91 protein-coding genes, 1 tRNA gene, 2 other RNA genes and 1 pseudogene (2 of these 95 running past the window's edge) are annotated in these 115,343 nt (G+C 54.1%); 48 read left to right on the plus strand and 47 right to left on the minus strand.

Translation table 11 applies throughout. The features are described 5' to 3' along the window. Both mtlD and AC5JPW_RS01080 read right to left on the minus strand, forming a co-directional pair. Nucleotides 1-638, minus strand: the 5' portion of a protein-coding gene (gene mtlD / locus AC5JPW_RS01075; protein WP_494237792.1) for a mannitol-1-phosphate 5-dehydrogenase. It extends 511 nt beyond the left edge of the window; only the first 638 of its 1,149 coding nucleotides appear in the window; its start codon is at nucleotides 636-638; its stop codon lies off the left edge, out of view. 228 nt (nucleotides 639-866) lie between these two features. Next, on the minus strand, nucleotides 867-2,774 hold the full coding sequence (locus AC5JPW_RS01080) for a PTS mannitol transporter subunit IICBA (RefSeq protein ID WP_494237793.1): 1,908 nt from the start codon (nucleotides 2,772-2,774) through the stop codon (nucleotides 867-869). A 537-nt stretch (nucleotides 2,775-3,311) separates the two neighbouring features. Here AC5JPW_RS01080 and AC5JPW_RS01085 point away from each other — a divergent pair. The 3 genes from AC5JPW_RS01085 (at nucleotide 3,312) to selB (ending at nucleotide 7,241) form a co-directional block, all read left to right on the plus strand. Beyond that, nucleotides 3,312-3,920, plus strand: a complete 609-nt coding sequence (locus AC5JPW_RS01085) for a glutathione S-transferase (protein ID WP_494237794.1) — start codon at nucleotides 3,312-3,314, stop codon at nucleotides 3,918-3,920. A 94-nt stretch (nucleotides 3,921-4,014) separates the two neighbouring features. Further along, on the plus strand, nucleotides 4,015-5,403 hold the full coding sequence (selA, locus tag AC5JPW_RS01090; RefSeq protein WP_494237795.1) for an L-seryl-tRNA(Sec) selenium transferase: 1,389 nt from the start codon (nucleotides 4,015-4,017) through the stop codon (nucleotides 5,401-5,403). Beyond that, entirely contained in the window at nucleotides 5,400-7,241 is a 1,842-nt protein-coding gene (selB, locus tag AC5JPW_RS01095) for a selenocysteine-specific translation elongation factor (protein ID WP_494237796.1), read from the plus strand. Before selA ends, selB begins: the two co-directional genes overlap by 4 nt. A 280-nt stretch (nucleotides 7,242-7,521) precedes the next feature. Here the strand turns inward: selB and AC5JPW_RS01100 are convergent, their stop codons facing one another. Beyond that, nucleotides 7,522-8,598, minus strand: a complete 1,077-nt coding sequence (locus AC5JPW_RS01100) for a type I restriction endonuclease (protein ID WP_494237797.1) — start codon at nucleotides 8,596-8,598, stop codon at nucleotides 7,522-7,524. Nucleotides 8,599-9,093: 495 nt separating this feature from the next. Here AC5JPW_RS01100 and AC5JPW_RS01105 point away from each other — a divergent pair, with 495 nt between their 5' ends. Both AC5JPW_RS01105 and dbpA read left to right on the plus strand, forming a co-directional pair. Beyond that, a complete protein-coding gene (locus AC5JPW_RS01105; protein ID WP_494237798.1) occupies nucleotides 9,094-9,501 on the plus strand; it encodes a type II toxin-antitoxin system HicB family antitoxin in 408 nt (135 codons plus the stop codon). Nucleotides 9,502-9,556: 55 nt separating this feature from the next. Then, nucleotides 9,557-10,930, plus strand: coding sequence for an ATP-dependent RNA helicase DbpA (dbpA, locus tag AC5JPW_RS01110; protein ID WP_494237799.1), 1,374 nt, complete (start codon nucleotides 9,557-9,559; stop codon nucleotides 10,928-10,930). A 40-nt stretch (nucleotides 10,931-10,970) separates the two neighbouring features. Here dbpA and AC5JPW_RS01115 read toward each other — a convergent pair whose 3' ends face one another. Beyond that, nucleotides 10,971-12,944, minus strand: coding sequence for a glycoside hydrolase family 127 protein (locus AC5JPW_RS01115; RefSeq protein WP_494237800.1), 1,974 nt, complete (start codon nucleotides 12,942-12,944; stop codon nucleotides 10,971-10,973). After that, nucleotides 12,931-14,331, minus strand: coding sequence for an MFS transporter (locus AC5JPW_RS01120; RefSeq protein ID WP_494237801.1), 1,401 nt, complete (start codon nucleotides 14,329-14,331; stop codon nucleotides 12,931-12,933). Before AC5JPW_RS01120 ends, AC5JPW_RS01115 begins: the two co-directional genes overlap by 14 nt. A gap of 250 nt (nucleotides 14,332-14,581) precedes the next feature. Here AC5JPW_RS01120 and AC5JPW_RS01125 point away from each other — a divergent pair, with 250 nt between their 5' ends. Next, nucleotides 14,582-15,400 (plus strand): helix-turn-helix domain-containing protein, encoded by an 819-nt coding sequence (locus AC5JPW_RS01125; RefSeq protein ID WP_494237802.1) that lies wholly within the window; start codon nucleotides 14,582-14,584, stop codon nucleotides 15,398-15,400. A 60-nt stretch (nucleotides 15,401-15,460) separates the two neighbouring features. Here AC5JPW_RS01125 and araD read toward each other — a convergent pair whose 3' ends face one another. From araD to AC5JPW_RS01185, 12 genes are all read right to left on the minus strand, one after another. Beyond that, nucleotides 15,461-16,156 carry an L-ribulose-5-phosphate 4-epimerase gene (gene araD, locus AC5JPW_RS01130; protein ID WP_494237803.1) on the minus strand — a complete coding sequence of 232 codons (696 nt, stop codon included), beginning with the start codon at nucleotides 16,154-16,156 and terminating at the stop codon, nucleotides 15,461-15,463. After that, a complete protein-coding gene (locus AC5JPW_RS01135) occupies nucleotides 16,150-17,010 on the minus strand; it encodes an L-ribulose-5-phosphate 3-epimerase (protein ID WP_494237804.1) in 861 nt (286 codons plus the stop codon). Before AC5JPW_RS01135 ends, araD begins: the two co-directional genes overlap by 7 nt. A gap of 2 nt (nucleotides 17,011-17,012) precedes the next feature. Continuing rightward, a complete protein-coding gene (ulaD, locus tag AC5JPW_RS01140; RefSeq protein WP_494237805.1) occupies nucleotides 17,013-17,666 on the minus strand; it encodes a 3-keto-L-gulonate-6-phosphate decarboxylase UlaD in 654 nt (217 codons plus the stop codon). Then, nucleotides 17,663-19,168, minus strand: a complete 1,506-nt coding sequence (locus tag AC5JPW_RS01145; RefSeq protein ID WP_494237806.1) for an FGGY-family carbohydrate kinase — start codon at nucleotides 19,166-19,168, stop codon at nucleotides 17,663-17,665. The genes ulaD and AC5JPW_RS01145 overlap by 4 nt, the downstream gene beginning before the upstream one ends. A 53-nt stretch (nucleotides 19,169-19,221) precedes the next feature. Further along, entirely contained in the window at nucleotides 19,222-20,541 is a 1,320-nt protein-coding gene (locus AC5JPW_RS01150; protein ID WP_494237807.1) for an MFS transporter, read from the minus strand. Nucleotides 20,542-20,594: 53 nt separating this feature from the next. Next, the gene (locus AC5JPW_RS01155) at nucleotides 20,595-21,530 is read right to left on the minus strand and encodes a DUF4862 family protein (RefSeq protein WP_494237808.1); all 936 of its coding nucleotides are present in this window, start codon (nucleotides 21,528-21,530) and stop codon (nucleotides 20,595-20,597) included. A gap of 46 nt (nucleotides 21,531-21,576) precedes the next feature. Further along, complete coding sequence (locus AC5JPW_RS01160; RefSeq protein ID WP_494237809.1) at nucleotides 21,577-22,044, minus strand: NanQ anomerase/TabA/YiaL family protein; 468 nt, start codon at nucleotides 22,042-22,044, stop codon at nucleotides 21,577-21,579. A gap of 11 nt (nucleotides 22,045-22,055) precedes the next feature. Next, on the minus strand, nucleotides 22,056-23,054 hold the full coding sequence (yiaK, locus tag AC5JPW_RS01165) for a 3-dehydro-L-gulonate 2-dehydrogenase (protein WP_494237810.1): 999 nt from the start codon (nucleotides 23,052-23,054) through the stop codon (nucleotides 22,056-22,058). Nucleotides 23,055-23,165: 111 nt separating this feature from the next. Beyond that, entirely contained in the window at nucleotides 23,166-24,029 is an 864-nt protein-coding gene (locus AC5JPW_RS01170) for an SMP-30/gluconolactonase/LRE family protein (RefSeq protein ID WP_494237811.1), read from the minus strand. Between the two features lies 1 nt (nucleotide 24,030). Then, entirely contained in the window at nucleotides 24,031-25,098 is a 1,068-nt protein-coding gene (locus AC5JPW_RS01175) for an ABC transporter substrate-binding protein (RefSeq protein ID WP_494238123.1), read from the minus strand. A gap of 63 nt (nucleotides 25,099-25,161) precedes the next feature. Then, entirely contained in the window at nucleotides 25,162-26,232 is a 1,071-nt protein-coding gene (locus tag AC5JPW_RS01180; protein ID WP_494237812.1) for an ABC transporter permease, read from the minus strand. A 17-nt stretch (nucleotides 26,233-26,249) separates the two neighbouring features. Further along, a complete protein-coding gene (locus AC5JPW_RS01185) occupies nucleotides 26,250-27,770 on the minus strand; it encodes a sugar ABC transporter ATP-binding protein (protein ID WP_494237813.1) in 1,521 nt (506 codons plus the stop codon). A gap of 223 nt (nucleotides 27,771-27,993) precedes the next feature. Here AC5JPW_RS01185 and yiaJ point away from each other — a divergent pair, with 223 nt between their 5' ends. Both yiaJ and AC5JPW_RS01195 read left to right on the plus strand, forming a co-directional pair. Next, nucleotides 27,994-28,809 carry an IclR family transcriptional regulator YiaJ gene (gene yiaJ / locus AC5JPW_RS01190; RefSeq protein ID WP_494237814.1) on the plus strand — a complete coding sequence of 272 codons (816 nt, stop codon included), beginning with the start codon at nucleotides 27,994-27,996 and terminating at the stop codon, nucleotides 28,807-28,809. Between the two features lie 120 nt (nucleotides 28,810-28,929). Continuing rightward, nucleotides 28,930-29,403, plus strand: coding sequence for a 4Fe-4S dicluster domain-containing protein (locus tag AC5JPW_RS01195; protein ID WP_494237815.1), 474 nt, complete (start codon nucleotides 28,930-28,932; stop codon nucleotides 29,401-29,403). Here AC5JPW_RS01195 and AC5JPW_RS01200 read toward each other — a convergent pair. The 4 genes from AC5JPW_RS01200 to AC5JPW_RS01215 all read right to left on the minus strand — a co-directional run bounded on the left by AC5JPW_RS01200 (nucleotide 29,395) and on the right by AC5JPW_RS01215 (nucleotide 36,214). Beyond that, nucleotides 29,395-31,119, minus strand: coding sequence for a ShlB/FhaC/HecB family hemolysin secretion/activation protein (locus tag AC5JPW_RS01200; protein ID WP_494237816.1), 1,725 nt, complete (start codon nucleotides 31,117-31,119; stop codon nucleotides 29,395-29,397). The two genes, AC5JPW_RS01195 and AC5JPW_RS01200, sit on opposite strands and share 9 nt — an antisense overlap. Nucleotides 31,120-31,233: 114 nt before the next feature. After that, complete coding sequence (locus tag AC5JPW_RS01205; protein WP_494237818.1) at nucleotides 31,234-32,364, minus strand: collagen-like triple helix repeat-containing protein; 1,131 nt, start codon at nucleotides 32,362-32,364, stop codon at nucleotides 31,234-31,236. Nucleotides 32,365-32,751: 387 nt separating this feature from the next. Continuing rightward, entirely contained in the window at nucleotides 32,752-34,005 is a 1,254-nt protein-coding gene (gene avtA, locus AC5JPW_RS01210) for a valine--pyruvate transaminase (protein ID WP_494237819.1), read from the minus strand. Between the two features lie 175 nt (nucleotides 34,006-34,180). Beyond that, entirely contained in the window at nucleotides 34,181-36,214 is a 2,034-nt protein-coding gene (locus AC5JPW_RS01215) for an alpha-amylase (protein WP_494237820.1), read from the minus strand. 318 nt (nucleotides 36,215-36,532) lie between these two features. Between AC5JPW_RS01215 and AC5JPW_RS01220 the strand changes: the two genes are divergently transcribed. Next, nucleotides 36,533-37,360: a protein bax gene (locus AC5JPW_RS01220; protein WP_494237821.1), complete on the plus strand. Its 828-nt coding sequence runs from the start codon at nucleotides 36,533-36,535 to the stop codon at nucleotides 37,358-37,360. 68 nt (nucleotides 37,361-37,428) lie between these two features. Here AC5JPW_RS01220 and xylR read toward each other — a convergent pair whose 3' ends face one another. From xylR to xylF, 4 genes are all read right to left on the minus strand, one after another. Continuing rightward, nucleotides 37,429-38,610: a D-xylose utilization transcriptional activator XylR gene (xylR, locus tag AC5JPW_RS01225; protein WP_494237822.1), complete on the minus strand. Its 1,182-nt coding sequence runs from the start codon at nucleotides 38,608-38,610 to the stop codon at nucleotides 37,429-37,431. Between the two features lie 93 nt (nucleotides 38,611-38,703). Further along, a complete protein-coding gene (gene xylH / locus AC5JPW_RS01230; RefSeq protein ID WP_494237823.1) occupies nucleotides 38,704-39,885 on the minus strand; it encodes a xylose ABC transporter permease XylH in 1,182 nt (393 codons plus the stop codon). After that, entirely contained in the window at nucleotides 39,863-41,404 is a 1,542-nt protein-coding gene (locus AC5JPW_RS01235; protein WP_494237824.1) for a xylose ABC transporter ATP-binding protein, read from the minus strand. Before AC5JPW_RS01235 ends, xylH begins: the two co-directional genes overlap by 23 nt. Before the next feature lie 83 nt (nucleotides 41,405-41,487). Then, on the minus strand, nucleotides 41,488-42,480 hold the full coding sequence (gene xylF / locus AC5JPW_RS01240) for a D-xylose ABC transporter substrate-binding protein (protein ID WP_458045281.1): 993 nt from the start codon (nucleotides 42,478-42,480) through the stop codon (nucleotides 41,488-41,490). Between the two features lie 363 nt (nucleotides 42,481-42,843). On the opposite strand from xylF, the gene xylA reads away from it, so the two are divergent. From xylA to AC5JPW_RS01260, 4 genes are all read left to right on the plus strand, one after another. Beyond that, nucleotides 42,844-44,166 carry a xylose isomerase gene (gene xylA / locus AC5JPW_RS01245; protein WP_494237825.1) on the plus strand — a complete coding sequence of 441 codons (1,323 nt, stop codon included), beginning with the start codon at nucleotides 42,844-42,846 and terminating at the stop codon, nucleotides 44,164-44,166. Nucleotides 44,167-44,235: 69 nt separating this feature from the next. Continuing rightward, a complete protein-coding gene (gene xylB / locus AC5JPW_RS01250) occupies nucleotides 44,236-45,690 on the plus strand; it encodes a xylulokinase (RefSeq protein WP_494237826.1) in 1,455 nt (484 codons plus the stop codon). A 139-nt stretch (nucleotides 45,691-45,829) separates the two neighbouring features. Beyond that, nucleotides 45,830-46,375, plus strand: a complete 546-nt coding sequence (locus AC5JPW_RS01255) for an isochorismatase family protein (RefSeq protein ID WP_494237827.1) — start codon at nucleotides 45,830-45,832, stop codon at nucleotides 46,373-46,375. After that, nucleotides 46,372-47,292: a GlxA family transcriptional regulator gene (locus tag AC5JPW_RS01260; protein ID WP_494237828.1), complete on the plus strand. Its 921-nt coding sequence runs from the start codon at nucleotides 46,372-46,374 to the stop codon at nucleotides 47,290-47,292. The genes AC5JPW_RS01255 and AC5JPW_RS01260 overlap by 4 nt, the downstream gene beginning before the upstream one ends. Here the strand turns inward: AC5JPW_RS01260 and AC5JPW_RS01265 are convergent. Next, entirely contained in the window at nucleotides 47,285-48,280 is a 996-nt protein-coding gene (locus AC5JPW_RS01265) for an acyltransferase (protein ID WP_494237829.1), read from the minus strand. The two genes, AC5JPW_RS01260 and AC5JPW_RS01265, sit on opposite strands and share 8 nt — an antisense overlap. 174 nt (nucleotides 48,281-48,454) lie before the next feature. Here AC5JPW_RS01265 and AC5JPW_RS01270 point away from each other — a divergent pair, with 174 nt between their 5' ends. From AC5JPW_RS01270 to AC5JPW_RS01285, 4 genes are all read left to right on the plus strand, one after another. After that, on the plus strand, nucleotides 48,455-48,757 hold the full coding sequence (locus AC5JPW_RS01270; protein WP_494237830.1) for a YsaB family lipoprotein: 303 nt from the start codon (nucleotides 48,455-48,457) through the stop codon (nucleotides 48,755-48,757). Nucleotides 48,758-48,862: 105 nt separating this feature from the next. Next, nucleotides 48,863-49,774 (plus strand): glycine--tRNA ligase subunit alpha, encoded by a 912-nt coding sequence (gene glyQ / locus AC5JPW_RS01275; RefSeq protein WP_004126458.1) that lies wholly within the window; start codon nucleotides 48,863-48,865, stop codon nucleotides 49,772-49,774. Between the two features lie 9 nt (nucleotides 49,775-49,783). Further along, nucleotides 49,784-51,853 (plus strand): glycine--tRNA ligase subunit beta, encoded by a 2,070-nt coding sequence (gene glyS / locus AC5JPW_RS01280; protein ID WP_494237831.1) that lies wholly within the window; start codon nucleotides 49,784-49,786, stop codon nucleotides 51,851-51,853. 294 nt (nucleotides 51,854-52,147) lie between these two features. Further along, the gene (locus AC5JPW_RS01285) at nucleotides 52,148-53,770 is read left to right on the plus strand and encodes an ABC-F family ATP-binding cassette domain-containing protein (protein ID WP_494237832.1); all 1,623 of its coding nucleotides are present in this window, start codon (nucleotides 52,148-52,150) and stop codon (nucleotides 53,768-53,770) included. 41 nt (nucleotides 53,771-53,811) lie between these two features. On the opposite strand, the gene AC5JPW_RS01290 is transcribed toward AC5JPW_RS01285, so the two are convergent. Next, nucleotides 53,812-54,105, minus strand: coding sequence for an HTH-type transcriptional regulator (locus tag AC5JPW_RS01290; protein WP_494237833.1), 294 nt, complete (start codon nucleotides 54,103-54,105; stop codon nucleotides 53,812-53,814). 378 nt (nucleotides 54,106-54,483) lie between these two features. Here AC5JPW_RS01290 and AC5JPW_RS01295 point away from each other — a divergent pair, with 378 nt between their 5' ends. Further along, nucleotides 54,484-55,194 (plus strand): DUF3053 domain-containing protein, encoded by a 711-nt coding sequence (locus tag AC5JPW_RS01295; protein ID WP_494237834.1) that lies wholly within the window; start codon nucleotides 54,484-54,486, stop codon nucleotides 55,192-55,194. A gap of 65 nt (nucleotides 55,195-55,259) precedes the next feature. On the opposite strand, the gene ghrB is transcribed toward AC5JPW_RS01295, so the two are convergent. The 5 genes from ghrB to AC5JPW_RS01320 form a co-directional block, all read right to left on the minus strand. Next, nucleotides 55,260-56,234 carry a glyoxylate/hydroxypyruvate reductase GhrB gene (gene ghrB / locus AC5JPW_RS01300; protein WP_494237835.1) on the minus strand — a complete coding sequence of 325 codons (975 nt, stop codon included), beginning with the start codon at nucleotides 56,232-56,234 and terminating at the stop codon, nucleotides 55,260-55,262. Between the two features lie 20 nt (nucleotides 56,235-56,254). Continuing rightward, the gene (locus tag AC5JPW_RS01305; protein ID WP_494237836.1) at nucleotides 56,255-57,535 is read right to left on the minus strand and encodes an MFS transporter; all 1,281 of its coding nucleotides are present in this window, start codon (nucleotides 57,533-57,535) and stop codon (nucleotides 56,255-56,257) included. 173 nt (nucleotides 57,536-57,708) lie between these two features. Continuing rightward, nucleotides 57,709-58,647 (minus strand): sugar kinase, encoded by a 939-nt coding sequence (locus AC5JPW_RS01310; RefSeq protein ID WP_494237837.1) that lies wholly within the window; start codon nucleotides 58,645-58,647, stop codon nucleotides 57,709-57,711. Nucleotides 58,648-58,651: 4 nt separating this feature from the next. After that, entirely contained in the window at nucleotides 58,652-59,401 is a 750-nt protein-coding gene (locus AC5JPW_RS01315) for a sugar phosphate isomerase/epimerase family protein (RefSeq protein ID WP_494237838.1), read from the minus strand. Between the two features lie 109 nt (nucleotides 59,402-59,510). Continuing rightward, on the minus strand, nucleotides 59,511-60,527 hold the full coding sequence (locus tag AC5JPW_RS01320) for a LacI family DNA-binding transcriptional regulator (RefSeq protein WP_494237840.1): 1,017 nt from the start codon (nucleotides 60,525-60,527) through the stop codon (nucleotides 59,511-59,513). A 195-nt stretch (nucleotides 60,528-60,722) separates the two neighbouring features. Between AC5JPW_RS01320 and AC5JPW_RS01325 the strand changes: the two genes are divergently transcribed. Continuing rightward, entirely contained in the window at nucleotides 60,723-63,071 is a 2,349-nt protein-coding gene (locus AC5JPW_RS01325; RefSeq protein WP_494237841.1) for a molybdopterin guanine dinucleotide-containing S/N-oxide reductase, read from the plus strand. On the opposite strand, the gene AC5JPW_RS01330 is transcribed toward AC5JPW_RS01325, so the two are convergent. Together AC5JPW_RS01330 and tag are read right to left on the minus strand one after the other, a co-directional pair. After that, a complete protein-coding gene (locus AC5JPW_RS01330; protein WP_494237843.1) occupies nucleotides 63,034-63,480 on the minus strand; it encodes an N-acetyltransferase in 447 nt (148 codons plus the stop codon). The genes AC5JPW_RS01325 and AC5JPW_RS01330 overlap by 38 nt on opposite strands. Continuing rightward, nucleotides 63,458-64,039 (minus strand): DNA-3-methyladenine glycosylase I, encoded by a 582-nt coding sequence (gene tag, locus AC5JPW_RS01335; protein ID WP_494237845.1) that lies wholly within the window; start codon nucleotides 64,037-64,039, stop codon nucleotides 63,458-63,460. The genes AC5JPW_RS01330 and tag overlap by 23 nt, the downstream gene beginning before the upstream one ends. A 159-nt stretch (nucleotides 64,040-64,198) precedes the next feature. On the opposite strand from tag, the gene AC5JPW_RS01340 reads away from it, so the two are divergent. Further along, nucleotides 64,199-64,888 carry an autotransporter domain-containing protein gene (locus AC5JPW_RS01340; protein ID WP_494237846.1) on the plus strand — a complete coding sequence of 230 codons (690 nt, stop codon included), beginning with the start codon at nucleotides 64,199-64,201 and terminating at the stop codon, nucleotides 64,886-64,888. A gap of 109 nt (nucleotides 64,889-64,997) precedes the next feature. On the opposite strand, the gene AC5JPW_RS01345 is transcribed toward AC5JPW_RS01340, so the two are convergent. After that, the gene (locus AC5JPW_RS01345) at nucleotides 64,998-65,132 is read right to left on the minus strand and encodes a hypothetical protein (RefSeq protein ID WP_494237848.1); all 135 of its coding nucleotides are present in this window, start codon (nucleotides 65,130-65,132) and stop codon (nucleotides 64,998-65,000) included. Here AC5JPW_RS01345 and AC5JPW_RS01350 point away from each other — a divergent pair. The 6 genes from AC5JPW_RS01350 (at nucleotide 65,131) to AC5JPW_RS01375 (ending at nucleotide 69,291) form a co-directional block, all read left to right on the plus strand. Further along, nucleotides 65,131-66,333 carry an L-lactate MFS transporter gene (locus tag AC5JPW_RS01350; RefSeq protein WP_494237849.1) on the plus strand — a complete coding sequence of 401 codons (1,203 nt, stop codon included), beginning with the start codon at nucleotides 65,131-65,133 and terminating at the stop codon, nucleotides 66,331-66,333. The two genes, AC5JPW_RS01345 and AC5JPW_RS01350, sit on opposite strands and share 2 nt — an antisense overlap. Before the next feature lie 131 nt (nucleotides 66,334-66,464). Beyond that, a complete protein-coding gene (locus tag AC5JPW_RS01355; protein ID WP_494237850.1) occupies nucleotides 66,465-66,896 on the plus strand; it encodes an organic hydroperoxide resistance protein in 432 nt (143 codons plus the stop codon). 214 nt (nucleotides 66,897-67,110) lie between these two features. Beyond that, entirely contained in the window at nucleotides 67,111-68,793 is a 1,683-nt protein-coding gene (eptB, locus tag AC5JPW_RS01360) for a kdo(2)-lipid A phosphoethanolamine 7''-transferase (protein ID WP_494237851.1), read from the plus strand. A gap of 89 nt (nucleotides 68,794-68,882) precedes the next feature. Then, a tRNA-Pro gene (locus AC5JPW_RS01365) sits at nucleotides 68,883-68,959 on the plus strand. A gap of 33 nt (nucleotides 68,960-68,992) precedes the next feature. Next, nucleotides 68,993-69,125, plus strand: a non-coding RNA gene (locus tag AC5JPW_RS01370) — RtT sRNA. Nucleotides 69,126-69,158: 33 nt separating this feature from the next. Beyond that, a non-coding RNA gene (locus AC5JPW_RS01375) (RtT sRNA) lies at nucleotides 69,159-69,291 on the plus strand. A 674-nt stretch (nucleotides 69,292-69,965) separates the two neighbouring features. Here AC5JPW_RS01375 and AC5JPW_RS01380 read toward each other — a convergent pair. Further along, nucleotides 69,966-70,751: a DeoR family transcriptional regulator gene (locus AC5JPW_RS01380; protein ID WP_494237852.1), complete on the minus strand. Its 786-nt coding sequence runs from the start codon at nucleotides 70,749-70,751 to the stop codon at nucleotides 69,966-69,968. 327 nt (nucleotides 70,752-71,078) lie between these two features. On the opposite strand from AC5JPW_RS01380, the gene rbsK reads away from it, so the two are divergent. The 8 genes from rbsK (at nucleotide 71,079) to dppF (ending at nucleotide 80,674) form a co-directional block, all read left to right on the plus strand. After that, on the plus strand, nucleotides 71,079-71,999 hold the full coding sequence (gene rbsK, locus AC5JPW_RS01385) for a ribokinase (protein WP_494237853.1): 921 nt from the start codon (nucleotides 71,079-71,081) through the stop codon (nucleotides 71,997-71,999). Nucleotides 72,000-72,029: 30 nt separating this feature from the next. After that, nucleotides 72,030-73,346: an L-fucose:H+ symporter permease gene (gene fucP, locus AC5JPW_RS01390; RefSeq protein ID WP_494237854.1), complete on the plus strand. Its 1,317-nt coding sequence runs from the start codon at nucleotides 72,030-72,032 to the stop codon at nucleotides 73,344-73,346. A gap of 11 nt (nucleotides 73,347-73,357) precedes the next feature. After that, nucleotides 73,358-74,371 (plus strand): aldose 1-epimerase family protein, encoded by a 1,014-nt coding sequence (locus AC5JPW_RS01395; RefSeq protein ID WP_494237856.1) that lies wholly within the window; start codon nucleotides 73,358-73,360, stop codon nucleotides 74,369-74,371. Nucleotides 74,372-74,998: 627 nt separating this feature from the next. Beyond that, nucleotides 74,999-76,606 carry a dipeptide ABC transporter periplasmic-binding protein DppA gene (gene dppA / locus AC5JPW_RS01400; RefSeq protein ID WP_494237857.1) on the plus strand — a complete coding sequence of 536 codons (1,608 nt, stop codon included), beginning with the start codon at nucleotides 74,999-75,001 and terminating at the stop codon, nucleotides 76,604-76,606. A gap of 132 nt (nucleotides 76,607-76,738) precedes the next feature. After that, complete coding sequence (dppB, locus tag AC5JPW_RS01405; RefSeq protein WP_494237858.1) at nucleotides 76,739-77,758, plus strand: dipeptide ABC transporter permease DppB; 1,020 nt, start codon at nucleotides 76,739-76,741, stop codon at nucleotides 77,756-77,758. 9 nt (nucleotides 77,759-77,767) lie between these two features. Beyond that, nucleotides 77,768-78,670 (plus strand): dipeptide ABC transporter permease DppC, encoded by a 903-nt coding sequence (dppC, locus tag AC5JPW_RS01410; RefSeq protein ID WP_494237859.1) that lies wholly within the window; start codon nucleotides 77,768-77,770, stop codon nucleotides 78,668-78,670. A gap of 10 nt (nucleotides 78,671-78,680) precedes the next feature. Beyond that, a complete protein-coding gene (gene dppD, locus AC5JPW_RS01415) occupies nucleotides 78,681-79,664 on the plus strand; it encodes a dipeptide ABC transporter ATP-binding protein (protein WP_494237860.1) in 984 nt (327 codons plus the stop codon). Further along, nucleotides 79,661-80,674: a dipeptide ABC transporter ATP-binding subunit DppF gene (dppF, locus tag AC5JPW_RS01420; protein WP_494237861.1), complete on the plus strand. Its 1,014-nt coding sequence runs from the start codon at nucleotides 79,661-79,663 to the stop codon at nucleotides 80,672-80,674. The genes dppD and dppF overlap by 4 nt, the downstream gene beginning before the upstream one ends. Nucleotides 80,675-80,863: 189 nt before the next feature. Here dppF and bcsG read toward each other — a convergent pair whose 3' ends face one another. The 3 genes from bcsG to bcsE are packed head-to-tail and all read right to left on the minus strand — an operon-like array spanning nucleotide 80,864 to nucleotide 84,292. Continuing rightward, nucleotides 80,864-82,543: a cellulose biosynthesis protein BcsG gene (bcsG, locus tag AC5JPW_RS01425; protein WP_494237862.1), complete on the minus strand. Its 1,680-nt coding sequence runs from the start codon at nucleotides 82,541-82,543 to the stop codon at nucleotides 80,864-80,866. Further along, on the minus strand, nucleotides 82,536-82,733 hold the full coding sequence (gene bcsF / locus AC5JPW_RS01430) for a cellulose biosynthesis protein BcsF (protein WP_494237863.1): 198 nt from the start codon (nucleotides 82,731-82,733) through the stop codon (nucleotides 82,536-82,538). Before bcsF ends, bcsG begins: the two co-directional genes overlap by 8 nt. Further along, nucleotides 82,730-84,292, minus strand: a complete 1,563-nt coding sequence (gene bcsE, locus AC5JPW_RS01435; RefSeq protein ID WP_494237864.1) for a cellulose biosynthesis c-di-GMP-binding protein BcsE — start codon at nucleotides 84,290-84,292, stop codon at nucleotides 82,730-82,732. Before bcsE ends, bcsF begins: the two co-directional genes overlap by 4 nt. Before the next feature lie 174 nt (nucleotides 84,293-84,466). Here bcsE and bcsR point away from each other — a divergent pair, with 174 nt between their 5' ends. From bcsR to AC5JPW_RS01480, 9 genes and pseudogenes are all read left to right on the plus strand, one after another. After that, entirely contained in the window at nucleotides 84,467-84,655 is a 189-nt protein-coding gene (gene bcsR, locus AC5JPW_RS01440; protein ID WP_494237865.1) for a cellulose biosynthesis protein BcsR, read from the plus strand. An 11-nt stretch (nucleotides 84,656-84,666) separates the two neighbouring features. Beyond that, nucleotides 84,667-85,431: pseudogene (bcsQ, locus tag AC5JPW_RS01445) on the plus strand (cellulose biosynthesis protein BcsQ). Continuing rightward, entirely contained in the window at nucleotides 85,428-88,031 is a 2,604-nt protein-coding gene (gene bcsA / locus AC5JPW_RS01450) for a UDP-forming cellulose synthase catalytic subunit (protein WP_494237866.1), read from the plus strand. Before bcsQ ends, bcsA begins: the two are co-directional and overlap by 4 nt. Nucleotides 88,032-88,057: 26 nt before the next feature. Continuing rightward, nucleotides 88,058-90,490 carry a cellulose biosynthesis cyclic di-GMP-binding regulatory protein BcsB gene (gene bcsB / locus AC5JPW_RS01455; protein ID WP_494237867.1) on the plus strand — a complete coding sequence of 811 codons (2,433 nt, stop codon included), beginning with the start codon at nucleotides 88,058-88,060 and terminating at the stop codon, nucleotides 90,488-90,490. A gap of 6 nt (nucleotides 90,491-90,496) precedes the next feature. After that, complete coding sequence (bcsZ, locus tag AC5JPW_RS01460; RefSeq protein WP_494238124.1) at nucleotides 90,497-91,603, plus strand: cellulose synthase complex periplasmic endoglucanase BcsZ; 1,107 nt, start codon at nucleotides 90,497-90,499, stop codon at nucleotides 91,601-91,603. Beyond that, nucleotides 91,585-95,079: a cellulose synthase complex outer membrane protein BcsC gene (bcsC, locus tag AC5JPW_RS01465; RefSeq protein ID WP_494237868.1), complete on the plus strand. Its 3,495-nt coding sequence runs from the start codon at nucleotides 91,585-91,587 to the stop codon at nucleotides 95,077-95,079. Before bcsZ ends, bcsC begins: the two co-directional genes overlap by 19 nt. A 219-nt stretch (nucleotides 95,080-95,298) precedes the next feature. Next, a complete protein-coding gene (gene hmsP, locus AC5JPW_RS01470; RefSeq protein ID WP_494237869.1) occupies nucleotides 95,299-97,305 on the plus strand; it encodes a biofilm formation regulator HmsP in 2,007 nt (668 codons plus the stop codon). A gap of 157 nt (nucleotides 97,306-97,462) precedes the next feature. Further along, a complete protein-coding gene (locus tag AC5JPW_RS01475; protein ID WP_494237870.1) occupies nucleotides 97,463-98,749 on the plus strand; it encodes a dicarboxylate/amino acid:cation symporter in 1,287 nt (428 codons plus the stop codon). Nucleotides 98,750-98,966: 217 nt separating this feature from the next. Continuing rightward, nucleotides 98,967-100,466 carry a M16 family metallopeptidase gene (locus AC5JPW_RS01480; protein WP_494237871.1) on the plus strand — a complete coding sequence of 500 codons (1,500 nt, stop codon included), beginning with the start codon at nucleotides 98,967-98,969 and terminating at the stop codon, nucleotides 100,464-100,466. A gap of 119 nt (nucleotides 100,467-100,585) precedes the next feature. On the opposite strand, the gene kdgK is transcribed toward AC5JPW_RS01480, so the two are convergent. After that, nucleotides 100,586-101,515: a 2-dehydro-3-deoxygluconokinase gene (kdgK, locus tag AC5JPW_RS01485; protein ID WP_494237872.1), complete on the minus strand. Its 930-nt coding sequence runs from the start codon at nucleotides 101,513-101,515 to the stop codon at nucleotides 100,586-100,588. Between the two features lie 240 nt (nucleotides 101,516-101,755). On the opposite strand from kdgK, the gene pdeH reads away from it, so the two are divergent. Further along, complete coding sequence (gene pdeH, locus AC5JPW_RS01490; protein WP_494237873.1) at nucleotides 101,756-102,526, plus strand: cyclic-guanylate-specific phosphodiesterase; 771 nt, start codon at nucleotides 101,756-101,758, stop codon at nucleotides 102,524-102,526. Between the two features lie 68 nt (nucleotides 102,527-102,594). Further along, nucleotides 102,595-104,649 (plus strand): AsmA family protein, encoded by a 2,055-nt coding sequence (locus tag AC5JPW_RS01495; RefSeq protein ID WP_494237874.1) that lies wholly within the window; start codon nucleotides 102,595-102,597, stop codon nucleotides 104,647-104,649. Nucleotides 104,650-104,717: 68 nt separating this feature from the next. Here the strand turns inward: AC5JPW_RS01495 and AC5JPW_RS01500 are convergent, their stop codons facing one another. The 3 genes from AC5JPW_RS01500 to AC5JPW_RS01510 all read right to left on the minus strand — a co-directional run bounded on the left by AC5JPW_RS01500 (nucleotide 104,718) and on the right by AC5JPW_RS01510 (nucleotide 108,273). Then, nucleotides 104,718-106,034 carry an MFS transporter gene (locus AC5JPW_RS01500; protein WP_494237876.1) on the minus strand — a complete coding sequence of 439 codons (1,317 nt, stop codon included), beginning with the start codon at nucleotides 106,032-106,034 and terminating at the stop codon, nucleotides 104,718-104,720. A 263-nt stretch (nucleotides 106,035-106,297) separates the two neighbouring features. Further along, entirely contained in the window at nucleotides 106,298-107,320 is a 1,023-nt protein-coding gene (gene yhjD, locus AC5JPW_RS01505; protein ID WP_494237877.1) for an inner membrane protein YhjD, read from the minus strand. 53 nt (nucleotides 107,321-107,373) lie between these two features. After that, on the minus strand, nucleotides 107,374-108,273 hold the full coding sequence (locus tag AC5JPW_RS01510) for a LysR family transcriptional regulator (protein WP_494237878.1): 900 nt from the start codon (nucleotides 108,271-108,273) through the stop codon (nucleotides 107,374-107,376). 119 nt (nucleotides 108,274-108,392) lie between these two features. On the opposite strand from AC5JPW_RS01510, the gene AC5JPW_RS01515 reads away from it, so the two are divergent. Continuing rightward, nucleotides 108,393-109,151, plus strand: coding sequence for an SDR family NAD(P)-dependent oxidoreductase (locus AC5JPW_RS01515; RefSeq protein WP_494237879.1), 759 nt, complete (start codon nucleotides 108,393-108,395; stop codon nucleotides 109,149-109,151). 46 nt (nucleotides 109,152-109,197) lie between these two features. Here the strand turns inward: AC5JPW_RS01515 and AC5JPW_RS01520 are convergent, their stop codons facing one another. Then, nucleotides 109,198-109,596, minus strand: a complete 399-nt coding sequence (locus tag AC5JPW_RS01520; protein ID WP_494237880.1) for a YdeI family stress tolerance OB fold protein — start codon at nucleotides 109,594-109,596, stop codon at nucleotides 109,198-109,200. A gap of 67 nt (nucleotides 109,597-109,663) precedes the next feature. After that, nucleotides 109,664-110,200 carry a GNAT family N-acetyltransferase gene (locus AC5JPW_RS01525; protein WP_494237881.1) on the minus strand — a complete coding sequence of 179 codons (537 nt, stop codon included), beginning with the start codon at nucleotides 110,198-110,200 and terminating at the stop codon, nucleotides 109,664-109,666. A gap of 151 nt (nucleotides 110,201-110,351) precedes the next feature. Here AC5JPW_RS01525 and AC5JPW_RS01530 point away from each other — a divergent pair, with 151 nt between their 5' ends. Then, nucleotides 110,352-111,944: an STY4199 family HEPN domain-containing protein gene (locus AC5JPW_RS01530; RefSeq protein ID WP_494237882.1), complete on the plus strand. Its 1,593-nt coding sequence runs from the start codon at nucleotides 110,352-110,354 to the stop codon at nucleotides 111,942-111,944. A 16-nt stretch (nucleotides 111,945-111,960) separates the two neighbouring features. On the opposite strand, the gene AC5JPW_RS01535 is transcribed toward AC5JPW_RS01530, so the two are convergent. Beyond that, nucleotides 111,961-113,610, minus strand: a complete 1,650-nt coding sequence (locus AC5JPW_RS01535) for an alpha,alpha-trehalase (protein WP_494237883.1) — start codon at nucleotides 113,608-113,610, stop codon at nucleotides 111,961-111,963. A gap of 313 nt (nucleotides 113,611-113,923) precedes the next feature. Here AC5JPW_RS01535 and AC5JPW_RS01540 point away from each other — a divergent pair, with 313 nt between their 5' ends. After that, nucleotides 113,924-114,328, plus strand: a complete 405-nt coding sequence (locus AC5JPW_RS01540; protein WP_494237884.1) for a GNAT family N-acetyltransferase — start codon at nucleotides 113,924-113,926, stop codon at nucleotides 114,326-114,328. A 78-nt stretch (nucleotides 114,329-114,406) separates the two neighbouring features. On the opposite strand, the gene aguA is transcribed toward AC5JPW_RS01540, so the two are convergent. Next, on the minus strand, nucleotides 114,407-115,343 hold the 3' portion of the coding sequence (gene aguA / locus AC5JPW_RS01545) for an agmatine deiminase (RefSeq protein WP_494237885.1). 146 nt of this gene lie beyond the right edge of the window; 937 of the gene's 1,083 nt are visible here — the last part of the coding sequence; its start codon lies beyond the right edge, outside the window; the stop codon is at nucleotides 114,407-114,409.

Raw genomic sequence — 115,343 nt, forward strand, 5'->3', positions numbered from 1 at the left:
AGCTTACGCTCAACAAACGCCATCAGGTTATCGGTTAATTCCATACCCGGGATGTTCGGCAGTGCGCCTTTGAACTGGGTTTTGTCGACAATCCACTCGCTGAAGGTTTCAACGGTGACTTCCAGTGGGTCGTTAGTCGCGGATTCAGACGGCGGAACAATACGGTCAACGGCAGAGTCGACAAAACCGACATGGGCTTCAACCCAGGCTTTGTCTTCTTCAGCCAGCGCGTTGAAGACGTGGCCTTTCAATTGGGTGGTGCCGCGCACCATGTTTTCACAGGCGATGATGTTCAGCGGGGTGTCGAGTCCCTGCGCTTTACGTTTTGCCAGGCCTTTCGCGATGGCCGGCGCGATGCGCTCAAGCACAACCGGGCCGACGGCAGTGGTAACCAGATCAACGGTCGCAATCAGGTCAACGACCTCATCACCGATGCTGCTAACGGCGCTGACACCGGAGACAGTGTCTACCTGCTCGTTTTCGCCAACCACATGAACCTGATAGCTATGACGGGCATTAAGGGCGTCGAGAACCACCTGATTCACATCGGCGAATGTCAGTTCAATCCCCGCGTCCGCCAGCAGTTTGCCGATGAAACCACGTCCGATATTACCTGCGCCAAAATGCAATGCTTTCATAGTGTTAACCTTCATCAATGTTTTTACCCGAGAGGGCTGGGGTGAGGAACCGCACGAGTTTCTCCTCACCCGAACCCTCTCCCCAGAGGGAGAGGTCGGTCCGCCTGTTGGTTCGGGCGGCAGGTGGGTTGGTTTCTTCATGTATCCCGGTCGCTTTGAACAGTGACCGGGATGAATGTTGTTACCTGCCTTCCCGCCGCCCGAATTTTTCAGCGGACAATTCGAACATTATGCCTTCAACAGCGCCAGTACTTCTTCTACGCTGGTGGTGTTGGCCAGACGCTCAATGACGGTTTCGTCATCCAGCGCGTTGGTCAGGCTGGTGATAACCTGAATGTGCTCGTTGTTACGTGCTGCGATACCGATAACCAGACGGGCAACATCTTCCGGTTCTTCACCGAACAGTACGCCTTGTGGGTACTGGCAGAACACGACGCCCGTTTTCAGCACGCGGTCTTTTGCTTCAACGGTACCGTGTGGGACAGCGATAGACTCACCCAGGTAGGTCGGGGTCAGTTTTTCGCGTTCCAGCATCGCTTCAACGTACTCAGGTTGAACGTAGCCACCTTTCACCAGTTGCTCACCGGCGAAGCGAATTGCTTCTTCTTTGTTGCTGGCGGTACGGCCCAGGAACACGTTTTCTGCGCCCAGCTTGAACAGGTTGCTATCGCCAGCATCAAAGCTATCCTGCAAGCTGGTCTGAACCTTTACGCTGTTGTCCGCGTGGCGCTGTGCCGCGACCAGGCGTTCAGTCAGGTTGGTGTACAGACCACTGTCCAGGAAGTTGGTCAGCGAAATGTGCTGTGCCTGTGGTACCTGGCGCATCGCACGTTCGGTCAGGTCACGGTGAGTAATCACCAGGTCAACATCAGATGGCAGGCTGTTGATCGCGCTGTTGGTCACGGAGATGTTGGTCAGACCCGCATCCTGGACTTTCTTACGCAGTACACCTGCCCCCATTGCGCTGGAGCCCATACCGGCGTCACAGGCAACGATGATTTTACGTACGTGGCTCAGGTCGTTGGTCACATCACCCGCGGTCAGTGCAGTGGCACCTTTAGACTGGGCTTTCATTTCCTGCATACGAAGGTTTGCCGCTTCCAGGTCATCTTCTTCTTTGACTTTGCTGGTTTTCAGCAGAATCGCGGAGATAACGAAGGAGACTGCCATTGCCGCGAAGATAGCCACGATATTAGCAAAGTAAGCACCCTTCGGCGTCATCGCCAGCACGGCCAGGATAGAACCCGGGGAAGCAGGAGAAACCAGACCGCCATTCAGCACGCTCAGGGTGAACACGCCAGTCATACCGCCGAGGATTACCGCGATCAGCAGACGTGGGTTCATCAGCACGTACGGGAAATAAATTTCGTGGATACCGCCCAGGAAGTGGATGATTGCCGCGCCGCCAGCAGACTGACGTGCACTACCACGACCGAAGAACATGTACGCCATCAGGACGCCCATACCCGGACCGGGGTTGGCTTCAATCAGGAAGAAGATAGACTTGCCAAGATCGTGAGACTGCTGAATACCCAGCGGCGAGAAGATACCGTGGTTAATGGCGTTGTTGAGGAACAGGATTTTCGCCGGTTCAACAAAGATGGACGCCAGCGGCAGCATGTCGTGCACAACCATGAAGTTAACGCCAGCGGCGAGGCCTTTGGACAGCACTTCAACAGCAGGGCCGATACCTTTAAACGCCAGCAGCGCCAGGATCATACCGATGATGCCAGCGGAGAAGTTATTCACCAGCATTTCGAAACCGGATTTGATCTTACCGTCTACCGCGGCGTCAAATTTCTTGATGCACAGACCGCCCAGAGGACCGGCAATCATCGCGCCGAGGAACATCGGCATATCTGCACCGACGATCACACCCATTGTTGTGATAGCACCGACCACACCACCACGATCGCCACCCACCAGACGACCACCGGTGAAACCGATGAGCAGTGGCAGTAAGAAGGTAATCATTGGGCCGACGAGTTTCGCCAGTGTTTCGTTCGGTAACCACCCTGTTGGAATAAATAATGCGGTAATGATACCCCACGCGATAAACGCGCCGATATTTGGCATTACCATGTTGCTGAGGAAGCGACCAAAGCTTTGCACCTTGATCTTGATATCGGATGACATAAAACACCCCTTCTTATGTTTGCTATCGCACAGGCCGGAAGCCCGAGGTTTTGTTGTTAACGTGGCGGCAGAGGTAGCCGGACCCGTGTTCTGTGATGCGAAATCTCGCACCGAATCAGCCAACTGTCCAGATGACGCCCATTAATGTGACTTTGATCACGTTAAAGCGGGGGGTGTACCGTGCTTTAACGTGATATTCGTCACAAAATTATTGTGTAGAAAAAGAACAAAGTGCAAAAAAACAGCGCTTACCCCTTGTTAATGTGACTTTAATCACAAATTTTGGTGGCGTATTTGTTATTCATTTGTGATCTGTATCACAAGATATTTTCGCCAGGAGTTTTCTGAGTGTGATCGGTCGCAAAGTCTGGTTTTTGTTAACATCGCGACCTGTAATTCTCTTTCACTTCATGCGTAACACACGACGCGTGGCTCAACATAGCCAGCTAAGTTTTCACATTTATGAAACGGCTGACGTCAGATTTTCTCGCCTTAGTACATACTTAAGGCTTTGTGGTCGGCGACAAGGAGAAGGCAATGAAACTGATTGGTAGCTATACCAGCCCGTTTGTACGCAAAATTTCTATCATCCTGTTGGAAAAAGGCATCACCTTTGAGTTTGTGAATGAGCAGCCGTACAACGCCATTAACAATGTGATGCAGTACAACCCGTTGGGTAAAGTCCCGGCGTTGGTCACGGATGACGGTGACGTCTGGTACGACTCACCGATTATTGCGGAATACATTGATTTGCTGGATATCGCCCCGACCATGTTGCCCAAAGAGCCGAAAGCGGCGCTGAAGATGCGTCAGATTGAAGCCCTGGCCGACGGCATCATGGATGCCGCCCTGGTCTCAGTGCGGGAAATTGCGCGCCCGACAGCGCAACAGTCGGAAACCGAGCTCACGCGTCAACGTGAGAAGATAAGCCATGGTCTCGACACGCTCGAAAACTACCTCAAAGACGGCACGTTAAGTGTGGATGCGCTGGATCTGGCGACCATCTCCATTGCCTGCGCCATTGGCTATCTTAACTTCCGCCACGTCTCCCCGGGCTGGTGTGTCGACAGGCCGCTGCTGGTCAAACTGGTCGAAAACCTGTTCCAGCGTGAGAGCTTCGCCCGCACCGAACCGCCGAAGGCTTGATGCCCGTTATGTCAGCCTGACTCAACTCGCGCTACAATTCCCTCACGTCGATTCCCCTCCAGGCGGGAGGGGCAAACCTCAGCCAGGCCAATTCATGACAACGGAAATCCAGTCGCTTTACAGCCAGATACCTTCTACCGATCGCCTGTTACGTGATGCGGCGTTCTCCCCTTTAATGACCGCCTTTGGCCACACTCAGGTCGCTGACGTGCTGCGTCAAATGCAGGAAGAGGCGCGTGAGTCGGTTCGCCAGACGCTGCAACTGCCTGGCTGGTGCGAGAGCTGGGCGCAGACGGCGCACCAGCGTCTGGTTGGCGAAAGTGCCAGTGCATTACGTCCGGTTTTCAACCTGACGGGTACGGTGTTGCACACCAACCTCGGACGTGCGCTTCAGGCGCAGTCTGCCATTGATGCCGTCACCCAGGCGATGCGCTCCCCGGTGACCCTGGAATATTCGCTGGATGATGCCGGACGTGGTCATCGCGACCGTGCCGTTGCGGAGCTGCTTTGCCGTCTGACGGGGGCCGAAGATGCCTGCATCGTGAATAACAACGCCGCGGCGGTCTTGTTGATGCTTGCTGCGACGGCGAGCGGCAAAGAGGTGGTGGTGTCCCGCGGCGAACTGGTGGAAATTGGCGGCGCTTTCCGCATCCCCGATGTGATGCGTCAGGCAGGCTGCGTATTACAGGAAGTGGGAACCACCAACCGCACCCATGCCAAAGATTACCGTCAGGCGGTGAATGACAATACCGCGCTGCTGATGAAGGTTCATACCAGCAACTATCACATTGAAGGCTTTACCAAAACCGTAGAAGAAGCCGACCTGGTTTCCCTTGGCGAAGAGTTGAATGTACCGGTGATTGCCGATTTAGGCAGCGGCTCGCTGGTTGACTTGAGCCAGTACGGACTGCCGAAAGAGCCGCTGGTGCAGGAGCTGATTGTCGCAGGCGTGAGCCTGGTGAGTTTCTCCGGTGATAAACTGCTTGGTGGCCCGCAGGCGGGGATTATTGTCGGCAAGAAAGCGCTGATTGAGAAACTGCAATCTCACCCACTTAAACGTGCGCTGCGGGCTGACAAAATGACCCTCGCCGCGCTGGATGCCACGCTGCGCCTCTATCTGCACCCGGAAAAGCTGCGCGAAAGCCTGCCGACGCTACGTGTACTCACCCGCTCGCAGGAAGAGATAAGCCAGCAGGCGCAGCGATTGCTGGCGGCGCTTACAGGACGTTATGAAGATTTTATTCTGCGCGTAGAAAGCTGCCTCTCGCAGATTGGCAGTGGTTCATTGCCCGTCGATCGCCTGCCGAGTGCGGCGCTCACCTTCACGCCTGTTGATGGCAGTGGGCGTCGACTGGAGGCGCTTGCCACTGCCTGGCGGGGCGTGGAACAGCCTGTAATTGGCCGCATTTATGATGGACGCCTATGGCTGGATTTACGCTGCCTTGAGGATGAACCCCGTTTTCTGGAGATGCTGCTGAAATGATTATTGCCACCGCCGGACACGTTGACCACGGCAAAACCACCTTATTGCAGGCCATCACGGGCGTGAATGCCGACCGGCTGCCGGAAGAAAAAGCGCGCGGGATGACCATCGACCTGGGCTATGCCTACTGGCCACAGCCGGACGGCAGCGTGCCGGGTTTTATCGACGTGCCTGGCCATGAGAAATTTCTTTCCAATATGCTGGCAGGTGTTGGCGGCATCGATCATGCGCTGCTGGTGGTGGCCTGCGATGACGGCGTTATGGCACAAACGCGCGAGCATCTTGCCATTCTGCAATTGACCGGCAACCCTGCGCTGACGGTGGCTCTGACCAAAGCCGACCGCGTGGATGACGCCCGTGTCGATGCGGTGCGTGATGAAGTCCATCACACGCTGCGTGAATTTGGCTGGCAGGAGGCCGCCCTCTTTGTGACGGCAGCCACCGAGTCACGCGGTATCGACGAACTACGCGCACATCTTCTGCAACTGCCCACCCGCGCCCATCCTCAGCATCAACGTTTTCGTCTCGCGCTGGATCGTGCCTTTACCGTGAAAGGGGCGGGTCTGGTGGTGACGGGGACAGCGCTCTCGGGCGAGGTACGTGTCGGGGATACCCTCTGGCTGACCGGGGCGAGTAAACCGATGCGCGTGCGCGGCCTGCATGCCCAGAATCAACCGGTTGATCATGCACACGCCGGGCAGCGTATTGCCCTGAACATTGCCGGGGACGCGCAGAAAGAGGATCTGACCCGTGGCGACTGGCTGCTTTCGTCGCAACCGCCAGAGCCTTCTGAACGCGTTATTGTCGCGCTGCAAACCCACTCGCCGCTGACGCAATGGCAGCCGCTGCATATTCACCATGCGGCCAGCCATATTACCGGGCGCGTTTCGCTTCTCGATAACCATCTGGCGGAGCTGGTGTTCGATACGCCGCTGTGGCTGGCAGACAACGACCGTCTGGTGCTGCGTGACATTTCGGCCCGTGAAACCCTGGCAGGTGCCCGCGTAGTGACGCTACACCCGCCACGTCGTGGCAAGCGTAAACCGGAGTACCAGCAATGGATTGGCGCGCTGTCGGCAACCCAGAGTGATGCCGACGCGCTGGCGGTGCATTTGCAACGCGGGGCGGTCAACCTTCCGGCTTTTGCCTGGGCGCGGCAGTTGAATGAAACCGGGCTTGAGGCGTTACTGAATGAACCGGGCTTTATTCGCGCAGGGGATAATCTGCTCAATGCGCCAGTGGCGGCAAGCTGGCAGCGTAAACTGCTGACGACGCTCACCACCTACCACGCGCAGCATGCGGACGAACCTGGCCCCGGTCGTGAACGTCTGCGGCGCATGGCGCTGCCGATGGAAGATGAAGCGCTGGTGCTTACCCTCATTGAGCATATGCGGGAGAGTGGCGACATTCAGAGCCATCACGGCTGGCTGCACTTGCCGGATCACAAAGCCGGATTTACGCCTGAGCAAGCCGCCATCTGGCAGCGTGTCAATGCGCTCTTTGGCGATGAACCCTGGTGGGTGCGTGACCTGGCGCGGGAAACGGGTGCGGATGAGCAGGTGATGCGCGGGGTATTACGCCAGGCCGCACAGCAGGGGATGATTACGGCGATCGTCAAAGATCGTTATTACCGTAACGATCGGATTGTCGCTTTCGCCAGCATGATCCGCGATCGGGATCCGATTCACGGCTCCACCAGTGCGGCGGATTTTCGCGACACCCTCAACGTCGGGCGCAAGCTGGCTATCCAGATTCTGGAATATTTTGACCGCATCGGCTTTACCCGCCGTCGCGGCAACGACCATATCCTGCGAGATAAGGCGTTGTTCACGAAGTAAACTAAACTCCCTCACCACGACCCTCTCCCACAGGGAGAGGGAGAGAACACGGGCACAATTAGTTCCCTCGCCCCTTTGGGGAGAGGGCTAGGGTGAGGGGGAAAATGCGGCTCTGATGGCCATTCCGTTCACCTTATGTGCCTTGCTTTTCTAAAGCGCCGGTTCCTGTCATCGCTGAAAAATGTGAGGGAGAAAAGCACTGAAAAACTGCACTAAACGATCCCCTCTCCCTTAGGGAGAGGGTTAGGGTGAGGGTAATTATCAGGAAGCCATATTTCGGTCAGTTATACAGCGCTGCAGTTGCTTTTAATATGTCGGCGTAAGAATAGATATCATCAACATTTTCAATAGGATGTCGTGTTTCATTCTTATCTATATCGAAGATGCCTATGTATTTTTGAGAGCGATTGAAATGCAATCGGCAAATAGGTTTTCGATTGTTATCGTCAACTAAAATCCCAAAATAACTTTTTGTATCCCTATGATTAATCCGATGAGAATCAACGACAGTACGCGTGATTGCTTTTACAATATGGAAGCCTTCAAGCTCTTCTAATGTCGTTGTAATCTCATTTTCATCTTTTAAAATGAGCTCGATTTTTTCGGTATTCTCGCTGGATGGTTCAGTCCTTACGGGGCTAACTCCAGTGATTGCAGATTTAAGTCTTTCATTTACTTGATCATTCAGAAATTGGCTAAAAGATTTCTTCGTTAAGATTAAGAAAGACTCTCTAACCTTTTGCGTTAAAATGCCATCATAAACGCGGGATGCGAAGAATTTCACAAAATCATCTTCTGGTTCGTTTAACTGTGTGTGGAGAATTCTCTTTATTTGACTAACGTATTTTAACTCACCTGCGGCATTGATGATTGACTCCAGGTCAAATGAAGACTTTGTGATTTTTTTTAGCTCAGGTACTAAGTTCTCATCAATATCCAGAAGGTTTATTTCCAGGAATGGTTTCTCATCCATTTTATTGGGTGCATCAAGATCTGTATAGAATTGATAAATTTGCCCATTTGTTAGAATGGAGATTCTTGCATTAGTAACGTGGAAATATCTGAACAACTGCGATGCATGATTGATGTTGAGCGATTCACCAATTTTTTTACATTCGATAAGAATTTGTATTTCTCCATCTCGCAAGATGGCGTAATCAATCTTTTCACCTTTTTTAGTACCCACATCACACACAAATTCAGGGATGACTTCTAATGGGTCAAAAACATCGTAGCCTAAAATATTATGTATGAATGGCATAACAAAAGCATTCTTAGTTGCTTCTTCAGTTTCTATTGCACTGATTTGTTGCTTAATCTTTGCTGATAAAGCGTTAAGCTTTTCAATGAATTCCATAATAGAGACCTTTTTGAGTTTTCCAGAGATAGCTATTTTTGGATATCACTACCCATTGTAAATCTCAATATCTGTAATGCCTTTAAAAAATTAAAATACTGATTCGCGATCAATATCACATACGGATAAGCTTTAGTAAAAGATATGTTAAAAAATCATGATGAGTTGGTGTATCTGAAATTATTATCAGAAATGCTTCTTTTATTCATAAATGTTAAGGTCTTCATTAGCAACTGATGTTAATCAGTTCTCATCCAACAGATTGTATAACCTGATATTTAAACTTTTGCGCGCCTCTTCCCAGGATCTGCTTCCTCTCAATGAAACCCACGCGGCACTGCGCTAATGTGATCGCCATGGACAAAATAGTGTGTATGGTGTGTATGCTTCAAAGTGGGAGCAAGAATCGTGACCAGCGCAAATCTGGCGTCAGGCAGGCATAAAACCTTAATTCGCAATTCGCAATTCGCAATTCGCAATTCGCAGGAGCCAGAAATGTTCTATTCGGCCTATATTCATTCTGATGCTGATGGCAGCGCCAGCGGTTTTTTCCCCGACGTACCTGGCTGTTTTTTTGCGGGTGATACCCTGAACGAAGCGTTTAAGGATGCGCAAGGTGCACTGACCGCGCATTTCGAAACCCTCTGTGAGTTGGGGGAGGTTTTGCCACCAGCCACTGCGGTTGAGCAGCATTTACAGCAGCGGGCAGAGGAATTTATTGAAGGCCAATGGTTGCTGGTGGATATCAATATGAACCAGTTCGATGGCCGGGCGGAGCGTATCAACATTACCTTGCCCCGACGTTTACTCAGCAAAATAGATGTTTTTGTGCACAACCATCCTGAGTTCAACAATCGCAGCGCTTTCCTGGCTGAAGCTGCCCGGCGTGTACTGCCTGGCTGACCCGACTCGCAGAGTCTGCTAGCATAGCGGCCTGCCTTTAATCAGAGATAACACCGTGACTGCCTTTTCAACCTTAAATGCTTTGCCTCCTGAACTCCTCGCCAACCTGAATGAGCTGGGTTATCACTCCATGACCCCGATCCAGGCGGCGGCGCTGCCGGCAATCCTTGAGGGGAAAGACGTGCGCGCGCAGGCCAAAACCGGCAGCGGCAAAACGGCCGCCTTTGGCCTGGGCCTGTTGCAACACATCGAAGCTGGTCGGTTTGTCACGCAGTCTCTGGTGTTATGTCCGACCCGCGAGCTGGCGGATCAGGTGGCGAATGAATTGCGTCGTCTGGCGCGCTACCTGCCAAACATCAAAATTCTGACCCTGTTCGGCGGTGTGCCTTTTGGTGCGCAGCGCGATTCGCTCCAGCATGCGCCGCACATTATCGTCGCCACGCCGGGCCGTCTGCTCGACCACCTGCAAAAAGGCACGGTTTCGCTTGAAGCACTCAAAACCCTGGTGCTGGACGAAGCGGATCGTATGCTGGATATGGGCTTCAGCGATGCCATCGTTGAAATCCTCGGTCATGCTCCGGCAAATCGCCAGACGCTGCTGTTCTCCGCGACCTGGCCGGAAGGCATTGCCGCCATCAGCACCCGTTTCCAGCGTGAGCCACTGAACATTGAAATCGATTCTGTCGATGCGCTTCCTGCGGTCGAACAGCAGTTCTTCGAAGCCTCACGCCGTCAAAAAATCCCGCTGCTGATGAGCCTGTTGAGCCAGCATCAGCCCGCTTCCTGCGTGGTGTTCTGCAACACCAAAAAAGATTGCCAGGAAGTTTGCGATGCGCTGAATGAACAGCGTCAGAGCGCGCTGGCCCTGCACGGTGACATGGAACAGCGTGACCGCGACCAGACGCTGGTGCGTTTTGCCAATGGCAGCAGCCGCGTGCTGGTGGCGACCGATGTTGCCGCCCGTGGTCTGGACATCAAATCGCTGGAAATGGTGATTAACTTCGAGCTCTCCTGGGACCCGGAAGTGCATGTCCACCGTATTGGTCGTACCGCCCGCGCGGGTGAAAGCGGTCTGGCGATCAGCCTGTGTGCGCCGGAAGAAGCCCAGCGTGCGGCTATTCTCAGCGAAATGCTCGCGCTCTCTCTTGAGTGGCAAGAACCGGTTATCAGCAACAGCGTCAAACCACTGCAGGCTGAAATGGCAACCCTGTGTATTGATGGTGGCAAGAAAGCCAAGATGCGTCCGGGCGACATTCTCGGCGCGTTGACCGGGGATATGGGGCTGGATGGCGCAGACATCGGCAAGATTGTGATGCACCCGATGCACGCCTACGTAGCGGTTCGCCAGTCCGTGGCAAACAAAGCGTTTAAACAGCTTCAGCAGGGTAAAATCAAAGGCAAAGCCTGCCGCGTCCGCCTGTTCAAGTAATCATTAAAATGGCCCGTGTTCACGGGCCATCAACGTCTTCTTATCGTTCCTCATTTACCCAGATACGCATTTCCCCCTCTCCACGGTTGGCCCAGCTAAACCAGGGAATGAAGGTCAGCGTCTGCGGCGTACTGCTGGCAGGCGTCTGGTCATAGCGCCACAGCGGCTGCTGCGTCGCATTGGGCGTGGTGTGTTTTACCCCCTGCACCTGAATCAGCATCTTATGGGCGAAAATCCCTTTGCCTTCAAAGACGTTAAACTGCGCATCCGGCGACAGCCACAGGTTATGCAACTCTTCCCCGTTATCCGCCTGCTCCAGGCAGTACACCAGCGGACCGCGCTGAACCGCCACCTTACCTGCCACATGACGCAGCAGCGGGTTACCGTAGACCCGACGCACCGGCATGGGCAGCGTGAGGGTTAAGGTATCGCCCTCCTGCCAGCGACGCTGAATGTGCAGATAGCCTTTGCGGATATCCTGCGCAACGTCCGCACCGTTAAGCTGTACCTGCGGACAGGCGCACCAGTCGGGCAGACGCAGCGCCAGAGTGTGGTCGACCGGATGAGGGGAATCGATGGTCACGGTGACCTGCTCCTGCCACGGATAGTTACCGCTGATGCGCAGGCGTAGTATCTGATCGTTGACCGGGATCTCGACGCTGTTGCCGATGTAGAGGTTGATATAGAGCGCATCCTCGCGCGGCGTGTAGAGGTAATGACCGAGTGAGGTCAGCACGCGGGCGATATTTGGCGGGCAGCAGGCGCAACCAAACCAGCGCTGACGAACCGGCTTCACATGGTCGTAAATGTGGTTGAACTTCAGCGATTTAGGGTGCACTTCCAGTGGATTCACGTAGAAGAAGTGTTTGCCATCCAGCGCCATCCCACCGAGCACCGTGTTGTACAGCGCACGCTCCATTACGTCGGCGTACTGACTGTCAGCTTCCATCTCCAGCATGCGGCGGGCAAACATCATCAGGCCAATGGAGGCACAGCTTTCGGCGTAAACGGTGTCATTCGGCAAGTCATAATCGCTGCTGAACGCCTCGCCGCTGCTTTGTGAGCCAATGCCGCCTGTGATGTACAATTGGCGCTGGGCCATGTTGTTCCACAAGCGCAGGCAGTCCTGGCGCTTGCCTTCGTCCTGACTTAAGCGCGCCAGGTGAGCCACGCCGGTCATCAGGTAGACAAAACGCACCGCATGACCGATCGCTGTCTGCTGCTCAGAAAGCGGCTGATGCGCCTGGCTGTAGGCTTTGTCTTTAACCATCCACGCCGGGCCGTAGTTGTGCCAGTAAGAGGTGCGCCCGCGTTTTTCATATTCGACGTCATAGAAGTGCGGTTGCGTGCCGCGCTGCTCCACAAAATAGTTCACCAGCGCCATATAGCGCGGCTCTTGTGTGACTTCGTACAGTCGCATTAACGCCAGTTCGATTTCCGGGTGACCGGGGTAGCCGTGAAGCTGATTAACGCCCGGACCAAACACCGTATCGATATGGTCAGCAAGGCGGCAGACAACGTCCAGCAGGCGGCGTTTGCCGGTGCCCTGGAAGTATGCCACGCCCGCTTCAATCATATGCCCGGCGCAGTAAAGCTCATGGCACTCGGCCAGATTGGTCCAGCGATCTTCCGGGGCTTTCACCGTGAAATAGGTGTTGAGGTAGCCGTCGTCACACTGGGCGGCGGCTACCAGTTCAATCACCTCATCGGCGGTCTTTTCCAGCTCTGCGTCAGGTTTCTGACAGAGCGACCAGGCGACAGCTTCCAGCCATTTCGCCACGTCGCTGTCCTGGAAGACCATGCCGTAGAATTCCCCCTCCTGCAGCCCGGCGGCAATGCGAAAGTTTTCAATCGCATGGCTGGGGTCGGCCTCGGCAATCCTGTCGTTCAGCGCGTCCCACTGATAGGGGATAACGACATCACGCACCAGTCGTTGATACTGGCCGAGAAAGGCATCGTTAATTTTCAATTTATGCAGACTGACTTCCATTACAGACTCCTTAAGACTGAACATGACGCTGACGCAAATCGCCAGAAATACGCGCCATCAACGGATTATTGAGCTTGCAGGCGCGGATAGAAAACGCCAGCAGCAGGTGGAACAGAGCGGGCAGCAGGGTTTCCATCAGGGTGATGCCCTGCAACGAGGCGGGAGTCTGATTCCCCGCGCCTGGCTGGTAGGCGACAAAGATAAACACCAGGCTGATGATGCCAGCACTGGAGGCCCAGGCGAGCTTGATAAAGAACAGGTTGAAGGCGAAGTTCATGCCTGAAGAACGGACACCGGTTTTCCACTCGCCATAGTCGTCCGAAAACGCCATCAGAGAGAAATGCAGCGGCAGGGTGAAACCTAAAATCACGCCGTTGCCGAGGATCACCGCCAGCCACATTGTCTGGTACGCCGGCCCAACGGGCAGGAACCACATCACCACCGACAGCGCCGCCAGCACCAGGTTGGTGTAGTAGTAGAGTTTCACGGTATCGATGCGTTTCGACAGCGGGTTGACTATCACCGAACCGAGAATGGAGGCGAAGGTCACCATGGTGAAGAACAGCGAGGTATAACCGGTACTGCCTTCAAGCACATAGGTGATGAAGTACATGTAGCCGCCGCCACGAATGTTGAACACGTTGATGAGCAGGAAGGACATCAACAGCATCAGCAGCAACTGATCGTTTTTGCGCAGCCCTGCCATGTGCTCGCGCAGGGTGAATTTGCCCATCATCGCCAGCGGCACGCGCTCGCGTACCCAGAAGAAGCAGCAGAGGAACATCACCACCGCCACGGCGCAAAGCACACCAACGCCCAGTTGATAACCCTGGGCGGAATTCCCCTGACCCAGCGCGGAGACCAGCCACGGCAGGCCCACCGAAACCAGGAATCCGGCGACACCGCAGAGAACAAAGCGCCAGGACTGGCAGGAGATCACTTCACTATGACGCGTGGTCATGGTGTTAATGAGCGCACAGTAGGGCACGTTAATGGCGGTGTAACCCACTGACAGTAAAAGGTAAGTACCGAAAGCCCAGGCAATTTTTACGTTCATGCTGGCGTCCGGCACGGTGAACGTCAGCACGCCGATAATACCGATGGGTAGAGCAATCCATAGCTGCCACGGGCGAAAACGGCCCCAGCGGCTTTGGGTACGGTCGGCAATGATCCCCATGACCGGGTCAGAAATCGCATCAAAAATACGCAGTGCCATGAACAACGTGCCGACCAGCGCCGGAGTTAAGCCAAAAATATCGGTATAGAAAAAGGTCAGGAAATTCATAATCAGGCAGGTAATGACCGTTCCGCCTGCATCCCCTAACCCATAGCCTATTTTTTCACGAACGGATAATTTATCGTCCAGCGTGTTTTGCGCCGAATCGGTATTGGAAATTAATGTTGAAGTCATGGAAAACGCCTCACGGATATTCCAGAAATAACCCGCTTATTTGCGGATTTTGTTTTGTAATTTGCAAAGTACCTTATTTATTTTGCATTGAATTCACCACACAACAAGGGAAGGGAAAAGTACAAAAAGATGACGATTCCGACTTGATGAAGAAAATGTGATTTCGATCCGGCGTGGCACTCTTTTTTCATTAATAATCAATAATAAGATGAATGTTAACGGCGTTTATTTAGCGGGAATTGACATATTTATGCTCGAATTATCCATAACGCTTCCGATCCGGGTACAAAATGGCGGGCTGTTTATTTCCCGTGGTGTGGGGAGTCATCCGTCACGCACGCTTCATTCGTGGGAAGTTATTTTCGTGGAAAAGGGGACATTAGCGATTCGGGAAGAGGAAAAGGTTTTTACCGTAAATGCCGGTGAAAGTCTTTTACTCTGGCCGCAGCGTCGTCATGTTGGGGGGGGGGAATTTCCTGCGGATTTAAAATTCTACTGGCTGCATTTTGAATTAACGCCATCGGTGGAAAAAACATTACAACAGTCGGTATTAATGTTGCCGCAGCACACGGTATTAAGCGATCCGCAATATATGACCGGGCTGTTCCGGCAGTTTTTACATGAGCAGGAAAATGTACACCGCAGTGTGGCGCTGGAGTGTATTTTGCTGCTGATTTTGCAGCAGATATCGGCCTCTGCGTTAAGTGAGCGGGCGGCAGATAACCCCGGAATCGCACTCGCCTGGAAAGCCCGGCAGATGATTGGCACCCAGTTTCACTTGCCAATTTCGGCCTCAACGCTGGCGAAAGAGCTGCATTGCAATGTCGATTATCTGGGGCGGGTTTATCGTCGGGCTTTTCGTCTGACGCTAACTGAAGCCATCCATCGCCAGCGCGTGCGGGCGGCAGAGAAATTGCTGATCAGCGATTCGTTGTCACTGAAAGAGGTGGCGGTACAGTGCGGGTTTCATGATGTGGGCTATTTCCGGCAGATTTTCCGTAAGCATACCGGCATTACGCCCGCCGCATGGAAGCGGCGGTACTGTAAGGAGCATATTAATTCCGGGTGACGGGTTTGCTCCCTCTCCCAGTGGGAGAGGGCTGGGGTGAGGGCATCAGGCCGCAGAGGATTACTGCCCGTAATAAGCATTCGCCCCGTGCTTGCGCAGGTAGTGTTTATCCAGCAATTCAGACTGCATGTCCGGCAACTGCGGTGCCAACTGGCGGGAGAACAGGCCCATGTAGGCGCACTCTTCCAGCACTACCGCGTTATGTACCGCGTCCGCCGCGTCTTTGCCCCAGGCAAATGGACCGTGGGAGTGGACCAGCACTGCCGGAACCTGCATTGGGTTCAGATCGCGCTCTTCAAAGGTCTTGATAATCACTTCGCCGGTTTCGTACTCGTACTCGCCGTTGATCTCATCAGAAGTCATCAGGCGTGTGCACGGAATGGTGCCGTAGAAATAATCCGCGTGCGTCGTGCCCCAGGCAGGCAGATCCAGACCCGCCTGTGACCAGATAGTGGCGTGACGGGAGTGAGTATGGACAATACCACCAATTTCCGGGAAGCGACGATAGAGCGCCAGGTGCGTCGGCGTATCGGAAGAGGGTTTTTTACTGCCTTCCACCACTTTGCCGCTGGCGATATCCACTACCACCATATCCTCGGCTTTCATCACGTCGTACTCCACGCCGGACGGTTTAATCACCATCAGACGGCGGGTTTCGTCGACGGCGCTGACGTTACCCCAGGTAAAGGTAACCAGCCCGTGAGCGGGCAGTGCCAGGTTTGCCGCCAGTACCTCGGCTTTCAGTTGTTCTAACATGCGAATCCTCCTTCCTGCATACGGGCTTCAATCCAGCGACGGGCCTGGATGATTTCCAGTACCGGCTCTTTGGCTTTTTCGGTCCACATCTCAATCAGAAATGCGCCGCGATAATTCAGGTCCTGCAACGTGCTGAAGACGTTAACGAAATCGACACAGCCTTCACCGAACGGCACGTCACGGAACTGGCCCGGACTGGTTTCGGTAACGGGCTGGGTGTCTTTAAGGTGAATCGCCGCGATACGGTCAATGCCGAGCGCCAGCTCCGCAGGCACGTCGTTGCCCCAGGCGCTGAGGTTGCCCACGTCCGGGTAGACGGTGAACCATGGCGAGGCGAGCATCTCATCCCACTTTTTCCACTTGGTAATGGAGTTCATAAACGCGGTGTCCATGATCTCCACCGCCAGCATCACCTGCGCGCCTGCCGCCTGCTCGACCGCCCATGCCAGCCCTTCGGCGAAGCGCTGTTGGGTGCCTGCGTCATGCTCTTCGTAATAGACGTCGTAACCGGCGAGCTGGATGGTGCGGATACCCAAATCACGCGCCAGTTTGATGGCTTTGGTCATGATGTCGCGGGCGCGCTCGCGCACGGCTTCGTCACGGCTGCCGAACGGGAAACGGCGATGGGCAGACAGGCACATCGACGGAATAGCGACATTGGTTTCCAGCATCGCTTCGACTAGTGAGGCGCGCTGCGCGGTGCTCCATTCGAGTCGGGAGAGGCGTTCGTCGGTTTCGTCGACGGACATTTCCACGAAGTCGAATCCGCAGCTTTTAGCCAGAACCAGACGCTCCGGCCAGGATAGGTCTTTCGGTAACGCTTTTTCATAAATACCTAATGGATGGTTACGCATGATTACGCTCCCCAGATGTCGCGAATGCAGGCATGGAACTCTTCCGCCACCTGCTGTGGATGGGCGGCACCGGAAAGGGCGCGTCCGGCAATAAAGGCCTTCACGTTGATCTCTTTGAACAGTGGCAGGTCAGCCGGGGTAATACCGCCAGTGACGGAGAGCTCCAGACCGATATCTGACAGCGCTTTCATGCGCGCCAGATCCACTTCGCCCCACTGCTGGCCGCTGGCCTGAGCATCGCGTCCACGGTGATAAATCGCCTGACGCACGCCGGTGTTGTACCAGTCGCGGGCATCGTCGAACGTCCAGTTACCAAAGAGCTCAATCTGAATTTCGCCCCCGCGTGCAGCGGCAACGGCATGGCCTTTTTCGATGGTTGCCAGCGGTGCGGCGCAGATGATGGTCATCCAGTTGGCACCGGCTTCCAGCGCCTGCTGGGCCAGGGTTTCACCGGCATCGGCCACTTTCCAGTCGGCGACAATGATTTTCTCCGGGCACTGGGCGCGTAAGGCGCGGACAGCGTTCAGCCCTTCGCTAAGGCAGAGAATGGTGCCGGCTTCCACGATGTCGACGTGGTTTTTTAACAGCGCCACGTCGCGCTGGGCGGCGGCAAGGTCGGTGTGGTCGAGCGCCAGTTGCAGTAATGGTCGGCTCATAAAGAGTGCTCCTTAATACGGGCGTGATAGCCCTGAAGTGCTTCAATTAAAATCTGGTAGCGGTGATATTTGCGCTGGTAGGCCGCATGGGTGCTCATGTCCGGCGTCAGGGTGTGCATCTCGTAATTGAGGGTCTGCTGGGCGTCGGTGAAGTTGGCGTAAACGCCGGTGCCGACGAGCGCCGCGATGGCCGCACCAAAGCAGCCCGTCTCCTCCACCTGTGGAAGCTCAACGGGCAGGCCGCTCACGTCCGCCAGCATCTGCATCCACACCGGAGAATGCGCCGGGCCACCGGTGACGCGCAGAGCACGCACTTCGGTAAAGCGTTCGCGCATGCGGTTGAGGTGCGTCATGTGGCTGAAGACCACCCCTTCGTAGACCGCCTGTAACAGGTGCGCACGGGTGTGCAGCGCCTGCATGCCATAAAAGCCGCTGGTCATATCCAGCCCGGCGTTGCTGCCGTACAGGAAGGGCAGGAAAAAGACATCGCTGGTGGCTTTCGGCAGGCTGTCAACGAGCTGATTGATCTCGGTAAAACTGATGTCGCCCCATTGCGCGGTCAGCCATTCGAGGTTGCCGGACGAGGTGGGGCTGGCCTCATGAACGATGTACTGGCCGTCGTTGACGTAGCGCCCATAGACGTATGGGTGAGATTCGTTCTCGCGCAATCCGTCAGCGATGCCGCTGGTGACCGCCCAGGTCCCCATCACGGCATTCAGTGTGTATTCGTCATCAAGCCCTGCACAGATAGCGGTAGAAACCACATCAAACAGACCGCCCACGACGGGAGTTCCCGCCGCGAGACCGGTAATGGCGGCTGCCTGAGAGGTGATTTCACCGCTGATTTGGGATGAACCGACAATGGGTGGCAACGCAGCGTTAATTTCGCTGATGCCCAGCCACTGCGTCAGGCAGGGATCGTACTGCCCGGTAGTCATATGGTAGAGGTTGGATTCAGAGATATTGCTCTCTTCGCACCCCTTCACGCCGGTGAGACACCAGCGTAGATAGTCGTGGCCCATCATGACGCAGCCAATTTGCGCGTAACGCTGCGGCTCGTTCTCTTTTACCCAACGCAGCAGCGAGGCCGGGTGCCCGGTCCATAAGGTCTGGCGCGTTAACGGGTAGAGTTTTTGTGGGATGCCGTCCTGCTGCCAGCGCTTGACGATGTCCATCGCGCGGCGGTCGGAAGACAAAATAGCCGTGCCCAGAGGTTGGTCGTCTTTATCGAGTAAAAACAGTCCCTTGCCTTGAGCGGAAATGCCCACGCCTTTGATTTGTTCACCGCGAATACCGGTGCGTTGCAGCAGGCGGGAAATGGTCGCCGCGCAGTGCTGCCACAGTGCCGTCATGTCGCGCTCTGCCCAGCCGGGTTGCGGGCTGAGGGTACGCACGGACTGACGTTCAATATCGAATTCTTTGCCCTGGCTGTTGTACAGGCCTGCTTTCAGATAAGTACCGCCACAATCGATACCCAGCCAGAAGGTCTCTTTTTCACTCATCTTTTTTTCCTGGTATTGCCCTCTCCCTGTGGGAGAGGGCCGGGGTGAGAGCATCAGACCGCACTTTTACGTGCGTTCACCGCACCGACAGACGCACTGTTGGCATCACACTTGGACGGCAGCAGCAGCGCCATCAGCGCGGCAATCGCCAGCGAAATCGCCAGGCAGTAAACGCCCGCATCTTTGCTGTACAGAGTGATCAGCACGCCTACTGCATACGGGCCGCAGAAGCCACCGAGGTTACCCAGGGCGTTAATCACACCGCGTGCGCCACCGGCCATTTCGGCACTGAACAGACGGGCAGGAATGGTCCAGAACACGCCTGCTGCGGATTGCAGGAAGAAGCCGCAACCGACCAGCGCGGTATAGGAGAGCCAGACGCTCTCTTTGAGCACAACGGAGAGGAACATGCAGGTCGCAAAGCCAATCAACGGCAGGGAGACGAAGAGTTTGCGTTTACCGGTACGGTCAGACAGTGAAGAGAACAGGAACATCCCGGCAATGGCACCCACGTATGGCAGAATGGCGAGCATCCCGACCTGGCCCATGCTGGTGTGGGTCAGCTCTTTCAGGATGGTCGGCAGCCACAGGGTGTAGCCGTAGATTCCGGTCTGGTAGAAGAAGTTCAGGGCGATAAGCTGCCACATGGTGCGGTCAGACAGCACGGCGCTCAGCGAGGCATTGACCACCGTTTTACCGGCGATGGCGCGCTGTTCGGCGGCCAGAGTTTCCACCAGATATTTCTTCTCCGCGTCTGAAATCCAGCGGGCTTCCTGCGGACGGTCATAAATGGTTAACACCCACAACACCAGCACGACGAGGGAGAGCAGACCTTCGATGATGAACAGCCAGCGCCAGTCGAGAGCGGTGATGATCCAGCCTGACAGTGGGGCAGTGATGATCCCGGCAATCGGCACGAACATGATAACGATGGCATTAGCACGGCCACGTTCCGCATCCGGGAACCAGTTACTGATCATGGTGAGGACCACGGGCAGCATGCCGCCTTCTGCTACGCCGAGCAGGAAGCGCAGCGCCAGCAACTGGTAGTGGTTGGTGACAAGACCGGTGAGCACGGAAATAACCGCCCATGCCACCAGCGACCAGCCGATGAATTTTTTACCGCTGCCGTGAACGGCGATTTTGCCGCCAGGTACCTGTAAGAAGAGATAGCCCAGGAAGAAGATACCGCCTGCCAGACCTGCCATGGTTGCAGTAATACCCAGGTCCTGATCCATCCCGCCAGGCATGGCAAAGGCGATATTAACGCGGTCCATATAAGAAATAATACACGCGATAAGAATAGGGGGAATAATTCTTAACCAGCGTTGGCGCGGAATATCCGCAGTTGTAGCGTAAGAGGAAGTGTTCATATTAATCTCTCGTTAAAAGGAACTGGCCTTGCGATTAAATTGACGCTTTATATTTATTGTGTGGCTTTGTTTAACGCGTTAATGCCATCGCGTAATATGGCTATGCGATGATTCGCATCAGCATTAGCATCAATTTCCAGCAACTTAATACCGGCAAACTGTAATTTTGCTGAGTCAGCCACATTAAATAACTCTTTAGCATGAGCCGCTGTTAGCAGGCTTTCCGGGCAAAACGGTGCGAATGGCGTATGCAGGTCAGTCCATTCGCCGTAAGGCCCTTCAGTGGCGGTGCCGGAGAACATCAGCGCCCCCAGTTTGCCCGCGGCTTTTACCGCCTGAGTGTGCGTCAGAGGCAGGGTAGTGTTACGCCCTTCAATCGCTGAACGCGCCCAGTTGATGCAAATATCAATGTTGTAACCCGCCAGGGTCTCCAGCACGTTTTCCAGCGGCAGGAAGCCTTTGCGCGGGGCGGGCTGATTCATGGCATCGCAATGTTCCAGTACGAGCGAGCATGACCAGTCCCAGCCAGCAATCTCCTTAATAGAACGGGCAAAGGCATCGGTCGCCTGCGCCACGTTAGCATTGCCTGCCAGCGGTGCCGCCTGCAGTTCAAGGGAGATCACTTTTCCGGCAAAGCGCTTGTTTACTGTATTGATTTTGTTAAGTAAATGACGATGGAATTCGACGCATGCCAGGCGCTGCTCTTCATCGCTGGAGGCCAGTCCAAAGGCACCATTGCCGCCGCCACGGCGACGCATGGTTTCCGGAATAGCGGTAACCACCATCTCCCACTCCTGCGGCGTATGCTGGAACAGCCAGTCATCGCCGTAAGGGTGAAAGTTCTCGTGGCACGGTTGCTCCAGCCCGCGGATGTGGGGCGTATCCGCAAGCAAACGCCAGAATTCCGTCTCTTCTTGTTCGCTCTTTTGATGAAATGAAGGCGCACAAGGATATGCGCCGATAATATAACCGGCGTCATTTCTTTCCATTTTTCTTCTCCTGTTATTTATCGACTATCGATAAATAAATAACGGATTAATTCAATGCGGAAACGGCAACTTTAACGACTATTTTCCTGATTGCTGTTTCCCGATGTTTATTACATGCAGGGCGGTGAACATCCTGCGGGAAAAATATGGCGTAGTTTCCTGGGACCATTTCTATTAAAGATTCATTTTCACTGTCGTGATAGAAAATAATATCCCGCTGTTCGAGTAATTCTTCGCTCACCACGTTATTGCCGGTATCAATAGCGACACCGATCTGCTCTTCGCCAGACCAGAGGAACTGAATATCCAGGTAACGGCGATGCACTTCCGGACGCAGTTCGTCGTGCGGGCGGGTGGTCAGGTCGAGGATTTGCGCGTAAATCGTGCGTCCCTCAATTTCGACCACGCCGGTCTCCAGCTTGCTGAAGTCCGTGGTGCGCAGAAACTCCAGCGCTTTTTCAATCGCTGCCGGATACCGGCAGGCATTAGGTTGAGAAATATGTCCATAAATCATGATGATATTCCTTACAGCGCTTTAATTTTTGCCCATACGCTGTCGTCAACGGTGATGCCGTTGCGGCGGTTCTCTTCCAGCAGGCGGGTAAACTCATGACCCGGCAGGCGGACAGGCATGTTTTCATCAGCACGCTCTGCGGTGGTGATGTAGTCCATGATGCGTTGCAGCTTGGCGTCACGGGTGGCACCGTCGATCAGTTTGTCCACTTCGATGGCAATGAAGACCTGCGAAATGTTGAACTCATCGCTGTTGTCTTCGGTCACGGCAGCAACGGAAGAGCCATCGGAGAGCAGAGTGGCGATCATGTCCAGCACGATGGAGAGACCAGAACCTTTCCAGTAGCCCATTGGCAGAATGCGACGGTTTTTCTCGATCGGTGCCGGGTCTTTAGTCAGGTTGCCTTCATCGTCGAAACCACCGTCAACCGGTAACTGGTGACCTGCCAGGCGGTTCACTTCCAGCATGCCGTAGGAGAACATGGACATGGACATATCGACCATGGTGATCGGCGAGGACGGAATCGCAACGATCAGCGGGTTGGTCCCGATACGGCACTCTTTGGCACCCCACGGTGGCATCACGGCAATGGAGTTGGTCCAGCAGATACCGATGTAGCCTTTTTCCGCTGCCTGCCAGCCGTAGCTGCCGCCGCGCATCCAGTGGTTGGCGTTACGCACCGCCACCAGGCCAATACCGTGGTCAGACGCCAGCTCAATCGCACGATCCATCATTTTTTTGGCGGTCAGGTTGCCGATGGAACGCTGAGCATCCCACTGCTCAATCGCACCCAGTGAGGTGATGCGTTTTGGCAGCGCGTCCGGGATGATGTCGCCGTTGTCCAGTTGCTGAATAAAGCGTGGGAAACGGTTTACACCGTGTGAATAGACCCCTGACTCGGTGGTGCGGGCAAACATTTCCGCACAGGCATCGGCAGTTTCTGCCGCTACACCGCGTGCCAGCAGGACACGGTTAAACTCATTTTTAAGGTCAGAAAAACTCAATAACATACGCTTTCTCCGTCACATCTTCGTTTTACATAGTGGAATTGCATTCCACTAAACAGTGTTGGGTTGCAAAAACGCGCCGGCAGGACCGGTGCGTTTCGGTGTTATTCCTGTTTATCCCTGAAGGCGGGATGGGGCGATGGTCACCCGGTAGAGCGAGGTCGTCGCCGTAATAAAAAGTGTATTCCCGTCGGAGCCGCCAAACGTGCAGTTAGAAACGCGCTCAGGAATGGGGATGGTTTCCCGTAATTCGCCCTGCGGGGAGAAAATCAAAATCCCCGTCTCGCAACTGCAGAAAATATTCCCGTCCTGGTCGACACAAAAGCCGTCCGGAATACCCGGTTCGACCTGGGTGACGACGTGGGAAAATAGCGCGTTGTCCCCTTCGAGACGGTAAGCGCGAATTTCCCGACGGCCCTGGCTCGGAAAATCAATAATCGACATATCCGCTACGTATAACCATTTGTCATCCGGTGAAAAGGCCAGCCCGTTGGGGCGCTGGGTATCGCTGATGGCGATGGTGACCCGGTTACCCGCTTCATCAAAACGGTAGACGTAGCAGCCAATCACCTGGCTTGCCGCGCGATAACCCTCTTCGTCGCCGAGAATGCCGTAAGGCGGATCGGTAAACCAAATCGTGCCGTCCTGACGTACCGCAATATCGTTCGGCGAGTTAAAGCGCAGCCCGTCGACTTTATCTACCAGCAGGGTGTGATTGCCCTCTTTATCGGTACGGCTGATGCCGCGCCGACCGTGTTCGCAGGTCAGTAAACGCCCTTGTAAGTCCAGCGCATTGCCGTTGGCATAATGGGATTCAGCACGAAACACGCTGACCCCTTGCTGCGCATCCCAACGGAACATGCGGTTGCCTTTCACATCGCTGAAAATCAGGCACTGCTGTTCAGCCAGCCACACCGGGCCTTCCGCCCAGATGGCCGGTGAACACAGGCGTTCAAAACTTCCCGCGACGGCTAACATCTCACTTCACTCCCCAGATAGCTTTGTAGTGATCGCGATACTGGTTGCCCGGGTCGAATTCGTTATTCTGACCGCCGTCAGCGCTGATGTTCTCTTTGGTGACCAGATGCGCTGGTGTCACGTAGCCTGACGGCGCTTTACCGGCGAAGGCGCGGTTGAACTCATCCAGTAACTGCCAGCCATGCAGCTTCAACGGCTCGGGTACGGTGGCGACCTGCGCCTTTCCTTCACGTACGCGCTGGTAGGCGGTAACGGAACCGTCGCCTGCGGAGATGTTGTACGGCGGTTTGTCGCCGCTGCCTTTGCCTGCGGTTTGCAGCGCTGGGGCCATAAAGTCGAAGTACAGGTCGTTGATCGCCAGCGAATATTCGAATTTATCGCCATATTTCTGCATCAGACTGTAGGTCATGCCCGGCATGCGGTTAGAGGTATCAGCCAGCGGAGTGTCGATGAATTCGACCACCTGGCAGCCGCTGCACTGCTCAATGACTTTCTTCATCGCATTGGCTTTATCCAGGGCGATTTGATAGAGCGAGTCGGTGAATATCAACACTTTTGCCGTGCCGTTGGACTTCGCTACGGCGTAGAGCGCTGCCATGCGTGACACTTCGTTAGAGTCGGAGGTCACGTTGTAGAAAATGTTATAGGACGGTACCGGGCCCGGTGCCGGAACGGCGTGCCATGCGGTCAGCACGATGCCCTCTTTTACTGCTTTTTTCAGTGGGATTTTGGCGACGTTCGGGTTCCAGCCACCAATCACGATGCCGTCCGGTTTGCGGGCAATTGCCTGGTTCAGCGCCGCCAGTTGGTCTTTCACCGAGCCTGCGCCATCCAGTACATCCAGCTTCCAGCCCGCGGTTTTCGCCGCTTCTTCCAGACCCTCTTTAACCCCCAGTACCCCGCCGTTTTTCATATCGGAGGCGATGAAAATAATCTTCTTGTTCGGCTGGAGCGCCGGGCCTTGCGTCGGGCCGTCCCATACGGTGACTGGCGCGGTCGCTTTGGCAATCGCCGTTTGTGCCTGCTGAACAAAGGTATCGTCGGCAAGGCTATAACCACTTGCCACCATCAACCCGGCAGCCAGACAGCATTGAACTATTTTGTTATACATTTTCAGTTCCTTACGCGAGAGTCATTGGGTAACAGAGGAGGTGGGCGCAGGTGTCTGAGCGCGCTGCACCAGTTTCTTATTTAATGCCCGGCGGCGTTGGGCGTAGCCCGCCAGGGTAATCGACAGCAGCAGCGTTGCGCCGTTAAACAGTGGCTCAACCCAGAATGCACCGCCGAATTGTTGGATCCCGGCGATACCAATCGCCAGAACCGCTATACCGACCACTGTGCCCCAGACGTTCACGCGACCCGGACGAATAGTGGTGCTGCCGAGGAAGGCCCCCACCAGGGCAGGCAACAGATAGTCCATGCCGACGCTGGCCTGGCCGACACCCTGCTCGGCGGCGATGATCACCCCGGTGAAACCCGTTAAGGTACTGGAGGCAATAAAGGCGCCGATGGTGTAACGGTTGACGGCAATCCCGTTGAGCGCCGCCGCGACCGGGTTACCGCCTACGGCATACATGCAGCGACCAATCGGCGTGTGTTCGGTAATGATCCACAACACCACGGCAGCAAAGAGCACATAGAAGGCCACCACCGGAATGCCAAACAGATCGGAATGGTGCAGTGCAATAAAGGCATCCGGTAAGTCACCGACAATCTGTCGTCCGCCGGAGTGCCAGAGCGCGATGGCGTACAGCACGGTGCCGGAACCGAGTGTGGCCACGAAGCTGTCGATATCAGCCAGCGCTACCAGAATGCCGTTCAGTAAGCCGTAAAGTGCAGAGAGAACCAGCACGATGGCCACGGCGACCGGCCAGGAGAAGCCATATTCCACCTGCAACGTAATGGCGAGAATGTGCCAGAGCACGATGCCGAAGCCGACGTTAAGGTCGATTTTTCCGACAATCATCGGAATAGTAGCCGCCAGTGCCAGCAGCGCGATTTTCGATTTACTGTCGAGAATGGCCTGTAGGGTTAGCAGTGACGCAAAAGAGGGCGTGGTCAGCGAAAAAACAATCACCAGTACCACACAAATCACGGGCAGGCCGTAACGGGTGGTGAGTTGTCCGAGCCAGGCGGCGGCACCGTGTTCATGCAGCGAGACGCGGGATTCCAGGGCCGTCGATTTCATTGATGTTTTTGCCATAACTAACGCACTCCGACTTAATGGGTTGTGCCGCTGCCCGATGCCAGTTCAAGCAATCTGGCAAAGGTGACGTCCTGGTTGAGAAGTTCGCCGACAATCTGACCCCGGTTAAACACCAGCGCCCGGTTGCAGATGTGCGCCACCTCTTCAAGGTCGTTGGAGATGACCAGAATGGCGACACCGTTATCCAGCGCCTGATTGAGCAGATCGTAAATTTCCGCGCGGGCGCCTACATCGACACCAGCGGAAGGGTCTTCCAGGATGAGCAGAGGAGCATTGAGCGAGAGCCAGCGTGCCATCACCACTTTTTGCTGGTTGCCGCCCGATAGTGCACTGATTTCAATGTTTATCTGCGAGGGGCGGACGTCGAACTGGCGGATTTTCTCCCAGCTCAGCGGCGCTTCGCGTTTTTCGTTATAGCGGGACAGCAGGGCGTGACCGTGTTTACAGGGGTTCATAAACAGGTTTTCACGCACCATCATGCCCGGAATCAGACTTTCATGAAGGCGATCGCCTGCGACAAAAGAGACGCCTGCGGACATCGCCTCCCCTGGTGTTGTCGCCGTAAACGGCACGCCATTTAAGGTTATTTGCCCGCTCTCCTGCGTCCGGCAGGCAAACAGCAAACGTCCAATCTCTTCCTGACCGGCACCTCGCAGACCAGCCAGAGCCACCATCTCGCCCGCACGCAGTTCGAAGGAGACCGGTCCGGTATCACCCACTTTGACGCTATCCATCTTCAACAGCAGCGGTGCGCTGGCATTCGGCAGGGCCTGACGTTGGTCTTCACGCAGGCTTTCACCCACAATCAGCTCGACCAGACCACGCAGGGTGTAATGGCCGATCTCTCCGCCGCCTGCGTAACAGCCGTCGCGCATGGCGCAAACGGTGTCAGCCATCTCCATTACTTCATCCAGGCGATGGGTGATGTAAATCATGCCCACCTGCTTTTCGCGCAGGATGTTCATGACCCGGAACAGATGTCGTACATCGTCTGCCGGAAGTGAGGCCGTGGGTTCATCCAGCACCAGTACTGAGGCATCAACTGCGACCGCACGGGCGATTGCCAGCAGGGATTTCTCGGTGCGGGACAGGTCGAATACGCGGTCATCCGGATCAAGCTGAATACCGATGTCTTCCAGTGCTTTTTGCGCCTGACGCCGGGTGGCTGCCCAGTCAATCAGCCCTAAGCGACGGGGAAAGCCCATCACCAGCGCCATGTTCTCTGCGACGGTCATCCACTCCACAAGACCTAAATCCTGATGAATAAAGGCGATAGGTTGTTCGTTTCCCTGGCGTAAAGCGGCTGCGGATTCCACGGGCTGACCGCGAAACAGGATTTCGCCGCCATCACGGGAATAGACCCCCGCCAGTACCTTAATCAGCGTTGATTTGCCTGCACCGTTTTCTCCCAGCAGGGCCACAACCTGGCCCGGAAAAATATCCAGGCTGACGTTATTGACCGCCACATTTCCACCAAAGCGCTTCACGATGTGGCGCAGGGATAACAACGGAGATAACACTGCTGCTTCTGCCATTTAAGGTGACCTCCCGACGAGGGAAAGAGAACGTTGTGCAACCTGTAAATTTCACTATGCGAAATCTGATTTCAAATATAACGATCATGATTTCACAAAGCAATCCGTGCATATATTTTTGAATTTCAATTAAATCAATGAATTACAAAATTTCTGTTCAGATCGTGAAGTGAAACACACTTTGCGCTACCATCAGGTCGCCACAAAATGGAGAGCGGAAGCGATGAACACGAAAGAGAGTGACACCACGCAGGAAAAAGAGCGGCCGGCAGGAAGTCAGAGCTTGTTTCGCGGCTTGATGTTGATTGAGATATTGAGCAATTACCCGAACGGTTGTCCGCTGGCGCATCTGTCAGAACTGGCCGGGCTGAACAAAAGTACCGTGCACCGATTACTGCAAGGGCTGCAATCCTGTGGCTACGTCACCCCCGCGCCTGCTGCCGGGAGTTATCGTCTGACCACGAAATTTATCGCCGTAGGGCAGAAAGCCCTGACGTCGCTGAATATCATCCATGTTGCGGCACCGCATCTGGAAGCGTTGAACCTTTCCACCGGAGAGACCATCAACTTCTCCAGTCGTGAAGATGACCACGCGATTTTGATTTATAAGCTGGAGCCGACCACCGGCATGCTGCGCACCCGGGCGTATATCGGCCAACATATGCCGCTGTACTGTTCGGCAATGGGTAAGATTTACATGGCGTTTGGTCAGCAGGAGTACGTGAAGGAGTACTGGGATACGCACCAGGAGCAGATTCAGCCGCTGACGCGCAATACCATTACAGGACTTCCGGCGATGTACGATGAGCTGGCGCAGATCCGTGAAGGTGTCATGGCGATGGACCGCGAAGAGAATGAGCTGGGCGTTTCCTGCATTGCGGTGCCGGTGTTTGATATTCATCACCGCGTGCCTTATGCCATCTCCATTTCTCTTTCGACGTCACGCTTGAAACAGATTGGCGAGAAAAACCTGCTTAAACCGCTGCGCGAAACGGCAGAGGCTATCTCCAATGAGCTCGGATTTACGCTGCGGGTGTAGGCATAAAGCCAGATGTGGTTAGGCAAATGACAGATCTGGCAACAACCCCTGCCAGGATCAAAGCAAAGGCGGTTTATTTTCTGGCACTCTGGCGGCATTCAACGTCAGGCGGAGTGGAAAATGAACCGTTTTGTTATTGCGGATTCAGCCAAATGCATTGGCTGCCGTACCTGCGAAGTCGCCTGCGTGGTCTCGCATCAGGAAAATCAGGACTGTGCGACAGTCACCCCCAAAGCGTTTAGTGCACGCATTCGCGTGGTCAAAAGTGGATCGTTCACCACCGCGGTGACCTGCCACCACTGTGAAGATGCCCCCTGTGCCAACGTCTGTCCGGTCGGGGCCATTAGCCGGGTCAGCGGCACGGTTTATGTTGAGCAATCCCTCTGCATTGGCTGCAAAAGCTGCATGCTGGCCTGCCCGTTTGGTGCGATGCAGGTGACGTTACAGGACGCTCAGGTCCAGGCGCTGAAATGCGATCTCTGCCTGCACCGCGAGAACGGCCCGGCTTGCGTGGAAGCGTGCCCTACTCAGGCGCTCAACTGTATTGACCCCATCAAACTGCGGCAAGCGCGCCTCAGTAATCACTTAGCGTAAGTTATTGAAGTTCCAGGTCACCGTCAGACTGTAACGCCAGTCGCGTCCGTTGGTGTCGGTGGGTATATCTCCGGTAGGGCGTGCGGCTTCTACGGCCAGGCTGTAGTGGCGATTGTCACCAATCATCACACCCGCAGCGACAGAACTTAAACGCTGATGACGATAACCGGGTTGGTTGAACCAGGTGCGTGCGGTATCCGCCAGGATATAGGGTTGCACTGTTGCCAGCCATTTACTCTCTTTACGGTTGTGCAGGTAGCGCAACTCAACCTGCCCGCCGTAGCCGTAATCCCCCTGGGCTTCTCCGTCCTGATAGCCGCGCCCGAATCGTTGGGCACCAAAGCTGACACGCTCGGCTTCGGGCAAGTCGTTGTCGGACCATGTGCCTTCGACGGAGCTGGAAAGACGGACGTTTTCTGTCACCAGCCAGGCGGCGTCGAGATTGCTTTTCCAGCGGGTGAAATCGACGTCGGTTCCTTGCGCCGGAGAGACATTGGCCCCCAGCGTATCCAGTCCCTGGCGCACTGAAACACCACCGCTGAGGCTGGTTCTTGAATCCTCAAAGGCCCGCATGCCGTTAACCCCAAACTCCAGTGCAGGGTAACGTACGTGCTGATTTTGGTCTGGCAGGTCGACGGTTTGCCCAAGCGCCCTTGCCCGCAGGCGATAGTCGTTGCGCCTGTCGGTATAATCAACACCGCCAAAGAGGTTGATCTGTTTCTGCCGGGTCAACAGCACAGGGTAGTTCAGGTTTACACCACCGTTGTACTGGGTGGTTTTTTGCCGCGCGTCCACGGCGATACCGTTTGGCAAATAAACCAGGGGATCATAACTCTTCGGATCGTCGCGATAAAAACTGCCTTTAAGCTGCACGCTCAGGCCTTCATCATTCAAAAACTGCGAATAATTCAACCCTAAATAATCTTTATCTCGACCATCCCCGAGTGGAAGAAACGCTGCCACGCCCAGCTGATCGCCATAGCTGGTCAGGTTGCTGAGTGAGCCATTGACCAGCGCCAGATTTTGCCCTCGACGCGTGTCGAGCGTAGAAGAGAGATCCCAGATATGCGGCTGTTGCGCATCGACGTTCATCACCGCGGCACCGTAGATGTTCTTGGGCAACTGCGCGTTCACGTCAACTTTTGTTCCCGGTGTACGCGTCATCAACTGGCTATAGCGGTCAAAAAGCGCCTGGGATAATGGCCTGGCAGCCATGATTTTTTCTGCCAGTCGTTTCAGGCGCGCGGCAATATGGGCGTTATTACTGTTGATTTCGCTACGTGCCACGTAGCCTTCCACCAGGATGATTTTTATCGTGCCGTCATGAAAATTATCGTCCGGCAGCCAGGCGTAAGAGAGAGGGTAGCCATCTGCCCGGTAGCGGGTGGTGATGTCGTTCGCCAACGCAATGATGGTTTTCAGTGGCACGGTCTTGCCCGCATACGGCCGAAAGGGCTCGAGCAGGGATTTCAACGGATATACCGTCCCGCCAACGAACTGAATATGCTTAACCTGTACCGGGGTTTCCGGGGTCAGTTTTGTATCGGGTTTGACGACCGTGACTTTGGGTTCCGGCACCGGGCGGGTGTCAGGCTCCTGAACGGTGCGTGAGGGTTTTGCCGGGTTTGCCGTATCCACAATGGCGGGGAGTGTGTCGGCCTGGGCAATTGACAGGACACTGGTGCAGAGCAGCACAGAGCAGAGGGGAAGTTTCATCGTGCAGTCCCTTTTATGTTTTTATCACCCCATCGATTTGTATCACCACACCTGAAAGGGCGAGAAATCTTGCTGTGAAGAGGTGCCCCCTCGCGGGGGCACAAAAAGGTCTAACTAATTTTTTGGTTTCAGAATGCTGCCAACCGTGCTGGTCAATCCGCCGAGCGGGCTGGTCGTTCCACTGGTGCTGGATGCGTTGTTGGTAACCGAAGCGTTGATATCTGCTGTCAGGGTATTCACCGTTGCTCCTACGTTGGCGAGCAGGCCGGTTTTGTTTGCATCAACATTGGCTGTCGCTGAAATACCACCCGTGCTGGCAGTGGTGGTACCGCTCCCCGTTGAGGTCGGTTTCACCAGACCACCCACATCGGTCACTGTCTGGCCGACGGTCTGCACAACCTGGCCAACACCGGCAAGATTAGAGTTCGATGCGCTGACGTTGGTGCCGACACCGCTGACGCCATTACCCACGGTAGTCAGCAGGTTGTTAACCGGCGTCCCCAGCCCGGTTGTCGTACCCACGCCTTGAGTCAATGTGCTGACGCCACCGGTCGTGTTATTCACCAGTGTCGTTGCGCCGGTGGTTAACCTGGTTACACCATCACTGGCAACCGCATTGGTCAATGAAGTCCCGGTAGTACTGACCACCTGACCGGTTCTGTCTACGATAGTGCCCGCGAGGTTAGTGACCGGCGCAAGACCCGAACCGGAGGTCGTGCTGGCGAGGTTGGTTCCCACACTGGATACCGTGTTACCCAAAGACGTTACCGTGGAGGTCACACCCTGTACCGTGGTGCCTACGCCGTTAGGGTTGTTCGAATCACCAAGACCCGTCGTGACGCCCGTGCCTACGGTATTCAGCGCGTTACCCAATCCGCTGACAGTCGTTGCGACCGTTGACGTGACAGGGTTGTCACTGGGCAACTGGCTACCGAGACTGTCTAGTGTTCCGCCAACGCTGGAGACAGCGGTGCCTGCATCGCCAACGACAGTATTAACTGCAGAATTGGAGGCCGTTGAGCCGCCACCTGTCCCGTCGGTGCCACTGGTTCCACCATCGCCACCGCCAGAACCACCGCTGCTGCTAGATCCATTACCCGCAGTTTGACCATCAGAGCCAGATGTTTGCTGGTCTTTCGCTTTTGACATTGATCCGCCGCTACTTCCACTGCAGGCAGATAAGGAGAATGCAAGAATGACCGCCACCGCGATTGTGCTCAGGTGGCTAAATTTATTTGTAGCCATGATGTGACCCTCTGAAATAAAACGCCGCTTAGCGTATTGATCAGTGTAAATGGCTTTTTAATAGACAGTGAAAAATGGTTGTGATTATTTACAAATAATGAAAAAAATATGATTATTCTTAGATCTTGATTTTTATGATTGTTATTTAGTTTAATTAAAACATGGTGTTATGGTTATTTTTTAACATGTTAGTTATGCTTAATGATTAATTAATGGTGTAGTTACATTTAACTTAAAAATATATCCAAAATTAAGCTGGAAATAATTAATAAATGTGCAGTGAAGATATATTTTCGTTAAAACAGAAAGGTAATAAATTGACCATTAATTTTGTGTTGTTATTCATTTGATATAAAATGGCCCTCTCTGTTTGAGGGCCAGATTTATTTAAGCATGCTCACGCCAGGCATTTTCAATTTCTTCAGCCAGGATTTTTACTCCTGCTTCTATTTTGTCTGGATCTGGCACGTAGTTCATACGCATGCACTGGTGAGTGTGTGGCCAGGGTTTGTCCAGACCCGGGAAGAAGTAATCACCGGGTACCATCAGCACGCCGCGTTTTTTCAGACGCTGATAAAGAAGTTCTGTCGTAATCGGCAGGTCTTTAAACCACAGCCACAGGAATATCGCCCCTTCCGGCTTATGGATCAGGCATCGCTCTACTGGCAGGTAGCGACGGATGATGGCAATGGTTTCCTGCACGCGCTGGTAATAGAAAGGCTTGATAACGGTATTTGACAGGCGCAGCAGGTCGTTACGCTTGATCATCTCGCACATCATTGCAGGCCCAATCCCACCGGGCGCGAGGCTAATAATGCCGTTCATGTTGCGGATGGCGGAAATCACTTTCTCATTGGCGATGATAATGCCGCAGCGGCTGCCCGGCAGGCCCAGTTTCGACAGGCTCATGCACAGAATGATGTTTGGATTCCAGAGTGGGCGGGCTTCGCTAAAGATGATGCCAGGGAAGGGAACACCGTAGGCATTATCAATGACCAGCGGAATACCGTGTTGATTCGCCAGCGCATCGAGTTTAATCAGCTCTTCATCGGTGATGACGTTTCCGGTCGGGTTCGTCGGGCGTGACACACAGATCATCCCGGTCTCTTCGCCAATGTGCAGGTGCTCGAAGTCGACGTGATACTTAAACTGCCCTTCTGGCAGCAGCTCAATATTCGGGCGAGCAGAGACAAACAGGTCCTCTTCAAGGCCGGAGTCGGCATAGCCAATGTACTCCGGTGCCAGCGGGAACAGCACCTTTCTGGTTGTTCCATCGGCGCGGCGGCCTGCAAACAGGTTGAACAAGTAGAAAAATGCGCTCTGGCTGCCGTTTGTTAGTGCGATATTCTGCGGTTCAATATCCCAACCCAGCTCTTCACGCAGCATGCCTGCCAGTAACGTCAGTAGCTCAGATTTACCCTGTGGACCGTCATAATTGCATAGCGCATCAGTGGCTTTGCCGTTTTCGAGCATCTCGGTGAGCAGGTTATGGAAATAGTCGGTCATTGCCGGAATTTGTGCCGGGTTCCCGCCGCCGAGCATGATGGCTCCAGGGGTGCGCAGACCGTCGTTGAGGTCCTCCATGAGGCGCGTAATGCCTGCATGGCGGGTGAATTTGTCGCCGAAAAGTGAAAATGTCATAGCAGTTATTCTGTCGGTCTGATTTTAAAAATGGCTAACCTTAGCGCTACATACCCTGCTGTGCAAATCGGATGAGATGGGCTTGATTGGTGTTTTGTTTTGAATATTTACGCTTTGAAGGGGTTTTATTTTGTTAGAAATAGGCTCCCTCGGCTGAAAGGGAGCCCATCAGGACTCAGCGGTTTCCCGCCCAGACAATCATGACCTTGTCATCGTCCTGCTCGCGGGTAAAACCATACCCTTGCTTGAGGCTCAGGGTGGTCTGTTTTCCACCGCCCAGTGCCGGGTGACGGGCGCGGAACTGCCCCAGCCTTTGCCAGTGGCGCAGCGTTTGTGCCTCTTTACTGCTCACGTCCTGCCAGTTCATATCTGAACGCGTGCCTTGCAGCGGGTCTGAACCCGTGGGGCCGAAGGGGCGGTTTGTCTCGTCACCGTAGTAAATTTGCACCGCACCCGGCGACAGCATCAATAACTCTGCCGCTTCCTGACCGCCGTCGCGGAACAGGCGCGTATCGTGGGAAGAGAGGTAGCTCAATACGTTAAAGCTCTGCAACTTCTCCGCCATCTGCTGCCAGGTCAGATCTATATTCGCCAGACATTTAACGGCGCTGGCAGCCTGCTCCTGATAATCAAAATTGATCATCGCGTCGAAGCCATGGTTGTAGTAATCGCTACGCATTACACCGTGGCCCCAGGATTCACCGGTCATCCAGAACGGTGCGTCATCGAGTTTTTTCTGCGGATTGGCTTTTTTCCACGCCGCCAGGGCCTCGCTGGCCTGAGTTTTCAACTGTTGCCAGGCGGCAAGCTCCACATGTTTCGCGGTGTCGACGCGGAAACCGTCAATACCGTACTCACGCACCCATTGGCTCAGCCAGTGGGTCAGGTAATCGCGCGGCGTATAACCGGGTATCTCGCGTGCGGCGGTATCGGGTTTATGGCGATAAAACACCGGCAGGCCAGAGGGGGTGGTGGATTCGGTTTTCAAATCCGGGAGGAACGCCAGCGACATGGTCAGGTCGTCAAAGCCGGGGTTGTCGTAGTTGCCAATATCGGTACGGATCCAGTTTTTTCCCCACCAGTTTTGCCAGGCGGTTTTATCGCTGAAGTTAATGAAGTCGTTAAAACTATGCCAGCTTTGCCCCGGGCCGGGCCGCCAGTCGGTCCAGTGCTCACCGAGGATTTTTTGGCGCTCTTCACCCTGAACGTAAAGTGCACCGAACTGGTACTCTTGCATATCCGCGAGCGTGGCGTAGCCGGTGTGATTCATCACCACATCAAACAGAATGCGTATGCCGCGCTTGTGTGCCTCATCGACCAACTGGCGTAAATCCGCCTCGGTGCCCATATTGGCATCGAGCTTCGTCCAGTCCTGGGTGTAATAGCCGTGGTAGGCATAATGAGGGAAATCCCCCTTTGTTCCACCCCCCACCCAGCCGTGGATTTGCTCCAGCGGTGAGCTTATCCACAATGCATTGACCCCAAGCTGTTGCAGGTAATCAAGCCTGCTAGTGAGCCCTCTCAGGTCGCCGCCGTGGAAGGTACCGATCTCTTCCATGCCATCTTTATGTCTGCCATAGCTGTTGTCGTTGGACGGGTCGCCATTGACGAAACGGTCGGTCAATACAAAGTAGACGGTCGCGTTGTGCCAACTGAAGGGGGCTGGAGCATGAGTTTCAGCACGTTCAAGCAGTAGAAGACCGCCGCTGTTTACTGCGGGTTGTAGGGTGATTTTGCCATTTTGCACGGTTGCTGTTTTCTGACTGTAGAAGTCCCGCACCACGCTGCCTTCCGGGAAGGTTTTACTGACGTCCAGGGTTAGAGGTTGCCCGTCCCATGTCGGGCACTGGCGCATCACATTGGCGACTTTTTCCGTGGTGGCTTCGCTTTTCACCGACAGCATCAGTGTGGGGGTGCCAGAGCGGGTATCGACCTGAATGCGGTAATCCCCTTCGCGGAACACGCGCCATTGTGGCGCATCGCCTTCGCAGGGTTTCAGCGACAGCATCTGGTTGAGTTTTATCTCTGCAGAAGGTTGCCAGCACTGCTGTTCGGCCTGAAGCTTCAGTGGGTATGTCCCTTTTTTCAGGGTGTTCTCGCTGCGCCAGACTCCGGTGCCATCATCTTTAAAGGTGGCAAGACCGGATGCGGACCAGTTGGCGCTGACCACCGCTGGTAAAAGCAGGAATAAAAGGGCGCTGTATCTCATCTGAATCCTTCCTGTAACGTCAGTTTCGGTCATCTTGCCATTAGCACAGGGTGGGAGGCTCATCCCATGCGCGTTATCGCCAGGGAGGAGGGCGCAGGGTGAGTGATCGTGCGCAAATTTTGTGCAAAATTTGCGATAACCACCACAAATCCGACGCATTGTTTTCGCTTCGCAGCAGGTTGCTGGTGACATGCTTTCGGATTTGGCTTATTTCTGTACGTGCCCTGAGAGGTTATTTTTGATATGATTTGAGATTCCGCTCTCAAAATTGTGAAAAAAATAAGGTGTTGGAATGTTTATATCCGACCAGGAGACTTAATGATATCGACTCCCTTGCGACGACTTGGGGCTACGATACTCATGTTTCTCACCATAGCATTTTCAGGTGAGGCGCTTGCTCAAACGCACAGCAAAACAGTGAGTCAGAAGGCCCAAATCTCAAAGACGACCGGTAAAAAACAGGTAATCAGTAAACAAGAGTATTCTCGCAATAGTGTAAATAGCAGTTCACTTCCTGACTTGCGAAAATACCCTTCCGGAGCACCAAGAAAGAAAGCGTTTCTCCGGACCGTTATGCCCTACATTACTCGTCAAAATGCGACAATTACTGCCGATCGTAACTGGCTGATGGAACGCCAATACAGTCAGCAATGGTCGACGGCCGATCGCACGCGTCTGAAGGATATTGCCAAGCGCTATAAAATTAGCTGGTCTGGCAATACCCGCCGTATCCCGTGGAATGCGCTAATGGAACGCGTGGACATTATCCCGGACAGTATGGTGGCGACCATGGCTGCAGCAGAAAGCGGCTGGGGTACCTCTAAACTGGCGCGTAATAACAACAACCTGTTCGGCATGAAATGCGGGAAAGGACGTTGTACTAACGGTCCAGGTAAAGTGAAAGGTTACTCGCACTTCGAGTCTGTTGAAGAGTCCGTGAGCGCGTATGTGGTGAACCTGAACACCCACCCGGCGTACTCCTCCTTCCGTAAATCCCGTGCGCAGTTGCGTAAAGCGGATCAGGAAGTGACGGCCAGCAACATGATTCATAAGCTGAAAGGCTATTCAACGAAGGGCGCGAGCTACAATAACTATCTGTTTGCCATGTATCAGGACAACCAGCGGTTAATCGCCTCGCATATGTAATTGCGCTGCTTATTGCAAAAATGCCTTCCATCGGAAGGCATTTTTCTTTCCCCACTTTCACGCCACCTTTATGGCAGTAACACTTCCCCGTAGCGTTCGCGGTACTCCTTCGGCGTGCTGTCATACTCTTTACGAAACACTGAATAGAAGTATTGCAGCGACGGGTAGCCGCACATCTGGGAAATCTCGTTGATAGAGAGCGACGTCGAGACCAGCAGGCTGCGGGCTTTTTCCAGTTTTTCTGCGTGGATCACCGCATGGATGGTTTCGCCCACCTCTTCCTTGAAGCGCTTTTCCAGGTTTGAGCGCGAAATCCCCACCGCATCCAGTACCTGATCCACTTTGATGCCTTTGCAGGCATGGTTGCGGATGTAATGCATGGCCTGAATGACAGCCGGATCGTTGAGTGAACGGTAATCCGTTGAGCGTCGCGCCACCACGCGTACCGGTGGCACCAGCAGGCGCTGAAGCGGCAGCGTTTCGTTATCCAGCAAGCGATGCAGCAGCTTCGCAGCCTGATACCCCATCTGGCGCGTCCCCTGCGCGACGGACGAGAGGGCCACACGGGAGAGATAGCGGGTCAGTTCTTCGTTATCAATGCCAATCACGCAGAGCTTTTCCGGAACCGGAATATGCAGGTGATCGCAAACTTGCAGCACATGGCGGGCCCGGGCGTCTGTGACGGCAATAATCCCGGTTTGTGGCGGCAGGGTTTGCAGCCAGTCCGCCAGGCGATTCTGGGCATGCTGCCAGTTTTCCGGTGCCGTGGTCAGCCCCTGATAGACCACACCACGGTATCTCTCCTGGGCGACGAGCTGGCAAAATGCATGCTCGCGCTCGGCGGCCCAACCCTTACCACTGGACGGCGGCAACCCATAGAAGGCGAATCGATGCACCCCTTTCTCTTTGAGATGCAAAAACGCCTGTTCGACCAGGGCGTAGTTGTCGGTGGCAATGTAATGGACAGGGGGATAGTTATCCGGGCTGTGGTAGGAGCCGCCAACGCCGACAATGGGGACGTCGACATCGGCTAACAGCCGCTCAATTTCAGGGTCGTCATAGTCTGCAATGACACCATCACCAAGCCACTCTTTGATGTTTTCGATACGGGTGCGGAAATCTTCCTCGATAAAAATGTCCCATTCAGATTGTGACGCCTGCAAATATTCACCAACGCCTTCAACGACCTGGCGGTCATAGGCTTTGTTGGCATTGAATAACAACGTAATGCGGTGGCGCTTCTCAAACATGTCGGTTCCGTCGCGAATGAATCATCAACCTTGCTTATCATATTCATCACACTGCCGGAGGAAAATTTTCCGGCAGTGTGACCGTTATTGCGATCATGCCCGACGTTTGGTGGCGGAATCCATCCACACTGCCAGCAGTAAAATCGCCCCTTTGACGATGTACTGCCAGAATGTCGGTACGTCCATCATGCTCATGCCGTTGTCCAGCGAGGCCATGATAAAGGCCCCCATCACAGCGCCTGCCACGCTGCCAATACCACCTGCGAGGCTGGTGCCGCCAATCACACAGGCGGCGATGGCATCCAGTTCAGCGATGTTGCCTGCCGAAGGTGAACCCGCGCCAAGACGTGAACTCAGGATCAAACCGGCGATGGCCACCATCAGACCGTTAATGGCAAAGACCGCGAGTTTGGTGCGCTCCACATTGATCCCGGAAAGGCGCGCGGCTTCAAGGTTGCCACCGATGGCATAAATGCGCCGACCAAAGGCAGTGCGAGTGGCCATAAACATGCCGGCCATCAGCAGGAAGACGAGCAGCAGTACGGGCGTTGGCACACCACGGTAATCATTGAGCAGCCAAATAGCCCCCAGCGCCAGCACGGCGATCAGCGCCTGACGACCGACCACGGAAGTGGAGGCTGGCGTCGCCAGTCCTAATGACTGGCGACGCAACCGCCCGCGCCACTGCCACAGAACAAACGCCACTAACGTCAGTGCACCCACGCCAAAGCCGACGCTATCGGGAAGGTAGCTCTGACCAATTTGCGACATGGCGCTGCTGGTGGGCGACACGGTGGTGCCGTTGGTGATACCAATTAGCACGCCGCGAAAGGCGAGCATGCCCGCCAGGGTGACAATAAACGACGGCACTTTGCGGTAGGCGACCCACCAACCGTTCCAGGCACCGAGCAGCAACCCGAGGACCAGCGTCACGACGATGGTTAGCGGCAATGGCCAACCCAACCAGACATCGAAAATGGCCGCTGCACCGCCTAAGAGGCCCATCATCGAGCCCACGGACAGGTCAATTTCTGCCGAGATAATCACAAACACCATGCCGACTGCCAGGATGCCAGTGATCGCGGTCTGGCGCAGCAGGTTAGAGACGTTACGCGCGCTTAAGTAAGCGCCGTCGGTCATCCAGGTAAAGAAGAGCATGATGACGGCAATGGCGGCAATCATGACAAACACCTGGAGGTTCAGGGATTTAAGCCCTGCAAATCCCCCCGGTAGCGGGGCGGATAACTTCAATTCAGACGGGTTGCTTTTCGACATGATGTTCGCTCCTCAGCGCCGCTTCCATGACCTGCTCCTGGGTCAGTTGATGGTTAATAAGGTCGGCTTTTAGCTTGCCTTCGTGCATCACCAGCACCCGGTCGCTCAGCCCCAGCACTTCGGGCAGTTCGGATGAAATGACGATAACGGCGATGCCTTGCTGCACCAGTTGGTTGATGAGTTTGTAGATTTCGTATTTCGCGCCTATATCGATGCCACGTGTCGGCTCATCAAGGATCAGTATGCGCGGGTTGAGCAGCAGGCAGCGGGCCAGAATGGCTTTCTGTTGATTCCCGCCACTCAGGCGACCAATCGCCAGGTTGGGGGAAGAGGTTTTGACTTTGAGGCGCTGCAACGACTGCAAAATACAGTGTTGCTCGGCAGCATCGTCCAGGCTGCTGAGCTTGCCGGTAAACTGACCCAGGGCAGCCAGAGTGATATTTTTGCCGACCGCCATCACCGGTATGATGCCATCTTTTTTGCGGTCTTCCGGCACCATGGCGATACCGTTAGCAATCGCCTGCTGGCAGTTGTGAATCTGCACCTGCTTGCCGTCGAGATAGATTTTCCCTTCCCAGCGCCCCGGCCATACGCCAAACAGGCACTGAACGGCTTCGGTACGACCGGCACCGACCAGTCCGGCAATTCCCAGAATCTCGCCGCGTTTAAGGGAAAACGAGACGTCATTGACCCGCTTGATGTGACGGTTCACCGGATGCCAGGCGGTCAGATGCTCCACCCGTAAGATTTCATCACCGGTGTTGTGGGGTTCGTTGGGGTACAGCGCCGTCAGCTCGCGGCCCACCATCATGGTGATGATGTCATCTTCGCTCATACCCTCTGCATCGCGCGTGCCGATGTGTTGACCGTCGCGGATAACGCAAATCACATCCGATATCGCTTTGACTTCATTGAGCTTGTGCGAAATATAGATGCAGGCAATACCGTGGTTTTGCAGGTCGCGAATGATATCCAGAAGAACAGCGGTTTCCTGTTCGGTGAGGGAGGCGGTGGGTTCATCGAGAATCAATAAACGCACCTGTTTATTCAGTGCCTTGGCAATTTCCACCAACTGTTGTTGGCCCAGACCAAGATCGCCCACCCGGGTGTCCGGCGAAATATTCAGGCTTACCTGGGCGAGCAGTTTTTCGCAGCGCAGGGTCATGGTGTCATAGTCCATCACGCCGTGACGGGTGATTTCGGTACCCAGAAAGATGTTTTCCAGCACCGTCAGGTGTTTCACCAGCGCCAGTTCCTGGTGGATGATGGCAATCCCTTTACGCTCGGTATCGCGGATGTGACCGGCCTGGAGCGTTTCTCCGGCAAAGACAGTCTCGCCGTCATAACTGCCCCATGGATAGATGCCGCAGAGCACTTTCATCAGTGTGGATTTGCCGGAGCCATTCTCACCACACAGGGACATCACTTCTCCGGCGTTCAGTTGCAGGCTCACGTTATCCACGGCTTTGACCGCGCCAAAGGCCTTGGTGATGTTCTTCATTTCGAGTAAATAAGGCATAACTGCTCCACGTAATTCGAGGTATTCACAGTGCCTGAAGAGCTAACACGGCATGCCTCCGTGCGGGAGACATGCCGTGAGGCTTAAAGCTGATCTTTCTGATGGAAGCCGTCTTTGATAACCGTGGCGTCGATGTTGTCTTTGGTGACTTCAATCGGCGTCAGCAAGCGTGAGGGGACATCTTTCAGACCGTTGTTGAGAGTGGCATCGGCTTTAGGTGTTTTACCATTGCCCAGTTCAACGGCGATTTCTGCCGCAGTGTTTGCCAGTTGGGTGATGGGTTTATAGACCGTCATGGTTTGGCTGCCATTGATCAGGCGTTTGATACCGGCGAGGTCAGCATCCTGGCCTGAAATCACCACTTTTCCGGCAAGACCCTGGGCACTCAACGCCTGAATTGCCCCGCCAGCGGTGGCATCGTTAGAGGCAACGACAGCGTCAATTTTGTTATTATTGGCGGTCAGCGCGTTTTCCATAATCTTCAGCGCATTTTCCGGCAGCCAACCGTCTACCCACTGATCGCCAACAATTTTGATTTTTCCACTGTCAACGTAGGGTTTTAATACTTTCATCTGCCCTGCACGGAACAGTTTGGCATTATTATCAACCGGAGAACCGCCCATTAAGAAGTAATTGCCCTGAGGCACTTTACTCACCAGACTTTGCGCTTGTAATTCACCGACTTTTTCATTGTCGAAAGAGATATAGAAATCAATATCGGCGTTATTGATCATGCGATCGTAAGCCAATACTTTAATCCCTTCTTGTTTTGCTTCTTTTACCACATTACTTAATACCTGACCGTTGTACGGAATAATAACCAGCACATCAACGCCGCGATTTATCATATTTTCGATTTGCGACATTTGCGTTTCTTCATTTCCGTTTGCTGACTGTACAAACACCGTGGCGCCCAGCGATTCGGCTTTTTTCACGAAAATGTCACGGTCTTTTTGCCAGCGTTCGAGGCGTAAGTCATCGATCGCCATACCAATTTTCACTTCTTTCGCATGACCCGCCATGCTGGCGAGCAGCAATGAAGCACAGAGAGTAAGGCAAAGGTTCTTTATCTTCATAATAGTAATACCTTTTGTAGGGTGACAAAGCTGAGATAAAAGAAACATGCACTGCGTTGAACGTTGCAAATTTTTAACATGTCAGCGATTGCTGGCAATTGCTGGTTTTTATCCAGGCATTATGATTTTTGGTTTATTTGTGGAATTTTGACCGTGATCTGATTTTAAAATAAGCGGAATCGGTTTTGCGAAAAAAACAGGAATCGTTGCCGCAAATTTAATAAGTGTGTTTTTGCGAGGCAGCGCACATTTGCGTATTCTCTTAATGGCAGTGTGAAATAACGTAATTGAGCAAGGCAAAGAGACAACTCAGTATTACTTCGAGAATGAAACTTTGCCGCACACCTGATTATGGAGCTCAATATGCAAGCTTATTTTGACCAGCTCGAACGCGTTCGTTTTGAAGGCCCAAACACCACGAATCCTCTGGCATTTCGCCACTACAACCCGGACGAGTTGGTGCTCGGTAAGCGCATGGAAGATCATCTTCGTTTTGCCGCCTGCTACTGGCACACCTTTTGCTGGAATGGCGCAGATATGTTTGGCGTGGGTTCTTTCGACAGACCCTGGCAGCAGCCGGGTGAAGCGCTTGAGCTGGCAAAACGTAAAGCGGATGTTGCGTTTGAGTTCTTCCACAAACTGAATGTGCCGTACTACTGCTTCCATGATGTCGACGTCTCACCGGAAGGAGCATCGCTGAAAGAGTATCTGAATAACTTCGCACAGATGGTGGATGTGCTGGCAGAAAAACAGCAGCAGAGTGGCGTCAAACTGCTCTGGGGGACGGCCAACTGCTTCACTCACCCACGTTACGGCGCAGGGGCGGCGACTAACCCAGACCCTGAAGTGTTCAGTTGGGCTGCCACGCAGGTGGTGACCGCCATGAATGCCACCCACAAACTGGGCGGTGAAAACTACGTGTTATGGGGCGGGCGCGAAGGCTACGAAACCCTGCTCAATACCGATTTGCGCCAGGAGCGTGAGCAAATTGGCCGCTTCATGCAGATGGTGGTCGAGCATAAACACAAAATCGGCTTCCGTGGCACGCTGCTCATCGAGCCGAAGCCGCAGGAACCGACCAAGCACCAGTACGACTATGACGTGGCGACTGTGTACGGCTTCCTGAAACAGTTTGGTCTGGAAAAAGAGATCAAAGTGAATATCGAAGCCAACCACGCCACCCTGGCAGGCCACTCATTCCATCATGAAATTGCCTCTGCGATTGCGCTCGGCATCTTCGGCTCGGTGGATGCGAACCGTGGTGACCCGCAGTTGGGCTGGGATACAGACCAGTTCCCGATTAGTGTCGAAGAGAACGCGCTGGTGATGTATGAAATCATCAAAGCGGGTGGATTCACTACCGGTGGTCTTAACTTCGATGCCAAAGTTCGTCGTCAAAGTACCGACAAATATGACCTCTTCTACGGCCATATTGGCGCGATGGACACCATGGCGCTGGCGTTGAAAGTGGCAGCAAAAATGACTCAGTCTGGCGAGCTGGATAAACGCGTGGCGAAACGCTACGCAGGCTGGAATGGTGAACTGGGCCAGCAAATTCTGCAGGGTCAGCTAACGCTTGGTGAACTGGCGAAGTACGCTGAACAGCAAAACCTTGCGCCGTCTCATCAGAGCGGACATCAGGAACTGCTGGAAAATCTGGTGAATCACTATCTGTTCGACAAATAATCGGCCAGTCATGTGTATCAGCCCGGTTGCCTTGCGCCACCGGGCCTTTCTGTTAAAGGAGTTACCGCTATGTATATCGGGATCGATCTTGGCACATCCGGGGTAAAGGCGATTTTGCTCGATGAGCAGGGCACCGTTCTGGCCTCACAAACGGAAAAGCTCACGGTGTCACGACCACGCCCTTTGTGGTCTGAGCAGGATCCCGGTCACTGGTGGCAGGCGACGGATCGCGCCATTCGCGCATTAGGCGAACAACATTCATTACAGCAGGTGAAGGCCATTGGTCTGGCCGGGCAGATGCACGGAGCCACGCTGCTGGACAAAAATGACCAGGTTCTGCGTCCGGCGATTTTGTGGAATGACGGACGTTGCGCGCAAGAGTGCGAGTTGCTGGAAGCGCAGGTGAAAAGCTCCCGTGCGATCACCGGCAACCTGATGATGCCGGGTTTTACCGCACCCAAACTTCTCTGGGTGCAACGTCATGAACCTGAGGTCTTTGCGCGTGTTGCAAAAGTACTTCTGCCAAAGGATTACCTGCGGTTGCAGATGACAGGCTCCTACGCGAGTGACATGTCTGACGCTGCCGGAACCATGTGGCTGGACGTCGCGAAACGCGACTGGAGCGATGAGATGCTCGCCGCCTGCGGCCTGAATCGTGACCATATGCCTGCGCTATTTGAAGGCAGTGACATTACGGGCACGCTGTTACCTGAAGTCGCTGACCGCTGGGGGTTAACGCCAGTTCCCGTAGTGGCAGGTGGTGGCGACAACGCTGCGGGTGCGGTTGGTGTGGGTATGGCGGATGCCGGGCAGGCGATGCTTTCACTCGGGACGTCGGGCGTCTATTTCGCGGTGAGCGAAGGGTTCCTCAGCAAACCTGAAAGCGCGGTGCATAGCTTTTGCCATGCGCTGCCGGGACGTTGGCATTTGATGTCAGTAATGTTGAGTGCGGCTTCCTGTCTGGACTGGGCGGCAAAACTGACCGGTCAACCTTCGGTACAGGCGCTGATTGCCGCGGCGGAACAGGCCGATGAGAGCGCAGGTGATATCTGGTTCCTGCCTTACTTGTCGGGTGAAAGAACCCCCCACAACAACCCCGAAGCGAAGGGCGTCTTCTTTGGCCTGACGCATCAGCATGGCCCGAATGAGCTGGCAAAATCGGTGCTGGAAGGGGTGGGCTATGCGCTGGCGGATGGCATGGATGTCGTGCATTCATGCGGTGTGACGCCACAGAGCGTGACGCTTATTGGTGGTGGTGCGCGCAGCAGTTACTGGCGGCAAATGCTCGCGGATATCAGCGGTCAGCAACTGGATTATCGCACCGGCGGAGATGTTGGCCCTGCACTCGGTGCGGCCCGTCTGGCGCAGATTGCGCTGCATCCGGGTGTCTCCCCTGCCAGTCTGTTGCCGCAACTGGCCATTGAACAACAGCACGTGCCAGATGCGACTCGCCATGCCGCGTATCAACCACGTCGTGAGACCTTCCGCCGTATTTATCAGCAGCTCTTGCCGTTGATGTCCTGAATCCTGGTTCCCTCGCCCATTGGGTGAGGGAATTGAACAGGTCGTCCGTAATCAACCTGAAGATGTCCTTTTTTGGTCTTAGCAATATCGCTTTGCCTTGCAAAAATGGTGTTACACCCACTGCATAAGGCGTCCTGAAATGTCACATTCTGCTCTCATCAACATTGATACCCAGCTCTCTTTCATCCAGAAGGATTTCTGGCAGGAGGATAATTTCCCGGCGTTTCGTCACGCCATGACCACGCTGATTGAAGGCTGTGCGTCACGCGGCGTACCGGTAGTCGACATTTTCCATGTGAATGACACTGGCGGTGGTCCTTTCTCGCTGGAGAACGGCTTTGTGGCACCTATGGCCTTTCTGACTCACCAGCCTGCGGTCACCTTTTACAAACACGTGCACAATGCTTTTACCGACACCGGGCTGGATCACTGGCTGCGTGTCCGTGATATCAACCACGTGATCATCTGTGGAATGCGCACTGAACAGTGCTGCGAAACCACCGCACGTGTGGCCTCGGATTTGGGCTATCAGGTGACCTTTGTCAGCGAAGCGACATTAACCTTCCCGATGACGCATAAAGGCATTACGCTGGATTGTGATGCGCTCCGGCATCGTACGGAAACGGTGCTGGACGGCCGATTCGCCACCCTCAAAACGGTCAGTGAGACTCTGGAATCGCTATGACAAGAGACGTCTGGTTTGTGATGTTGCCTGGCCTACTGGCGCTGGATCTGACTGGCCCAGCAGAGACGTTCGTGCTGGCAAAAGGCGCGTTCAGGCTGCATTACATTGGACCAGACGCGGAAATCACTACCTCTATTGGGATTAAGATGACAGGTATTTACCCCCTTCCTGAGACATTACCGGAAGGGAGTTTGCTGGTTTTGCCCGGTGTAACGGATTCGGCGAATGCCTTCGCCACGCCGCAGGCTGACAGCGTGCGTCACTGGCTGATGCGGATGCAACCTGAGATTTATCGGCGGAACATTCAGTTGATGTGCGTCTGTTCAGGGGCATTGCTGGCGGCAAAATCGGGTTTGCTGACCGGTATTCAATGCACCACTCACCATGATGTTCTTGCCCGACTTAAAGCCGCCGCCCCGGCCGCGCTGGTGAAGGAAAATCGCATTTTTATTGAAGATCGCGGTATCTGGACCAGCGCGGGAATCACGTCAGGTATTGATTTGGCGTTGCATCTGATTAATCGGTTCTGCGGTGCAGAGACCGCGCTGGCGGTGGCTCGCGAAATGGTGGTCTGGTTTCGTCGTTCCGGCGATGATCCACAATTGTCCCCGTGGCTGCGCTATCGCAATCATCTGCACCCGGCTCTTCACCGGGTACAAGACGCCTTAATCGCCGATCCACAAAAAGCCTGGTCGCTGACCGATATCGCCACGCTGGCGCACATCAGTCCGCGACATCTGACACGGCTCTTCCAGCAACACCTGGGCATTAGCGTGCGTGACTACCTCGAACAACTGCGCCTTGCGGTAGCCGAGCAATGGCTTTTGCAGGGGCGGGGCGTTGAACAGGCGGCAATGGCGGCAGGCTTTTCCTCTCCGCGGCAGTTACACCGTGCGCGCCAGCGGGTTCTTAGCTGACATAGCGCCGGGTATCAATGCGCTGAAGCAGCATCGACAGCCCCAGGCTCACCGCCAGCGTGATGCTAAATATCCAGACAATATCGAGTATCGGCCAGTGTTGAATTTCCAACCCGCGTGTCCGCAGCGCATGGATAATCAGGGCGTGAAAACCGTAAATCCCCAGTGAGTGTTTCGAAATCATGCGCAGCCCAGGTAAAACCCGGGTGTTGAGGGTGTTTTTCACCAGCGTTAACAGCGATATGGCACAAATGAAGACCAGTGGCCCGCAGTACAGATACCAGGTGTCGGCAAAATTGCCACGCCATTTCAGCTCATGCAATGTGCCTCGTGAGATAGCCCAAACCGCCAGCACAAAGACCACTGCGCTTATTGCAGTAAGATGCTTTTTCTGGGTATCCATCATGCCTAACGCCCGGCCCAGCAAGCCGTAAATCACGTAGTAGAAAGTGTCGCCGTTGATGTAGAGGTTGATGGGGAGCCATTCGAAGCCGCCAATTTTTTGTGAAACCGTATTCGGGTTAGCCACGACGCCAATCACCAGCATCAGCGCCAGTAGCATCTTTCCGCTGACCGTTTTCGCCTGAATCAGGGGGGAGACGAGGTAGATGACGATAATCGCGAAGAAGAACCACAGATGGTAGAACACCGGTTTTTGCAGCAGATTTTTCAGCGACAGATCGCTGTTAATCGAGGTGAAGAAAAAGATATAGGCAAAGGCGAGGGCGCTATAGAACAGCAAGCAAAGGCCGATGCGTAAAAAATGGCGTGGCTGTGCGCTGCGCTCACCAAAAAAGAGATAGCCTGAAATCATAAAGAAGAGTGGCACGCTGACGCGCGAAGCCGAATTCAGGAGGTTGGCGATACCCCAGTCAAAGGTACTGACGCTTGCCGCATTCGTGATGTACCAGGTGGTGGTATGAATCATCACCACCATTAAACAGGCTATCCCTCGCAGATTTTCAATCCAGTCAATTTTGGCCGACATCAGTTCCTCATTTTCCCGTTAAATACCCTCAGACTAACGATTTATCCTCATTTCTCACTGGATAATTCTGAGTTTTCCCGCCTGTGCTTGTAGAGTAGGCTCTGGATTTGCAAAATCCGCTGTTCAGATGCGTTCCTATTAAAAATAACAGCAGGTTAGCCTGACGGTGAAAAAATGATGATCAGAGGTTTGGCTGCAGCGTTATTACTCCTTTTAGCGGGATGCAGTGCTCAGCAAGATGTGCCCGTGCAGAAGGCGCAGAAAGCCAAAGTCAGCCCGTCTCACTCGCTGGAAATGGAGCAACTTTGCAGGCAGAACGCAGCGTATCGCTACAATACTGACAGGCAGAAAATTGCCGTCACTGGATTTGAACAGTTCCAGAGTAGTTATGAGTTGCGCGGATATACTCCCCTGAAGGAGCGTTTTGTCTGCGCTTTCGATGCAGAAGGGCAGTTTTTGCACCTTTCCATGCGCTAGATGTTCAATTTTCCCTAAACAAACCTGTTTCATACTGTATATCTTGCACTCAGCGGGTATACTGGCCCCTTCCTTTAAATCCACACGTATCCAGCACGAAATCATATGCAAAAGTTTGATACCAGGACCTTTCAGGGCCTGATCCTGACCTTACAGGATTACTGGGCTCGCCAGGGCTGCACCATTGTTCAACCATTGGACATGGAAGTTGGCGCCGGCACCTCTCACCCGATGACCTGTCTGCGCGCGTTAGGGCCAGAGCCAATGGCAACCGCCTATGTGCAGCCTTCCCGTCGCCCGACCGATGGTCGCTACGGCGAAAACCCGAACCGTTTACAGCACTACTATCAGTTCCAGGTGGTCATTAAGCCATCCCCGGATAACATCCAGGAGCTGTATCTGGGTTCGCTGAAAGAGCTGGGTATGGATCCGACCATTCACGACATCCGCTTCGTGGAAGATAACTGGGAAAACCCGACGCTGGGTGCCTGGGGTCTCGGTTGGGAAGTGTGGCTGAACGGCATGGAAGTGACTCAGTTTACTTACTTCCAGCAGGTTGGCGGCCTGGAGTGTAAACCGGTTACCGGCGAAATCACCTACGGTCTGGAACGTCTGGCCATGTACATTCAGGGCGTCGACAGCGTTTACGACCTGGTCTGGAGCGACGGCCCACTGGGTAAAACCACCTACGGTGACGTGTTCCATCAGAACGAAGTGGAGCAGTCCACTTACAACTTTGAATACGCGGATGTGGACTTCCTGTTCTCCTGCTTCGAGCAGTATGAGAAAGAAGCCCAGCAGCTGTTGGCGCTGGAAAACCCACTGCCGCTGCCTGCTTATGAGCGTATTCTGAAGGCCGCCCACAGCTTTAACCTGCTGGATGCGCGTAAAGCCATCTCCGTGACGGAACGTCAGCGCTACATCTTGCGCATTCGTACCCTGACCAAAGCGGTAGCTGAAGCTTATTATGCTTCCCGTGAAGCCCTCGGCTTCCCGATGTGCAACAAGAATAAATAAGAGGCGGCCATGTCTGAGAATACTTTCCTGGTGGAAATCGGCACTGAAGAGCTGCCACCAAAAGCCCTGCGCAGCCTGGCGGAATCTTTTGCTGCCAATGTGACTGCTGAACTCGACGCGGCTGGCCTTGCGCATGGCAACGTTGAATGGTTTGCGGCGCCGCGTCGTCTGGCATTGAAAGTGGCTAACCTGTCCGCTTCTCAGCCTGACCGCGAAGTTGAAAAACGCGGTCCGGCGATTGCCCAGGCGTTTGATGCAGAGGGCAAACCAAGCAAAGCAGCAGAAGGTTGGGCGCGCGGTTGCGGTATCACCGTTGATCAGGCTGAGCGTCTGGCGACCGACAAAGGCGAATGGCTGCTCTACCGTGCGCACGTGAAAGGCGAGAGCGCCGAAGCGCTGCTGCCGAACATGATTGCCACCTCGCTGGCAAAACTGCCGATTCCGAAACTGATGCGCTGGGGTGCGTCTGACGTGCACTTCGTGCGTCCGGTTCACACCGTGACCCTGCTGCTGGGCGATAAACTCGTTCCTGCAACCATTCTGGGCATTCAGTCCGATCGCGTGATTCGTGGCCACCGCTTTATGGGCGAGCCGGAGTTCACCATCGACCATGCTGACCAGTACCCGCAGATCCTGCTGGAGCGCGGTAAAGTCATTGCCGACTATGAAGCGCGTAAAGCGACCATCAAAGCGGATGCAGAAGAAGCGGCTCGTAAGATTGGCGGTAACGCTGACCTGAGCGAAAGCCTGCTGGAAGAAGTCACCTCGCTGGTGGAATGGCCGGTGGTACTGACGGCGAAATTCGAAGAGAAATTCCTCGCGGTTCCGTCTGAAGCGCTGGTTTACACCATGAAGGGTGACCAGAAGTACTTCCCGGTTTACGCCAACGACGGCAAACTGCTGCCGAACTTTATCTTCGTGGCCAACATCGAATCGAAAGATCCGATTCAGATTATCTCTGGTAACGAGAAGGTCGTACGCCCACGTCTGGCGGATGCCGAATTCTTCTTCAATACCGACCGCAAAAAACGCCTGGAAGACCATCTGCCGCGTCTGCAAACCGTGCTGTTCCAACAGCAGCTGGGTACGCTGCGCGACAAGACTGACCGCATTCAGGCGTTGGCAGGCTGGATTGCAGGCCAGATTGGCGCTGACGTTAACCACGCAACCCGTGCGGGCCTGCTGTCTAAGTGTGACCTGATGACCAACATGGTCTTCGAGTTCACCGACACCCAGGGCGTGATGGGCATGCACTACGCGCGTCATGACGGTGAAGCAGAAGACGTAGCCGTTGCACTGAACGAGCAGTATCAGCCGCGTTTCGCGGGCGATGACTTGCCGTCTAACCTGGTCGCGTGTGCGGTTGCGATTGCCGACAAGATGGATACCCTCGCGGGCATCTTTGGCATCGGCCAGCATCCGAAAGGCGACAAAGACCCGTTTGCTCTGCGTCGTGCGGCGCTCGGCGTGCTGCGTATCATCGTTGAGAAGAACCTGAACCTGGATCTGCAAACACTCACCGAAGAAGCTGTGCGTCTGTACGGTGACAAGCTAACCAACGCTAAAGTGGTCGATGATGTGATCGACTTTATGCTCGGTCGATTCCGCGCCTGGTATCAGGACGAAGGCTACACCGTCGACACTATTCAGGCGGTACTGGCACGTCGTCCGACCCGTCCGGCTGATTTCGATGCGCGCATGAAGGCGGTTTCTCACTTCCGTACGCTGGAGGCAGCGGCCGCGCTGGCAGCAGCCAACAAGCGTGTGTCCAACATCCTGGCCAAGTCAGACGAAACGCTGAACGACATCGTTCACGCCTCCGTGTTGAAAGAAGAAGCAGAAATGACGCTGGCTCGCCACCTGGTGGTCCTGCGTGACAAACTGCAGCCGTACTTCGCTGAAGGCCGTTATCAGGAAGCCCTGATTGAGCTGGCAGCGCTGCGTGAGCCGGTCGATACCTTCTTCGAAAATGTCATGGTGAATGCGGAAGAGAAAGAAGTCCGTCTGAACCGTTTGACATTGCTTGCCAAACTGCGTGAGCTGTTCCTGCAGGTCGCGGATATTTCGCTGTTGCAGTAACGATTGCGTTAATAAAAAAAACCGCTGCCTTGAACTGCACCCGAAAAGTTGGACACCCAACAAAGTAAGGTGCAGTTTTTTATTGTCTGTATCTTCATTTTTCAAAGCGTTCTCGAATAAGAGTCTAAAATTCAACCTTGTCATCCAGGCCATTCTGCGTCTATCCTTTGCCCCGACGAAGCCCTCGTCATTCCGGAGCGCACACGAAAAATGAACAAACACGACTGATGAATTTCACGCCTTGCAACGCACTCAGTGCGGGCAGGGAGGTATTGATTTCAATCAGGAGTGCTTATGGCTCATTGTGCCCAATCCCCTTCGTTTATTTTGCATCAACTCACCTGTCAGTTTGCGACGGGCGATACCCTGTTTGGCCCGTTAACGCTCTCTCTTGAACCTGCTCTGTGCGGGCTCGTGGGCCGCAATGGCAGTGGAAAAACCCGTCTCCTTCGCCTGCTGGCCGGGTTGGATGTGCCTGCGCATGGACATATCGAACGCTTCGGATCGCTGGCGTTTGTTGCGCAGCATCAGGCGATCTCACCTTCGACAACGCTGGCTGAAATGCTCGGTTATGACGCTATCTTTGCCGCCCGCAAGCGCATCGAGCACGGTGATTACCAGCCTGATGACATCGAGCGTCTGGAAGGATTCTGGGATCTGCAGGAGCGCCTGGAAGCCGTTTTTGCTGAGGCCGGATTACCTGCTTTCTCTGCTCTGACTCCTGCTGCACAGCTCAGTGGCGGCGAACGCATGCGAGCGCTGTTATGCGCCGCGTCTATGCAGGAGCCGGATTATCTGCTGCTGGATGAACCGACAAACCACCTCGACCGTCAGGGGCGCGAATGGTTTTATGCCATGCTCACACGTCGGCGTGGTGGCACGCTGGTGGCGACCCACGACCGCAAACTGCTGGCGTTGATGCCGCGTATTCTGGAACTGACACCTTCAGGATTACGCAGCTACGGCGGAAATTATGACGACTACGAGCGTCAGCGTGATGCTGAGCAACAGGCGGCGCAGTCTGCACTCGACCATGCCGTAATCGAACGACGCCGCACTCGTCTCCGTCTGCAAAAAGAGCACGATGCCAGCCAGCGGCGCTCTGCCCAGACCTTGCGTACCGTCGATACCCTCAATATCGCTTCATTTGAGCGGGTGAAATATAAAGGCGCGGCAAAGGAACGGCCCGGTACGTTTCGCCATCAGCATCGGGAGCAGAACGCTGCGCTGAATGCCGCAGTAAACCAGGCGCGGGAGCGGGTCGAAGATGACGCCCCGGTGCTCTTTACACTACCGGGAAGCCATATTGCCGAGGGTAAGCAGGTGCTGGTCATGGAAGAACTGGTGTTGCCCCATGTGCCGCTCTCTCCTCTCAACTGGCGAATGGACGGCCCCATGCGGGTGGCGCTACGTGGACCAAACGGTTGTGGTAAATCGACCTTGCTCAGGGTGATCCTCGGTGAAATTGCGCCACGCTCAGGCAAGTGCTCAGTACCGGTCACGACCGCGTATCTCGACCAGCACCTTTCTAATTTCGATCTCTCCCTGTCCGTTCTCGCCCATTTGAATCTGGAAGAGACGCCGCTTGAGGAGGGGGTATTGCGCACGCGTCTGGCACAGCTGCAACTTGGTGCTGATAAAGTGACGCTGCCGCTGTCAGCACTCAGCGGCGGAGAACGTTTGAAAGCGGCACTGGCCTGCGTTCTCTGGCGGCGTGAAGCCACGCAGCTGCTGTTGCTGGATGAACCGACCAACCATCTGGATCTGGCTTCCACGCAGGCAATTGAAAACGCATTAGCGGCATTTCCGGGGGCGCTGATGGTCGTGTCACATGATGAGGCATTTTTGCGGGGGCTAGAACTGACAGATTCTCTGGAGTGGCGTGACGCTGAGATTGTCTGCGAACGGTGGCCTTAAAAACATAAACCCCCGACATCGCGGGGGTCTGACTTTTGCTTTTATTCCATCAACTGCTTACTGAGCGTCGGGTTTGAATGAATCAGGCGCATCAGTTTCATTTCAGTTGCGGAAGGACGTACGCGTTTCGATTCCCACTCCTGGACCATCGACACACTGACTCCCATTGCACACGCGAAGTCGTCTATCTTTAACCCAGTGCCGCGTCGTAATTGCTCAAACTCATTGAAAGTATTTAGCTTTTGGTTGAGGTTTACCGCTTGCGTTACATCTTTTTTAAAAACAATCTGTTCCAGACTGCTTAGCAGCTCAAACATCGGATCTTTATATTCCATTGAGAACTCCTCAAAATCACACAGCGGATAGAGATACAGCAAGATTAAGCGTAGTCGGTAAAACACCATGTAAAAGGGCCCACGAGAGATATATTGCAGGCTAAGCGTGTTTTGATGCTTTCAGAATGCATATTCAAACGTTTCGCTGCATGTTAATTGCTTGATTACCCACAGTCTGACTTTAGTCAGTATTTTTTTGTAAATGGTTAGCAAAAAGTCGCATGACGAAACGTGATGCATAAGCCACCTTTATGTTTGCCGTTATGGCGATAAGAATGGCAGGAAAAGGGTATCCTCTGACGCCGACCTGGACTATCCTTGTCAGCGTTGGGCACGTGGGTGCCAGTCTGTGATTTTTATGGGTTAAAGGAGTTTAAAATGGCGACAGGAACGTCCTGTTCTCGCTGGTTTGCGCCACTTGCGGCGTTACTAATGGTAGTTGGCCTGAGTGGGTGTTTTGATAAAGAAGGCGATCAGCGTAAAGCGTTTATCGATTTCCTGCAAAATACCGCAATGCGCAGTAGCGAACGTCTTCCTGCTCTGACGGCTGACCAGAAAAAACAATTTGGTCCGTTCGTGTCCGATTACGCGATCCTGTATGGCTACTCCCAGCAGGTGAATCAGGCGATGGATTCCGGCTTACGTCCGGTTGTCGACAGTGTGAACGCGATTCGTGTGCCCGAGGATTACATGAAACAACGCGAGCCGCTGCGCCAGGCGAACGGTTCTCTGGGCGTGCTGAGCCAGCAGTTGCAGAACGCAAAAATGCAGGCGGATGCCGCGCATTCTGCGCTGAAACAGTCTGACGATCTCAAGCCCGTCTTTGACCAGATTTTCTCGAAAGTGGTCACCAGCCCGGCGAACGCACTGCAACCGCTGATCCCGGCGGCGCAGATTTTCACCCAGCAGCTGGTGCAGGTGGGGGATTTCATTTCGCAGCAGGGTACGCAGGTGAGCTTTGTGGCGAACGGTATTCAGTTCCCGACCTCTCAGCAGGCCAGCCAGTACAACACGCTGATTGGGCCGCTGGCGGCACAGCATCAGGCGTTTACCCAGGCGTGGACCGCTACCGTGAGTTCAACGCAGTAAGCGTTAATTGAGCATAAAAAAAGAGGCGACAGGATCGCCTCTTTTTTATTGGTGCAAAGGGTGCTTTACTTCGCGACTTTTGGATTCACGCAGTTTTTCTCGACCTTGCCGCTTAGCGCATCAATCAGGTTGTCGACAGCACATTCCGCCATGCCATAACGAGTTTCATGGGTAGCAGAGCCGATGTGGGGTAAAGCGACCACGTTCGGCAGAGTCAGTAGAGGGGAATCCACCGGCAGTGGCTCCTTCTCAAACACGTCCAGTCCGGCAGCGTGAATCTCGCCGCTTTTCAGTGCTTCAATCAGTGCATTTTCATCGACCACGGAACCACGTCCGGCATTAATGAAAATGGCAGACGATTTCATGATGGCAAACTTCTGCGCATTGATCAGGTGATGTGTTTCCTGGTTGTAAGGCAGAACCAGTACGACGAAATCAGATTCTTTGAGCAGGGTGTCGAGATCGCAGTAACGTGCCTGGAAGCGGGTTTCCGCCTCTTCATGATGGCGGCGTGCGTTGTAAAGAATCGGCATGCCGAAACCAAAGTGGGCACGCTGGGCCAGTGCCAGGCCAATGCGGCCCATACCTACAATCCCCAGCGTTTTATGATGCACATCGACCCCGAACCAGTCCGGGCCAACGCCTTTGGTCCATTCGCCTTTCTTCACGCGTTCAGCCACTTCTACCACCCTACGGGCGGAGCTGAGCACCAGTGCCATGATGGTATCGGCCACGGTTTCGGTCAGCACGGTCGGGGTGTGCATCAATACAATTTTCTTCGCATTCAGTGCGTCCATATCGAAGGCGTCATAGCCGACAGAGATAGTGGAAGCTGCACGCAACTTCGGCATCTTCTCCAGCAGTGCACTTCCTACCTTCTCACTGGATCCCAGCAGACCTTCCGCATTCGCAAACGCATCGGCGTGTTGTGCCACCGTTTCAGGGTGCAGGTTCGGCACCTGAGTGACGGTGAACTGCGCTTCAAGGCGGCGTTTCAAATCTTCAGGCAGTGCTTTGTACAGGATGATGGACGGCTTCATGAATTCTCCCTCGTTATGATTCAGGCGTGACGTGCACCTGTCGGAATCGTTTTATCGTTAGCAGGCTTAACAATTAAAGTAAGCCATACAGAGGCGAAAAGCGCCACCCCCATAAATATGTACGAAGCAGACGGGCTGCCGGTGGCGCCGTTCAGGTAGCCGACGAACCAGGAACCAAAGAACGAACCGAGCGCGCCCATGCTGTTGATGAGTGCCATGGCGCCACCCGCGACGTTACGCGGCAGCATTTCAGGAATGATGGCAAAGAACGGACCATAGGGGGCGTACATGGCTGCCCCGGCGATCACCAGCAGGGTATAAGAGGCCCAGAAGTGGTCGGCGCCGACGGCCCAGGAGCCGATAAAGGCCAGCCCGCCAATCAGTAATAATGGCCAGACGAACAGCTTACGGTTTTGCAGCTTGTCCGATGCCCAGGAGGCGAGGATCATCGCGATAGTGGCGGCCAGGTACGGAACGGAAGAGAGCCAGCCCACTTCGACCATGCCGAGGTTAGCCCCGCCGTTGCGGATAATTGATGGCAGCCACAGTACAAAGCCATAGACGCCAATGCTCCAGGCGAAATATTGCATGCAGAGCAGGATAACGTTGCGTGAGCGGAAGGCTTCGCCGTAGTTACGTACCGCTTTAATGCCCTGTTGTTCTTGCTCCAGTTGTGCCTGCAGCGCGGATTTTTCATCTTCAGATAACCAGCCGACCTGGGACGGTTTGTCGCGCACCAGCATCCACCAGGCAAAGGCCCAGATGATCGCCGGAACCCCTTCAATGATGAACATTTCACGCCAGCCGAGCGCCTGAATCAGGTAGCCGGAGACCACCGACATCCACAGTACGGTGACCGGGTTGCCGAGGATCAGGAAGGTGTTGGCGCGTGAGCGTTCCGATTTGGTAAACCAACTGCTGATGTAAATCAGCATCGCGGGCATGACAGCCGCTTCCACCACGCCAAGAATAAAGCGAATGGCCGCCAGCATCGGAATGTTGGTGACCATTCCGGTCAGAGAAGCACATCCGCCCCACAGGATCAGGCAGACGAAAATCAATTTACGCACGCTGCGGCGTTCGGCATAAATCGCGCCCGGGATCTGGAAGAAGAAGTAGCCCAGGAAAAACAGCGCCCCCAGCAGGGAGGAGACCCCTTTGGTTATCCCGAGATCGTCGTTGATACCGGCGGCGGAGGCGAAGCTAAAGTTTGCCCGGTCGAGGTAGGCCAGACTGTAGGTGATGAAAACAATCGGCATGATGTAAAGCCAGCGTTTTGCTGCATTTGTCGAACTTTTCATATCGTTGCCTCTATGGTTGAGGTTTGCGCCGCCGGGTTGTAGGGCCTGGGTGGCTTTGTTTTTTGTGAGGAGCTTTCCCCCTCACCCTAACCCTCTCCCTCGAGGGAGAGGGGATCAGTCCTGCGATGTCTTTCTCCCTCTCCCGCCGGGAGAGGGCTGGGGTGAGGGGGGAATTACTCGCCCAACTCTTCCCGAGTAGGCAGCCCCTCGCTGTCACCCAGAACCTGGATGGCAAGGGCTCCAATCTTGTTACCGCGCTGCACGGCCTGTTGCAGCGTTTTACCTTCCAGCAGTGCACTGATGACGCCGACGGCAAAACCATCGCCTGCACCCACGGTGTCGACCACGTTGTCCACTTTCACCGGGGCGACTGCGCCTTGTTCGCCGCTGGCTGTTTTATACCAGGCACCGTCCGGGCCGGTTTTAATCACCACTGCTTTTACGCCATGCTGGAGATAGAAATCGGCAATACCTTCCGGTGTCTGTTGCCCGGTAAGAATGACCCCCTCTTTGAGACCTGGCAGAACCCAGTCGGCCTGGAAGGCGAGGCGATTGAGTTTTTCCACCATCTCCGCTTCGCTCTTCCACAACACCGGGCGCAGGTTTGGGTCAAAGGAGATCGTTTTACCCTGCGCTTTCATGGTCGCCGCTGCGTGTTCCAGCAGTGCGTAAGAGGTCGGGGAGAGTGCCGCTGCCACGCCACTCAAGTGCAAATGGCGTGCGCGCGAGAAGACGGCGGCATTGAAGTCGTCGGTAGACAAATGGCTGGCCGCGGAGCCTTTGCGGAAGTATTCCACAATGGGATCGGTTCCATTTTCTGCTTTAGATTTAAGCTGATAGCCCGTTGCGAAACGGCAATCCACGGTGACGCCACTGGCATCGATATTCTCTTTTTTCAGAGAATTCAATACGAAGCGGCCAAAGCTATCATCGCCGACGCGGCTCACCCAGCTTACGTTCATGCCCAGACGGGCAAGACCGGTGGCGACATTCAGTTCTGCCCCTGCCACTCGCTTCACAAAGTGTTCGGCATCGGCCAGATCGCCGGTTTCCGTAGCGACGAACATCGCCATCGCTTCACCGATCGTGATGACATCAAGCGGTTTATGCATGGCATTACTCCTCGCGTAACAGGTTAACGTAGTGACGGGTGACGGCAGTCAGGTCGTCCCCTTCGAGTGGAAACTCAATACCGCGTGGGGCATCGGGTGGCAGATGGTTCAGCAGTGAGAGCCAGCGTTCGTCAGCCTGGTCGGGGGCAATGGCGCGAAAACGTTCGTGGTGTGCTTCGGCGGCCTTAACATGAATATAGCTCACCGCGGGTGCCAGATGACGGGCGGCCTCTTCCGGGGAGTCACCCACCCACAGCCAATTGCCGGTGTCGAAGGTCAGTGTGACCGGAAGATTGAGAACCCTACAGGCAGCTTTGAAACGTTGCATCGGAGCCAGTTGTCCGCACTCGGTCTGATCGTTCTCTACGACCAGCGCCATGCCCGTGTTGTTCAGCCAGTCGCGCAGAGGTTCAAGCTCTGCTTTTTGCTGGTAGTGTCCCAAAGAGACTTTCAGCCACAGTGCTTTCAGCGTGTGGGCTTCTTCCAGCAGGGTGGGCAGGCGTGGGTTTAGTGAGCCATTTTCCATGCACAATGGTTCCGGTGCGGAGTAGCAGGCCAAAAGGTTATGAGCTTCGATAGCAAAGGAGAGTGAGGCCAGGTGGTTCAGCTCTTTTGGACTCAGCAGCTCGCGGCGGATTTCGACCCCGTCAGCACCCGCATCGGCGATGACGGGCAGGACAGCAAGTTGACCACCCAACGCACGAATCTGTTCGTTGCCATAGGCGGCGGTGACCACGATGATTTTTCTTTTCATCTTCCGGCTCCTCGGAGTTAAAGACTTAATCTGTCTTTAACGCTAAATGGAACCGATTCCAAAGAAAAGTTCAGTATGTTGAATTTATGATCGTCATCACGAAGGTTAATTATCGCGCAGTGGAGCCGCGCACAATTAATTCGCCGGAAAAGACCCGTTCATGCACGGTATCGCTTTTGCCTTCAATACGTTGCACGACCTGTTCGACGGCAGCATAGCCAATTTGCCAGGTGGGTTGCTTCAGGGTGGTGATCCCGACGCCTGCCAGTTCAGCCCATTCCAGCTCATCGAACCCGAGCAGGCCAATGTCACTGCCCCAGTGCAGACCGATGCGTTTAAGCGAGCGGGCGACCTGAAGTGTCAGCGCGCCGTTAGCGGAGATGACCGCTTTGCGCATGCCGCGGTGGCGGGTATGAAACTGGCGCAGGGTGTTATCCATCTGTTCGGCTTCATGCAGCGGCACTTCGGCATTCTCTGCCACCACGCCGGGGTAGCGGGCGAGGGTGGCGCGGAAGGCCGCCAGCCGCTCATGGCGAGTATTAACCGTCCCCAGTGGCTCGCTGAGAAAGAGCAGCGCTTCAAAGCCCTGTTCAACCAAATGTTCGGTGGCTGTTGTGGCGGCCTGGGTGTTGTCCAGCCCGACCACATCGCAGGCAAAATCCGGGATTTTACGGTCGATGAGCACCATCGGTAATGAGGATTGTTGCAGGCGGTTTAGCCCCTCTTCACGCATGCCGACAGCGTTGACCACGATGCCTTCCACCTGATAGCTGCGCAGCAAATCGAGATAATGCAGCTCCTGATTGATTTCATTGTTGGTGTTACAGACCAGCGGGGTAAAGCCCTTCTCCCGGCAGGCGGCTTCAATGCCGCTTAGCACGTGTACCGAGTAAGGATTGGTGATATCGGCGATGATCAGCCCAATCAGGCGAGTACGTCCGTGCTTCAGGCCGCGAGCCATCAGGCTTGGACGATAGTCGAGTTCAGCAATAGCGGTTTCGATGCGCGCCAGCAGCGCTTCTGACAGGAGGTGTTTTTCGCCGTTCAGATAGCGTGAAATACTGGTTTTACCCGTTTTTGCCGCTTTTGCGACATCACTGATGGTTGGGCGCGTCGTTTTCGCCATGAATGCTTCCCTCGCCTGAAGAATGTGACCACACGATAGCGCGAAAATCCGCGCAGGCAAGGGGGAAATCCCGCTTATCCCGATACCTTTGGCCCTCATGACGTTTAATTCTTTGCCAATTTCCCGCACCTGTGGATGATAGAGCGCAATATTTCTTTTCCATAAGACCGCGACAGATACGCGGTCATCACCTGCATGCACCAGGAGCGCGCTTTGGCAAACTCTGTAGTTAAAACAATTCTGACGGCCGCCCACTGGGGGCCGATGCTGGTTGAAACCGACGGTGAAACTGTCTTTTCTTCTCGTGGCGCGTTACCCACTGACCATCCGAACTCGCTGCAAACGGCGGTTCGCGATCAAGTACACAGCAAGACGCGCGTGCGTTTCCCGATGGTACGCAAAGGCTTTCTGGCTTCCCCCGACAGCCCACAGGGTATTCGTGGGCAGGACGAATTTGTCCGTGTCTCCTGGGATGACGCGCTCGCGCTAATTCATGAGCAGCATAAACGCATTCGCGGGCAGCACGGCCCGGCGTCGATTTTTGCCGGTTCTTATGGCTGGCGTTCCAACGGCGTGTTGCATAAAGCCGCAACGTTATTGCAGCGCTACATGAGCCTCGCAGGGGGCTATACCGGTCACCTGGGGGATTACTCAACCGGTGCGGCGCAGGCCATCATGCCCTATGTGGTTGGTGGCAATGAGGTCTATCAGCAGCAGACCAGCTGGCCGCTGGTGCTGGAACATGCGGATGTGGTGGTGCTCTGGAGTGCTAACCCCCTCAATACGCTAAAAATTGCCTGGAATGCCACGGATGAACAAGGGATTCCCTATTTTGATGCGCTGCGTAAAAGCGGTAAGCGACTGATCTGCATCGATCCTATGCGATCGGAGACGGTCGACTTCCTTGGTGACAACGTTGAATGGCTGGCCCCGCATATGGGCACCGATGTGGCGATGATGCTGGGGATCGCCCATACGCTGGTGGAGAATGGCTGGCAGGATGATAACTTCCTGAGCCGCTGTACCGAGGGTTATCCGCGCTTTGCTGAGTACCTGACCGGCAAGAGCGATGGCGTCGCCAAAACGGCGGAGTGGGCAGCGGATATTTGTGGCATTCCGGCAGCGAAATTGCGCGAACTGGCAAAACTCTTCCACGAAAATAACACCATGCTGATGTCAGGCTGGGGCATGCAGCGCCAGCAGTTTGGTGAGCAGAAACACTGGATGCTGGTAACGCTCGCCGCCATGTTAGGACAGATCGGTCTGCCGGGAACCGGGTTTGGTCTCTCTTATCACTTTGCCAACGGTGGCAACCCGACGCGCCGTGCAGCTGTGCTGGCTTCCATGCAGGGCGCGGTGAAAGACGGTATTGAAGCGGTCGAGAAAATCCCCGTGGCCCGTATTATCGAGGCACTGGAAAAACCCGGTGCTTTCTATCAGCACAACGGTATGGATCGCCACTTCCCGGACATTAAGTTTATCTGGTGGGCGGGTGGGGCAAACTTTACCCATCATCAGGATACCAATCGCCTGATCCGCGCCTGGCAGAAGCCGGAACTGATCGTGATTTCCGAATGCTTCTGGACGGCGGCGGCGAAACATGCCGACATCGTATTGCCTGCAACGACCTCGTTTGAACGTAACGATCTGACGATGACCGGTGATTACAGCAACCAGCATATGGTGCCGATGAAGCGAGTGGTAGCCCCGCGTGACGAAGCGCGTGATGATTTTGAGGTCTTTGCCGATCTCAGCGAGTTGTGGGAACAGGGCGGGCGCGAGCGGTTTACGGAAGGGAAAACGGATTTGCAGTGGCTGGAGACGTTTTATGAGATTGCCGCTCAGCGCGGTGCTTCTCAGGGCGTTACGCTACCGCCGTTCGCCCAGTTCTGGGAAGAGAATGCCATCTTTGAAATGCCAGAGAGTGAGCAGAGCGCGAAGTTTGTCCGCTTTGGTGATTTCCGCCGCGACCCGCAGGCGCATCCGCTGAAAACTGACAGCGGCAAAATCGAGATTTATTCGGCGCGCATTGCCGGGTTTGGGTATGCCGACTGCCCGCCTCACCCAATGTGGCTGGAGCCAGACGAGTGGCACGGCAACGCCGAGGCCGAGCAGTTACAGGTGCTTTCCGCTCATCCGGCGCACCGTCTGCACAGTCAGTTAAATTACTCTTCCCTGCGTGAGCAGTACGCAGTGGCCGGGCGTGAGCCTGTGACGTTGCATCCTGATGACGCCAAAGCACGTGGTATTGCTGATGGCGATCTGGTGCGCGTCTGGAATCGTCGTGGGCAGGTGCTGGTGGGGGCGGTCGTGAGTGATGGAATTAAGCCCGGCGTCATCTGTATTCATCAGGGGGCCTGGCCTGATCTGGAACGCGCCGAAGGGGGAATCTGTAAAAACGGTGCGGTCAACGTGCTGACCAAAGATCTCCCCAGCTCGAAGCTGGGGAATGGCTGTGCGGGAAATACGGCACTGGCATGGATGGAGAAGTACACCGGACCCGTGCTTACGCTGACGGCGTTTGATCCGCCTGCCAGTTCATGATCCAGGTCGGAGATTGGGTGTCATCCTGCCAGGCGCTGTCTTCGATGCGAAAGCCCTGAGCATGGTAGAAATTCACCGCTCGCTCGTTCTTCTGGTACACCTCGAGGCTTAAGGCACTGAAGCGCTGTTTGACATGATCAAGCAGCGCTTTACCAATGCCGTGTCTCACCGTTTTCGGTCGTACAAAGAGCGCACCGACAAACTGTGTCTCCATTACGCTGATGAAACCCTGTGGCTTCCCGCTTTCTTCCCAGACCCATGTCTGTGAGAGGGGCAGGTAGACTTCGCGCACCAGTTTTTCGCTATCCAGCCAGTATTTTTCTGCAATAAACGGATGGGCAAAGGTGGTGCTCTCCAGCCACAGCGTGAGCAGGGGGGAGAGGTCGTTATTTTGCCATTTGCGGATCACGCTGACCTCCGGGGTGGCAGATGCAGCCCGCGATATGGTCATTCACCAGACCGCAGGCCTGCATAAAGGAGTAACAGATGGTGGTGCCAACAAACTTAAAGCCACGTTTTTTTAACGCTTTTGATAATGCATCTGAAGCCGGGGTCGAGGTTGGCAGTTCGCTGAGTGAGGTAGCGGTGGTGAGTTGAGGTTCGTTGTTCACGAATGACCAGACAAACTCCCGGAACGGCTCACCCTTTTCTTCCATCGTGAGATATGCGCGCGCATTACCAATAATGGCTTCAATCTTTCCGCGATGGCGAATAATGCCGGCATCCAGTACCAGTCGCTCGACATCATCAGGACCCATTGCAGCGACGCGTACCGGGTCAAAATGGTGGAAGGCATTTCGGTAGTTTTCGCGCTTTTTAAGCACTGTAATCCAGGACAATCCTGCCTGTTGTCCTTCAAGGCAGATCATCTCAAAGAGTTTCTGGCTATCTGTTTGTGGGACACCCCACTCTTCATCGTGATAGGCGAGATAAAGTGGATCCTGAGTTACCCAACCGCAGCGTTGCATATCCTTCTCCGTTGCTGATTTTGATCAAATTAATATGAGGACACGTCTTGACGTACCTGTTAAAAAGACAATAGTTAGGTAAGGGGTTTACCCTTCATAACATTCCCAAAAAAACGATAACAAAAATGCCGAATTCGGCTCTCTTCTGGAGTCGCATTGATGAAAAAAATTTACAGTGGCCGTGTGTGGGCAGTAGTACCTGCTTGTCTGCTTTTTAGCCATACGGCTTTTGCATGGCAGCAAGAATATATCGCTCCTGACCTGCACAATAATATGGTGGAACGCTATACATGGGATAGCGATCACCAGCCGCGTTACAACGATATTCTGGAAGAACGTATTCGCTCGTCGCAAAATAGCCCCGGCGTCGCGTTTAATCTTCCGGATGCTACCCCTATGGATGCGGTAAGCACCATGAGTGTGGGCTGGAATATTCCACTGATGAAAGGGGTGGTAACCGGGCCGGTAGCGACATGGCATTACGATGGTTCAACTACCTCAACCTACAACGAATTTGGTGATAGCGCAGTAAGTAATCACTATAGCGATCCACTCTGGCACGCAAGCGTCAGCTCTCTGGGGTGGCGCGTGGATACCCAAATTGGCGATGTGCGACCCTGGGCGCAAATTAGCTATAACCAGCAGTTCGGTGAAAACGTCTGGAAAATCCAGTCAGGTTTAAATCGTCTTTCTGCAGCCAACCAATATGGTAACTGGATGGACGTGACGCTGGGAGCAGATGTGTTGCTAAATCAACACCTTGCGGCCTATGCGTCGATGTCACAATCGGAAAACTGGGTGCTCGGGCAGAATTACCTTTATAGCATGGGTGTCAGCGCTCGTTTTTAAGCATATTCGGTACATGTGGTTTACAAAATATAAACAATAAGTCCGCACCCTGGCGCGATAGTGTGCACTAACTTACTTAATTAATTCGTCAGAATGATATTTCGCGATGTCATTCATTCCAGCTCAGATGCATTTCATTCCCTCTTAACTGCATTTCATGCCTTTTTAGCCCAGGCATGAAATGCGCTTCGTTATCGTTGTCGGCAGTGAATTCCTTTAATTTCTTCTGCAGGACAACTGCCATGAATACTTCATCTTCTAATCGCACCCGCTGGCTCACTTTAGCCGGCACCATCATTACGCAATTTGCATTGGGATCTGTTTATACCTGGAGTCTGTTCAACAGCGCGCTGGCTGATAAGCTTGATGAACCTGTCAGCCAGGTGGCATTTTCTTTCGGCTTGTTAAGCCTGGGCCTGGCGCTCTCTTCATCCATCGCCGGGAAATTACAGGAGCGTTTTGGCGTAAAACGCGTCACCATGGCTTCCGGTGTGCTGCTGGGTATTGGCTTCTTCCTCACCGCACACTCCAACAACCTGATGATGCTCTGGCTGAGCGCGGGTGTACTGGTTGGCCTGGCTGACGGTGCGGGTTATCTGTTGACGCTCTCTAACTGCGTGAAATGGTTCCCGGAACGTAAAGGTCTGATCTCTGCCTTTTCGATTGGTTCATATGGTCTGGGTAGCCTCGGGTTTAAATTTATCGACAGTCATCTTCTGGCGACCGTTGGCCTGGAAAAAACCTTTATGATCTGGGGTGTGATGGCGCTGGTGATGATTGTTTTTGGCGCAACCCTGATGACTGATGCACCGCAGCAGAAAGTGGGTTCGGTAAACGGCGTAGTAGAGAACGACTTCACTCTGGCGCAATCCATGCGTAAACCGCAGTACTGGATGCTGGCCGTGATGTTCCTGACCGCCTGCATGAGTGGTTTGTATGTGATTGGTGTGGCGAAAGATATCGCGCAGGGCATGGTGCACCTGGACGTTGCGACAGCCGCGAATGCCGTTACCGTCATCTCTATTGCTAACCTGACAGGCCGCCTGGTACTGGGCATTCTGTCTGATAAAATTTCCCGTATTCGTGTGATTACCATCGGTCAGGTGATTTCGCTGGTGGGCATGGCTGCCCTCCTGTTTGCACCGTTGAATGCGACGACCTTCTTTGCGGCGATTGCCTGTGTGGCCTTTAACTTCGGCGGCACCATCACCGTCTTCCCGTCACTGGTCAGCGAGTTCTTTGGTCTGAACAACCTGGCGAAAAACTACGGTGTGATTTACTTAGGTTTTGGTATCGGCAGCATTTGCGGCTCCATTATTGCCTCCCTGTTCGGTGGCTTCTATGTGACCTTCTGTGTGATTTTTGCCCTGCTGATCCTCTCGCTGGCGCTCTCCACCACTATTCGTCAGCCAGAACGTAGCGTCTACAAACACGCACATGCCTGATAGCTAAAATGCTGCAAAAGCCGCCACTTACCCTGGCGGCTTTTTTGTGCCTCTAACCTTCTGTCTTTGCCCGTGGAATCCTTCAAGGGTCTACGCTTAATTGATAAGCGAGCTAACTAAAGGAGTCGGCTATGTCGTTAGAGAAAGTGGTTTATCGGGCAAAAGCAAAAGCAACTGGAGGCCGTGAGGGTCGTGCGACGACCTCGGACGGAATTCTGGATATGAAGCTGGGGGTACCTAAAGAGATGGGCGGTGCGGGTGGGGATGTGACCAACCCGGAGCAACTGTTTGCCGCAGGCTATTCGGCCTGTTTCCTGGGGGCGCTTAAACACGTCGCTTCCGTTGAAAAACAGAAGGTTCCGCAAGACGCTTATATCGAAGGCACGGTCGGTATCGGCCCCTTGCCGACGGGGTTTGGGATTGAGGCGCAGCTTGATATTCACCTGCCAGGCATGGATCACCAGATAGCGCAGGAATTAGTGAAAAAAGCCCATATTGTTTGTCCCTATTCAAATGCTACGCGGGGCAATATCGATGTGAAATTGAACGTTATTACGTCCTGAAAGATATTCGGTGAATGAATCCTATACACTCGGTCATATATTTTTGTAAATATATGACCGGATCACACTTCCAGAGACACTTTTTTCGACCTATGTGGTCTACTTAGCCGCGCATAAGAAGTTCCTTAATTAACTTCCCGCGTTTTATCAGCCTGCAGAGAGTGAAAACCCTGTCAGGTTGGCATCGTTATCCCCTTTTTCCAGGGTTGCTTGCATGAGTTTTATAAAATCAATGACTCAGCAGAGGCTTAGTTTTCTGCTGGCGTTGTATATCGGCTTATTTATGAATAGCGCGGTTTTTCTCCGTCGGTTTGACGGTTATGCGCAAGCGTTCACCGTCTGGAAAGGACTCTCTGCGGTAGTTGAACTGGTTGGCACTGTTTTAGTGACCTTCTTTTTATTACGCATGCTCTCATTGTTCGGACGCCGCGCCTGGCGCGTGCTCGCGTCGCTGGTGGTACTCTTTTCCGCTGCGGCAAGTTACTACATGACGTTTTTAAATGTGGTGATTGGCTATGGGATTATCGCGTCGGTAATGACGACGGATATCGATCTCTCCAAAGAGGTGGTGGGCTGGCAGCTTATTGTCTGGGTTGTCCTGGTTAGCCTGTTGCCGCTGCTCTCAATCTGGAATAACCGCTGTCGCTACACGCTCCTGCGTCAGCTGCGTACACCGGGCCTACGGGTGAAAAGCGTCTCCCTGGTGGTGATTGCTGGACTGATGGTCTGGGGGCCGATTCGCCTGCTGGATCTGCAGCAGAAGCATGAAGAGCGCACCTCTGGTGTTGACATGCCAAGCTACGGTGGCGTGGTGGCAAACTCGTACCTGCCTTCTAACTGGCTTTCTGCTCTTGGGCTCTATGCCTGGGCGCAGGTGGATGAATCTTCAGATTATAAATCATTGATAAACCCGGCTAAAAAATACACCTACGTTGCGCCAAAAGGGCTGGATGACACCTTTGTGGTGTTTGTGATTGGCGAGACGACGCGTTGGGATCATATGGGGCTGCTGGGCTATTCCCGTAATACCACGCCGAAGCTGTCTCAGGAGAAAAACCTGGTCGCTTTCCGCGGTTATTCCTGTGATACCGCCACCAAACTTTCATTGCGCTGTATGTTTGTGCGTGAGGGTGGGGCGGATGACAACCCGCAGCGCACGCTCAAAGAACAGAACGTTTTCTCCGTGTTGAAACAGCTCGGTTTCTCTTCCGACCTGTACGCGATGCAAAGCGAGATGTGGTTCTACAGCAACACCATGGCAGACAATATTGCCTATCGTGAGCAGATTGGTGCCGAGCCGCGCAACCGTGGCAAAAACGTCGATGACATGCTGCTGATTAACGAAATGCAACGCTCGTTGGATAACAATATCGGCGGTAAGCATTTGATTATCATGCACACCAAAGGGTCGCACTTTAACTACACCCAACGTTACCCGCGCAGTTTTGCGCAGTGGACACCAGAATGTGTCAGCGTGGATGATAAGTGCAGTAAAGCGGAGATGATTAACTCGTTTGATAACTCGGTGACCTATGTGGATCACTTTATCGACAGCGTGATTGATAAAGTGCGCGATAAGAAAGCGATTGTTTTCTATGCCTCAGACCACGGCGAGTCGATTAACGAGAGGGAACATCTGCATGGCACGCCACGTAAAATGGCTCCGCCAGAGCAGTTCCGCGTACCGATGATGGTGTGGATGTCAGACAAATACCTGGAAGATCCGGATAAAGCAAAAATGTTCGCTCACCTGAAGCAGGAAGCGGACATGAAGGTACCGCGTCGCCATGTTGAGCTGTATGACACCATTATGGGTTGCCTCGGTTACACGTCGCCAAACGGTGGTATTAATGAAAATAACAACTGGTGTCATGTGCCGTCAGAGGCGGCCAAATAAGGCCTGATGTCTTTCTCACCAGTCAGTTAGCTTTTTAACATTAAGTGGTTGACGGTTGCGGGACGCGGCAGTAAGATGCGCCCCGCATTCGGTGATTGGCGCAGCCTGGTAGCGCACTTCGTTCGGGACGAAGGGGTCGGAGGTTCGAATCCTCTATCACCGACCAAATTAGAAAAGCCTGCTCTTTGAGCAGGCTTTTTACGTTCTGGAGCCGATGAGGATGAGAACCTCCGGGGGAAGAGGTTCGACTCGAGCGAAGCGAGAGAACGTTGCGTGAGCAACGGCCCGCAGGGCGAGCCACGTAGTGGCGAGTAATCCTCTATCACCGACCAAATTAGAAAAGCCTGCTCTTAGAGCAGGCTTTTTGCGTTCTGGAGCCGATGAGGATGAGAACCTCCGGGGGAAGAGGTTCGACTCGAGCGAAGCGAGAGAACGTTGCGTGAGCAACGGCCCGCAGGGCGAGCCACGTAGTGGCGAGTAATCCTCTATCACCGACCAAATTAGAAAAGCCTGCTCTTTGAGCAGGCTTTTTGCGTTCTGGAGCTTGGAGAGGAGGGGGTAGAGTTTGCTCGCTCTGAGGTATTGTTCCGTTCACCTCAAGTTCATTATTCACATGACGCCTCTCTACACGTGAACGTGCAAGGGAAGCTCGCCGCCGCGGTTCATTCGTCTTATGCCGTCTGACTATCGGGTCGGGGACCAGCCTACATCCTTGTAGGCTATCCCCTCCGCCCACATCCATGTGGGCGGCCCCGGTCAGCCGTCAACGCTTCATCGATTTTCAGCCGGACCAGAAAATCTCGCTGTAAGATACTGCCTTTCAGGTAAACGGTTTTTGCTTTTAATAAAACGCACACATGATCAGGTGTGGTGGGTCCGGCTGAAAATTGGCGACGTGTTTCCGTAAGGCCGGGGGAACCCGCAGGGATGCGGGTTCAGGGCGCGCGTTGCAGGGACGCTGCATCGCGCCCGACCCGATAGTCTAAAGGAAAAAGCGGAGTGCACCGCGTCAGCGGCAATTTTCCTTGCCGGGAGCCAGGGTTGCAAGGGTGGTGGCGGTGAACCACCCTTGCACGTTCACAGGTGATCCTGCTTTAGAGAAGCAATGAAATTGAAGTGAACGGAACAATCCGCCGAAATAAAATGCACCTCCATTAAACCTTAGGCCTGACTCACTCCCCCTCCGATTCCGGCGTAATCACCTTCACCGACCCATTGCGACAATGCGTCGCGTAATCCACCGGCAGCGGCTTATCACTTATCAACACATCGAACGCTGACAGCGACCCAATGCTCGCGGGCGCGACTTCATCGAACAGGGCATGGCGGGCAAGCAAAATCTTACGTAACCCGCGCTCCATCGCTTTGCGTTTAGTCGCTAAATCGTCCGGATTGAACCAGCTCACGCCAAAATGTTCATGCACGCCACTGGCGGAAATAAACACTTTGCGTGGATTAAGCGAATCCAGTGCTGACGGGTTGTTACCATCGTAAAACGCATCGCTTTTTGCTTTATAGGTACCACCACATAACACTGCTGTGGCATTGGGTTTCTCATTGAGCGCCACAAACACCCGGTGTGAGTAACAGATACCGGTAAAGGTAATATCATCCGGGATCATACTTACGACCAGCGGCATCTCCGGCCCGTTATCAAAGAAGACCAAATCATTTTCGCTGACGAGTCCGGCTGCCAGAATGGCAACGGGCAGGTCGTCTCGATGGTGCGCGCTTTTGGCGGGGGTCGGGGAGGGAGACGATGAGGCGGGTTTATTCACCATCACAATGTAGCCGCCCAGCAGCGTTAGCGGCAGCGGCTCATCATCCTGGCTGAGATCGCGGCGAATCGTCATTACCGAGACCTCCAGCATGCGGGCGGCCTCCTTAAGGTGGATTCGGTCAGTCTTCTTCAGCAGCTCCATCAAACGCCGGATGCGCTCTTTTTGCTTGGTTTCCATTCACTTCCCCGCCAGTCGTCTTGCATATGTTCCATTAGTAACATTTGTGTGGCTTCAGGAACATCACATTGTTGCACTACTATACTGCTGGCAGATCATAATTAAAAGCGTGTGACTGGCTGTTTTTATTGTTATTTAAATGATTATTTTCAAGTGGTTATGGTTTGTTGTTGAAGCGTGTGTGTGACGAGCAACACAAAAGTCGGTGATTAAATAATCAGAAAAATGATCCTGTAATCGCGATCATAATCACAAATGATACGAAAGTAACATGATAATGTTATTTTAATATCATTGTTGCGTGATTGTTTCTGAGAGGTAGTAAAAATGGATATCGCAGTTATCGGCTCAAACATGGTGGATCTCATCACTTATACCAACCAGATGCCGAAAGAAGGGGAAACGCTGGAAGCGCCTGCGTTTAAAATCGGTTGTGGCGGCAAGGGGGCAAACCAGGCGGTGGCAGCGGCCAAACTTAACTCGAAAGTGCTGATGCTGACCAAAGTCGGGGACGATATCTTCGCGGATAACACCATCCGTAATCTGGAATCCTGGGGCATTAATACCACCTATGTGGAAAAAGTCCCCTGCACCAGCAGCGGGGTGGCGCCAATCTTTGTGAATGCCAATTCCAGTAACAGTATTCTGATTATTAAAGGCGCAAATAAATTCCTCTCCCCGGAAGATATTGATCGCGCTGCGGAAGATCTCAAAAAATGTCAGCTTATTGTTCTGCAACTCGAAGTCCAGCTTGAAACGGTTTATCACGCTATTGAATTCGGGAAAAAACACGGTATCGAAGTGTTATTAAATCCGGCACCGGCATTACGTGAGTTAGATATGTCCTATGCCTGCAAATGTGATTTCTTTGTACCCAATGAAACCGAGCTGGAAATATTAACCGGCATGCCGGTAGACAGTTACGATAATATTCGTGCCGCGGCGCGCAGTCTGCTCGATAAAGGGCTGAACAATATTATTGTTACGATGGGCGAAAAAGGGGCGTTATGGATGACCCGAGACCAGGAAGTACATGTGCCCGCCTTCAAGGTCAATGCTATTGATACCAGTGGTGCGGGCGATGCCTTCATCGGCTGCTTCGCCCACTACTACGTTCAGAACGGCAATGTTGAAGCCGCCATGAAAAAAGCCGTCCTCTTCGCTGCGTTTAGCGTCACGGGCAAAGGCACCCAATCTTCTTATCCGAGCATTGAACAATTTAACGAATATCTGTCCTTAAACGAATAACTATCACCCTGCAAAGTAAAAGGTAGCACTATGAACAATAAAAACATCATTCAGATGCCTGATGGGTATCTGAATAAGACCCCTCTGTTCCAGTTTATTTTGTTATCCTGTTTATTCCCGTTATGGGGATGTGCAGCGGCTTTAAATGATATTCTGATTACGCAATTTAAAAGTGTATTTTCGCTTAGCAACTTTGCCTCTGCATTAGTGCAGAGTGCATTTTATGGCGGTTATTTCTTAATTGCGATTCCGGCCTCGCTGGTTATTAAGAAAACCAGTTATAAAGTGGCGATATTAACCGGCCTGACTCTGTATATTGTCGGCTGTACGCTCTTTTTCCCTGCGTCGCACATGGCAACCTACACCATGTTCCTCGCCGCCATCTTTGCTATCGCCATTGGTTTAAGCTTCCTGGAGACGGCAGCGAATACCTACAGCTCGATGATTGGTCCGAAGGCGCACGCCACCCTGCGCCTCAATATCAGCCAGACCTTTTACCCTATCGGTGCGGTCGCGGGCATCCTGCTGGGTAAATACCTGGTCTTCTCCGAAGGGGAAAGCCTGGAAAAACAGATGGCGGGTATGAATGCTGAGCAGATCCATAACTTCAAAGTATTGATGCTGGAAAACACCCTCGAGCCTTACAAGTACATGATTATGGTGCTGGTCGTGGTGATGGTGCTGTTCCTGCTGACCCGCTTCCCGACCTGTAAAGTGGCACAGACGGCAAACCATAAACGCCCATCAGCGATGGAGACGCTGCGTTACCTTGCGAGTAACGGGCGTTTTCGCCGCGGCATCGTGGCACAGTTCCTCTATGTAGGTATGCAGGTTGCGGTCTGGTCGTTCACCATTCGCCTGGCGCTGGAGTTGGGTGACATTAACGAGCGTGATGCCTCCAACTTCATGGTCTACAGCTTCATCTGTTTCTTCATCGGTAAATTTATCGCCAATATTTTGATGACGCGCTTCAATCCGGAGAAAGTCTTGATCTTATACTCCGTCATCGGTGCGCTCTTCCTGGCCTACGTGTCGCTGGCCCCGAGCTTCAGTGCCGTGTATGTAGCGGTACTGGTGAGCGTGCTGTTTGGACCCTGCTGGGCGACCATTTACGCAGGCACGTTGAATACCGTAGATAACGAACATACCGAAATGGCGGGTGCTGTGATTGTGATGGCGATTGTTGGTGCGGCGGTCGTCCCGGCGATTCAGGGCTACGTGGCAGACATGTTCCACTCGCTGCAACTCTCGTTCCTGGTCTCCATGTTCTGCTTTGTCTATGTTGGCCTCTACTTCTGGCGCGAAAGCAAAGTGCGTAATGATGTGACCGAAGCGATAGCTTCTTAAGGAGAATCATAATGGCAACGCGTCTCCCTCTATGGCGTTCACTTTTTACTGAGCTGCCCCGGATCCTGCTGGAAAATAGTGACTTTACGGTTACTGCCTTTCGCTATGCCAGCGGAGTGGAAGGGTTGAAGGTCCAGAACAGTCGCGGTCATCTCGTCATTCTGCCCTGGATGGGGCAGATGATTTGGGATGCCGAATTTGATGGTCATGACCTGACCATGCGCAACATGTTCAGCCAGCCTAAGCTGGCGACGGAAGTGGTGGCGACCTACGGTTGCTTCGCGTTTCATTCAGGGCTGCTGGCAAACGGCTGCCCGTCGGCGGAAGATACCCATCCGCTGCACGGCGAAATGGCCTGCGCGGCAATGGATGAGGCCTGGCTTGAACTGGAAGGGGATGCGTTGCGCGTTACCGGGCGGTATGAATATGTGATGGGCTTCGGTCATCACTATCAGGCACAGCCTGCGGTGGTGCTGCGTAAGGCGAGCGCGCTGTTTGATATCCAGATGGCGGTGACCAATATGGCCTCGGTCGCAATGCCGTTGCAGTACATGTGCCATATGAACTATGCATATGTGCCCCAAGCCACCTTTAGTCAGAACATCCCGGATGCGGCATTAAAACTGCGTGAATCGGTACCTGCACACGTGAAACCCACTGAGCAGTGGTTGGCGTTTAATCAGCGGATAATACAGGGCGAGGCCTCCATAGCGACGCTGGACGCCCCTGTATTTTACGATCCGGAAATCGTCTTCTTTGCCGATAAACTGGATGAATATACTGATACGCCCGAATTTCGCATGATTGCGCCGGATGGCACGACGTTCATGACCCGATTCTCGAGTGCAGAGCTGAATTATGTGACCCGCTGGATTCTGTATAACGGTGATCAGCAGGTGGCGGCCTTTGCACTGCCTGCTACCTGCCGCCCGGAAGGGTTCCTGGCCGCGGCACGCAACGGTTCATTAATAGAGATAGCGCCACAGCAGACACGATCTTTCACTGTGACCACGGGCATTGTGTAATTCACGCATGGAAAGCTAATTGTACAGCCCGGCGAATGTTACATTTCTCACATCGCCGGGCAAAAAAAGTCCCGTTTTTTAACCCTCGTTTAACGTTATTTCACCCTGCCTGCTCACCGTTTTGTGACATATTCCATTGTATTTTTTTATATATAGTTAAATCTTTTTTCGCGTTGCTTATGGATAGAGGCAGCATTTTACGCTGTGCGTTTTAACGTTCGCGGTATTTATCGCTCACATATTCATCATTTCGTCAGAAATTTTTCATAATCTGTACAAACGATAAACACCATATACAGTAAATTCTTAAGGGAATTATTCTGCTTTGTGGCGCGTAGCACAAATTTACCTGCTGAAAATACCACCTTGAAGTTTTTTTTAACTTTGTTTGTTGATTCTCATCAACGATGTAAATCCCCGTTACCTGTATTGACGTTTTGACATTCTATTGACAGATTGTAGGGCATGAGGGGCATTTCATGGAGAATCTGCACTGCAACTCAGTCAACCCCGTGAAAGGATTTCCCATCTCTCATAACTGCCGATAAGTCCAGGTAAAAAACAAATAAAGGCCTGTCGGATAACCCAGCGCAAGGGTAACAACACATATCACATTGGAGCAGAATAATGAGTATTTCCTTGAAGAAGTCAGGGATGCTGAAGCTCGGTCTTAGCCTGGTGGCGATGACTGTGGCTGCAAGCGTGCAGGCAAAAACCCTGGTTTACTGTTCAGAAGGTTCGCCTGAGGGCTTTAACCCACAGCTTTTCACCTCTGGTACCACTTACGACGCAAGCTCTGTGCCGATTTATAACCGTCTGGTTGAGTTCAAAACCGGTACCACTGAAGTTATCCCTGGCCTGGCTGAGAAGTGGGAAGTCAGCGCCGATGGTAAAACCTACACCTTCCACCTGCGTAAAGGCGTGAAGTGGCAGGATAATAAAGAGTTCAAACCGACGCGTGATTTCAACGCAGACGACGTCGTGTTCTCTTTCGATCGTCAGAAAAACGATCAGAACCCGTACCACAAAATCTCTGGCGGCAGCTATGAATACTTCGAAGGCATGGGCTTACCTGAGCTCATCAGCGAAGTGAAAAAAGTTGACGACAATACTGTCCAGTTCGTGCTGACCCGCCCGGAATCGCCATTCCTGGCTGACCTGGCAATGGACTTCGCGTCAATTCTGTCCAAAGAATACGCAGACAACATGCTGAAAGCCGGTACGCCGGATAAAGTGGACCTGGACCCCATCGGGACTGGCCCATTCCAGCTGCTGCAATACCAGAAAGACTCCCGCATTCTGTACAAAGCCTTCGAAGGCTACTGGGGCACCAAGCCGCAGATCGATCGTCTGGTCTTCTCCATCACGCCTGACGCATCTGTACGTTATGCCAAACTGCAGAAAAACGAGTGCCAGGTTATGCCGTACCCGAACCCGGCTGACATCGCTCGCATGAAGCAGGACAAAAACATCAACCTGCTGGAGCAAGCGGGTCTGAACGTTGGCTACATGTCCTTCAACACCGAGAAGAAACCGTTTGATGACGTGAAAGTGCGTCAGGCGCTGACTTACGCGGTGAACAAAGAAGCGATCATCAAAGCGGTTTACCAGGGTGCTGGCACCGCGGCGAAAAACCTGATTCCGCCGACCATGTGGGGCTACAACGACGACGTTAAGGATTACACCTACGACGTTGAGAAAGCGAAAGCACTGCTGAAAGAATCTGGCCACGAGAAAGGCTTCACCGTTGAGCTGTGGGCAATGCCGGTACAGCGTCCGTATAACCCGAACGCTCGCCGTATGGCTGAGATGATTCAGGCTGACTGGGCGAAAGTCGGTGTACAAGCCAAGATCGTTACCTACGAGTGGGGCGAGTACCTGAAACGCGCTAAAGCAGGCGAACACCAGGCTGTGATGATGGGTTGGACCGGGGACAATGGGGATCCGGACAACTTCTTCGCTACCCTGTTCAGCTGTGCGGCTGCGAAAGACGGTTCCAACTACTCTCGCTGGTGCTACAAGCCGTTTGAAGACCTGATTCAACCGGCTCGCGCAACCGACGACCACAACAAGCGTGTTGAACTGTACAAACAGGCTCAGGTTGTGATGCATGACCAGGCTCCGGCACTGATCGTTGCTCACTCCACCGTGTATGAGCCAGTACGTAAAGAAGTTAAAGGCTACGTGGTTGATCCACTGGGCAAACACCACTTCGAAAACGTGTCAGTAGAATAATAGGCACCCTATGCCCCCCTCTTCCTTCGGGTGAGAGGGGGGCATGTATTCCCTGTCCGCAGGGAATTTACATTTGTGAGCAATAAAGACGTCTCGCCTCCAGGCGGAGCGTCACTACAGAGAATCCGGGTTATGTTGCAGTTCATCCTCCGACGTTTAGGGCTCGTCATCCCTACGTTTATCGGTATCACCCTTCTCACCTTTGCCTTTGTCCATATGATCCCCGGCGATCCGGTGATGATCATGGCGGGTGAGCGTGGTCTCTCTCCTGAGCGTCATGCTCAGCTGCTGGCGGAGCTTGGTCTTAACAAGCCGCTGTGGGAGCAATACGTCAACTATGTTTGGGGTGTGATGCACGGTGATTTAGGCATCTCTCTTAAGAGCCGTCTTCCGGTGTGGGACGAGTTCGTGCCGCGCTTTAAAGCGACCATGGAACTGGGTATCTGCGCCATGATCTTCGCCGTTGCCGTGGGGATCCCGGTAGGCGTACTGGCTGCGGTAAAACGTGGCTCCATTTTCGATCATACCGCTGTCAGTATCGCGCTGACCGGTTACTCCATGCCTATCTTCTGGTGGGGCATGATGCTGATTATGCTGGTCTCGGTGCAGCTTAACCTGACCCCGGTTTCCGGGCGTGTCAGCGATATGGTGTTCCTTGATGACAGCAACCCGCTGACTGGCTTTATGCTGATTGATACGGCTATCTGGGGCGAGGACGGCAACTTCATTGATGCGGTAGCGCATATGATTCTGCCTGCCGTCGTGCTCGGGACTATCCCGCTGGCGGTTATCGTGCGTATGACCCGCTCCTCCATGCTGGAAGTACTGGGTGAGGATTACATCCGTACCGCACGCGCCAAAGGGCTGACCCGCATGCGCGTCATCATTGTCCATGCGCTGCGTAATGCGATGCTGCCAGTTGTGACCGTTATCGGTCTGCAGGTGGGAACATTGCTGGCAGGGGCCATCCTGACGGAAACCATCTTCTCGTGGCCGGGCCTTGGGCGCTGGCTGATTGACGCACTGCAACGCCGCGACTATCCGGTTGTGCAGGGCGGGGTATTGCTGGTCGCAACGATGATCATTGTCGTCAACCTGTTGGTCGACCTGCTTTACGGCGTGGTGAACCCGCGTATTCGGCATAAGAAGTAAGGGGCCATCATGTCACAATCTACTGAAACTAAAGTTATTGCTGCACCGGTGCCTATGACCCCGCTGCAGGAGTTCTGGCATTACTTCAAACGTAACAAAGGCGCGGTTGTCGGTCTGGCGTATGTTGTCATTATGCTGCTGATTGCCATCTTTGCGAACGTGCTTGCGCCGCATAACCCGGCAGAACAGTTCCGTGATTCGCTGCTGGCTCCGCCGGTCTGGCAGGATGGCGGCACCTGGTCGCATCTGCTCGGTACCGATGACGTGGGCCGCGATACCTTATCGCGCCTGATGTTCGGTGCGCGTCTGTCGCTGCTGGTTGGCTGCCTGGTGGTGGTTCTGTCGCTGTTGATGGGGGTCGTACTCGGCCTGGTTGCTGGCTACTTCGGTGGCATCGTGGATACCGTTATCATGCGTATCGTTGACATCATGCTGGCGCTGCCGAGCCTGCTGTTGGCGCTGGTGCTGGTGGCGATATTCGGTCCGTCGATAGTCAACGCCTCGCTGGCGCTAACCTTCGTTGCCTTGCCGCACTATGTGCGACTGACGCGTGCCGCCGTGCTGGTGGAGGTCAACCGCGACTACGTTACCGCTTCGCGTGTAGCGGGTGCGGGCGCGATGCGTCAGATGTTTGTCAACATTCTTCCTAACTGCCTTGCGCCGCTGATTGTTCAGGCGTCGCTTGGTTTCTCGAACGCCATTCTCGACATGGCTGCCCTCGGCTTCCTTGGCATGGGCGCGCAGCCGCCAACACCGGAGTGGGGCACCATGCTCTCCGACGTGTTGCAGTTCGCGCAGAGTGCCTGGTGGGTCGTGACCTTCCCGGGTCTGGCGATCCTGCTGACGGTGCTGGCATTTAACCTGATGGGTGACGGCCTGCGTGATGCGCTCGATCCTAAACTGAAGCAGTAAGGGGTTCGAGATGGCGTTATTAAATGTAGATAAATTATCGGTGCACTTCGGCGACGAAGGGGCCGCGTTCCGCGCAGTAGATCGCATAAGCTATAGCGTAAATCAGGGCGAAGTGGTGGGGATTGTCGGTGAGTCTGGTTCCGGTAAATCGGTCAGTTCACTTGCGATTATGGGCCTGATTGACTTCCCTGGTCGCGTGATGGCCGAGAAGCTGGAGTTTAACGGTCAGGATCTGAAACGCATTTCGGAAAAAGAGCGCCGCAGTCTGGTGGGTTCCGAAGTGGCGATGATTTTCCAGGACCCGATGACCAGCCTTAACCCGTGCTACACCGTCGGTTTCCAGATTATGGAAGCGATTAAGGTGCATCAGGGCGGCAATAAGAAAACCCGCCGTCAGCGCGCCATTGACCTGCTCAACCAGGTTGGTATCCCTGACCCGGCTTCGCGTCTGGACGTTTACCCGCACCAGCTTTCCGGTGGGATGAGCCAGCGTGTGATGATCGCCATGGCGATTGCCTGTCAGCCGAAACTGCTGATTGCGGATGAACCGACCACGGCGCTGGATGTGACCATCCAGGCGCAAATCATCGAACTGCTGCTCGAACTGCAGCAGAAAGAGAACATGGCGCTGATCCTGATTACTCATGATCTGGCGCTGGTGGCGGAAGCAGCACATAAAATCATCGTGATGTACGCAGGCCAGGTGGTGGAAGCGGGTGCTGCGACGGATATCTTCCGTGCACCGCGTCATCCATACACCCAGGCGTTGCTGCGTGCGCTGCCGGAATTTGCGCAGGACAAAGCCCGACTGGCATCACTGCCGGGTGTGGTGCCCGGTAAGTATGACCGCCCGAATGGCTGTCTGCTGAACCCGCGCTGCCCGTATGCAACAGACAAATGCCGTGTCGACGAGCCGGAGCTGAACAGGCTCGCAGACGGACGTCAGTCGAAATGCCACTACCCACTCGATGATGCCGGGAGGCCGACCCTATGAGTACGCATGAGGCCACCACGCAACAGCCGCTGTTGCAGGCCATTGATTTGAAAAAACACTACCCGGTGAAGAAAGGGATGTTTGCCCCGGAACGCCTGGTCAAAGCGCTTGATGGCGTCTCTTTCACTCTCGAACGCGGTAAAACGCTGGCGGTGGTGGGCGAGTCTGGTTGCGGTAAATCTACGCTGGGTCGCCTGCTGACAATGATCGAAACCCCGACCGGGGGCGAGCTTTACTATCAGGGGCAGGATCTGCTCAAGCACGATCCGCATGCGCAGAAGCTGCGTCGTCAGAAAATCCAGATTGTGTTCCAGAACCCTTACGGTTCACTGAACCCGCGTAAAAAAGTGGGACAGATTCTGGAAGAGCCGCTGCAAATTAACTCGAATCTGAGCAAAGCTGAACTTCGCGAGAAAGCGCTGGAGATGATGGCGAAAGTCGGTCTGAAAACCGAACATTACGACCGTTACCCGCACATGTTCTCCGGTGGTCAACGTCAGCGTATTGCCATTGCCCGTGGTTTGATGCTTGACCCGGACGTGGTGATTGCTGATGAACCTGTCTCTGCACTGGACGTTTCCGTGCGTGCACAGGTGCTGAACTTGATGATGGATCTGCAGCAGGATTTGGGGCTGTCGTATGTCTTCATCTCGCACGACCTGTCGGTGGTTGAGCATATTGCTGATGAAGTGATGGTGATGTATCTCGGCCGCTGCGTTGAAAAGGGTACAAAAGACCAGATCTTCTCCAATCCGCGTCATCCGTACACCCAGGCGCTGCTCTCTGCTACCCCGCGTCTGAACCCGGACGAACGTCGCGAGCGTATTAAGCTGACCGGCGAGCTGCCAAGCCCGCTGAACCCGCCGCCGGGCTGTGCGTTCAATGCCCGCTGCAGTCGTCGCTTTGGGCCATGTACTCAGTTGCAGCCGCAGCTGAAGGATTACAACGGTCAACTGGTGGCCTGCTTTGCGGTCGACCAGGATGAGAACGGCGAGAAGCCACACGCGTAAGTGTGAGTGAGCGGAAACAAAAAAACCGGTGCAGATGCGCCGGTTTTTTTATGGGGGGCGGGAATGTGAGTCGTCTGTTCCCCTCACCCCGGCCCTCTCCCCAAAAGGGTGAGGGAGAAAAGTGAGCCCGCACGATCGGTTCCCTCTCCTCCTTTGGGGAGAGGGTTAGGGTGAGGAGCCCCGCGCGCACTACTGCGGATACGGCACCCAGTCGCCGCCGTTCAGGCGGACGTATGGCTTGTTCTGGTACTGAATCACCACCGCATTCGCGTTTTCCGACACCGGTGCTGACTGCGGCAGACCGCTGGTCAACTGATCCCAGTTGACGTTGTCCTGAGTGAAAATCTTGCCATCCAACACGCGAACCACCAGTTCTGATATGGCCAGGAAGCTGCTGGGCTGATTCACTTCAATCGGTGCGCCCTGGTGTGGGGATTTCATACCAAAGAATTTAATCGCCGTTGGCACGTGGGTAATGGACGGGCTGGGAATATCACGTAGACCTGAGACCTGCATTTTATCGCCCTGCAATGCAGCGCCATGTTCCGGCACCATTACCACCATCACCTTACGGCCTGATTTTTCTAACTGGGTGAAGAACGTGTCCAGTTCATCAAACATCTTCTGCGCACGGATTTTATAGTCCGCAGTCTGGCGGACGCCCGGGTAGTGGTTGCCGTCGTGCAGCGGTAGCAGGTTGTAGAAGGTAGCGGTGCGGTGACCCTGCTGGGTCGCCTCGCTTTCCATCCAACGATTCAATACCGCCGTATCGTCGTAAACCGGCGAACCGTCGAAAGAGAGCAGCACCGGCGGCAGGCCAGCCTGGTTCATCAATGGAGCCTGCATCCCACCATTCTCACGCACTTCTTTGAGGAAGTCACCGAACACGCCATTGTGGTCCATCATCAACTGCTGGGTGAAACCCAGTTTTGCCAGATTATCGAAGAGGTAACATTGTGCTCCGGCGGTCTGGTAGAGGTTCTTGTGCGACTCCTGACCGCAACTGGCGCGCAGCAGGCGAATTGCCGCCGGGCCGCTGTAGGCGGTGGCTGAATTGAACTGCTTAAAGACAATATCGAAGTGCTTCCAAAGCGGATGCGCGGAAAGACCCGAAGCTTCGATGTCGGCCCAGGAAAGTGAGCAGATGTTGATAAACAACAGATCGAACGGTTGGGCATCGGTGGCTAACTGTGACGGGAACGGGGTCTGACGTTTCGCTTCTGAGGCATAGAAGCTGGAAAGCCAGGCGTTAAGATTTTCAGAGGTCGGGGGCGCGGTTTGGGCCGGAATATCGCCGACAACTGGTGTGGTTCCCGCTCCGGTTGTCGCCACTGTTGCCGTCCCTCCGGTCGCGGAGACCGTCGTCGTCGACTGAGAGGTTGGCCATAAGGTAAAGGCTGGGCCTGCGATTGTCAGCACGTTCAGCCAGACCATGATAGCGACCACAAAGACCGTGACACGGATCCATTGAGAGAGAAACATCCAGGCGATCAACATGACAAAGAGTGCGCCAATCATCTCCCAGTTAATAAAACGCGTGACCAGATCGAGCAGGTAGTCGGCACTGAATCCGGCGACCTGACTGCCCTGACTCATGATACTTTCCGGCCCCGGTAGCCAGGTATCATGCCAGAACAGGCCAAAGCCTATAGGGATAGCAACCCAGTGGCGTAAGCGATGCAGGCCGAGCTGCGGTAATGGCATCAGCAGAAATGCCATAAAGACCAGGTTCAGGAGAGGATGAAAATTAAGGTATCCCGCCCATAACAAACCGAACTTCACCAGGAAATAGAAGTTCCAGCCGGAAAGACCTCGCCAGTATTGCCAAAGCGGTGAGGGCGCAGAAGCGGTAAAGGTTTGATTAGTCATGTTTGCGGTCTGCCTTGACAAGCGAAGTGCGACGTATGACGCCGGCGGATTTCACATACCGGGGTTTAATAAACATTATCCGCAGGATGATGCGAATACGGTGTAGCCAGTGGCGTGCGAGATATCCCAAAGGAAAGAAAATCAACGCGCAAAGCACCACGAGCTGAATAATGTCGGCAATAGACATCATGATGAGCGCTCCATGTCTTCACTTAATAATCGCAGCGGTTCGGGAATATGGCGCCAGGAGTTGCCATCATGCTCGGCGTTAATGACTTTTTTCGCTTCATCCGCTACCACCGTCAGCGGCTTGCCCCATTTTTCCGGCTCGATTTCGCGCATCTGGATAAGCTCCGCCGTAATCTGGGTATCTTCAAACCAGATCGTCCGATTGGAGAAAATATCGGCTGTTGGCAGTGGAAATATATGGTTTAACGCAGTATCGAGGTCATTGACCCGACAGAAGGATAAAAACATGATCAGTCGGTTATCGCCGATAGTCACGATATCGCCGACACGGTTGGGCCGGCATAGTGTTAGTGCCTGCTCAGCCCGAATGCCCGGTACTGGTCGTAGCGCAACCAGTACGCCTTTACCATCAGGCGGTAGCAGGGGGTTATTCACCATATTGCCCACTGCTTCATTGAAGGTATCCCACTGCAAATAGCCACGCAATTTCAACGGTTGCGTCATCGACAGCAGGGTAGTGATATCCTCAGGGACATGACGGGTAAACTGCTGGCCCTGCACACTTTCAACCAGCGTCAGGCAACGGGATAGTGGGGCGTTCCAGGGGATAACCATGCTGGCACCGCAGCCCAGTAACAGGCGTTCATCGGTGGCACGCAGGCTGGCCTGGGTTTCACGCACGATGATTTTTAAGGCACTGCCACGTTGGCGGCGCAAGGTGTGGATCTGCCGGGCAATGGTTTCAATCTGGTTATTTTGGCTTAGGGCAAAAATAATGGTCGCGGCCTGAGCCGAACGTGCTTCGTTAAACATGCTTTCGTTGGTTTCGAACAGCATCCAGTGTTCGGACAATGCGGGTGCGCCTTCCAGCACGGTGACATTACTCAATACCCGCTTTTCATCGCTGCGTGGTTGCACCGAGGTCTCTTCCTGCTCGGCTAATTGCCAGATGTCGTTATGCTGTTCGACAATAAGTTGCTGACGGGCACTCACCCCTTTTTCATTGCACCACCAGGCCACATCATACAGATGCGCGTCACTTTGATAGCGTAAAGTTGCCAGGCCTAATAGAGAACGATACTCACTCATCAATATGGACGATTGCCTGTCGCTGTTTGCCGCGGGATTTAATACCAACAGGGTACAATTATGATATTTCGTCCAGTCATGTATTTTTTTAATCCAGTTGTGCAATTTCTTGGCGGAGATATTCTGCCAGGCATTGTTTGCGCAAATAAGGATAAGTAAATAATTCTCAGGCTCAAATGAACACAGTAAATCGCGGGAGAAAAAGTATAGACTATTATCTTTGACTGGCATGGAAAAAATGCGAATTTTTTCGGGGCCGTGATCGTTATCTAATTTGATGATATTGCGCAGATCGTAACCCATACCCGCTACCGCGACCCTGGTATCGCTGGATTGAGCTGCAAGTGTCTGGTTCAGTAGGCTTATGGCGTCTTTCTCGCGGTCAGCATTTATCCACCAGACACCGCCTGCTGGCATATGACGCAATTCGTCCCATAATGAGCCGATGCCAATAGAAAATATGGGGTCCACGATGTCCCTCTGCTTTGTAATTAATCTGTATATCAGTTTACTAGCGAAAGCGAAGAAATAAACCTAACATTGAAATTAAAGAACATCAGATTTAGCATGTAAACGCTTTTCCTTGGCAAAATACCATTGCTAAGAATGTACTTATGTTTTCTCTTCAAAGGGATCGGGCCTGAAATGCATAACGATGAACCTAAAACTCAGGGCGATTCGACCCTGGGTTATACATTTCAAAATGACTTTCTGGCGCTCAGTAAGGCATTTTCATTACCTGAAATAGATTATGCCGATATTTCCCAGAGAGAACAGTTGGCGGCGGCTATTAAACGTTGGCCGTTGCTCGCCGAATTAGCGCGTTTTCAATAAGGAAGCCGTGGATGGCCGTATTGGGGTTACAAGGGGTTCGCGGTGGTGTCGGCACAACGTCCATTACCGCAGCACTCGGCTGGGCACTGTAAGTTCTGGGAGAGTCAGTACTGGTTATTGATGCCTGCCCCGATAATCTCCTGCGCCTGTCATTCAACGTGGATTTTGACCGGCAGGAAGGGTGGGCTCGCGCTATGCTGGATAATCAGGACTGGCGTGATGCCGGGATGCGTTATACCTCCAGTCTCGATATTTTACCTTTTGGTCGCCTCACGGCTGGAGAGTGGGAAAATATCCATGTGTTGCACGACACTCTGGGTCAGCTTAGTCAGGTTTTGCAAACGCTGAAATCACAACAGCGCTATGACTGGGTGCTGATTGATTTACCCCACGGTTTTTCGCCGTTGACTCGTCAGTTTATCGAACATTGCGATCACACGATTGTGGTGGTCAAACCGGATACGAATTGTCATGTGCGTTTGCATCAGCAGGCGCTGCCCGCAGGGGCACATATCCTGCTCAACGACCTGCGTATTGGCAGCCAGATTCAGGACGATCTGTATCAGGTCTGGCTGCAAAGCCAGCGCCACCTGTTGCCCACGGTGATTCACCGTGATGAAGCCATGGTTGAGTGTCTGGGCTCAAAACAACCCCTGGGTGAATATCGCGGCGATGCGCTGGCGGCAGAAGAGATTTTGACGCTGGCAAGCTGGTGTTTGCTGCATTGTGCGACGCCCCGCACGCCAGAAAGTGAGACATTGCAGGTGCATCCATGAGACCTCTTGCCACCTGGTTACTGATCCCGCCGGTTTACGCCCGCCTAAGTGAGCGCTATCGGCATTATCGTCGCAATAAAGCGTCGAGGTTCAGTGCGGCATGTGGCTGTTTCTGGACTGCGCTGGCCTGGATGTTCATTCCACTTGAAAATCTGCGCTGGCAGACCATGCGGGCGCAACACGAGACGTTTTTCCCCCATATCAATCCTGATCGCCCGCGCCCTCTCGATCCGGCGCGTTATCTGCTGCAGGCGATGTGGCTGTTGGCAACACGACCACTGCGCGATGCACATGAGGCGCGTCCTGCGCGATTTACTCGCACCCGAAACTTACGTGACCGCTACCATAGCTGGCTCGACAGCCTGCCGAGCCGCGTGACCGACCAGACCAGCCATCTGGATAATCACAAAGAGCTGGGACATTTAAGCCATGGTGTGCGTCGGCTGATTCTGGGTGTGATTGTCACGTTCTCACTTCTGCTCGCGCTGCTCTGCATCACGCAGCCGTTTAACCCGCTTTCCCAGTTCGTCTTCCTGATTTTGTTATGGGGCGTTGCTTTACTTGTACGACGCATTCCCGGACGTTTTTCTGCGCTGATGCTGATCGTCCTTTCACTTACCGTCTCCTGCCGCTACATCTGGTGGCGCTATACCTCCACGCTGAACTGGGACGACCCGGTGAGTCTGGTGTGTGGCATGACGCTGTTGTTTGCGGAAACCTATGCCTGGGTCGTGCTGGTGCTGGGCTATTTCCAGGTGGTCTGGCCGCTCAATCGCCAGCCGGTGCCTATGCCAAAAGAGATGTCTGAGTGGCCCTCGGTGGATATCTTCGTGCCGACTTACAACGAAGATCTCAGCGTGGTGAAAAACACCATTTATGCCGCGTTAGGTATCGACTGGCCAAAAGATAAACTCAAAATCTGGATTCTGGACGACGGTGGCCGCGATGAATTTCGCCAGTTTGCCCAGACGGTCGGGGTGGAGTACATCGCCCGCACCACGCATGAACATGCAAAAGCCGGGAACATCAACAATGCCCTGAAGTACGCGAAGGGCGACTTCGTGTCGATTTTTGACTGTGACCATGTTCCAACGCGCTCATTCCTGCAAATGACCATGGGCTGGTTTATCAAAGAGAAAAATCTGGCGATGATGCAGACGCCACACCACTTCTTCTCACCAGACCCCTTTGAACGTAACCTTGGGCGTTTTCGTAAAACCCCTAACGAAGGCACCCTGTTCTACGGATTGGTGCAGGACGGTAACGATATGTGGGATGCCACATTCTTCTGCGGCTCCTGTGCGGTTATCCGCCGTGGTCCACTGGATGAAATCGGTGGGATTGCCGTTGAAACCGTAACTGAAGATGCGCACACCTCTTTGCGTTTGCACCGTCGTGGTCATACCTCCGCTTACATGCGTATTCCGCAGGCGGCGGGGCTGGCAACTGAAAGCCTTTCGGCGCATATCGGTCAGCGTATCCGTTGGGCGCGCGGTATGGTGCAGATTTTCCGTCTCGATAACCCCTTGTTCGGTAAGGGCCTGAAGCTGGCGCAGCGTCTCTGCTACGTCAACGCTATGCTCCACTTTATGTCCGGTATTCCGCGTCTGGTGTTCCTGACGGCACCGCTGGCGTTTCTGCTGTTGCATGCGTACATCATTTACGCTCCAGCGATCATGATTGCGCTCTTTGTTCTGCCGCACATGATCCACGCAAGCCTGACCAACTCCAAAATTCAGGGCAAATACCGCCATTCATTCTGGAGTGAAATCTACGAAACCGTATTGGCCTGGTATATCGCTCCGCCAACGATGGTCGCGCTGTTTAACCCGCACAAAGGTAAGTTTAACGTCACCGCGAAAGGCGGCCTGGTCGAGGAAGAGTATGTGGACTGGGTCATTTCGCGCCCGTACATCTACCTTGTGCTGCTGAATATTGTCGGCGTGTTGGTGGGTGTCTGGCGCTACTTCTACGGTCCGCAAAACGAAATTCTGACGGTCTTCGTCAGTATGGCGTGGGTCTTCTACAACTTGATTATCCTCGGTGGCGCAGTCGCGGTGTCGGTGGAGAGTAAGCAGGTGCGCCGTGCTCACCGCGTTGAAATCTCGATGCCTGCTGCGATTGCTCGTGAAGACGGCCATCTGTTCTCGTGCACTGTGCATGATTTTTCCGACGGTGGTGTCGGCATCAAAATTAACGGTCAGTCGCAGGTTCTGGAAGGGCAGAAGGTCAGTCTGCTGCTAAAACGTGGGCAACAGGAATATGCCTTCCCCACGGTGGTGGCGCGTGTGTCAGAGAATGAAGTGGGTTTGCAGTTGATGCCGCTGTCCACCCAACAGCATATCGATTTTGTGCAGTGTACGTTTGCCCGTGCGGATACATGGGCATTGTGGCAGGACAGCTTCCCGGAAGATAAACCTCTGGAAAGCCTTATGGATATTTTGAAACTGGGCTTCCGTGGTTATCGCCATCTCGCGGAATTTGCTCCTCCGTCTGTGAAAATGATTTTCCGGTCTCTGACCGAACTGGTTTCCTGGATTGTGTCGTTCGTTCCGCGCCGCCCGGAGCGTGGCGTGGCGGAACAGCAACCGGTGACGTGATTGGGCTCAACAATGATGAAAACGCGATGAAAACAAAACTCTCCTGGATTTGTGCAGTGGCTTTGGGGATGAGTACCGTCCCCTCCATGATGACCCATGCGGCACCCGGTAATCCGGCGGCTCAGGTCGCCCCGAGCGTGCCTGCCGTTGCGCCCGCCACCGAACCTGTTGCGACACCCGCACCGGATCAAACGGAATTGCTGACGCCAACCACGCCAACCGAAGGGCAAATGACGCCTGCTACGGCAACCGGAAGCCAGGCCGTTGGTCAGGTGATGCCGGGCGTGGCGAGGGCGAATGCCCCGATTGTGGCGGACAATGCACCGTCGCGTAATGTTAAGCTGACCTTCGCTGAGATAGCGCCACCGCCGGGTAGCATGGTCCTGCGTGGTATCAACCCCAATAACGGGATTGAGTTCGGCACACGTAGTGATGAGGTGGTGTCTAAGGCGCTGTTAAATCTCGAGTACACGCCGTCACCCTCGCTTCTGCCGGTGCAATCCCAGCTCAAAGTTTATCTGAACGATGAGCTGATGGGCGTCCTGCCCGTCACCAAAGAGCAACTGGGGAATAAAACCCGTGCTCAGGTGCCTATTGACCCACTCTACATCACCGACTTTAACCGTGTGAGGCTGGAGTTTGTCGGCCATTATCGCGATGTCTGTGAGAACCCGGCCAGTACTACGTTGTGGATGGATATTGGCCGCAGTAGTTCGCTTGAGCTCTCTTACCAGACGCTGGCCGTACAGAACGATTTGTCCCACTTCCCGATCCCGTTCTTCGACCCGCGTGACAATCGCCCGTTAACCCTGCCAATGGTGTTTGCCGGCGCGCCGGATCTGGTACAGCAACAGGCTGCTTCCATCGTGGCATCGTGGTTCGGTTCCCGCACCGGCTGGCGTGGACAGAGCTTCCCGGTGCAGTACGAAGGGTTGCCTGATAAAAATGCCATTGTGTTTGCCACCAACGATAAACGCCCGGACTTCCTGCGTGATGCGCCTGCGGTAAAGGGCCCGACCATCACGATGATGAGCCACCCGAATAACCCGTACGTGAAACTGCTGGTGGTCTTTGGTCGCGATGACAAAGACCTGCTACAGGCCGCGAAAGGAATTGCACAGGGTAACGTGCTGTTCCGTGGCAGTAGCGTGACGGTCGATGAGGTCAAACCGCTGTTGGCGCGTAAACCTTACGATGCACCAAACTGGGTGCGTACGGACCGTGCCGTCACCTTTGGTGAGTTGAAAACCTATGAAGAGCAGCTTCAGGCAACCGGGCTGCAACCGGCGTCAATTAACGTCGCCCTGAACCTGCCGCCTGACCTTTATCTGCTGCGCAGCAACGGTATTGATATGCAATTGAACTACCGCTATACCGCGCCGCCGACCAAAGACAGTTCGCGTATGGATATCAGTCTGAACAACCAGTTTCTGCAATACTTCAGCTTGAACAGCAATCAGGACTCCAACCGTCTGCTGCTGCGACTGCCTGTTCTGCAAGGGCTTCTGGATGGAAAAACCGACGTCTCTATTCCGGCGCTGAAACTGGGTGCGGTGAACCAGCTGCGTTTTGACTTCCAGTACATGAACCCGATGCCGGGTGGGACCATCGACAACTGCATCACCTTCCAGCCTGTTCAAAACCGGGTGGTCATTGGTGACGACTCGACCATCGACTTCTCAAAATATTACCACTTCCTGGCAATGCCGGACCTGCGTGCGTTTGCCAATGCGGGCTTCCCGTTCACCCGTATGGCTGACCTGTCTGAAACCATCGTGGTGATGCCGTCGAATCCAAACCCAGGCCAGCTGACTACTCTGCTGGACTCTCTGGGATCGATTGGTGCACAAACGGGCTTCCCGGCTATCAACCTGACACTGACTGACGACAATACCCAGATTCAGGGTAAAGACGCCGATATCATGATCATCGGCTCTATTCCGGACAAACTAAAAGATGATAAGCGTGTCGATCTGCTGGTCAATGCCACGCAAAGCTGGGTGAAAACACCGACTCGTCAGACCCCATTCCCGGGCGTGTTGCCGGATGAGTCAGATCGTCAGCCGGATGTGCAAACCTCCGTGAGTTCCAGCGGCCCAATGGCAGCGATTATTGGCTTCCAGTCACCGTTCAACGATCAGCGCAGCGTGGTCGCCTTGCTGGCGGATAGTCCACGCGGCTATGAGCTGCTTAATAGTGCGATGAACGACAGTGGGAAACGTGCGGCGATTTATGGCTCGGTGTCGGTGATTCGTGAATCGGGTGTGAACGGTCTGCGCGTCGGCGATATCTATTATGTGGGCCATCTGCCGTGGTTCGAACGTATCTGGTATGCACTGGCTAACCACCCGGTACTGCTGGCGATTCTGGCTGCAATAAGCGTGGTGTTGCTGGCCTGGGTACTGTGGCGTCTGCTGCGCATTATTAGCCGTCGTCGTCTCGATTCAGAACACGAGTAAGCTGTGATGAAAGCGCTACGCTTCGGAGTGATGGCGGCGCTTATGCTGGCGGCGGTGCAGGTACGCGCCGCCTGTAGCTGGCCGGCATGGAATAGCTTTAAACAGCACTATATCAGCGAGGGTGGGCGGGTCATTGATCCCAGCGATGCACGTAAAATCACCACCTCTGAAGGGCAAGGCTATGCGCTGTTTTTTGCGCTGGCCGCCAACGATCGTGAGACGTTTGATTCCCTTCTGCAATGGACGCAAAACAACCTGGCACAGGGGGATTTAAGCACCCACCTTCCGGCCTGGCTGTGGGGCAGGAAAGACGACAATGATTGGGTTGTGCTGGACAGCAACTCCGCGTCTGACGGTGATATCTGGATGGCCTGGTCGTTGCTCGAAGCCGGGCGGTTGTGGAACAAGCCTGATTACTCTCGCATTGGCAAAGCACTGCTTTCGCGCATTGCCAAAGAGGAAGTGACTACTGTGCCTGGCCTGGGCTCCATGCTGCTGCCGGGGAAAATTGGCTTTGCAGATAAAGACGTCTGGCGTTTTAATCCCAGTTATTTCCCGCCGCAGGTCGCGCAATACTTCACCCGTTTTGGCGCACCCTGGACCACGTTACGCGAAACCAATCTGCGTTTACTGCTGGAGACCGCGCCAAAAGGCTTCTCGCCGGACTGGGTGCGATATCAAAAAAGCAAAGGCTGGTTGCTTTTGCCTGAGAAAACATTAATCAGCAATTACGATGCCATCCGCGTTTACGCGTGGGTGGGCATGATGCATGACCGGGACCCCCAGAAGGCGCGCTTGCTGGCGAAATTCAAACCGATGGCAACGCTGACAGCAAAAAAAGGGCGACCGCCTGAAGAGGTGGATGTGGCAACCGGTAAAGCGAAAGGCGATGGCCCGACAGGGTTCTCCGCTGTGTTGCTTCCGTTTTTACAAGACCGTGATGCGCAGGCAACACAACGTCAGCGCGTGGCGGATCATTTTCCCGGCAACGATGCCTATTACAATTACGTTTTAGCCCTCTTCGGACAGGGTTGGGATGAGCACCGTTTCCGCTTCACCTCTCGGGGTGAGTTACAACCTGATTGGGGCCAGGAATGCGCAACTTCTCATTAAGTCTTCTGAGTTTATCTCTGGGTATCGCATTGATGCCCGTCGCCCATGCGGCTCCGTCTGCCGCACAACAGCAACTGCTCGAGCAGGTTCGCCTTGGCGAGACCAGCAAGCGTGAGGATCTGGTGCGCCAGTCGCTCTACCGGCTTGAGCTAATGGCGCCTGACGATCCTGATGTGATTGCTGCACGTTTGCGTTACTTGCTGCGCCAGGGTGATAACGCAGGTGCACAGAAACAGCTCGACCGCCTGGCCACGCTCGCGCCGACTTCGCAAGCCTATAAAGCGTCGAAAACAGAGATGACCCTTTCTACTCCTGAGGGGCGTCAGGCCTTACAACAGGCGCGTTTACAGGCCGCCACCGGGCACGCGCCGGAAGCCATTGCGGACTACGAAAGTATGTTTAACGGTGCGCCACCAGACGGCGACCTGGCCGCTGAATACTGGAGCCAGGTGGCCAAAATACCGGCCCGACACACTGAGGCGGTCAATCAGCTTAAGGTGATTAATGCCCGTAATCCGGGTAACGCCGACCTGCAAAGTTCTCTCGCACGCATGCTGCTTGCCGACGGGCGAAGCGAAGAGGGTTATGCCGTGCTTGAACAGATGGCGAAAAACAACACCGGGCGCGATGCTGCCGCCACAATCTGGTATCAACAAATTCAGGGCATGACTGTCAGCGATAACAGCGTGGCTGCACTGAAACGTTTTCTGAACGTCTTCAGTGAAGGCGACACTGTCGTCACTGCGCGCCAACAACTGGATGCACAGCAGAAACAGCTGGCTGACCCGGAGTTCCGTGCACGCGCACGCGGTCTGGCGGCGGTTGAAGCCGGTAAAGGCGGCAGTGCGGTTTCAGAGTTGCAACAGGCGGTCAGTAAAAATCATCAGGACAGTGAAGCCGTGGGCGCGCTCGGCCAGGCTTATTCGCAACGCGGCGATCGTGCCAGTGCCGTCGTGCAATTTGAAAAAGCCATTGCGCTCGATCCCAATAGTGATAATCGGGGTAAGTGGGACAGCTTACTCAAGGTGAACCGTTACTGGCTATTAATTCAGCAAGGTGATGCCCAATTGGCGGCGAAAAATCCTGACAGGGCAGAGCGCTACTATCAGCAGGCCAGAGGCATTGATAACACTGACAGCTACGCGGTGTTGGGGCTTGGCGATGCGGCGATGGCACGCAACGATACTGCCTCTGCGGAGCGTTTCTACCAGCAAGCACTACGGATGGACAGGGGAAATTCCAACGCTGTTCGCGGACTTGCCAATATTTACCGCGCACAGTCGCCGGAAAAAGCGACCGCTTTTATCCAGACCCTCTCCGCCAGTCAGCGCCGCGGCATTAATGATATCGAACGCAGCATGACTAACGACCGTCTGGCGCAGGAAGCGGAACGCCTGGAGAACCAGGGGAACTTTGCCCAGGCGGCTGAACTGCAGCAGCGTCGTCTGGAACTTGATCCCGGCAGCGTCTGGGTGACTTATCGCCTGGCGAGTGACCTACGAGCCTCTGGCCAGCAAATTGCTGCCGACACGCAGATGCGCAATCTGTCGCGTGATAAACCGGGTGATGCTGAACAGGTCTACGCTTACGGGCTCTATCTCTCTGGCAACAATCAGGAGAGCGCGGCAATTGCACACCTTAATACGCTGCCCAAAGAGAAGTGGAACAGCAATATTCAGGAGTTGGCAAACCGACTCGAGTCCAACCAGATGCTGGCGCGAGCTAACCAACTTCGCGACAGTGGACATGAAGCCGAGGCCGAAGCCTTTCTGAAGCAGCAACCTGACTCGACCCGTATCGAACTGACGCTGGCGGATTGGGCGCAACAGCGTGGGGATAACAATGGGGCGAAATCCCGTTTTCTCTCCGTGCTGGGGCGCGAGCCCGCTAACGAAGATGCGCTGTTGGGGCTGGCGGAAATCTATGCCGCAGAAGGCAACCGCATGGCCGCGCGCGAGACGCTGGCGAAGCTACCTGCACCGGCACCAACGATTACTCCATCCATCAACACCGAACGGCGCGTTGCGCTGGTGCAGGCACAATTGGGGGACACCCAAAGTGCGCAGCAGACCTTTGCTAAAATAGTACCGCAGGCTAAGTCTCAACCTCCGTCAATGGAGAGCGCACTGGTGCTGCGCGATGCCGCACGTTTTCAGACCAGCACCGGGCAACCTAAACAGGCGCTGGAAACCTATAAAGATGCGATGATCGCCGCCGGTATTACCCCATCACGCCCCGCCAGCAATGATGCTTTTACTATGCTGACGCGTAACGATGAGAAAGATGACTGGCTGAAACGGGGCGTGCGCAGCGACGCGGCCGATCTCTACCGCCAGCAGGATGTGAATGTCACTCTGCAACACAACTACTGGGGGTCCAGCGGTACAGGTGGTTATTCCGATTTGAAAGCGCACACCACCATGCTGCAAGCCGATGCACCGCTGGCGGATGGTCGAATGTTCTTTCGCACCGATATGGTCAATGTAGATGCCGGGACATTTGCAAAAAGTAACAACGGCACCTGGTCACCTAACTGGGGGACCTGTAACTTGTCCGCCTGTGATTCCGGCGACCGTACTCAGACATCCAATGGCGTGAGTCTTGCCGTCGGCTGGCGTAACAACACCTGGGATATGGACATCGGTACAACGCCCATCGGTTTCGAGGTGGTGGACGTGGTGGGCGGCCTGAGCTACAGCAATGATATCGGGCCAATCGGCTACACCCTGAATGCTCACCGACGTCCTATTTCCAGCTCTCTGCTTGCCTTTGGCGGGCAGAAAGATAACAGCGATGGCAACCATACGGGGACTACCTGGGGCGGCGTACGGGCTAACGGTGTCACCGCCAGCATGAGCTATGACAAGGGTGAAGCCAACGGTATCTGGGCCTCGCTGGGGGCAGACCAGTTGACCGGCAAAAACGTGGCAGACAACTGGCGTGTGCGCTGGATGGCGGGTTATTACTACAAACTCATCAATGAGAACAATCGTCGGGTGACCGTAGGTCTGAATAATATGATCTGGCACTACGACAAAGACCTGAGCCACTACACGTTGGGTCAGGGGGGTTATTACAGCCCGCAGGAATATCTGTCGTTTGCGGTACCGGTCACGTGGCGTCAGCGGACAGAAAACTGGTCCTGGGAGCTAGGGGGATCGGTCTCGTGGTCGCACTCTCGCTCTGCTTCAGAACCCAGCTACCCGCTGATGGGCTTGATTCCTGCCGCGTATAAAACCGATGCCAGAAATGCGATTGAAAGCGGCGGTTCTTCCAGCGGTATCGGTTATACCGCGCAGGCGTTGATCGAACGTCGTATCACCTCTAATTGGTCGGTTGGACTTGGCGTCAATATTCAACAGGCGAAGGATTACACCCCAAGCCAGGGCATGTTGTTCGTTCGTTATTCTGCTGCCGGATGGCAGGGCGATATGGATATGCCTCCACAAACGTTGACGCCTTACGCTGACTGGTAAAATGAAGAGTATTCCTGGGACACCGCAAGGGGCAGGAAATAGCACATCAAATGGCTTTCAGGCCTATGATTCAGATGGTTGGAGGCACATCGGGAGGGGCCCGATTACGTGCCTACAATCTGTTTACCTGTTTAGCTCAATATCGTCACGATAGAGTATACTCTGGCGGGCAGCGTTCTGATTTTATGACCTGCGTCTGCTTATCTCTGGAGAGTAATCTTGCGTGTCAGCCGTTCTTTAACCATTAAACAGATGGCTGCGGTTTTTGCCGTGGCTATGGTGTTTATTTTTATTTTTTGCGTCATTTTGCTGTTCCATTTTGTTCAGCAAAATCGCTACAACACGGCTACGCAACTGGAAAGTATTGCCCGTTCTGTTCGTGAACCTCTGTCTGAAGCCATTCTGAAAGCCGATATTCCCGAAGCGGAAGCGATCATTAGCCAAATTAAGCCCGCGGGCGTCGTGATCCGTGCAGACGTGGTGCTGCCGAATCAGTTTCAGGCGCTGCGCATGCGATTTATACCCGAGCGCCCCGTGCCGATGATGATCGCACGTGTCTTTGAGCTTCCGGTGCAAATTTCGCTGCCGATTTATTCTCTGCAACGCCCGGCTAATCCTCAGCCCATCGCCTACCTGGTGCTGGAAGCTGATTCATACCGGTTCTACAAATTCGTTATGAGTACGCTGTCAACATTAGTGACTGCTTACTTACTATTAACGCTCATTATGACGGTGGCTATCACCTGGTGTATTAACCGACTTATCGTGCACCCGTTGCGAAAAATCGCCAATGAGCTTAATGAATTGCCGCTTCAGGATCAGTTTGGTCACCAGCTTACGCTGCCGCGCCATCACCACGATGACGAAATAGGCAGTTTGATTCGCAGCTACAACCGTAATCAACTGAACCTGCTGCGCCAGCATGATGAACTGAACATTCAGTCCACGCAGTTCCCGGTTTCTGAGCTACCGAATAAAGCCTTTTTAATGGCACTGCTTGAACAGGTTGTAGCCCGCCAGAAAACTACGGCGCTGATGTTTATCGCCTGTGAGACCTTGCAGGAAACGGCCGGGGTACTGAAAGAGGCACAGCGCGAAATATTGCTACTGACGCTGGTGGAAAAACTCAAATCCGCCCTGGCCCCGCGCATGGTGTTGACCCAGGTCAGCGCCTACGATTTTGCGATTGTTGCCCACGGTGTAAAAGAGCCGTGGCATGCCATTACGCTGGGTCAGCAAGTGCTCACTGTAATCAACGAGCGCCTGCCGATGCATGGCATCCAGCTTCGCCCGAGTGCCAGCATTGGTGTTGCCATGTTTTACGGCGGTATGAATGCTGAGCAGCTTTATCGCCGGGCAGTCTCCGCCGCTTTTACGGCGCGGCGAAAAGGGAAAAACCAGATTCAGTTCTTCGATCCGGACCAGATGGAAGAGGCGCAAAAGCGGCTGACGGAAGAGAGCGATATTCTCACCGCGCTCGACCAACACAAATTTGCTATCTGGCTACAGCCTCAGGTTGCGCTACCGGGTGGTGAGGTGGTAAGCGCAGAAGCGCTGTTACGCATGGAACAGCCTGATGGAAGCTGGGATTTACCGGAAGGCTTGATTGAGCGAATTGAGTCCTGCGGCCTGATGGTGACGGTGGGTTATTGGGTACTGGAGGAGTCCTGTCGCCTGCTGGCGGCCTGGCAGGAAAAAGGGCTGACAATGCCGCTGTCGGTGAACCTCTCTGCGCTTCAGCTCATGCACCATAATATGGTTCCGGACATGCTGGAGCTGCTCAATCGCTATCGCATTCAGCCCAATAAGTTAATCCTGGAAGTGACAGAGAGCCGCCGTATTGACGATCCGCACGCAGCGGTTGCGATCTTGCGTCCTCTGAGAAATGCAGGTGTGCAAATCGCGCTGGACGACTTCGGGATGGGCTATGCCGGGTTGCGCCAGTTACAACATATGAAGTCACTGCCTGTTGATCTGCTTAAAATCGACAAGATGTTCGTCGAAGGGCTACCGAATGACAGCAGTATGGTGGGGTCGATTATTCATATGGCGCGTAGCCTGGATCTGAGCATCATTGCCGAAGGGGTGGAAACGCAAGCGCAAAGCGACTGGCTGGCACAAGCAGGCGTCGAAATGGCTCAGGGCTTTTTATTTGGCAGAGCGGTGACGCCAGAGGAGTTTGAAATCCGCTATTTCCCCCCCTCAGATAAGACTGAAAAAGCATGAAATGTTGCTGGCTTGTACGAGTCAGCTCTAATTTCTTAACATCATTGTTTCAAATTTGATGTAAGTTTATTTCTGTCATGTTTTACGGGTGTTATTTTTAAATCGCAGGCGCGAGAGAACCCTATAAAGCCTGTGGTTTAAACCTCAAGGACACCCTATGAAAACCTCTCTGTTTAAAAGTCTCTACTTTCAGGTACTGACGGCTATCGCTATCGGTATTTTGCTCGGCCACTACTATCCGGATATTGGCGCGCAAATGAAACCGCTGGGCGATGCGTTCGTTAAGCTCATCAAAATGATTATTGCGCCCGTCATTTTCTGTACGGTAGTGACAGGCATCGCCGGTATGGAAAGCATGAAGGCGGTGGGACGTACCGGTGCGGTAGCACTGCTCTATTTTGAAGTGGTCAGTACGCTGGCTCTGATTATTGGTTTGATTATTGTTAACGTGGTGCAGCCTGGTGCGGGCATGAACGTTGACCCGGCAACCCTGGATGCCAAAGCGGTGGCAGTCTATGCCGAACAGGCGAAAGACCAGGGAATTATTGCCTTCCTGATGGATGTGATCCCTTCAAGTGTGATTGGCGCGTTTGCCAGCGGTAATATTCTGCAGGTGCTGCTGTTCGCTGTGCTGTTTGGTTTTGCGCTGCATCGACTGGGTAGCAAGGGCCAGCTGATCTTCAATGTAATTGAAAGCTTCTCGCAGGTGATCTTCGGCATCATCAACTTCATCATGCGCCTTGCGCCGATTGGCGCATTTGGTGCAATGGCCTTTACCATCGGTAAGTATGGTGTGGGTACGTTGGTACAGTTGGGCCAGCTGATTATCTGCTTCTACATCACCTGTATTCTGTTTGTGGTGGTGGTTCTCGGAAGTATCGCGCGGGCTACCGGCTTTAATATCTTCAAATTTATCCGTTATATCCGTGAAGAATTGTTGATTGTGCTGGGGACCTCGTCGTCGGAATCGGCCCTGCCGCGTATGCTCGAAAAAATGGAGCGTCTTGGCTGCCGTAAGTCGGTTGTCGGGTTAGTGATTCCCACCGGGTATTCGTTCAACCTTGATGGCACGTCCATTTACCTGACGATGGCGGCAGTGTTTATCGCGCAGGCGACCAACAGTCATATGGATATCTTCCACCAGATAACGCTACTGGTGGTGTTGCTGCTCTCCTCTAAAGGCGCGGCGGGCGTGACCGGGAGTGGCTTTATCGTGCTGGCCGCGACAATTTCAGCTGTTGGACATCTGCCGGTTGCCGGTCTGGCGCTGATTCTGGGGATTGACCGCTTTATGTCCGAGGCACGTGCCCTGACCAACCTGGTTGGCAATGGCGTGGCAACCGTAGTGGTGGCGAAGTGGGTGAAAGAACTCGATCAGAAAAAGCTCGTTGATACGCTGAATAATCGTGCGACAAGCAGCAAAACAGGCGAAATTTCCTCATAATTTCGTTACTTAACCCCGTAGCCCTTGTCGGGCTGCGGGTGCCTGAGCATAATTGATCCCTGGCCCGGTAGCGTTCAATTCGAATTCTTCGGGATATTTCACTCGGCGGTGGGACGTTTTCGCATTCGCGAGGTCTAACACCGGAGTGTTATGTATCTTTGGCCTCCCCACCTGGCGGGGCTGACTTTTTAACCAGGAATGTTGATTAGGGGTTCTCATGCAGGGCACAAAAATTCGATTGTTAACAGGCGGTTTGCTGATGCTGGCGGCTGTCGGTTATGTGCAGGCAGAAGCACTCCAGCCAGACCCGGCCTGGCAGCAGGGCACACTGGCAAACGGCTTACAGTGGCAAGTTTTGGCAACGCCACAACGACCCAGCGACCGTGTTGAGGTCCGCCTGTCTATTGATACGGGTTCGCTCACAGAAAGCACGCAGCAAACCGGTTTCAGCCATTTTATTCCCCGCATCGCGCTGACCCACAGTGGCAGCCTGCAACCCAGCCAGGTACGCTCGCTCTGGCATCAGGGGATTGACCCGAAACGCCCGCTGCCGCCTGCGCTGGTGTCGTATGAATACACAATTTTCAACCTGAGCCTGCCAAACAACCGCAGCGATTTGCTGAAAGAAGCGTTGCAGTGGCTGGCTGACAGCACCGGTAAACTGGCGATTACCCCTGAAACGGTTAACCATGCACTGGCAAGTGAAGACATGGTCGCGACCTGGCCGGGTAACACCAAAGATAGCTGGTGGCGTTACCGCCTCAAAGGATCAACCCTTCTCGGGCATGACCCGGCTGAATCCCTCAAACAGCCGCTGGATGCCAAACAGCTTCAGGCGTTCCATCAAAAATGGTACACGCCGGATGCCATGACGTTGATTGTGGTGGGTAACGTTGATACCCGCAGCGTGACTGAACAAATCAACAAAGTCTTTGGCGATCTGAAAGGTAAGCGCGAGACACCCGCTCCGGTTCCGACTTTGTCGCCCATCCCGCGTCAGCCAGTCAGCATCATGACGGATTCGGTGCAGCAAGACCGCCTCGCGATTATGTGGGATTCCGCGTGGCAGCCTATCCGCGAATCCGCCGCATTGCAGCGTTACTGGCGAGAAGATCTGGCGCGTGAAGCCTTGTTCTGGCATCTCCAGCAGTATCTGACGAAAGCAAACAATAAAGACATTGGCCTCGGTTTTGACTGCCGTGTGATGTTCCAGCGTGCGCAGTGCGCCATTAACCTGGACTCACCCAACGAAAAACTGCAGAACAATTTAGGAACGGTTGCCCGCGAACTGGCAAAAGTGCGCGACAATGGCCTGCCGGAAGAAGAGTTTAATGCGCTGGTTGCGCAGAAGAGTCTGGAACTGCAGAAGCTGTTTGCCACCTACGCCCGTACCGATACCGATATCCTGATCAGTCAGCGTATGCGTTCGTTGCAAAATCAGGTGGTAGATATCGCGCCGGAGCAGTACCAGAAGCTGCGTCAAAACTTCCTCACCTCGCTGACCAAAGAAGAGTTGAATCAGGATCTGCGTTCACAGCTTTCTCAGGATATGGCACTCATTCTGCTCCAGCCTAAGGGGGAGCCGGAATACAACATGAAGGATTTGCAGACGACCTGGGAGACGTTAATGTCGACTGGAGAGAAGGCACCAGTTGCGGCCCCGGTGAATAACGACGATCCACATGCGGACGTGTCGGATATCCCGCCGAAGCAGTAAGCCTCAAAAAAAAGCCGGGTGTCACTCACGTGCACCCGGCTTTTTACTTTAATCCCAGACTACAATCGGTCCCCTCGCCCTGTTGGGGAGAGGATTAGGGTGAGGGGGAAAACCTCGTCTTAGTTCGGCATCGCGTCGCGTGGGATGATCGCGCCACGGTACTGAATCACCGTGCTGGCCGTTAAGTGGCCGCGTTTGGCTGCCGCTTCTGCTTCGCCACCGGTCAGACGTACCGCCAGGTAACCGGCACTGAACGAATCACCTGCCGCGGTGGTGTCCACCACGCTCTCTTTCGGCAGTTTCACCGCTGGCACTTCTTTCAGCGCTTCACCTGCAATCGCCACCAGGCAAGAATCGGCACCGCGTTTAATCACAATCTCTTTCACGCCAGCTTGCTGAGTGCGGGCAATCACGTCTTCAACCGGTAATGCGCCCCAGAGCAGATCTTCATCGTCCAGGGTCAGGAAGGCGATATCGGTACAGGCCAGCATCTGCTGATAAACCAGACGCGTCTCTTCTTTGCTGGCCCACAGGCGCGGACGGTAGTTGTTATCGAAAATCACCTTACCACCGTTGGCACGGCATTCCTGCAACAGAGAGAGCAGCTTCATGCGGCTGGCCGGGCTGAGGATGGCAAGGCTAATGCCGCTCAAATAGAGATAATCGAAAGTTGCCAGCTCTTCGCAGATAGCGGCAGATTGTTCGCTCTCCAGCCAGAACTTCGCGGCGGCTTCGTTACGCCAGTAGTAGAATGTGCGTTCACCGGTTTCATCGGTTTCGATGTAATACAGGCCTGGAAGGCGGTTTTCCATACGCTGAGTCAGGCCGGTATCCACGTTTTCAGCCTGCCAGGCATCCAGCATCTGCTGGCTGAAATTGTCGGTGCCGAGTGCGGTGACATAGTGGACGGACAATGCCGCAGGGTCGACCTGACGGGCAATGTATACAGAGGTGTTGAGTGTGTCGCCACCGAAGCCACGATTAACATCCGTGCCCTTTTGTGACAGTTCAATCATGCATTCGCCAATCACGGCAATTTTCTTTGACATAGTCCGGAACCTGAATCAGATGAATTAACGATAGTGTGCTGTGTGCGTGTTTCGTGGTCAACTATATTAAAACGTCGTTCCATTATTTATTTGAGCTAACGCGTATTCTGTGTAGATTGGGGGGTATCCAGCAGTGCTTTTTAATATTGAGTATATCCTGGACATAAAGTTATCAGCTGCTACGCCGATAACTCAGTGACGAGTCCTTCTCTGGCACTCATCTTCAACAGGACATGCGAAATGAAGTTAAAGCAGGTTATCCAGCGGCTAAACTATCCTGAGGCAAGCATTGAAAGCCTCCAGGAGCGTCGTTACTGGCTGCAGTGTGAGCGTGCTTATACTTATCAGCCCATCTACAAAACTGACGGTCGCCTGATGGCGATTGAAGTGCTGACCGTGGTGACGCACCCGAGCAAACCGGGTGAGCGCATTGCACCAGATCGCTATTTCTCCGAAGTCGCGGTGCGTCAACGTGTGGATGTGGTACATGAGCAAATTGCCCTGTTAGCGAAGCAGAAAAATTTCTTCACCGAAAATAACGTCCTGGCCTCGGTTAACGTCGACGGCCCGACGCTGCTGGCAATGCGCCAGAATAAAGAGTTGAAAGCGCTGATCGAGACCGTGCCCTGGATTCGTTTTGAGCTGGTTGAGCACATTCGTCTGCCGGAAGACACCACGTTTGCCACCATCAGCGATATGGGGCCGCTATGGCTGGATGATTTTGGCACTGGCATGGCCAACTTCTCTGCCCTTGGCGAAATGCACTACGACTACATTAAAGTTGCCCGCGATCTGTTCATCATGCTGCGTAAGACGCCGGAAGGGCAGAACCTGTTTGCACTACTACTGCAACTGATGAACCGCTATTGCCAGGGGGTCATTGTTGAAGGTGTCGAAACGCTGGAAGAGTGGCGTGACGTTCAGAATTCTCCGGCTTTTGCCGCTCAAGGTTACTTCCTTTCTCGCCCGGTTCCGCTGGATACGCTGGACCGCGTGATCCTCGACCTGTAAGCACCGCCCCTTTCTGCCAGCCTCGGCTATCTTTATGACAGGCAAGGCTTTCAAGAAAGGGTGCCCGCATGACAAAAACACGTAAAACGATTTTTGCAGTCATTGGAACACTGTTGTTACTGATTCTTGTGGCGATCATTATTATCGCCACCTTCGACTGGAACCGTCTCAAGCCAACCATCAACGAAAAAGTCTCCGCCGAGCTGAACCGGCCATTTGCCATTCGTGGTGACCTGGGCGTGGTTTGGGAAAGGCAAAAAGAGGAGACTGGCTGGCGCAGTTGGGTGCCATGGCCACATGTCCACGCGGATGACATTATTCTCGGTAACCCACCGGATATTCCCGAGATCACTATGGTGCACCTGCCGCGTGTAGAAGCAACACTGGCCCCACTGGCACTGTTTACCAAAACCGTTTACCTGCCGTGGATCAAACTGCAAAAGCCGGATGCACGGCTCATCCGTCTGTCGGAAAAAAACAACAACTGGACCTTTAATTTCGCCAGCGATCAAAATAAAGACCCTAACGCTCAACCTTCTGCCTGGTCTTTCCGACTGGACAATATTCTCTTCGACCAGGGCAAAGTGACCGTTGACGATAAGGTCAGCAAGGCGGATATCGAGATCCTTATCGATCCCCTTGGCAAGCCGGTGCCGTTTAACGAAATCACCGGTGACAGTAAAGATAAAACCAAAGTGGCGGATTATGTCTTTGGCCTGAAAGCGCAGGGACGCTACAACGGTCAGCCGCTCACGGGGACAGGTAAAATTGGCGGAATGCTGGCACTGCGAAGCGAAGGGGCTCCATTCCCGGTGCAGGCCGATTTTCGCTCCGGCAACACCCGGGTGGCGTTTGTTGGCAGGGTTAACGACCCGATGAAAATGGGTGGTGTGGATCTGCAACTGAAGTTTGCCGGGGACTCACTGGGGGAGTTGTATGACCTGACGGGCGTGCTGTTGCCAGATACCCCACCGTTTGAGACCGACGGCCATCTGGTCGCCAAAATCGACACGGAGAAAAGCTCGGTCTTTGATTATCGCGATTTTAACGGTCGCATTGGCGACAGTGATATTCATGGTTCGCTAACCTACACCACCGGTAAGCCAAGACCGAAACTGGAAGGGGACCTGGAATCGCGTCAACTGCGCCTGGCTGACCTGGGTCCACTGATTGGCGTGGATTCGGGTAAAGGGGCGGAGAAGAGCAAACAGTCAGAGCAGAAGAAGGGCGAGAAAACCGTTCAGCCTGCCGGAAAAGTGCTGCCTTATGACCGCTTTGAAACCGACAAGTGGAACGTGATGGATGCCGATGTTCGCTTTAAAGGCCAGCGTATCGAGCATGGCAGTACGCTGCCAATTAGTGACCTCTCTGCCCACGTCATTCTACAGAATGCCGACCTGAAACTGAGCCCGTTAAAATTTGGCCTGGCGGGTGGCACCATCTCGTCGAACATTCGGCTGGAAGGGGATAAGAAGCCGATGCAAGGTCGTGCGGAAGTTCAGGCGCGCAGACTGAAGCTTAAAGAGTTGATGCCGAACGTAGAACTGATGCAGAAAACGCTGGGTGAAATGAACGGCGATGCCGATTTCCGGGGCACCGGCAATTCGGTCGCGGCACTGCTCGGGACCAGTAACGGCAACCTGAAATTGCTGATGAACGATGGGCTGATCAGCCGTAACCTGATGGAGATCGTTGGCCTTAACGTGGGGAACTATCTGGTCGGGCAGCTCTTTGGTGATGATGAGGTGCGGGTCAACTGTGCCGCTGCCAATCTGGATTTGGTGAACGGCGTGGCCCGCCCGCAAATTTTCGCTTTCGATACCGAGAACGCGCTGATCAACGTGACCGGAACCGCCAGCTTCGCTTCGGAGCAACTCGATTTGACCATCGACCCGGAGAGTAAAGGTATTCGCATCGTAACGCTGCGTTCACCGCTTTATGTGCGCGGCACTTTCAAGAACCCGCAAGCCGGGGTGAAAGTGGGGCCGTTGATTGCACGTGGTGCCGTCGCGGCGGCGCTGGCGACGTTGGTCACTCCTGCGGCTGCGCTGCTGGCGCTGGTGTCACCCTCGGAAGGGAATGAAAATCAGTGCCGGACGATATTGTCGCAGATGAAGAAGTAAGAAGTGTGCGGTGATTGCCCCTCGCCCTGGCCCTCTCCCCAAAGGGGCGAGGGCCAGGGCCGCAGAAATTACAGTGACTGGTGCTTCGTCTCGTGGGTCAGAATCAGCGCGGTCAGCGTCAGGGCGGCCATGGCGGCCAGGTAAATTCCCACGTACATCAGACCATAGTTCGCCTGCAACCAGGTCGCGATGTATGGCGCAACGGACGCGCCCAGAATCGACGACACGTTGTAGGAGAAGGACGCACCGGTATAACGCACTTCGGTCGGGAACAGCTCAGGCAGCAGCGCACCCATCGGACCAAAGGTCAGGCCCATCAGGCTCAGACCAATCAGCAGGTAGGCCATCACCAGAGCCGGATTGCCGGAACCCAGCAGCGGCGGGAAGACGAACAGCGCAAAGAGAATGATCAGAGAGGTAATCACGATCATGCTCTTACGGCGACCGTATTTATCCGCCAGCAGACCTGCAATTGGTACCATCACGCCAAAGCCAATGACCGCCATCATCAGCATCCACAGCACTTCGTTACGCGGCAGTCCCAGCCCTGTCGGGGAGGTGCTGAAGGTCATGGAGTAGACGGTCATGATGTAGAACAGCGTATAGGTCGCCAGCATGATGAAGGTGCCGAGCACGGTTACACGCACGTGTTTGGTCAACAGCGTGCCCAGCGGTACTTTCACCTGTTTTTTCGCCGCAGCGATTTTGGCGAAGACCGGGGTTTCATGCAGTGAAACGCGTACGTACAGGCCAATCAGCACCAGTACTGCGGAGAAAATAAAGGGTACACGCCAGCCCCATGTCATGAACTGCTCGTCGGTCAGCAACCAGGAGAGCAGCAGGAAGGTACCGTTCGCGAAGAAGAAGCCAATCGGCGCACCCAACTGTGGGAAGGAGCCATACAGCGCACGCTTACGCGGCGGCGCATTTTCGGTGGCCAGCAGTGCAGCGCCACCCCACTCGCCACCCAGGCCCAGACCCTGACCAAAACGTGCCAGCGCCAGCAGTAACGGTGCCATTACGCCAATGGATTCATACGTTGGCAGCAGGCCAATCAGTACCGTAGAGATCCCCATCGTCATCAGCGACGCCACAAGGGTCACTTTACGCCCAACGCGGTCGCCAAAGTGGCCAAAGACCGCAGAACCAATCGGGCGTGCGACGAAGGCAATAGCAAAGGTCGCCAGTGACTGAAGCGTTGCCGCCGTAGGGTCACCCTGCGGGAAGAAGATATGCGGGAAAACGATGACCGCCGCAGTGGCATAAATATAGAAGTCGAAGAACTCGATGGCGGTACCAATCAGAGAAGCGATAACGACTTTACTGCGTGAGTTTACCGGTGGGTTTTCCTGCTCGTTGTCTAATGTTGTTGCTGTGGCTTGCATAAAATTTTCTTATTTTTTGGGCGAACGGACGACCATATTAGTCATAGCAAAAGCGACATTTCAATCTGTAACAAAGTGGGGTGGTGGGCGAAAAACAGACAAAAAGCGGATAATTTTCAGACTTGCGATTTCTCTTCTATGAAATGCTTCACAAATTTTCAATAATAGAATTTAAAACTGGTTTTCGGTTAAATAAAAGTTACGACTTGGTAGTTCATGCTGAAATGATGAATCGGGCTGAAATATTCAGCCCGATGAGGTTTTTAGCGGTGAGTTTTGCCCGGCATACGCGGGTCATCTTTATACTGCGCGGTCGCAATCCAGGCTGCGCAGAACAGCGTCAGGCGGGCGAAGAAGTAGAAGAAGGCCATCAGACCAAGCACCGAACCAAAGGCCGCGCCGGAAGGTGATTTCACCAGTGACGGTAATGTGTACGTCATGACGATTTTAATCACCTCAAAGCCAATTGCCGCAATCAGCGTGCCGCGGATCAGCGCTTTTTTGCGTGGGCGGTGGCGCGGCAGTCGCCAGAAGATCCAGAAGAACAATAGATAGTTGGCAAAAATAGAGATAGCCAGACCAATCAGCCGCCATGCGGGCTTCAGCCACTCGATGTAGTCGAGATAGAGCGCCGAGATAATTAGCTGCTGGGCTGAACCAGAAATCGAGGTAATCGACAGTGTGACGATCAGCGCCACCAGCAGGCCAATCAGCGAGATAAAGTCACGAAAGTACTTCACCCAAATTTTCTCTTCATCCTGAGTAGTGCGCTCCCAGGTATCGCGGGACTGGGCGCGAACGGCTTCGCGCAGGTTACCCATCCAGTTAATCCCGGAATAGAGCGCAATCGCCAGTCCGACGATCCCCACGGTCGTACGCTGTTGTACGGCGGTGTTGATGGTGCTTTTCAAGGTGGCGGCCAGCGTCGGGTCGCTGACGTTTATCAGGATTTTGTTGAAAATATCCTGCAACAGCGTGGGGTGTGAGGCGAGAACAAAACCGGCCGCCGCAAATGACACCATCAGAATGGGGATCATCGACAGGAACGAAAAGTAGGTGATGGCGGCACCAAACTGGTTGCCCATCCGGTCATTGAAACGTTCTGCGGCACGTATCAGGTGCGCAATCATCGGGCGGCGCTGCACTTTTTGCGCCGCATCGGTCACGGTATTGAGTGTCTTGCGGGCAGTGTTGGGAGTCTGCGCGGGCTCGGTTTTTTCCATTTTTCTGACTGGCTCGTAATCCAGATCCTGCGTCGGGCGTTTTTCGCTGTTTTCCGGCGTCATCAGTGCTGTTTTCCTTCTTTATTTTTGCCTGTAACTCAAATTATAGCCTGCGTCTAATCAACGTAGTCTTTCATCACCCCCGCCAGCCACTCCATAAACAGATGGACGCGGCGTGAAAGGTTGCGTCGGTGTGGGTAAATCAGCGAAACCGGCATGGGCTCTGCGCGGTACTGAGGCAGAATCTCCACCAGTTTTTTGCTGCGCAGGGCATCACGCACCCCGATGCGCGGTACCTGAATAATCCCCAGTCCGGCCAGGCAGGCGGCATGGTAAGTGTCGGTGCTGTTAACGGTCAGTACGCCGCCGGTTTTTATCCAGGTGGTTTGTCTGTCACGCCAGACTTCAAAACCTGGCGGCCGTGCGCCGAGGTTCAGGGCGTAATGAACAACGGCGTGGGAAGAGAGATCTTCCAGCGTTTCCGGATAACCAAAACGCGCCAGATAGTCGGGGCTGGCGCAGTTGATGATCGACAGCTTGCCCAACTGGCGGGCAATCAGGCCGGAGTCTTTCAACGAACCTACGCGCACAACGCAGTCGAAACCCTCGCGAATAATGTCCACCAGTCGGTCGCTGCTGCTGAGTTCCAGCTCAATGCCGGGGTACTGCTGAAGAAAGGCAGGAAGCCGCGGTATCACCAGATTTTTCGCCACCGCGACCGGCATATCCACCCGCAATCGCCCGCTGATGCTGGAGGGATCATGGAGGAACAATCCATCCAGCTCGTCCATATTAGCGAGCAAGTCTTTCGCCCGTTCGTAATAGACCATGCCGTCCTGCGTCAGTTGTACGCGGCGGGTTGTACGATAAAGCAGCTGTGTGCCGAGGTGGTTTTCCAGCGCCTGAATCTGACGCGAAACACTGCCTTTCGGCAAGCCCAGAGAGTCTGCGGCGCGGGAAAAGCTCTCCAGTTCCGCCACCCGAATGAACAGTTGCATTGCATAAATTTTATCCATTCCCTGCCTCTATTGTTGTTCTGAGTGAAACAGTGAAGCGTATTTCAGTGCCTTTATTGTTTTACCATCAGCTAATAAGCTTTTTCTACAGTGAACACCACACAAAAACGAGGTTTCTTATGACACAACGTATCGCATTAGTGACTGGCGGCAGCCGTGGGCTGGGGAAAAACGCGGCATTGAAGCTGGCTGAGCGTGGGACAGGCATTATCCTGACCTATAACAACAACGCTGAAGCTGCTGATGACGTGGTGGCGGAAATTACGCGTAAAGGCGTAAAAGCTGTGGCATTGCGCTTAAACGTCGGCGATGCTGCCAGCTTTGAGGCTTTCGCACTCCAGGTGCAGGAGCAGCTCAAAACCGTCTGGGGTCGGGAGACGTTTGATTATTTATTGAACAACGCAGGAATTGGCATCACTGTGCCGTTTGCCGAGACCAGCGAAGCGCAGTTTGATGAATTAATGAACATCCATCTGAAGGGGCCATTCTTCCTGACGCAACGTCTGTTGCCGCTGCTGGCGGATGGTGGACGCATCCTGAATGTCTCCAGTGGACTGGCACGTTTTGCCCTGCCGGGCTATGCCACCTATGCGGCGATGAAAGGGGCGATGGAAGTGCTGACGCGTTATCAGGCCAAAGAGTTGGGATCGCGCAAAATCTCCGTGAACATCATTGCTCCGGGTGCTATTGAGACTGATTTCCGCGGTGGTGAAGTGCGCGATAACCCACAAATCAACAAGCACATAGCGGCACAAACGGCACTGGGGCGCGTGGGTAAGCCGGATGATATTGGTGATGCGATGGCGGCATTGCTGAGTGACGATCTGGCGTGGATGAACGCCCAGCGCGTGGAGGTTTCAGGCGGGATGTTCCTGTAAATAAGAGAGCCGGATAGCGATTATCCGGCTTGGGGTTCAGACAGGCTTACTGCTTTTGCAAATGGGTGACTTTGACACGGGCGGGTTTCTGCTTCGTGTCGAGTGACCCGCTTATTCCCACCAGTTCATCCGGTGACACCTGCCGACCATCAAAAATGGCCATCGGGATATGGACCTGTATCTGGCCGGACTTATCACGAAACTCATACACATCCTCGCCCACTTTACGCAGCAGGTTCCCGCGTAATGAGACAGATGCACCGTCGTGCATCGTCTTCGCCTGCTGGACAGTCATGGAACGGGCATCTTCCATGCCGCGGTAGCCTTCATCCATTTTATGGGGAGCGGGTGGCGCTTTATCTGCCTTCAGGCCCGGTGACTCTTCTGCGAATGCTGTCATGGAAAACAGTGCTGCTACGGCTGTCGCCAGCAGAATCTTCTTCATAAGCACGCCTCATAATGAGTAAAACACTGGCTAATCCTGGCACAGCGTATTGAGGATAACAGGTGAATTATCTGGTTTCGCCGTATTCATGCTTCAGCAGGCCAAACAGCCAGTCGTTCTGCCAGCGTCCGTCCAGCCAGAAGGCTTCACGCAGCTCGCCCTCCATCACAAATCCTGTTTTCTCCAGCAGCCGTTTGGATGCGGTATTTCCTGCGGTCACAGTGGCGACCAGGCGACGAATGCTCCCCTCTGTAAAGGCATAACGGCAGAGCGCATGCAGTGACTCCAGGCCGTAGCCTTTGCCCTGAGCGTGAGGCGCAAATAAGAACCCCACTTCCGCACAATCTGTTTCCCGGTGAATGTACCCCGTAACGCCAAGTGGTGTGCCTGTCTCGCGGTCGCGTACCACCAGGCAGAGCCAGTGTTCGCTGCCAGGTGACCAGGCGGGAAGGCGAGCGTCAAAAGCGTCACGAATGGTGTTGAGCGGCCGATCTTCGGCGACAAAACGCATCACGTTTTGATCTTGCTGTAAGGCGAGGAAAAAGGGCCAGTCCGCGGGTGCAATGGGGGTGCATTCCAGGCGATACGTTTTCAGGATTGGCATTTCGTTGCTCCAGAGTTTTTTGTTTTGTTAAAACCGCCGTCACTGATAATAATCATTAACTGGTCTATCTTTTAACTACTCATAAATAAAGAAAATTTAACGATTTCTCTAGCCAGTTAATTATTTCTTCAGTTGTACTTAAAGGAAAAGAATGGTCCGTTCTGCGCCGCTTAGTCTGAGCGAACAATTTGACGAATGTGTTGGAGTTATCCGTCTGGCATCCATCGAAATCTTACTGCTGTTGAATGCACATTTCGAGGAAGGCAAGGATCCACGCTGGTTTCTGGAACAACTCGATATCGCACGACTGAGTATGGGCGGTTGGGGAGCGGTGGCAAAACGATTAAAACTGAACGATGCGGAATTAACGCAGTTCACGTTGCAATTGCGCCATTTGCAACAGGTTGTGCCTCATTATGAGAGGGGGCAAAACGTAAGCGAAAATCAACTAATCGCTGCGTTGCGTTTTGTTCGTGCGCTGGAGCATCTGCGCATGAAACAGCCGCTGCTGACCTATAACACCACCTTGCATGTGAAGAGCGAAGGGCAGGAGCATGGTTTAACACAATTGCGTGCGCTGGAGTTGATGCTTAAATCGCTGATTAACCACGCATGGCCGGAAAACTTGCGGCTGCGTAACCATTTGAAAACCCGGTTCGGTGCTGATAATGTGCGCCGCTGGCTGAAAATCGGCGAAGACGATGACGTGCTTAGTGGCATGAAGTTTGGCGAACTGGCGTCACTGCTGGTGGACAGAAAAGAGTTCAGTCAGCACTACGCCCGACTGTTTAACGACGGCACGGCGCTCAGCCTTTTCCTTGAGCCGCGTAAAACACTGCAAACGTTCCTGGATGATATTCGCCAGATTCGTAGTACCGTCGTTGCCGGGCAACCGTTAACCAGCAACCAGTTGACCTTGCTGGATAACTATTACCCACAAATCACCGGGCCAGTGCAACGCGCCTGGGAAGAAGGGCGAATAACAATAAACCCTGCCGGTTTGATGAAAGAGGCGGGAGATGAATTAGAGGCGTTTTGGGAGCAGGCGCGGACGAAAGATCGTGCAGCGGGAGGTGATGCAATGCAAATTCGCGGTGATATTGAGAAACCGGAAAAACGTGCAGCACGGACGCGTGAACAACGTGAACAGATGCTCTCAAAAGTGCTGTGGGGCGCTGTTGGCGTCGTGGTGCTGATGATGGCGATTGGGGCGTTCTGGCTATTTAGTGATTCCTCCTCCGGGGGCGTGCCGCTGGCAAGAGAGAACCGGATAACGGTGCCTATTTCCCTGGATAAAGAGAAAACCACACCGAAAGAAGAGTTGTCCCAGATGGGGATCCCCCGTGATGAGAGTAACTTCCGTTCGGCGATAGATCGCAACGATACACGCGTGGTGTCGCTGTTCCTGCGCACGAGTATGCCGTGGAAACTTTCATGGACCGAACAGGCGCTGGCGAACAACTACACGGAGGTGTTGGAAATGCTACTGCGCTACCAGACCCAAATGGAAGAGAACCGCCCATGTCGTCGCTTTATTGAAAATATGGCACATGAGATGTCCGCAGGGGCGCGTCTGACCTCAGTGCGTAAGAACTTGCTGCAGGCGTATTGCACAACGAAACCGGTGGTAGATCGCCAGCGTTATGAAATGGAACAGGCGCAGCTTCGTTACAAAGCAGCGCCTGGCGATGACACCAAAAAGTGGGCTGATATTCAGGCCGCTATTTATGATGTCATCGACTGAGTGACCTGACGGGGAGCTATGGCTCCCCGTACAACCCTATCAGGCGGCGCACCACGCCGTTCGTCCAGCCAAAACCATCCTGCAACGGGTACTCACCCCCGCCACCCTCACGCGGCGTACCACCTGCGATATGGTACTTCTCGATAAGTTTGTGGTTATTCTGGTAAAAGTGATTCACGGTGCGCAGCCAGTTGCGGGCGATTTCATCCCCAAGCGCGTCATTGCCATACAGTTTGAAGCCCTGAATCGCCATCCACTGCAGCGGTGCCCAGCCGTTGGGTTTGTCCCACTGCTCGCCCGTTTCGTATTCCGTCGCCAGCACACCGCCGGGGGTTAACAAGCGGGTTGTCACCGCTTCGGCCACCCGTTCAGCCTGCTCATGGGTCACCATGCCGACGTAGAGGGGGACGATACTGGCCGCTGAGAACAGCGCCATCTGCTCGCGACGCCAGTCGTAATCGCGGAAGCAGCCCTTTTCCTCATCCCACAGGTAGCGGTTCACCGCTGCCCGGCGATCGCTCGCTTTCTGACGGAACTCGCTCTCACGCTCCCGGTCGCCCTTCAGACCAGCGATATTGGCAATCGCGCTTTCCAGCTTGAACAGGAAAGCGTTCAGGTCGATAGGGATAAACTGCGTGGTACGAATACTCGCCAGTCGGTTAGCATCCCGCAGCCAGCGTGATGAATAGTCCCAGCCCGATGCGGCACCGGCGCGTAAATCCCGATAGACCTCGTTGGCCGGGCGGCTGGAGTGTTTTGCTGTCTCCACATCTTCCAGCCAGGATTCATCACGCGGGGTGTCGCGGTCATCCCAGTAGCGGTTGAGCAGCGAACCGTCCGGCATACGTACCACGTGGCGATACGCCTGGTTCAGCGACAGCGAGTACGCGCCGTCCATCCAGAAGTCGTACTCCATCAGCAGATGTTCCAGATAACGTCGCGCACCGCGCACGCCGTCTTCTTCGAACAGTTCCACCATCAGGGCGAAGACCGGCGGTTGGGAACGGCTGAGATAGTAGGTACGGTTGCCGTTCGGGATGTGGCCGTAACGCTCAATCATCCACGCGAAGTTATCGGCCATGCAGCGCAGCAGGTCATCACGTCCGCTCTCCGCCAGCCCCAGCATGGTGAAGTAAGAGTCCCAGTAGTAGGTCTCGCTAAATCGCCCACCGGGTACAATATAGGCCTGCGGCAGCGCGAGCAAAGATGACCAGGGAATGTGGTCCTGCGGCTCGCGGGTGAGCACTGGCCAGAGCTGGTCTATATGCTCCTTGAGGGAGTTTTCCGGGTCGGAAACATATTCTTTGCCATACACTTCTGGCATCCAGAAGTGGGCTTCCACGAACTGTCGCAGGTCGAAGCCTGGCTTACGTTTGATTTTGCGATAGCGAATCAGAATGTCGAGCGGATCCATTTTTGGTGCGCAGTCAGGGAAGGTTTTGCTATCGGCAAAAATACGGGCTGACTGCACGTTTTCAAATAGCTCAAGATAACGATCGGCAGGGGTGAGCGCGTCCGACGCAGGCAGACCTTCGATCATTTCTGGCTCCGGCTCCGCCTCGATCATTTCATCCAGTTTTAACTCGCAGGGATCGATTTCGTAGCGGGCTTCCTCTTCGATCCCAAACTCTACGGATTCAGTGCTGTGAAGTTTCTGGTTGAACATAATGATATTGGCCTCCGGATATCGTCGTAACAGATTACGGGGTGTTTCCCGGGTATTTACTAAGCTTAGACATTCGCTTCGATGTATGGGGATCAAAGTGTGCGGTTGATCACGTTTACGCAGGGCAACTCATCGCTGCTTTTTTTTAAGTTGCTGATTATTATTTATTTAATTTCGGTTGTTGTCGGAATGATCATTTTGCAACGATTTATGAACCCTTGTGAGGTTATGCAAAGTTTATCGTATTTGACTTTACCTGCGTGCAAACCGAGCATGGCCTTTCAGCCACTTACATTCATTACCGGAGTGCGTTTTGGAATTCACCCCCGTTACCCTTGAGCAGTGCCTCAACATCCGCCACCCGGTTTTATGGCCACATCTTCCCCGCGACGCGTCACGGGTAGAAGGCGACGACGATGCGCTGCATTTTGGCGTGCTGCATGACGGTGCGGTGGTCAGTTGCCTGTCGGTGTTTATGCTTGAGGAGGCGACCTGCCAGATCCGTAAGTTCGCCACACTGGAGCGCTACCAGGGCCAGGGTTTTGGCGGCTTCTTATTTAAGTCGGTGCTGGAAAAGATGGCGACGGCAGGCGTGACCACTGTCTGCCTGGATGCGCGCACGTCTGCGGTGAGGTTCTATCAGAAATTCGGCTTTCTGCCGCAAGGTGAGACGTTCTTTAAAAAGGGCGTGGAATACGTGCGAATGGCGCTGGGGTAAATTTCCCTGTGGCGCAGTATTTTCCCCTCACCTTAACCCTCTCCCTTAGGGAGAGGGCAGGGGTGAGAGTCTGCGGAATCAGCGCGGAATCTGCTGTGTAATGCAGTGAATATTGCCACCGCCGAGCAAAATCTCACGTGCCGGAACGCCGGTAATCAGCATGCCGGGGAACATCTGTTGGAACAGCACTTCAGCCTGAGCGTCGGTTGCCGGGTCCAGCAACGGGAAAATAATGTGATCGTTGCTGATCAGGTAGTTCACGTACGATCCTGCCAGACGGTTACCCTCATGACGTTCGATCGCGTTCCCTTTCTCCACGCCGCTGGTCTCATCTGCACTGGCGTACAGTGCTGGCGGTGACGGCATCTTCCACACTTTCAGTTTACGGCCCTGGGCATCCGGGGTGTTCTCCAGAATCTCAAGCGCGGCAACGGAACGAGCGTACTGCGGGTCGTTCTCGTCATCGGTCCAGTGCAACGCCACCTCACCCGGACGAACGAAGCAGCACATGTTGTCGATGTGCCCGTCAGTCTCGTCGTTAAACACCCCTTCCGGCAGCCAGATAAAGGTTTCAACGCCCAGGTAATCGCGCAACTGCTGCTCAATCTCTTTTTGCGACAGATGCGGGTTACGGTTCGGATTCAGCAGGCATTCCGCGGTGGTCAGCAACGTGCCTTCACCATCCACATGAATCGAGCCGCCTTCCAGAATCAGGCTGGTGTCGTAGCACGGCATGTTGTGATAGCGAGCCACCTGGCCTGCCACTAGCTGGTCTTTATCCCAGCTATCGTACAGGCCACCCAGCAGTCCGCCCCAGGCGTTGAACGTCCAGCTTACGGCACGCTGCTCACCTGCGGCATTGCTGACTACGGTCGGGCCGGTGTCGCGCATCCAGGCGTCATCGCTCTCCATCTCAACCAGCGTGACGCTGGCGGGCATGGTTTGACGTGCTTTTTCCATCTCCGCTTTTGGCACGGCCATGATGACCGGCGTTTTGCGTGAGATAGCGTCAGCT

This window comes from Phytobacter sp., from assembly GCF_059074235.1.

Excerpts from the sequence above, each read along its gene's own strand:
- pdeH (WP_494237873.1), top strand. The coding sequence starts at position 101,756 with ATGAAGTTAAAGCAGGTTATCCAGCGGCTAAACTATCCTGAGGCAAGC.
- AC5JPW_RS01260 (WP_494237828.1), top strand. The coding sequence starts at position 46,372 with ATGACAAGAGACGTCTGGTTTGTGATGTTGCCTGGCCTACTGGCGCTG.
- avtA (WP_494237819.1), bottom strand. The coding sequence starts at position 34,005 with ATGACATTTTCACTTTTCGGCGACAAATTCACCCGCCATGCAGGCATT.
- AC5JPW_RS01120 (WP_494237801.1), bottom strand. The coding sequence starts at position 14,331 with ATGACTTCAACATTAATTTCCAATACCGATTCGGCGCAAAACACGCTG.
- AC5JPW_RS01150 (WP_494237807.1), bottom strand. The coding sequence starts at position 20,541 with ATGAACACTTCCTCTTACGCTACAACTGCGGATATTCCGCGCCAACGC.
- AC5JPW_RS01220 (WP_494237821.1), top strand. The coding sequence starts at position 36,533 with ATGATATCGACTCCCTTGCGACGACTTGGGGCTACGATACTCATGTTT.
- AC5JPW_RS01170 (WP_494237811.1), bottom strand. The coding sequence starts at position 24,029 with ATGTTAGCCGTCGCGGGAAGTTTTGAACGCCTGTGTTCACCGGCCATC.
- AC5JPW_RS01345 (WP_494237848.1), bottom strand. The coding sequence starts at position 65,132 with ATGGCAGTTGTCCTGCAGAAGAAATTAAAGGAATTCACTGCCGACAAC.
- bcsA (WP_494237866.1), top strand. The coding sequence starts at position 85,428 with ATGAGACCTCTTGCCACCTGGTTACTGATCCCGCCGGTTTACGCCCGC.
- araD (WP_494237803.1), bottom strand. The coding sequence starts at position 16,156 with ATGTTAGAACAACTGAAAGCCGAGGTACTGGCGGCAAACCTGGCACTG.
- AC5JPW_RS01320 (WP_494237840.1), bottom strand. The coding sequence starts at position 60,527 with ATGGCGAAAACGACGCGCCCAACCATCAGTGATGTCGCAAAAGCGGCA.
- xylF (WP_458045281.1), bottom strand. The coding sequence starts at position 42,480 with ATGAAGATAAAGAACCTTTGCCTTACTCTCTGTGCTTCATTGCTGCTC.
- AC5JPW_RS01125 (WP_494237802.1), top strand. The coding sequence starts at position 14,582 with ATGCTCGAATTATCCATAACGCTTCCGATCCGGGTACAAAATGGCGGG.
- AC5JPW_RS01285 (WP_494237832.1), top strand. The coding sequence starts at position 52,148 with ATGGCTCATTGTGCCCAATCCCCTTCGTTTATTTTGCATCAACTCACC.
- dppA (WP_494237857.1), top strand. The coding sequence starts at position 74,999 with ATGAGTATTTCCTTGAAGAAGTCAGGGATGCTGAAGCTCGGTCTTAGC.
- AC5JPW_RS01155 (WP_494237808.1), bottom strand. The coding sequence starts at position 21,530 with ATGGAAAGAAATGACGCCGGTTATATTATCGGCGCATATCCTTGTGCG.
- AC5JPW_RS01135 (WP_494237804.1), bottom strand. The coding sequence starts at position 17,010 with ATGCGTAACCATCCATTAGGTATTTATGAAAAAGCGTTACCGAAAGAC.
- AC5JPW_RS01480 (WP_494237871.1), top strand. The coding sequence starts at position 98,967 with ATGCAGGGCACAAAAATTCGATTGTTAACAGGCGGTTTGCTGATGCTG.
- AC5JPW_RS01525 (WP_494237881.1), bottom strand. The coding sequence starts at position 110,200 with ATGCCAATCCTGAAAACGTATCGCCTGGAATGCACCCCCATTGCACCC.
- AC5JPW_RS01255 (WP_494237827.1), top strand. The coding sequence starts at position 45,830 with ATGTCACATTCTGCTCTCATCAACATTGATACCCAGCTCTCTTTCATC.
- AC5JPW_RS01310 (WP_494237837.1), bottom strand. The coding sequence starts at position 58,647 with ATGCATAAACCGCTTGATGTCATCACGATCGGTGAAGCGATGGCGATG.
- AC5JPW_RS01160 (WP_494237809.1), bottom strand. The coding sequence starts at position 22,044 with ATGATTTATGGACATATTTCTCAACCTAATGCCTGCCGGTATCCGGCA.
- AC5JPW_RS01495 (WP_494237874.1), top strand. The coding sequence starts at position 102,595 with ATGACAAAAACACGTAAAACGATTTTTGCAGTCATTGGAACACTGTTG.
- eptB (WP_494237851.1), top strand. The coding sequence starts at position 67,111 with ATGAGTTTTATAAAATCAATGACTCAGCAGAGGCTTAGTTTTCTGCTG.
- xylA (WP_494237825.1), top strand. The coding sequence starts at position 42,844 with ATGCAAGCTTATTTTGACCAGCTCGAACGCGTTCGTTTTGAAGGCCCA.
- AC5JPW_RS01520 (WP_494237880.1), bottom strand. The coding sequence starts at position 109,596 with ATGAAGAAGATTCTGCTGGCGACAGCCGTAGCAGCACTGTTTTCCATG.
- selB (WP_494237796.1), top strand. The coding sequence starts at position 5,400 with ATGATTATTGCCACCGCCGGACACGTTGACCACGGCAAAACCACCTTA.
- AC5JPW_RS01235 (WP_494237824.1), bottom strand. The coding sequence starts at position 41,404 with ATGCCTTATTTACTCGAAATGAAGAACATCACCAAGGCCTTTGGCGCG.
- xylR (WP_494237822.1), bottom strand. The coding sequence starts at position 38,610 with ATGTTTGAGAAGCGCCACCGCATTACGTTGTTATTCAATGCCAACAAA.
- yiaJ (WP_494237814.1), top strand. The coding sequence starts at position 27,994 with ATGAACACGAAAGAGAGTGACACCACGCAGGAAAAAGAGCGGCCGGCA.
- fucP (WP_494237854.1), top strand. The coding sequence starts at position 72,030 with ATGAACAATAAAAACATCATTCAGATGCCTGATGGGTATCTGAATAAG.
- AC5JPW_RS01305 (WP_494237836.1), bottom strand. The coding sequence starts at position 57,535 with ATGAAAAGTTCGACAAATGCAGCAAAACGCTGGCTTTACATCATGCCG.
- AC5JPW_RS01105 (WP_494237798.1), top strand. The coding sequence starts at position 9,094 with ATGTTCTATTCGGCCTATATTCATTCTGATGCTGATGGCAGCGCCAGC.
- dppD (WP_494237860.1), top strand. The coding sequence starts at position 78,681 with ATGGCGTTATTAAATGTAGATAAATTATCGGTGCACTTCGGCGACGAA.
- ulaD (WP_494237805.1), bottom strand. The coding sequence starts at position 17,666 with ATGAGCCGACCATTACTGCAACTGGCGCTCGACCACACCGACCTTGCC.
- xylB (WP_494237826.1), top strand. The coding sequence starts at position 44,236 with ATGTATATCGGGATCGATCTTGGCACATCCGGGGTAAAGGCGATTTTG.
- AC5JPW_RS01080 (WP_494237793.1), bottom strand. The coding sequence starts at position 2,774 with ATGTCATCCGATATCAAGATCAAGGTGCAAAGCTTTGGTCGCTTCCTC.
- AC5JPW_RS01515 (WP_494237879.1), top strand. The coding sequence starts at position 108,393 with ATGACACAACGTATCGCATTAGTGACTGGCGGCAGCCGTGGGCTGGGG.
- AC5JPW_RS01325 (WP_494237841.1), top strand. The coding sequence starts at position 60,723 with ATGCACCAGGAGCGCGCTTTGGCAAACTCTGTAGTTAAAACAATTCTG.
- AC5JPW_RS01195 (WP_494237815.1), top strand. The coding sequence starts at position 28,930 with ATGAACCGTTTTGTTATTGCGGATTCAGCCAAATGCATTGGCTGCCGT.
- AC5JPW_RS01085 (WP_494237794.1), top strand. The coding sequence starts at position 3,312 with ATGAAACTGATTGGTAGCTATACCAGCCCGTTTGTACGCAAAATTTCT.
- AC5JPW_RS01350 (WP_494237849.1), top strand. The coding sequence starts at position 65,131 with ATGAATACTTCATCTTCTAATCGCACCCGCTGGCTCACTTTAGCCGGC.
- AC5JPW_RS01145 (WP_494237806.1), bottom strand. The coding sequence starts at position 19,168 with ATGAGTGAAAAAGAGACCTTCTGGCTGGGTATCGATTGTGGCGGTACT.
- yhjD (WP_494237877.1), bottom strand. The coding sequence starts at position 107,320 with ATGACGCCGGAAAACAGCGAAAAACGCCCGACGCAGGATCTGGATTAC.
- AC5JPW_RS01115 (WP_494237800.1), bottom strand. The coding sequence starts at position 12,944 with ATGTTCAGTCTTAAGGAGTCTGTAATGGAAGTCAGTCTGCATAAATTG.
- AC5JPW_RS01475 (WP_494237870.1), top strand. The coding sequence starts at position 97,463 with ATGAAAACCTCTCTGTTTAAAAGTCTCTACTTTCAGGTACTGACGGCT.
- AC5JPW_RS01295 (WP_494237834.1), top strand. The coding sequence starts at position 54,484 with ATGGCGACAGGAACGTCCTGTTCTCGCTGGTTTGCGCCACTTGCGGCG.
- AC5JPW_RS01395 (WP_494237856.1), top strand. The coding sequence starts at position 73,358 with ATGGCAACGCGTCTCCCTCTATGGCGTTCACTTTTTACTGAGCTGCCC.
- AC5JPW_RS01200 (WP_494237816.1), bottom strand. The coding sequence starts at position 31,119 with ATGAAACTTCCCCTCTGCTCTGTGCTGCTCTGCACCAGTGTCCTGTCA.
- AC5JPW_RS01180 (WP_494237812.1), bottom strand. The coding sequence starts at position 26,232 with ATGGCAAAAACATCAATGAAATCGACGGCCCTGGAATCCCGCGTCTCG.
- AC5JPW_RS01355 (WP_494237850.1), top strand. The coding sequence starts at position 66,465 with ATGTCGTTAGAGAAAGTGGTTTATCGGGCAAAAGCAAAAGCAACTGGA.
- ghrB (WP_494237835.1), bottom strand. The coding sequence starts at position 56,234 with ATGAAGCCGTCCATCATCCTGTACAAAGCACTGCCTGAAGATTTGAAA.
- AC5JPW_RS01215 (WP_494237820.1), bottom strand. The coding sequence starts at position 36,214 with ATGAGATACAGCGCCCTTTTATTCCTGCTTTTACCAGCGGTGGTCAGC.
- AC5JPW_RS01270 (WP_494237830.1), top strand. The coding sequence starts at position 48,455 with ATGATGATCAGAGGTTTGGCTGCAGCGTTATTACTCCTTTTAGCGGGA.
- yiaK (WP_494237810.1), bottom strand. The coding sequence starts at position 23,054 with ATGTTATTGAGTTTTTCTGACCTTAAAAATGAGTTTAACCGTGTCCTG.
- bcsB (WP_494237867.1), top strand. The coding sequence starts at position 88,058 with ATGAAAACAAAACTCTCCTGGATTTGTGCAGTGGCTTTGGGGATGAGT.
- bcsG (WP_494237862.1), bottom strand. The coding sequence starts at position 82,543 with ATGACTAATCAAACCTTTACCGCTTCTGCGCCCTCACCGCTTTGGCAA.
- AC5JPW_RS01315 (WP_494237838.1), bottom strand. The coding sequence starts at position 59,401 with ATGAAAAGAAAAATCATCGTGGTCACCGCCGCCTATGGCAACGAACAG.
- xylH (WP_494237823.1), bottom strand. The coding sequence starts at position 39,885 with ATGTCGAAAAGCAACCCGTCTGAATTGAAGTTATCCGCCCCGCTACCG.
- AC5JPW_RS01185 (WP_494237813.1), bottom strand. The coding sequence starts at position 27,770 with ATGGCAGAAGCAGCAGTGTTATCTCCGTTGTTATCCCTGCGCCACATC.
- dppF (WP_494237861.1), top strand. The coding sequence starts at position 79,661 with ATGAGTACGCATGAGGCCACCACGCAACAGCCGCTGTTGCAGGCCATT.
- AC5JPW_RS01290 (WP_494237833.1), bottom strand. The coding sequence starts at position 54,105 with ATGGAATATAAAGATCCGATGTTTGAGCTGCTAAGCAGTCTGGAACAG.
- tag (WP_494237845.1), bottom strand. The coding sequence starts at position 64,039 with ATGCAACGCTGCGGTTGGGTAACTCAGGATCCACTTTATCTCGCCTAT.
- selA (WP_494237795.1), top strand. The coding sequence starts at position 4,015 with ATGACAACGGAAATCCAGTCGCTTTACAGCCAGATACCTTCTACCGAT.
- dppB (WP_494237858.1), top strand. The coding sequence starts at position 76,739 with ATGTTGCAGTTCATCCTCCGACGTTTAGGGCTCGTCATCCCTACGTTT.
- rbsK (WP_494237853.1), top strand. The coding sequence starts at position 71,079 with ATGGATATCGCAGTTATCGGCTCAAACATGGTGGATCTCATCACTTAT.
- AC5JPW_RS01205 (WP_494237818.1), bottom strand. The coding sequence starts at position 32,364 with ATGGCTACAAATAAATTTAGCCACCTGAGCACAATCGCGGTGGCGGTC.
- AC5JPW_RS01380 (WP_494237852.1), bottom strand. The coding sequence starts at position 70,751 with ATGGAAACCAAGCAAAAAGAGCGCATCCGGCGTTTGATGGAGCTGCTG.
- glyS (WP_494237831.1), top strand. The coding sequence starts at position 49,784 with ATGTCTGAGAATACTTTCCTGGTGGAAATCGGCACTGAAGAGCTGCCA.
- dppC (WP_494237859.1), top strand. The coding sequence starts at position 77,768 with ATGTCACAATCTACTGAAACTAAAGTTATTGCTGCACCGGTGCCTATG.
- AC5JPW_RS01500 (WP_494237876.1), bottom strand. The coding sequence starts at position 106,034 with ATGCAAGCCACAGCAACAACATTAGACAACGAGCAGGAAAACCCACCG.
- AC5JPW_RS01530 (WP_494237882.1), top strand. The coding sequence starts at position 110,352 with ATGGTCCGTTCTGCGCCGCTTAGTCTGAGCGAACAATTTGACGAATGT.
- bcsZ (WP_494238124.1), top strand. The coding sequence starts at position 90,497 with ATGAAAGCGCTACGCTTCGGAGTGATGGCGGCGCTTATGCTGGCGGCG.
- bcsF (WP_494237863.1), bottom strand. The coding sequence starts at position 82,733 with ATGATGTCTATTGCCGACATTATTCAGCTCGTGGTGCTTTGCGCGTTG.
- glyQ (WP_004126458.1), top strand. The coding sequence starts at position 48,863 with ATGCAAAAGTTTGATACCAGGACCTTTCAGGGCCTGATCCTGACCTTA.
- kdgK (WP_494237872.1), bottom strand. The coding sequence starts at position 101,515 with ATGTCAAAGAAAATTGCCGTGATTGGCGAATGCATGATTGAACTGTCA.
- AC5JPW_RS01100 (WP_494237797.1), bottom strand. The coding sequence starts at position 8,598 with ATGGAATTCATTGAAAAGCTTAACGCTTTATCAGCAAAGATTAAGCAA.
- AC5JPW_RS01510 (WP_494237878.1), bottom strand. The coding sequence starts at position 108,273 with ATGGATAAAATTTATGCAATGCAACTGTTCATTCGGGTGGCGGAACTG.
- AC5JPW_RS01535 (WP_494237883.1), bottom strand. The coding sequence starts at position 113,610 with ATGTTCAACCAGAAACTTCACAGCACTGAATCCGTAGAGTTTGGGATC.
- AC5JPW_RS01175 (WP_494238123.1), bottom strand. The coding sequence starts at position 25,098 with ATGGTGGCAAGTGGTTATAGCCTTGCCGACGATACCTTTGTTCAGCAG.
- AC5JPW_RS01340 (WP_494237846.1), top strand. The coding sequence starts at position 64,199 with ATGAAAAAAATTTACAGTGGCCGTGTGTGGGCAGTAGTACCTGCTTGT.
- bcsC (WP_494237868.1), top strand. The coding sequence starts at position 91,585 with ATGCGCAACTTCTCATTAAGTCTTCTGAGTTTATCTCTGGGTATCGCA.
- AC5JPW_RS01265 (WP_494237829.1), bottom strand. The coding sequence starts at position 48,280 with ATGTCGGCCAAAATTGACTGGATTGAAAATCTGCGAGGGATAGCCTGT.
- bcsR (WP_494237865.1), top strand. The coding sequence starts at position 84,467 with ATGCATAACGATGAACCTAAAACTCAGGGCGATTCGACCCTGGGTTAT.